Source organism: Ruegeria sp. ANG-R, assembly GCF_000813985.1.
In the GTDB taxonomy this organism is placed as follows: Bacteria; Pseudomonadota; Alphaproteobacteria; order Rhodobacterales; family Rhodobacteraceae; genus Ruegeria.
Window position 1 is genome coordinate 1 of sequence record NZ_JWLJ01000004.1, and the last position, 115,343, is coordinate 115,343.

Here is a 115,343-nt window from a genome sequence, read left to right on the forward strand (position 1 = left end):
CACCCAATGCAAGCCCCGCCCCGCTTACACCACCTGCGGCAGCGGTGGCACCTGCCGCTTCCGCTGCCAGGCCGAACTGAGCAATCTCCCCTACCGCTTCATCCGCAACCATGATCGTGCCGTTTTCCAAGACCTGCACGTTCTCGGCGGCGACAATGACCGTCCGCCCATCTGCCAGTTTCAGCTGCACGTCACCATTCGAAAGCAGCTTTACCGTTCGCACGCCTGGGATCGCCTCGGCGAACTGATAGGTCGCAAGCTGTTCGTCGGTTGCCTGCGCAAGAGCGGGCAGCGCCATCAATGTCGAGCCAAGCCCGCCAGCAAGCCCGCGTCCGGCCCATCGCTGAAGCTTTTTGTCAATCCATTGGCGGATATGGCGCTTGCGCTGAGCATCGGGTTGGGCGTCCGCGATCGATTTATTGGCCGAAACGGTATTTTTGGTCATCTTGCCCTCACATTAGATGGACGCTGGTAGTTGCGTGACGTGCTGTATCCGGTCCGAATCTGTTCATCCGTGTTGCGATCTGGTGAGTCGTGCGACCGGACCGGAAAATTTGACTTAATCTGAAACTGAAGTCCTTGTTTTCACCACATTCCTGCTCTGGTTCCGGTCCGGGCATCGTTTCATCCTGTTTTCATTGCCGGGGATGGCAGGGGGTAACGGGCGATGATGCTTCAGTTCGAAAGAGTGGTGGCAACGGGGACCGCAGCGCTCGATTCAGGTATCGGCGATACGGCTTTAAAAACGTTTAACGGGGAAACGTATCTCTATAGCACCACCGGACGAGGGGGTGGGATCGTATCCTGGCACCTTGTGGAAGGTGCAAGCCCACAAGAGCAGGATCAGCAGTATTTCGGCGCCTCGATCACCCATCAGGTCGGTCGTATCGGAACTCCGGTTCATCTGGCAGGTAATGATCGGCTGATTCTTGATGTAGATACCGCCACAGGGCTTGTGGGATATAGCCTGAATGCGGATGGCACCATCGGTGCGCTGCAGGAGACGGGCGGGTTGACAGGCGGAGGGGATATCGCTTCGGCTGTTCAGATGACGATCGGCACCAGCAACCTGTTGGTATTGGCGCATGAGGACACCGACCAAATCGGAAGCTACCGCATCAATGGCGATGGATCGCTTAGCCCGGCAAATAGTGTCGCAGCATCCGCGACCGTTTTGAAAACACTGCAATCGGGGTCGAATCACTTCGTTATCACCGCGGATACCGCGGGCAATACGATTTCGTCTTACACGGTCAACCAGGGCACTGGTGCGTTATCCGAGGTTGACGGTAATGAGGCCATTCGGACGCTGGGTATCAATACACCGACTGCGGTCGAAGCTGTGCAGGCCTACGGAAAATCCTGGGTTGTCGTTGCCGGGGTCGGAAGTAATTCGCTGAGTGTTCTGGAGTTGGCAAGCAATGGTCAGTTGAAGCCTGCGGATCACGTTCTGGATACGTTACATACCCGGTTCGCGTCGGTACAGGATATTGCGGCCGTTCAGGTCGAAGGGCGGGTCTTCGTCGTGGCAGGAGGCGGGGATGACGGGATTACGCTGTTTACGATGACCCCGGACGGACAGCTCGTCCATATGGACAGTTTTGCCGATACACTGGACAGCGGATTGCAGAACGTTCAGACGATCAGCGTCGCGCCTGTGGGTGATGAGTTGCAGATATTTGCAGCCTCTCAACAGGATGCGGGTCTCACCCAACTCAGCGTTTCGATTGCTGATCTCGGTCTTGTAGCTGAGGGTTACGGCACTGTAACGGGTACGGCGCAGGGTGACATGCTGAGCGGTGGCATACTGGATACGACGCTGCATGGTGGGGCAGGGGACGATATTCTGATCACGGGTACGAGCGCTACGACGATGACGGGTGGTGCAGGCGCGGACACCTATGTGATCCGTGAAAGCAGTGGTCCGACCGTTATCACCGATTTTCAGGCGGGCATCGACCGTCTGGATCTGTCGGACTATCCTTTCCTCCGAACTCCCGCGCAGCTGGATTTCACCTCCACTGCTCAAGGTGCACGAATCTCGTATCGCGATGAAGTGATTGAGCTACATTCAGACACCGGCGCAACCCTGACGAGCGAACAGGTGTTTGGGGCAGGGTTCGATGGACCGGATCACATCCCCGTCAATCTGGACAGCGGGCCGGATAACAATACCTCCGCCGGGGTTGCTGGCAGGTTCACGTTGAGTTCGGCTTCACCGAATGCGGCGTTGGGGGATGCCGAGCTTCGGTTTACGCCTGATGGCGGATCTGCGCTTGTCGCGCAGGCCAACGCGCAAGGAGAGTTCGAGCTGGATTTGCCGGACGGGACATTTCCCGGCCAGTTGGACATCACCAAATCTTATTCGACGGCAAGTAGTGAGATCACGGCGCTGGATGCCTTACAGGTGTTACGTATGTCTGTTGGCCTCGACCCCATCTGGGGTCCTGCAGCTGCCGAGAATTTCATTGCAGCCGATATAACCCGGGACGGGGCCGTTAACGCACTGGATGCGCTGGCAATTCTTCAGGTTGCGGTTGGTCAACCCACCGAGCATGATGCAGAATGGGTCTTCCTGGAGGCCAACGCGGACCTGTCCGGGATTTCACGAAACAACGTGGTTTATGAAACCGGAGCGGAGGTGACCGCTGTCGACGGGGCCCTTTCAGTGGACATGACCTCGATACTGCTGGGGAATATCGAGGCTGTCTGAACAGGATCGCGCTGGCGGGGCTATTCCCGAAATGCGCGATAGAAGTAATCGGCCAATGGCTTGACCAGATAAGAAAGTGGTGTTCGCTCGTCGGTTTTGATCATGGCTTCAACCGGCATACCCGGTAGCAACTCCTGACCATTCAGACGCTCCAGCTGCCCTTCGTCTGGCACAACTTCTGCCCGATAGAATGTAAAGCCGCTGCTTTCGTCCGTGAACGTATCAGCCGATACATTGATCACATGACCGTTGAGCTCGGGCGTGTCACGTTGGTTGAATGCGGGAAACCGCAAGGCAACGTCCTGCCCCCTGTGCAGTTGATCCACATGCAGCGCATCAACACGCGCAGCGACCAGCAGAGGCGTATCCTGCGGCACCACATACATCATCGGTTCACCAGGCTGGATCACCGACTGAATGGCAAAAACCTGACTATCGTAAACGGTGCCCGCCACGGGTGCGCGAATATCGAGCCGCGACAAGCGCTCGGTGAGTGACAGCCGACGCTCAGCCAATTCCACAGCGCGGGACTGTACATCCCGAAGCTCGGTGATGGCTTCCTCGCGTCGGGTGGCCTGCAGTTCGACAATCTGAATCTCCGTCGTGGCAATCTGGCCTGTCAGCCGTGCAACGGTGGATTCGAGACTACCGATTTGCCCGGTGAGATTTGCCTCTTCCCGTTGCAGTGCCGAAACGCGACTCGCCTGTGTCAGGCCGCGCTGGAGCAATCCCTGCTGATCTACGAGTTCGGTCCTAATCAACTCAACCTGAGTATTCAGCGACTTCAGTTGTGCTTGTGTCCCTTCAATCTCATTTTGGATCTGGATTTTCTGCTTCCCCAACTGGTCGATCTGCTGATTCAGCGTGTCGAGTCTTGCGTTGAACAGGCGTTGTTGGCCTTCCAGAAGATCGTCATCGACCGACTCGCGGGCTTTGAGCTCCTGCATACTCTGTGAAAGTGCCTCAGCATCCGCACCGTCTCGTTCCGCCTCCAAGCGGACTTTGCGTGCAAGCAACTCGAACAGTTGAGATTCTACGATAGTATTTTCCGACGCCAGAAATGTATCATCAAGCCTCAACAACATGTCTCCGCGTGCGACGGCGTCCCCGTCGCGTACGAAAATCTCGCCAACGACACCACCATCAGGGTGTTCAATGACCTGTCGATTGCTTTGAACCTCAATCACACCTTGCGAGATAATCGCGCCAGCCAGCTCGGTTCGGACACTCCATACCCCCAGCCCCAAGACCAGAACCGCCAGAGCCAGCAGGCCAACAACAGCGGGAGCCTTGATGCTCCAGACGGGACGCAAACTTTGGTCTGACATTATTCCCCCACCTTGTTCAGGTGCCTTTTGATGACATTGGCGTTTTGCACCATCGTGTTCAGAACTTCATCGCGACCACCGGATTTGACGATCTGACCCTTTTCGACCACGACCAGATCATCGCATTCCGATATCGCCTGTGGCCGGTGCGTCATGATGATGGTGGACTTGCCCTTTTTCTTCAGTTCACGGACCGCAGTATTCAGGGCCAGTGTTCCGTCCGCATCCAGAGCCGAGTTCGGCTCGTCCAGGATTAACAAGACCGGATCGCCGTAAAGAGCCCGAGCCAGTGCGATCCGTTGTTTTTGCCCTCCGGAAAGCTGGCTGTCATTGCCCTCAAGGAAGGTATCGTATCCATTCTCGAGGCCCAGAATCAGATCGTGGGCATTGGCTGTTTTTGCTGCGGCAACAACGGCTTCGGGATCGGGGTTTTGCGACATGCGGGCGATGTTTTCCGCTACAGTTCCGTTGAACAGCGTCACTTGTTGCGGCAGATAGCCAATGTGCTGCCCGAGAGCGTCGGGATCGTATTGATCCAGTGTTGCCCCGCCCAGCCGGATTTCGCCCGCGGCGGGAGCCCACAAGCCAAGCAACGCTTTGGCAAGTGTGGTTTTTCCTGACCCGCTTTTCCCAATCACGCCAAGGGCACGGCCCGGTTGCAACTCAAGCGATGCATTGCGCAGCGTCGGGGTCTTGATGCCCGGCGGAATCACGGTCAGGCTTTTCGCCACGAGATGCGCCTTGGGAACCGGAAGTTTGGTGCGCGTCATCTCAGGCGGCGTAGAATCGAGAAACTGGTTCAGGCTGATCCAGGCTGTTCGGGCGCGCTCTATCATCGACCACTGGCCCACGGCCATCTCGACCGGCGCCAATGCGCGTCCCAGCAGGATCGTACCCGCGATCATCGCACCCGGCGTCATTTCGTTGCGCAACACAAGCAGCGCTCCAAGCGCCAACATGGCGGATTGCAGAAACAGTCGCATGGATTTGGTTAGCGAAGTGAAGCTGCCAGTCCAGTCACTCGCGGAAATAGACTGAGACAATGCCTCGTTCCGCTGGCTCAACCAGCGCTTCGAGACATCGTCCTGCATACCCTGCGACCTGACAACCTCGGCGGCTTGTCGGGCATGTTCCGAAAATGAGTTCGCTCGGGCCGATGCGACCTGGGCTTCGGCCACTTTGCGATGGGTCAGCGCCTGATTCAGCAAGGCGATTGTCACCAGCAGCGCACCACCCGCGACAGCCAGCCAGCCTAGCAACGGGTGGAACAGGAAGATCGCGGCGAGAAAGACCGGAGTCCACGGGATATCCATCAGCGCAAGCAATACCGGTGAGGCACAGAGCGCACGGATGGATTCAAGATCGCGCAGGGCGGTCGCGGGCGCCGATCGCACCTGTGGGAACAATGCGCGCCGCATCGTTCCTTCGAAAACACGCTCATCCAGCGACGACTGGAAACGGGCTCCGAACCGGGCAACGATGCGGCCACGTGCGTAATCCAGCATCGCCATCAGCGCATAGAGCAGCGCGACAAGCAGAAACAACGCTGACAAGGTCTCGACCGAGCGCGACCCAAGCACCCGATCATAAACCTGCAACATGAAAAGCGGTCCCGTCAGCATCAACAGGTTGACGAAGATACTGAACAGAAAGGCCAAAGCGAGGAAGCTATTCCCCTGATTGCGCACCTTTCGCAGCTCGTTACGCTGAGGTGGGGTATTTCGGTTTTTCAAGCTCACGCGTTTGGCCCTTGGTTGCTCACTAGTGGAACTCGTCAAAAGCCAATCTTCCTTAGCCCGAAGGCGGCCTGACATTTGCCGTCACTATATCTGTCTGGCCGGACGGGAACAACGCGCGTTTGAGTGACCTTGGATTTGCTTCGGCGGCATTTGCGCCAAAGATTGTGTGAAAACGGCAGGAAAATGCCGACAATTGTTGCCTCATCAATCCAGTCCGGAAAATCAATTCGAGACGACCTCAACCTCTCGGCGTAGTGCGGCCGCCGTCACTTTCTCTTGGTTGAGTCTCTTTGCCGAGCTGTTTCACACCTTGTTCGTTAGTGCGGTGAGAAGCAGGTGTATTTCGGTTGCCAGACAACGCAACCGGCGTACCGTCACTCTGGTTTGATCCATCCCCCTGAGCAGCACGCCTGAGCAATCAGAAGCACATTCGATAGGGGGATTAATTCACTTTTTGTCCAAACTGCCAATTATGTGACCGAACCTGACCCGCTCAAAACTATGCGCGAACAATATGCTGTTCTGATGTGCGGAATTTACCACGCGTATCGATAAGAAGCTTTGCGTGTTTTTTGATCAGATCATAGTCGAAGGCATCGTGGTTGGTCGCCAGGACAACCGCATCCTGCTCCGCCAAAACTTCCGGGGTCAGGGCTACAGAGGACAGCTCAAAGAAGTGTTCCCTCATAGTGGGAAAATCGGGCACATGCGGGTCTGAATAGCTGAGGTCGCCTCCGTTGTCCCGGATCAGTTCCATCAAGGTAACAGAGGGGCTTTCGCGCATGTCATCAACATTTTTCTTGTATGCGATACCCAGAACCATGATTTTGCTGCCACGAACTGCTTTGCGCTGCTCATTGAGCGCGTTCGCGAGCTTGCCGAATACATACTCCGGCATGGCTGTGTTTACCTCACCCGCCAGTTCAATGAAGCGCGTATTGATACCGTATTCCCGAGCTTTCCAAGTCAGATAGAACGGATCGATCGGGATGCAGTGCCCGCCAAGACCCGGGCCTGGGTAATAAGGAGTAAACCCGAACGGTTTGGTCGCAGCGGCGTCAATAACCTCGAAAATATCGATACCCATTCGGTCGGCAACGATTTTCATTTCATTCACGAGACCGATATTCACAGCGCGATGGATATTCTCCAGAAGCTTTGTCATCTCTGCGGTTTCGGTGGAGCTTACCGGTACAAGCTTGTCGATGGCCTGTTCATAAAGCGCGATCCCCGCTTTCAGGCAGGCTTCGGTATGCCCTCCGACAACCTTCGGGATCGTGTTGGTGGTAAAATCCGGATTGGCAGGGTCTTCCCGTTCAGGCGAATAGACTGCAAAGATATCCTCGCCGACCTTGAGGCCATTCTTCTCAAGACGCGGCAGTACCTCTTCCTTGGTTGTGCCCGGATAGGTGGTGCTTTCCAACGCGACCACTTGCCCCGCACGTAAATGGTCTGCGATCTGGTCGCATGTGTCTGTGACAAAGCTCAAATCAGGTTCGCGGTGCTTGTTGAGCGGCGTCGGCACACACAACATGATGCCATCCGCCTCGGCGATACGCGAAAAGTCCGTGGTGGCCTCGAACCCATTCTGCCGCGCTTCGGCAATACGCGCGTCGCTGATATGTTCAATCGAGCTGTGACCTGAATTCAGGTCCTGCACCTTTGTGGCATCAAGATCGAAGCCAATAACCCGGTAACCAATTTCCGTATATCTAAGCGCCAGAGGTTGCCCAACGTATCCCAGACCAACAATCCCGATCACAGCCTGTCTCTCAGACAGTTTTTGCAACAGGGTGTTCAGAGATGTTCGTGTCATGGGAAAATCGCTCATTATCTGTGTCTGCAGCTATGTCCGCATGGAAACCTCGGATATCATCCGATCGCGCGGTCGCGCCTCTACTAATTGCTTTTACAGAAAAGGCAATGGGTGTTGTTCAGTGACGGAGCCGGAGAGGGCTTCCCCTCGGTCCCAACCGTGAGCTTAGATTTTCGCATAGACACAAGATATCACATGGCATCTCTGTGATCGGTGTGCTAGCGCAAGTTGGAGCAACTCTTAAGTGGAGCCACCGTGAAAATAGCAGTCGTAGTAGGCGCTCGCCCTCAATTTATTAAGTTGGCACCCGTGAGCAGAGCGCTCAGATCTTTGCCCGGGATCACCGAGCTTCTGATACATACCGGTCAACACTACGACGACTCCATGTCGGGTGTTTTTTTTGACGAGCTTGAAATTGCCAGACCCGACATCAACCTTTCGGTGAACTCAGGCGGCCACGGCGCGATGACCGGGCTGATGATGCAGAAGCTAGAGCCGGTTATCCAAGATCACAAACCAGATGCCCTTCTGGTGTTCGGCGACACCAATTCAACTTTGGCCGGTGCGCTGGTAGCGGCGAAACTACATATTCCGGTTGCGCACGTTGAAGCGGGATTGCGCTCATTCAATCGTAAGATGCCGGAAGAGACCAACAGAGTGCTGACGGATCACGTTTCTGATCTTTTGTTTACGACCTCCAGCGATGCTGTCGAGAATCTTCGAAGAGAAAACATCTCAGATGACAAGATATTCAGCGTTGGCGATGTAATGTATGACGCTGCCTTGCACTTCGGCGAAAGAGCCAAGAAGAAGTCAAGGATTCTGGATGACATAGGGGTCGAGACAAAGGGTTTCATACTCGCGACTATTCATAGAGCTGAAAATACGGATGCTCCACATGTATTGACTAAGATCGTGGATGGTCTGGAAGCCGTCGCTAAACAGCACCCCGTCGTCTTACCGCTACATCCCCGAACGGCAGCGAGGCTTAAAGATATGGGGCGTCAGTTCGAGCGTGTCCAGACGATAGACCCAGTCGGTTATCTGGATATGGTGGCTTTGGAAAGCAATGCGATGCTGGTCGCAACGGATTCTGGCGGGGTGCAGAAGGAAGCGTATTTCTACGGAGTCCCCTGCGTGACATTGAGAACGGAAACCGAGTGGGGCGAGCTTGTGGAAAGTGGGTGGAACCGTATCGTTCCGCCTTCCGATGGCGATATTGAGGGTAATATTCTCGATGCAATCGGGACTACCGGCAAACCCATAGAAATCTACGGTGACGGAACTGCATCACAGCGGATTGCCCGGATTTTGGCCGCACGGATTTAGATTTCATCATAGAGCCTTGCCAATTTTTCGGCTTGTGCGGGCCAGCTATAAGACTCCCAGAGCTTCTTTTTGTTCTCAGCTGTCATGGTGTAGTTTTCGGGGTGATCTAAGACATCCCGAATAGCTTCGGCAATACTCTCGGGGTCCGTTTCATCCATCGCTCGCCCGAAGCCAAGGGTTTCCGCGAACCGGCGCATCTCAGGAAGATCTGAAACACAAATGGGTACACCGGCGAAGGCAGCTTCAAACAGTTTGTTCGGCATAGCGTAGCGGTGGTTCAGTGATACGTCCTGAAATGGGCAAATTGCGAGGTCCGCCGTACTAATTGCGACTGGCACATCTGGCGCCGCTACAGGTGGTAGCAAGGTGATCCGGTCACTCACTCCAACCTTGCGAGCTTCTTTCATGAACCAACTGTCGTTTTTTTGGTGCCGCGGCCCCATGGTCGCTAGCCTGACTTCCGGCAGATGAACTAAAGCCTGCAAAACCTTGTCCAAACCACGATGTCCCATTTGAATACCGCCGGTAAAAATTACCAAAGGTGTTCCATCATCAACGTGTGCCTGGGCGCGGATTGAGAGCTGATCCAGGGCCTGTTTTTTTCGGCTCCCCATGTAGTTGGCATCTATCTCTGGGGCATTGAGTATCAGTGTGGGATGATCCTTGAAACGTTCGGCATATAACTCTGCTATTGAAGACGATACCGTAATCATGTGGTCAACAAAGGGAAGACAATCATCCTCGAGTTTTTCCGCAAAATTTGATCCATCCGCTGGGTTCTTTGTCGCCCGTGCCGGCTCGTATTCGTGTGCGTCGTATACAAGTTTAGCCTTGAACCGCTTTGCAAGAAGGACACCTGCCGGGAGACAATAAATGTCATGAGCGTGGATGACGTCTGGGGTTTCATCAAATTTCAAACTGCAGATATTCTCGGCAAATACCAATGAGCTGAGTTGATAGAGTTCGCGAAATTTCTCTCTTGTTTCTCGGTTTTTAGAGCCGATCGATTTCAGATTGCCTGAGGTTTTTCCGAACCCGTGCATGAAATTAGTTTTCCAAAGCAACCGTTTGTGCGCAAACTTTCGCTTTCGCCTCTCTCGAGCATTGTCGCTCTTACTGTAGCTCTTGTAGTACATAGGATCGAGCATTCGAGTCTCTTCATCCGTGAGAGATTCTTTTAGCCAGGATTTTATTGCGTTCAATTGCGCGGCCTCCTCGACATAAGGCACAACACGCCGCTCAACTTCACTGGACACACGGTCAACGAAAAAGAAACGCGTTAAAGTATCTTCCGAGATGTTCTCGGAAGATTGCCAGTTAAAACGAGTGACCCGAATACCATCGATATTCTCTTCCTGCGGCAACCCCCCGGGCCAATCACAGAAAATATGGACATTGTGCCCCGCTGAATGAAGCGCACGTGCTTCTTTCAGAACACGCGCATCCGCAGTTATTTCGTGGTAAGTTAAGCAGAAAATGGTTTTCGGTGATTTGCTGAGGTTGCCTGACATAAGTGCTAAGACCAATCTAGCTATGTAAATCCGGGATCGATCTAACAGAGATTTATAGTGGGTTCCAGCGCGAACAATAGTGCTTCATTGAGGTCTTTCTATTGACTTCCCGGGCAAATTCTTGGATGCGCAGAAGCACAATTTGAGCACTCGGGAAACACTTGATGAGCAACTTCGCATTGATAGGAACCGCAGGATACATCGCGCCGCGTCATATGAAAGCGATCTCGGACACCGGAAACACTTTGTTGGCAGCTCTGGATACTAGCGACTCCGTCGGTATTATCGACAGCCACTTCCCAGATGCACACTTCTTCACTGAATTCGAACGTTTCGATCGATACGTAGATATGTTGCGTCGCGGTGAGACTGGCAAGGTTGACTTTGTTTCGATTTGTTCGCCGAACTACCTCCATGACAGCCACATGCGGTTTGCATTGCGTTCAGGTGCCGATGCGATTTGCGAAAAGCCGCTGGTGCTGAACCCAGAAGATATTGACGGTCTGGAAATGATCGAGAAGGCGACCGGGCAGACGGTTAACACCATTCTGCAACTGCGGGTTCATCCGTCGATCATTGCCCTCAGAGAGAAGATCCAAAATAGCCCCAAAGACACCAAGTATGAAGTTGATCTGACTTACATCACATCCCGAGGACGTTGGTATCTGGAAAGTTGGAAGGGCGATGTGCGCAAATCTGGCGGTATTGCCACCAACATAGGCGTGCATTTCTTTGACATGCTGCACTTTCTATTTGGCGAGCTGCAGGAAAACCATGTCCATCTCAATGCACCGACCAAAGCTGCGGGTTATCTCGAGTTCGAACATGCGCGGTGTCGCTGGTTCCTGTCTCTGGACATAAATGACGTTCCGGCCGAGGCGCGGGCAGCCGGGGCACGAACCTACCGCTCCATCACCATCAATGGCGAAGAAATCGAGTTTTCGGGTGGTTTTGCTGACCTGCACACACGAAGCTACGAAGAAATACTGAACGGGAACGGCTTTGGGCTTAATGAAAATCGACCCGCGATTGAAATGGTCAGCCATATCCGCAAAGCTCCGGTTCAAATGAGCAAGGGTGAGCAGCATCCCAACTTAAAGACCGGTATCGATTGATGATCGAGGCTCGTGCGTAACTGAACCCACGCCACCGCGTCGGTCGATAGTAGGGATATGTACCTCGGCATTATTGCGGCCCGCATCACAAGTTGCTGGTTTGTGCACGTCCTATACGTATGAATAATCATGGTCGAACGGGATTGGACTATGTAAAGGATGCAAAAGGCAGAGCACCTCGTGCGATATTTCCAAGAACCAATAGGGCGGGCTTAGAGCGATGCAGTTTATTGACCTAGCGGAACAACAGAAGCGGATCAAAGATCAGCTCGATGTGGGCATTGCAAATGTGTTAGCGCACGGGAAGTATATCCTTGGTCCTGAGGTTGCAGAGCTGGAAGAGAGGCTGGCGGAGTTCACAGGCGCCAAATACTGCATCACCTGTGCCAATGGGACGGATGCCTTACAGATTGCCCTCATGGCGGTTGAGGTGGGGCCGGGAGATGAGGTCATCACGCCTGGGTTTTCCTACATCGCCACAGCCGAAGCGGTCAGATTGCTCGGAGCGACGCCGGTTTATGTCGATATCGACCCGACCAGCTATAACCTCGACCCGCATAAGCTGAACGCTGCGATTACGTCCCGGACGAAAGCCATTATTCCGGTGTCGCTCTACGGCCAGCCCGCTGATTTCGAACGTATAAACGAGGTTGCCTCCGCGCACGGCCTGCCCGTGATTGAAGATGGTGCGCAAAGCTTTGGGGGGTCTCTGCATGGCAAACGGTCGGGGAATCTGTCAACAATCTCCTGTACGAGCTTTTTCCCATCGAAGCCTCTGGGCTGCTACGGAGATGGTGGCGCCATTTTCACCTCGGATGAGGGCCTGAGCGTCATTCTTCGCCAGATCGCGCGACATGGGCAGGATCGGCGATATCACCACATCAGGGTGGGGGTGAATAGCCGCCTTGATACGCTCCAGGCCGCTATTCTGCTGTGCAAGCTCGATATATTCGAGGATGAATTGGCCCTGCGAAACACTGTGGCAGATCGTTATAGGGCGCTGTTGAAGGATACCAATCTGGCCGCGCCGTCATTGATGGAGGGAGCCACAAGCGCATGGGCGCAGTATACGATACGCGTAGACCGGCGCGAGGACGTTCAGGCCAAGCTCAAAGACGCGGGGATTCCGACGGCGGTGCACTATCCGCTGCCATTGAACAAGCAACCTGCCGTGTTTGACCCCGATGCTGATCTGCCTGTTGGAGACCATGCGGCGGCGAGCGTGATTAGCCTGCCAATGCACCCATACCTGCAGCAAGCCACGCAAGAAGAGATCATTGAGGCCCTGAAGCAAGCGATTTGATGGTCGCTTGGCTCAGGGAATCGGTCCTGCGTATCTAAGAAGAAGTTGCGGGGTCAGGTTTCGGCCGATGCGCGACGCCTCACCTGTTTTTATACGCTATTTGCCATAGTAGGTGCGATACCAGTCGACAAAAGCCTGAATGCCGTCCTTGATATCGGTCTTTGGGCGGTAGCCGGTCAGACGATGCAGCAAATCGGCGTTTGCCCAGGTCGCGGGTACATCACCCAGTTGCATTTCCATATAGTTCCGGATCGCGGGTTTGCCGAGGCTCTCTTCGATTGCGTCGATGAAATCCAAAAGACGGACCTTGTCAGAATTCCCAATGTTTACGATGCGGTACGGTGCAACAGGGCTCAGGCTGTCACCCTCGGCGATGTCTTCCGGGGCATCTGGGCGCACCGGGACGACATCGATCAAAAGTGAGATCGCGCGCACCAGATCATCCACATAGGTGAAGTCACGATACATATCGCCATGGTTGTAGATGTCGATCGGACGGTCTTCGAGGATGGCATCGGTAAACTTGAAAAACGCAAGGTCCGGGCGCCCCCAAGGACCGTAGACAGTAAAGAAGCGGAACACGGTTGTGGGCAGGTTCCAAAGATGAGCATAGGAATGCCCCATCGCCTCGTTCGCCTTTTTCGTCGCGGCGTACATCGTAAGCTGATGATCCGCCTTTTCACATTCATCAAAAGGCATGTCCGGATTCGCGCCGTAGATAGACGAGGTCGACGCCATCAGCAGATGCCGCACGTTGTGCCGCCGGGCGGCTTCCATCACATTAAACGTTCCGACAACGTTGCTTTCGACATAGGCACGCGGATTTTCAAGGCTATAGCGGACACCCGCCTGTGCCGCGAGGTGGATGATCACATCCGGTTCGAACGCATCGGCCATTCGGTCGAAAGTAGCAGTGTCTTCCAGCATTCCCTCATCGCACGAGAAGTTCGGGTTTTCCAGCAAAAGCGCATGCCGGCTCCGCTTGAGGCCAACATCATAGTAATCCGTCATTCCGTCGTAGCCGTGAACCCGGTTACCGTTTTCAAGCAAAAGTTTGGCAAGATGAAATCCGATAAATCCGGCGGTACCTGTGATCAGAACCTTTTTCATGAGGCTGCTTCCTTGTGTGTCCGGGCGTGGCACGTACGTCCGAGGGCACATATGACGCCAACAGCCGTATGGCTCAACCCGTCATTTTTCAGCTGGTTCGCTAAGAGTGGACAGGTTCAGGTGCAATCGCGATTGCCCGATCATCCGGGCCAAGGAAGCGAATAGGTTTTGACGTTCGTAAAGAACTTCATGGCTTCGACGACCCCTTCCTTGACGCCATTGCCTGAATCCTTGATTCCGCCAAAGGGAGACATTTCGATACGGTACCCTGGCTGTTCCCAGATGTTGCAGGTGCCCACGCTCAGGCCGTTGATATAAGCGATGGCGCGGTTGAGATCGTTGGTGCAGACGCCCGAGCTCAGGCCAAACGCGGTGGCGTTCGAGATCGCCATGACCGCGCCGTCATTGTCAGGCACGCGGACGATGGGGATGATGGGACCGAAAGTCTCCTCCATCACCAGATCGCTATCATGCGGCACCTTATCGACCACTATGGGTGGAAGCAGCGCGCCCTGCCGACCCGGGTGATATAGGATTTCAGCCCCGGATTTCTCGGCCAGATAAACGCGGTCCTCGATAAGTTTCGCCGCCTTGTCGTGGATCACGCAACCCAGATCGGTCTCGGGGCTTTGCGGGTCGCCGAACCTGATCTTCTTCGCCTGCTCCAGAACCAAGGGCACAAACCTCTCGGCAATGCTTTCCTGCACCAGAATGCGCTTGATTGCGGTGCAGCGCTGGCCCGAGTTGCCAGTTGCGCCGGAAACGGCAATACGCGCCGCCTTGTCCAAATCGGCACCGGACAGATCGTTCAGAACGATCAGCGGGTCATTGCCTCCCAGCTCCAGCGCCTGCCGTTTGTAGCCTGCCTTTTCCGCGATCATCTTGCCCACTGGCACACCACCGGTGAAGGTGATGATGTCGATGTTTTCATTGGTGATCATCTCATCCCCGATGTCCTGTGGCCATCCCGTGACCACCTGGAACATCTCGGGCGGCAGCCCGGCCTCATAGAGGATATCCGCCAGCGTCAGACAGGTCAGCGGAGTCAGCTCGGTTGGTTTGCACACCATGCAATTATTGGTTGCTATCGATGGTGCGATTTTGTGGCTGACCATGTTCAGCGGGTGATTGAAAGGTGTGATCGCGCTGATTGCGTTGACTGGCTCACGCGTAGTGAAGATTTTCCGCGCCTTGCCATTATGAGTCAGGTCACAGGAAAAGATTTCACCATCATCCTTTAACGCCTCGGCGGCGGCGAATTGATACACATCCTGTGCGCGTTTGGTCTCATAGATCGCATGTTGATAACAAATACCCAGTTCCAGCACCAGCCATTTGGCCAAATAGTCTCGGCGCTCTCCGATCAACTCTCCGGCTCGCTGCAGGATCTGGCTGCGGTCATAGCGTGTCAACGTGGGTTTATAATTCGCCGCAATCTTAAAGGCGCGACGCGCGTGTTCGGCCCGACCCGCAGGAACATGGCCCACCACTTCATTGGTGTAGGGATAGTGAACCGGCACCGTGTCATCGGTAAAGACGATCTCGCCACCGATCCGCATCCCTTCGTTTCTGATCTCGGTGACTGACATGATATGGTCTTTCATAGTTTAGCGGCACCGAGCCACGCGAATTGCATACGCAGTCCATCGGGGCCGGGTCTTGGCGCTTACTCCGAAAACACGTCAAACGCTTTAAGTGCCTTCGCGCTGTAAGCATAGGACGGTCCGCCCCCCATATAGGTTGCCATTGCCAGCGCCTCGGACAATTCCTCACGGGTTGTGCCTAGCTGAACCAGAGAGCGGACATGGAAGCCGATGCAACTGTCGCAACGCGTGGCAATGGCAATTCCGAGAGCCATGAATTCCTTGGTCTTCTCGCTCAGCGCGCCATCTGTTTTGGCGGCTTTGCCCATGATGCCAAAGCCACGCGCGGTTTCGGGCATCTCTTTCGACAATGTACCTATATTGGCCTCGGTCTCGGCCATGAAGTTTTTCCAGTCCATCTTGCTCCTCCTCATCCGCGCTCATCTGCGCCCATGCGGCGTTCCAGCCAGCGCACCCCAGCGCTGATGATCAGGACCAGCACCAGATATTCGAAGATCAACAATGTATAAATCTCAAGCGGGCGGTATTCCGTCACCACCAACTCGTTCGCGCGGCGTGTCAGTTCCTGCATACCAATGACACTGGCGAACGCGCTCATCTTGACAATATAGATGAACTGATTGGCCAAGGGCGGCAGGATGCGCCGGATGGCCTGCGGCAGGATCACATAGCGCATGGTCTGAAAGTAGTTCAGGCCAATCGTCTGTGCCGCCTCGCTTTGGCCTTTGGCGATGGATTGAATCCCGGCGCGGTAGATTTCAGCCGTAAAGGCACTGTCCGAGATCGCAAGCGTGATGATCGCGCCCCAGAACGGATCGATGGGGATGTTCATACCCATCGACTGAAAGACGATAGGCAATCCATAGAATACCCAGAACAGCATTGGCAGCAGTGGGATGGAACGAACGAACTCGACGTAAACCCGGTTTACCAGTCGCCATCCGCGTTTCTCCGACAGGCCCGGTAAAGCCACTAGCAAACCGATGACAATCGACAGAACCGCAGCAATCAGCGAAATCTGAATTGTCGCGCCCATGCCCGAAACCAGAAACTTCACATTGGTCCAGCCCGAGGAGGTGGTCGGATCAATAACGTACCAACCCCAGGTTTGGGATGAGGAGCAGCCGGCAACCAGCAAGAACAGGGGGAGGGCGAGAGTTGCTTTTTTCATCATACCCAACTCAGTGCTGCAGTATTTGGCTAAGAAATTTCTGACACCGCTCGGACCGTGGATTGGTAAAGAAATGCTCCGGCTTACCCTGCTCGACAATCTCGCCTGCATCCATAAAAACCATGTTGTCAGCGACCTTTCGTGCAAAGCCCATCTCATGAGTCACGACCACCATGGTCATGCCTTCTTGGGCCAGTTCCACCATCACGTCGAGCACCTCGGAAATCATCTCGGGGTCCAGTGCAGAGGTGGGTTCGTCAAACAATAGCACCCTCGGTTCCATGCACAGCGAGCGCGCGATGGCCACACGCTGCTGTTGCCCGCCAGAAAGCTGAACGGGGCGTTTGTCGGCTTGATCGGGAATATGGACCCGTTCGAGGTAATGACGCGCCTTATCTTCGGCCTCTTTTCGGCTCAGACCGCGGGCCTTGATCGGACCAAGGGTCAGGTTTTCAAGGACAGTCAGATGCGGAAAAAGGTTGAATTGCTGGAATACCATGCCGACTTCTGACCGGATCGTGGCAGCAGATTTGGGATTATCGGACAGTTCAACCCCGTCTACGCGGATCGTGCCGTTCTGATGTTTCTCAAGCTGGTTTATGCAACGGACGACGGTTGATTTCCCCGATCCGGAGGGGCCGCAGATCACGACCTTTTCACCGCTTTGGACTGTCAGATTGATGTCCTTGAGCACATGAAATGTGCCATACCATTTGTTTACGTCGACAAGCTCGATTGCGGCGTCTGGCATCTGCTGGCCTGCCTTCATTACTTACAGTCAATTATTTGCTTGAGGTTATCTTTGTCTTTACGATTAGATCAAGAAACAATGTAGCCGTAAAAAGCCTAACGCCACCAACGGGAGAATTACATGAAACGTTTTATGAAAGTCGCGGCCGCCGCGGCGCTTGGTCTTGTGATCGGCGGCGCTGCGCAGGCACAGTCGGCGCTGAACGAGATCCTGGATGCCGGGGTTCTTAAAGTTGGCACAACAGGCGACTGGAATCCGATGTCACTGCGTGATCCGGCGACCAACAGTTACAAGGGGTACGACATCGATATCATGAACGCCCTGGCCGCTGATCTGGGTGTCGAGGTCGAATACGTGCCGACCGACTGGAAAACTCTGGTCAATGGCGTGGTCGCAGGTAAGTATCACATCACCGGTTCTGCTTCGATTTCACCGCCCCGCATGAAGGTTGCGGGTTTTTCGGATAGCTACATCGCGGTTGAGTTATTTCCCTACACAACCAAAGAAAAGGCCGACAAGTTCGACGGGTATGACTCGATCAACCAGCCGGATGTAAAGGTCGCGACGACTTTGGGTACGACGTTCGAAAAGCGTGTGCGCGAGTGGTTCCCGAATGCCGATATCAAAGTAGTCGAGGCCCCGGCGCGTGGTTTTCAGGAGGTTCTGGCTGGTCGCGCGGATGTGTTCATAACCTCCAACATCGAAGGTTCAACGCTTGAGGAGAAGTTCCCGGTCGTTCGCGTCAAGAACGCCGAACCGCGGTCACCTTCCCCCATCGCAATGTTGCTGCCTCAGAGCGATCAAGTCTGGATCAACTACGTGAACAACTGGATCGAAGTGAAAAAGGCGCAGGGTTTCTTTGATGAAAACCGGGCGCGGTGGGGGCTCTGATCTGAAACGGAACTGGGTGGCGCAGTTCCTAGAGCGTTGCGTACCGTGAAGCTGGAACACATGACGTGGTACGAGGTAGATTCTCGTATCAAAAATGGTGCAGCGGTGTTGTTGCCGGTTGGCTCGACCGAGCAGCACGGACCAATGGGTCGGATCGGCACAGATACGATTTGCGCCGAAGCAGTAGCGCTTGCAGCCGCTGAAACGTGCGATGGCATCGTTGCGCCAGCGCTGGCTTATACGCCAGCGCCTTTCAACACAGGGTTCCCGGGCACGGTTTCGATCTCAGAAGATACATTTCACGCACTGGCGAATGAGGTGATCGGGGCGCTGTTGAGGCAGGGCTTCAAGGGCGTATTCGTGGTAAACGGACACGGGGCTAATCTGGAGCCTCTCCGTCAGATCAAGGATGCAACTCCCCAAGATCGATTGCTGATCCGCAGTTGGTGGGAGCCGAGTACCGTAAACGCATTGCGGCACGAGCTTTATGGCGATTGGGAAGGGATGCACGCGACCCCTTCGGAGATTGCCATAACTCAGTCATTGCTTGGATCGTTGCCTGCCAATCAGGCCGCTGAACCGCCCCAGAAACTCAGTCCTGAATATGTGCGCGCTCATTCAGGGGATCGCCACGGTCCACCGGCAGAACATCGTGCGGCATTCCCGGATGGACGGGTTGGATCTCACTCAGCCCTGGCCAGCCCCAACGATGGTGAACGCCTGTTAGCCGCCGCCGCGACGGCGATCGCTGATGAGTTCCGGTCATTCGAGCGGTGTCTGTAATTCCACGCAAGCCTCTCCGACGGTCACATTGGGGGTAACTTCGGTGGGGGTAGTATCGTAGTAGAAGCCTCAGAAATGCTGCGCCCCATGGGCGTTGACGTCAGACAATCACCGGCACGCTACAAGCCATCGATTTGGCGCTACGAACCAGCAAATAAACGAAGACTGTTGATGCAAATACCAAGTATTCAGACTAATAAGCTCCTCGAAGTATTTGTTCCGAAAGACCGTCATTGCCGAAGCAAGATAAACACCAAACGCCACGCGAACGCCTTTGGGAGCTTCCTGAGCAGCGAAGGGCCCAGTTGTTGGGTCCCGCAGAACAGGAGTTTGCGACCAAGGGGTTTGCCGACGCGTCCCTTAATCGCATTTTGTCGCAAGCGGGTATGAGCAAAGGGCAGGCGTACTATTACATTGCAGACAAGGCTGACCTTTACGGTGCTGTTCTTGAGTCCGCCTATCAGAGGCTCGTATGCAAACTGAGTTTCAATTTTGGACACCCAGAAAACGCCGAGCAATACTGGCAACAAGTAGCTGAGCTATTTGGTCGCGTAGGTTTGGTTCTGTTTCAGGATCAAATACTCGCCGCGCTCGCTATTCGTGTCTACGATAGTGATATCACCCGAACAATTGCCCAGCAGTTACCTTTTCGGACAGCATTTGACGCGCTGATCGAGCAGGGGCAGCAACTTGGTGCAGTTCGAAGCGACCTTCCGAATGACCTTCTGCGCGACATGTTGTTCGCGATGGCGTTAGAGGTGGATCGTTGGTTCGGAGCCAACTGGGCGGAATTGCGTTCGGACATTTACCTTGACCTCAACACGCGTATCATCGGCCTCTTCCGCTCCGTGGCCCAACCTCCATCCTCCTCAAGCATGGACCTAAGCGATATCTGAACAAGCAGTACCTTGCCCCCGGCGACGCTCATTTTTTGCGAAACGCTATCAGAAGTGGCAGATCATGGCTCGAAGCCGCTCTTGCGGCAGCTCAGCCGCAAGAAGGAAACACAGTTTAAGAGGGAAGTATCGCTCAGTCGCCGACGATGATCTCCGAGATGTCATGTACCAGAGATTTCAGAGTATAGAAATGCATGGCCTCATCGCGCAGAGCGGTTTTGGCGACCGAATCCACAAACATGAGCTTGGCAAGTTTACGCGAGTTCTTTTGTGTTTTGTCGACTCGGTGGCGCTGACGTTTTTCAAAAAGGCTCAGCGCATAGGGGAGCAGATGCGGGTCGGCACGTGACAATTCGTCCGACAAAGCGGCCGCACTATCCATCGCCGTCGACGCCCCGATCCCCGCCGTCGGCAGGAATGAGGCGCAGGCGTCCCCGATCAGGACAACGCGCCCTTTGGACCAACTGGATTTGGTGCGAATATCCGTCATCGGCCAGAAAAACGGGGTCTCGTCGATTTCGGCTGCGGCAAGTGCCTTGGCAAAGCAACTGTCGGCGGGAACCTTGCCCTGAATTTCAGTGATAAAGTCGCGCGCGGTGCAGTCTTTGGTGTGTTTGCGGTTCCCTCCAACAAAAATGCCCACCCGTTTAAACGCGGGATAGAGGCCAACCCCCCAGCCATCCGACCAAAGCTCGCTATAAGTGTCTAGCGGCAAATCTGCGCTGTCCGACCAAAGCACATAGCCACCCCAGCCAGTATCAAATGTTTCGATCTCATCATCCTGCCAGAAGGCGCGGCGCGTTGGGGAATGCACGCCCTCTGCACCCACGACCAGATCGACCGTGACCGAAGACGCATCCTCGAACGTCACTTCAACATGATCGTCGGTCTGGTGCATCTCTTTGACACTTGCGTCAAAGACAATATCGGTCAGGCTATCTCGGATGATGTTGAGAAACGCCAGACGAGAGATACCGCGCCAGTCCCCATAGGCGTCCACAATCGGCGCCAGCGGATAAGATCGTGGCTTTTCACCGTGGCGGTTATACAGTTCATAAGTCTTGAGCGGGCTGCTTTCGTTTTCGTACCGCTGGCGCAGCCCAAGCCCGTTGAGAACACGTCCCCCCAGAGGCAGGACGCCCAGCATATAACCACCGGCATCCACGGGGCCCTGTCGTTCAATCAGTGCCGGGCGCTCTCCGCGCTGGCGCATTAATGCGGCAAGTGTGCTGCCGGCGATACCGGCGCCAATGATCAGGGTTCTGACGCGGGCACCGGTCAGCTGGGCTTCGACGCGGTCGGCGATGGATTGGGATTCAGACATTTTTTCTCGCTTTTAGGCATAGCTAGAGGGGCGCCGGAAGCCGGCGACTCAGATGGTGTGTCGGTCGTGTTCTGGGCAGCCTGCGCAGTTAGGGTGAACGTGGAGTGTTGGCGCTTCGAATAGATTTCATTCTTGGACTCGAATATTAGACCGGCGGTCTAATCGTTAGCTTCAACGCTCAACGCAGTCAACTCTCAACCTCAGGTGTTCTTTCAGAATACTGATGGGAGAAATGCTCGAACATCGCGGCAATCAGTCAGAAAAGCACTACTTGTTGCCGTACAAATCCCGCGCATAGGCCGAGAACGTTGGCCCACGTTGACCCGGCGCGCCTTCACATGTGCCGCCAGGGATTATGGCAAGGTTGTACACGCGCTCGACATCGGCCTTGTCCCCAACCCAAAAGCCGATCATCGTTCCGTTTCCACGGGTCGTAGGGTGCCATCACACGGGATCGCTGTCGCAAATGCGAGCCCTTCGCCCAATCAATAGGTGATGCGATCTGAGGGCGAGATAGATTGAGGCCCCGAACCAGCGAAGGCGCAGAATAAAAAGGCGCTCGACGCCTCCATGTCGTTTGTCCCGAGAGTGAAATATTTGATTTTCGAGATATTTTTCCTTTCAGCCACAGACATTTATACAACTCATAGGTGCTGAGCTGGCTGCTTTCGTCTCCGTGCCGGTGGCGCAGCCCGAGCCCGTTCAGGACGCGATCATCCAACGGCAGCACGCCCGGCATGTAACCACGCGCATCTACCCGGCCTTGCCGTTCAATCAGTGGGGACACCGATGATCACGGTTCTGGTGCACGCGCCAGCTAGTTGGGCTTCGACGTGCTCGGCGATACTAGGGGAATAGGATGAGCGCCGCCGGGGTGCGGCGGGATTGGGTGTTTATCAAGAAAGTTGGAGAAGAAGCAGCGGACAAACGAACAGTGGTTATCGGGACGTTCGCGGCTTCTTGGCAATTTTACACAGGATGCGTTCGAATGCTACATCAATTTAGACCGGCGGTTTATTCAGCGGCGACGGAGCTTTATTGCGTCCACTCGCATGGGGCTTTCATGCTGAATGGCGGTGGTTTTCTAGGACGGAACGTATGAGGACGCCTGCGGAAAGCTCATTCAGCTCGTCAAGAGAGGTGTTGGACTGCAGTCGCGGAACTCCATGAAACTGGCTGTCCTTGAACATGTCTCAGCGACGGCGCAGATCCGCAGAGCGGAGTTTCTTCGCCCATTCAAATCATTGTTTATTATTAGCAAATTACATGTCAGCTAAGATAAAGGGCACGTAAAGCCAAAATTTGAGGGGTTCAATTGGCACCTCGTGACCGATACTTCCTATGCTATAATCTTGCCCTTGCCGGACTCTATCCGACCAATCCGACCGACCGCCATGGATTATCGCTCACCGAGTGGCAGGCCACAGCTGAAAGAAGAGGGCGCGTTCTACTCTTCTTCGACCCCAAGACCATCAGTCGACAGGTCGTCAAGTTTTGGCATCAACCGCAGCAACTCTTGCGCGTATTCGGTCTTCGGACGAAGGAACAGATCGCTGGTGTCCTGAGTTTCGACGATCTGGCCCTGTTTCATCACAGCGACCCGGTCACACATCTGACGCACCACCGGCAGGTCGTGGCTGATGAAAAGCATGGTCAGGCCAAGATGTTCCTGCAGGTCCTTCAATATATTCAGAATCTGAGCCTGGATGGACACATCCAACGCACTTGTTGGTTCGTCACAAATCAGGAATCTGGGTTGCGTCGCCAATGCTCTGGCAATCGATATACGCTGACGCTGTCCACCTGAAAACTCGTGCGGGTATTTCAGCCCGGCACCGGAACCCAGCCCCACCTGATCCAGCAGTTCATCCACCCTGCGCCGGATGTCGGAGCCCGCCATCAGGCGGTGATGACGGATGGGTTCGGCCACGATCTCATCGACGCGCATACGCGGATTGAGAGACGAGTATGGGTCTTGAAAAATCATCTGGATATTCTTGCGATACTCGTCCTGAACCGCGCGATTGCCCAGATCACTGACCAGTTGCCCGTCAAAGGTGATGGACCCGCCGTCGACCGGGTAAAGCCCGGCTATCATTCGCGCGACCGTGGACTTACCTGAGCCGGATTCACCAACAACACCAAACACCTCACCGGCGCGGATGTCGAAGCTGACGTCGTCAACCGCAGTAAAGTAGGTCCGATCCCAGGGTAGTAAACCACGCTTTTGTAGAAACTTCTTGGTCAGATTGCGGATCTCAAAGAGCTGTTTGCTGGCATCATTGTTTACCTTGGGCCAGTGGCGCGCCATATCCTCGACGGCAAAGCGGGTTTCGCGCCCTCCATAGCTGATCTGAGGGAATCGGTGCAGCTTGAGTGTCGGCCGTGGCACCGCTGCGATCAGAGACCGGGTGTACTCGTGCTGGGGCTGGCCCATCACCTGCGCAGTCGTGCCGCTTTCGACCACTTTTCCCGCATACATCACCGTCACCCGGTCAGTGGTATCGGCAATCACGCCCATATCGTGGGTGATCAGGATCACGCCAACCTGACGCTCCTGCGCCAGTTCCTTGATCAGGTCCAGTATTTGCGCCTGAACCGAGACATCCAGCGCCGTTGTGGGTTCATCGGCGATGATGACATCCGGCTCGGTGCACAAGGCGAGTGCGATGACCACGCGCTGTCGCATTCCGCCCGAGAACTGGTGCGGGTATTGATCCAGCCGCGTGTCGGGGTCGGGAATGCCGACACGGTCAATCAGGTCGCGGGCGCGCTTGTTGGCTTCGGCCTCGGAGCCGCCCAGATGGGTCTGGATCGTTTCCACCAGTTGCTCGCGCACCGTGAACAGAGGGTTCAGCGAGGTCAGCGGGTCTTGGAAGATCATCGAAATCTTCTTGCCCCGCAGCTCTCGCATCGCCTCGGCATCGATCCCGCTGATCTGATCGCCACCCAGTTTGATCTGTCCGCTGGCGATCCGCCCGGGGCGCTCCAACAGGCCCATGACTGCCGCGCCGATAGTGGATTTACCGGCCCCGGATTCACCTACCAGCCCGTGGATTTCGCCGGGCTCCACGGACAGGCTGGCGTGGTCCACCGCCGTGAACAACTGGCGGCGGGTCGGGAATTCGACGGTGAGGTCTTGAATGGTCAGAAGGCTCATGAAACTCACCGCAATTTGGGGTTCAACGCGTCGCGCAGCCAGTCACCCAGCAGGTTGACCGCGAGGGCGAGGGCCAGCAGCGTGCAGGCGGGGAAGAACAGAATCCACCATTCGCCCGAGAACAGAAAGCCCTGACCGATCCGGATCAGCGTGCCCAGCGACGGCTGGGTTGGCGGCGCACCGACGCCCAGAAAGCTCAGCGTTGCCTCGGCGATGATGGCCAGCGCCAGCGAGATGGTGGCGATCACCAGTACCGGGCTGAGGACGTTCGGCAGGATATGACGGAACATGATCGGGAACGATCCACGCCCGATCAGGCGCGCGGCCTGCACGTATTCTTTGTTTTTCTCAACCAGCGCGGCGCCGCGGACAACACGCGCAAACTGTACCCAGTCCGACAGCGCGATTGCGATAATCAGAACGTAGATTGCCATCTCGTTGCGATATTCCGGGGGGGTGATCCCTTTGGCGATGCCAAAGATCAGCATCGCCACCAGAATGGCGGGGAAAGTCAGCTGAACGTCCGCGATCCGCATAATCAGCGTTTCGACCCAGCCGCCGAAGTAAGCCGCAATCAACCCGAGCACCACGCCGATGATCAGCGCTAGAAGCACGGCAGAGGCCCCGACGAACAGCGAAATACGCAACCCATACAGAATGGTCGAAAACACATCCCGCCCCTGATCGTCGGTGCCCAGCAGGAAGGTCTCTTGCGTGAATGCATTGGGCGTGCCGGGGGGCGTGAACCCGTTCATCAGGTTCAGCGTCGCCGGGTCAAAAGGATTATACGGCGCGATTAGCGGCGCGAAGATCGCTGCCAGAACCAGAATGACCACGATCAGCGATGCGATCACCGCTACAGGAGAATGCCGGAACGACCAGGCAAAATCGCTGTCCCACAACTTTGCCATACGAGTCTTGGGAGCCGCTTTTTGAGTTTCCATCGTATCGCTCATGTGGCCCTCGCGTCGACACGCAGGCGCGGGTCAATAGCATAGTAGAGAAGATCGACAACCAGGTTGATTGTCACGAACATCACGGAGATCAGCATCAGATAGGCCGCCATAACCGGGATATCGACAAACTGGATCGCGTTGATGAACAACAGACCAACGCCGGGCCATTGGAATACCGTCTCGGTGATGATGGCAAAGGCGATAATGGACCCCAGCTGTAGCCCCGTGATGGTGATCACAGGCACCAGAGTATTCTTCAGGGCATGACGGAAGTTGATCACCCGGTCCGACAATCCCCTGGCACGGGCAAATCGGACGTAATCGGCGCGCAGTACCTCCAGCATTTCGGACCGGACCAGACGCATGATCAGCGTCATTTGATAGAGACCCAGTGTAATTGCGGGCAGGATCAGGGCCTTCAAACCGGATGTCGTCAGAAAACCGGTGGACCATTTGCCAATCATAACGGTCTCGCCCCTCCCGAAGCTGGGCAGCAGGTCAAGCTCGACCGAAAAGATGTAGATCAGCAGTATACCTATGAGGAAGGTGGGCAGAGAGACTCCGATAAGGGATACGGTCATGATCACATTTGCCGCCATGCCTTGTCGTCGGATCGCAGTGAAAACGCCCAGGGCGATCCCCATCGTGATCGCGAGAAAGCCGGACACAAAGGCAAGCTCCAGCGTGGCCGGGGCGCGTTCAAGAAGGATCGTCGAAACCGGTCGCCCCTGACGGTATGAAACGCCGAAATTGCCCTGCGCCGCGCCTTTCAGGAACTTGGCGTATTGCAGGACAAAAGGCTGATCCAGCCCAAGCTCGGTCCGCAGACGGTCAATGTCGGCCTGCGTGCGTTCCTGCCCCAGCATGTTGTCGATCGGATCGCCGACAAAGCGAAACATCGAGAAGGCCACCAGCCCCACAACCAAAAGCACGATCACGGACTGGAACATCCTGCGGACGATATATGCGAACATTCGTTTCCCTCGTTGATCGGTCTCTCTAGGCCGCCTTTGACCAGAGGGTCAAGGCGTCGCTATCGGACCGGCGCGGCAAAACTGCCGGTCAATTCACCGTCACCCAGCGCAGCAGGAAGAAGTTATCGGGCCTCTGAGTCAGCTCGACATTACTGCGTGTGCCCCAGACCAGCGGCTGGACATACATGGGCACGTAGACCTGTTCGTCCTGAATGATCTGTGCGACCTCATCCAGCATGGCCTGGCGTTTGGTCTGATCCAGCTCTGACTGGATCGCGGGCAGCAGCTCATCCACACGGGCGTTTGAGAATCCGCCAAAGTTCCAGCTACCCAACTTCTTCTCTTTGTTTGGCGTGGCGACAAGGAAACGCACGGGATGCTCTGCATCGAATGTCCCCGGGCTCCAGCCAAGCAGGTACATGTCGTAGTTGTCCTCGCGAAGTTCCGGCCAGTAGTTGCGCACCGGCATTGCGTCCAATTCAGCGGTGATACCGATCTGGGCCAACATGCCTACAACTGCCTGACAGACGGCCTCGTCATTTAAATAGCGATCGTTGGGGCATTTCAGGCCAAACGAAAACCCGTCCGGGTAGCCGGCCTCGTTCAGCAGCGCTTTGGCAGCCTCGACGTCGAAGGCCGGGCGCTCGGCGTTGGCCTCTGAGTAGCCGCTCATCGCCGGGCTGACAAGTTGCGACGCGGCCTCGGCATTGCCGCGCATGATGGTGGCCAGAATGGCATCCACATTTACGGCCTGCGCCACTGCCTTGCGCACGCGCGGGTCGCGGAACGGGTTCGGCTTGCCCGCATCATCGGTGTATTTCAGAGCCTCAGCCTCGTGGTCAAAGCCCAGCATGATCACACGGGCTTCGATGCCCTGAATGACATCGACTTCCGGGTTTTGCTGCAGCCGGGCCACATCCTGTATCGGCACCGGGTTGATCATATCCACATCGCCCGACAACAATGCTGCAACGGCGGTGGCGGGGTTCTGGATCGGGTTGAATTCAGCGCGGGTGATGTTGTGCTCAACATCTCCCCACCAGCCTTCATACGGTTCCAGAACCGTCTTCAGACCAGGCTCACGCTCGGTCACTTTGAATGCGCCGGTGCCGTTGGCGTTGATGGTGGCGTAATTGCCCGTTTCCTTGTCGGGCACCACGGCATCGTTGGCCTCGGTCCAGCCTTGATCCATGATCATCCAGTTGGCGATTGAGGACGGAAACAGCGGGTTGGGTGCCGTGGTCATGATATCAACGGTGTAATCATCGACCACGATGACCTCGCTGACAGGGGCAAACCAGCTGCGCGTATCCGCTGCCTCGCCCGAGGCGCGCTGGTAGCTGAATAATACGTCCTGCGCGTCAAAGCTGCTGCCATCTTGGAATGTCACGCCTTCGCGCAGATGGAACCGCCATCCCTCACCGTCGCCAATCGGTTCCCAACTGACCGCGAGAGCAGGTTCAACGCTCATGTCCTTGCCGCGGCGAACCAGCCCTTCATAGACATTGTTCAGAAAACCGAGGACCGGGGCCGAATTGACTGCGTGCGGGTCCATTGTCTGTGGGTCGGTGGTCGAGGCCCACTTGAACTCGGCAGCCTGAGCGGTGCCGGCGAGCAACATGGTCAGACCGATGGCATAGGTCCTGAGTGTCATGGCGGAGTCTCCTTGTTAGCGCTGGAACAATCCAGCTTTTCGGCCACCACGTAAAGGAATTCTCGGTTTGCGATCACGTGGCCGTTACGGGCGGAGCAAACAAGATCAGGGCGCGATTTCGCGCCCTGATCGGCATCCACAGGGATGGGTCAGTTCATCTCGAAGTACTTGATCTTCGGCGAGTCTTCGGGCTCGACAATGGTGCCGACGCCCGATTTCATGCCCCAGTTCAACACCTGATGGTGGATCGGGATATAAAGCTGTTCATCCTGAACGACCTGCCAGATATCACCGATCTGCTGATCGCGCGCGGGCAGATCGGTCTCTGATGCCAGCGCGACGATCTTGGCGTCAAGCTCGGGGTTGGAATAGCGCGTGCCGTTCCACGAGCCGTATTTCTCACCCTTGGAATGAACAAGGAAGTTGAAGATATACTCTGAATCATAAGTCGGAACGCCCCAGCCCAGCATGTAGAAATCTGTTTCCAGATTGTTGATCAGCGGGAAATGTTGCGCTTTTGGCTTGGCGTCCAGATTCACTGTGATCCCGATCTGCGCCAGCATACCGACAGCCGCCTGGCAGATCGCCTCATCATTGATGTAGCGGTCGTTCGGGCAGTTCAGGGTCAGTGAGAAACCATCGGGATAGCCCGCCTCGGCCATCAGTGCCTTTGCGCCCTCGATGTCGGTTGAAGACGATGCATCCATATCCGCATCCCAGCCGTTCACGAAGGGCGGCGAAATCATGCCCGCAGGGGCCGACTGGCCACGCATCACAACTTGCTGGATCGCATCGCGGTTGATTGCCTTGGACATGGCCTGACGCACGCGCACATCGGCCAACGGGTTCTTGCCGTCCACATTGTCCGAACTCAGATCGGCATCGCCCATGTTCATGCCAAAGAAGATCACCCGGTTCTGCGGCGCGGTGCGCACGTCGAGACCGTCGGTTCCGGCCACACGCGCAAGGTCCTGCACGGGAACGTCCTGAATGAAATCAACCTCACCCGATAGCAGCGCAGCAACGCGGGTCGCGGCGTTCTGGATCGGGGTATAGATGATCTCGGTCACTTGCAGCGGGAATTCGTCCTTACCCCAATAGTTCTCATTGGCCGCCAGAACCGTTTTCACATCTGGTTCGCGGCTGACCAGCTTGTAGGGGCCGGTGCCGTTGGCGTTCTTGGCCGCGAATGTGTCTTCGCCGCCCTCGTAATCCTGAACCTTGACCGCATTGTTTGCTTCCGCCCAGTCCTTATCCATCATGAACATGTTGGTCAGGTTGTTGGGCATGATCGGGTTCGGGCCATCCGTTTCGATCTCGACCGTGTACTTGTCGGGCGCGCGCACCTCTTTTACCGAGGCCAGCAGTTCCTTGTAATCGGAATCCGGTGTCATGGCGCGGTTCAGCGAGAAGACCACATCTTCGCTGTCAAACTCGGCGCCATCATGGAAGGTGACGCCTTCACGCAATTTGAACACCCAGACATTCGGGTTTTCCTCAGACGGCGCCCATTCAGTCGCCAGAGACGGAACCAGCGCGCCGGAATGATCACGCATGACCAGCGTCTCCATAATCTGGTGCGCCATGGCCGACGTCGGGCCTTCGTTCTGTGCGTGCGGGTCCAGCGTCAGTGCGTCACCGGCACGCGCCCATCGCAGCGTCTCAGCAGAGGCACCCGCCGCGATCATCGCTGTAGCACTGGCGGCAAGCATCAAAGTTTTGAATGACATAAGTCGTCTCCCCATTTTTGTTGTGACCGCATTTCCACGCGGTTGACCGGATTTCTCGGTCATCATGGGTCAGCATCATCCAGATCATTTTCCGAGTTGCAACACCCGAATGTTAGCGCCCTATCATCCTGTCAGCCCTGCTGAGCCTTCGACGAATAGTAATATGCGATGGCTTGTGCCCGGTTTTTAACCGAGAGTTTCTCGTAGATATTCGAGAGGTGGAATTTCACGGTGTTGGTAGAAATCTGCAACTCCTTGGACAATTCCCGGTTGGACATTCCCTTGGCCAGCGCCTCAAGGATCGCCAGTTCTTTGCGCGACAGGGTCTGCAGCGGGCTTTGCTGCACCGTGCGTACATCGATGAACGGGAAAACCATCTTGCCCTTGGCGACGTCGACGCAAGTTTCCAGCAGACCTTCAACCTCGCCCGAACGAGGGGCAAACCCAGCCGCGCCCGCCTGCATGGCCAGCCGCGGGACGTCACCTGCCTCGTCGCCATATACCACAAAACGCGGTGCGTTATCCTGCTCACGCAGCACTTCGATCAGCTTGGCTGCACCCAGTGCGGGCAATTCCCACGACACGACGCAGACCTTTACGGGTACACGCATGACCGCGCCAAGGAACCCTTCGGCGGTTGCGGACGTCGCCACCAGCGAGAATCGCTTATCTCTTTCGAAGATTTCGGACATTGCTGACAAGACAAGTGGGTTATTGTTCGCGAGCATGATGTCGATCGGAGAGGATGTTATGTCGGACATTGATTTTCCACCTGATTTATCTTCGAGCTACCCTGATGGGTAGGGATCATTCCAGTATACATCAGTATATTTGCCAGAATGGGTAGTTTTTAACCTATCCAAATAGTTATGCCATAGCAGTAGTAAGTTACGTTGCATCCTGACGCAAGGATCGGTTTTTCTTTTCGGTAACGCGACTGGTGGGGCGCATTAGGGACCCCATCGCCGAGGAGGATCGCACATGACTTTTCAAATCTATCCCACGCTCGAAATCCCCGAGACGTTGGCTGCAGGTCCCGGGCCGGGGAATACCGACGCCCGCGTTCTGCAGGCCTTTTCCAGCGCTGGTGTCGCCGACCACATGCAGGGCGATGTTCTGCGCGGCATGATCGAGTGCAAACATATGCTGCGCGAAATCTGGGGCACCGATAACACCTACACCTTCGCGGTCGCCGGGACAGGTTGGAGTGGGCTGGATACGATGTTCTCGGCGGTCATGCCGGGTGACAAGGTCGTGGCGTTCGCTAATGGCACCTTCTCGGGCATCGACGCGCTGACTCTGCGGATCAAAGCTGCCACGCCGGAAGAGCACACGGCAAACCCGATGGACCCGCAAGCCGCAAGCGTCACCGTGATCGAGGTGCCCCACGGCCAGCCCGTCACCGGCGAGATGGTCGAAGAGGTTCTGGCCGTCCACAAACCGAAATGGGCCTTCATGGCACATTGGGAAACCGGTTCGGGCCGGGTAAATGACCTACGCGGCTTCTCGGATGCCTGTGAACGCCATGGCGCCATTGGCCTGATCGACGCGGTGTCGTCACTGGGTGTCGCCGATTTCCGTATCGACGATTTTCCCGGTATCGCGGGTTGGGCCTCGTGCCCGCAAAAAGGCTTGTGTTGCCTGCCGCTGACCTATGCGCCGGTCAGCTTCTCGGCCGCTTATATCGACGCGTTGAAGACAACCGGGGCTTACAGCTACGTTCACAATCCCATTTTCGAAGCACGTCATTGGGGTATTGTTGACGGGCAAGATGTTGAAAAAGGCACCTACCACCGAACCCATTCCGGCTATGCCGTCGCAGCCTTCCATGAGGCGCTGCGCCTCACTTTGCAGGAAGGGTTGGCCAAACGCGCGCATTCCTACAGAACGCATGAGGCGGTTCTGCGCGACGCGGTCACCGCGATGGGGTGTGAGGTCACATCGGATATGCCGAGCCTCGTCGTGCTGAACCTGCCCCCCGAGTTGGCGGGTCGCGAAATGGAGCTGGTGCAGAACTGCCGCGCACGGGGGTTTGGCATCTGGCCAACGCTCAGCGCACCTGTGCAGGTCCGGATTGGCATCCTGAACCAACTGAACCATCGGTCGATCAGTCGCATCGTACACTTGTTTGCCGAGGCGGTCTGCGAGATGGGTGGCTCGGTGGACTTTGAAGCCATCGAAGCGTTGCTGGAAAGCCGCTACGGCACATCTATCGCTGCATAAACGGGAGGAAATGCAGATGGATATCCACGAATATCAGGCGAAAGAGCTTCTTTCGAATTTTGGCGTGGCAACCCCTTCCGGGGCCTTGGCCTACAGCCCGGAACAAGCGGCCTATCGGGCGCGCGAATTGGGCGGCGACAAATGGATCGTGAAGGCTCAGGTTCACGCCGGTGGCCGCGGCAAGGCCGGTGGTGTCAAGCTGTGCAACAGCGAGAACGAAATCCATGAAGCCTGTGATGAGATGTTCGGACGCAAGCTGGTAACGCATCAGACTGGTCCCGAGGGCAAGGGCATCTATCGTGTCTATGTAGAATCCGCCGTGCCCATTGATCGCGAAATCTATCTGGGCTTTGTCCTTGATCGGTCCAGTCAGCGGGTGATGATCGTGGCGTCTTCCGAAGGCGGGATGGAGATCGAGGATATCTCGGCTGAGCGGCCTGACAGCATCGTTCGCTCCATCGTGGAACCCGCTGTGGGGCTGCAGGAGTTTCAGGCGCGCGAGATTGCCTTCAATCTGGGGATGGAGCCACGTCTGGTGCAACAGATGGTGCGCACGCTGCAGGGGTGTTACGCCGCTTTTAGCGAGTTGGATGCCACCATGGTCGAGATCAACCCGCTGGTCATTACCGGTGATGAACGGGTTCTGGCGCTGGACGCCAAGATGAGCTTTGACGACAACGCCTTGTTCCGTCATCCGCAGATCGCCGAGCTGCGCGACAAAAGCCAGGAAGACCCGCGCGAAAGCCGGGCCGCCGACCGGGGCCTGTCTTATGTCGGCCTAGAGGGTAATATCGGCTGCATCGTAAACGGGGCCGGTCTTGCCATGGCCACGATGGATACGATCAAGCTCGCCGGCGGTGAGCCTGCGAACTTTCTGGATATCGGCGGTGGCGCTTCGCCCGAACGTGTGGCCAAGGCGTTCCGTCTGGTTCTGTCGGACGACAATGTTCAAGCGGTGCTGGTCAACATCTTTGCCGGGATCAATCGCTGCGACTGGGTCGCCGAGGGCGTCGTTCAGGCGTTGCGCGAGTTAGAGATAGACCTGCCTGTGATCGTGCGTCTGGCTGGCACCAATGTCGAGGAAGGTCAGAAAATTCTCGCCAAATCGGGCCTGCCGATCATCCGTGCAACAACCCTGATGGAAGCCGCCGAGCGCGCCGTCGGCGCATGGCGTAATGACTTGTCCCAAAACACCAAGATGAGGGCCGTGTAATGAGCATTCTTCTGGATCGCGACACCCGCGTTATCGTTCAGGGCATCACCGGACGCATGGCGCGTCTGCACACCAAGGATATGGTTGAATATGGCACCAATGTCGTTGGCGGCGTCGTTCCCGGCAAGGGTGGTGAGACCGTCGAAGGTGTGCCGGTCTTCGACACTGTCAAACAGGCGGTCGAGGCCACCGGTGCCGAAGCCAGTCTCGTCTTCGTGCCGCCCCCCTTCGCCGCGGATTCGATCATGGAGGCCGCCGATGCAGGTATCCGCTATTGCGTCTGCATCACCGACGGTATCCCGGCGCAGGACATGATCCGCGTCAAACGCTATATGTACCGCTATCCCAAGGACAAGCGCATGGTACTGACCGGCCCGAACTGCGCAGGAACCATCAGCCCCGGCAAGGCGCTGCTGGGGATCATGCCGGGGCATATCTACCTGCCCGGCAATGTCGGCATCATCGGTCGCTCTGGCACCTTAGGTTATGAGGCCGCCGCACAGCTGAAAGAGCGCGGTATCGGCGTCTCGACCAGCGTTGGAATCGGTGGCGATCCGATCAACGGGTCATCGTTCCGCGATATCCTCGAGCGGTTCGAACAGGACAAGGAGACCGAGGTCATCGCCATGATTGGAGAGATCGGAGGTCCGCAGGAGGCTGAGGCGGCGGAGTACATCCGCGATCATATCTCCAAGCCGGTCATTGCTTATGTTGCCGGTCTGACCGCGCCAAAGGGACGGACCATGGGTCATGCCGGTGCGATCATTTCGGCCTTCGGGGAGAGCGCGTCGGAAAAGGTGGAAATTCTTTCGGCGGCTGGCGTTACGGTTGCAGAAAACCCTGCGGTGATCGGCGAAACCATCGCCCGTGTCATGGGAAAGGCTGCGTGATGGTCAAGCCGTCGGTCCTCGTTACCCGTCGCTGGCCTGCCGCCGTCGAGGCACAACTGGCCGAAGACTATGACACCGTGCTGAACACCGGGGACAAACCCATGTCCCCGGCTGAAATCCGCGAGGCGCTGAAGCGTTATGATGCGGTGCTGCCCACGGTCACAGACACACTCAGTGCCGAGGCGCTGGATGTGCCTGCGGCCCAGACCAAGATCCTGGCCAATTACGGTGTCGGCTACAGCCATATCTGCGAACCCTCGGCCCGTGATCTGGGTATGACCGTGACCAATACGCCCGACGTTCTGTCCGAATGCACCGCCGATCTGGCCATGACGCTGCTGCTGATGGTCGCCCGTCGCGCCGGTGAGGGTGAACGCGAGTTGCGGTCCGGTGGCTGGTCCGGTTGGCGGCCCACGCATCTGGTGGGCACCAAGGTCAGCGGCAAGACGCTGGGCATCGTTGGTTTTGGTCGTATCGGGCAGGAAATGGCCCGGCGCGCCCACCATGGTTTTGGAATGAAAATTCTGGTGCAGAACCGCAGCACCGTCTCGCCCGAGATTCTGAAACAGTGCAACGCTGTTCAGGTCGATACCATCGACGCACTGTTGCCACACTGCGATTTCGTCTCGTTGCACTGCCCTGGGGGTCCTGCAAACCGGCACCTGATCAACGGCCGCCGCCTGGACCTGATGAAGCCCGGTGCGTTTTTGATCAACACGGCGCGCGGTGAAGTGATCGATGAGTTTGCCCTGATTCAGGCCCTCATGTTCGACACGATCGGCGGCGCCGCACTTGATGTGTTTGACGGCGAACCCCGGATCAGCACGGACCTTTTGCAATGCGACAATCTGGTGATGTTGCCTCACCTCGGGAGCGCAACAAGAGAGGCGCGCGAAGCCATGGGGTTCCGCGTATTGGACAACCTAAACGACTTTTTCAACGGGCGCACCCCGCGGGACCAAGTCATCTGAGGAAAGCGTAGGTCCGAGACCGCCAGCCATTCGTTGGGTGACATAATCATTGTTCACAAGGTTTGCAGTAAGAATTGCAAGTCGTGTGGCGGCCCATCTTGTCGAAGCACTTCGTGTATGCGGCAGGCTGCACTGCCTATTGTTTGTTGAACGCATCCCGTAGTGCATCACCAAATGCGCTGTTCTGAGTGCTCTGGTCCGTGCGCCCGCGCCGTTGTTCCTTTGGCTTGGCTGGACGTTCCGGTTTGCCCTTGCCACGAAAGGTTTTGTCCTCACGGGCTGAAGCGCCGCCATCCTTGCGCATGGTCAGCCCGATGCGCTTGCGAGGGATGTCAACCTCGACAACTCTTACTTTGACCACCTGACCGGTCTTGACCACCTCATGCGGGTCTTTCACGAAGCGGTCGGCCAACTGGCTGACATGAACCAAACCGTCCTGATGCACGCCGATATCTACAAATGCACCGAAGGCCGCGACATTGGTAACGGTTCCCTCCAGAACCATGCCGGGTGTCAGATCCGAGATCTCTTCTACGCCGTCGGTAAACGAGGCTGTTTTGAAACTTGGGCGCGGGTCCCGGCCCGGCTTTTCCAGTTCGGCGAAGATATCCTGCACCGTGGGCAAGCCAAATGTGTCATTTACAAACTGCTCTGCGCGCAGACCTTTCAGTGCACCGTCATGCCCCATGATGTGCCGGATATCGCGCCCACATGCTGCCACTACCCGGCGGGCGACATCGTAAGCCTCGGGGTGAACCGAGGAGGCGTCCAGCGGCTCTGAGCCGTCACGAATACGCAGGAAACCTGCGCACTGCTCAAAGGCGCGCGGACCGAGGCGGGCCACCTTCAGCAGATCTCTGCGTGACCCAAAGGCTCCGTTGATGTCGCGGTGGGTGACAATAGCCTCGGCCAGCCCGGGCCCCAGACCCGAAACGTGAGAGAGCAGGGGGGCCGAAGCGGTATTCAGGTCCACACCCACGGCGTTCACCACATCTTCGATCACCGATTCCAGCGATTGCGACAGGCGGTGTTGATCCACGTCATGCTGGTACTGGCCAACGCCGATGCTTTTGGGCTCGATCTTGACCAACTCGGCGAGCGGGTCCTGCAGTCGTCGGGCAATCGACACAGCGCCGCGCAGCGAGACATCGAGATCAGGAAACTCGCGCGCGGCAAGCTCGGACGCGGAATAGACCGAGGCCCCGGCCTCGGACACAACCACCTTGGTCGGTGCTTTGACCGTCTTGGGCAGCAGAGAGAGCGTATCGGTCACCAGCCGCTCAGTTTCGCGGCTGGCGGTGCCGTTGCCAATGGCGATCAATTCGATCTTGTGCGAGGCGATAAGATTCAGGATCGCCGCCTGCGCGCCGCGCAGATCATTTTTGGGCTGGAAGGGATAGAGCGTCTCGGTCGCAACCACCTTGCCCGTCGCATCCACCACCGCAGCTTTGACGCCCGTGCGAATGCCAGGGTCCAGACCCAGTGTCGCGCGTGCGCCCGCCGGAGCCGCAAACAACAGGTCTTTGAGGTTGCGCGAAAACACCTGTATCGCCTCTTCCTGCGCACGGCTGCGCAGGTCGGCCATCAGTTCGACCATCATCGACAGCGACAACTTGACCCGCCATGTCCAGCCCGCGACCTTGCGCAGCCAATTGTCGCCGGGGGTGTCGCTACGGGTATTCAGATGTGCCGCCACCATTGCTTCGGCCCGCGCCGCGCCCGCTTCGGGATCTGGCGCGATATCGAGCGTAACGATCCCTTCCTTTGACGCGCGCAACATCGCCAGCGCCCGATGAGATGGAGCTTTGGACCACAGCTCAGAATGATCAAAGTAATCGCTGAACTTGGCGCCTTCCTGTTCCTTGCCCTCGACAACCTTCGCGCTCAGCAGCGCCTCGCGTTGCATGAAACCGCGCAGCTCCCCCAGCAGCGCGGCATTCTCGGTCAACCGTTCAGTGATGATGTCACGCGCGCCATTCAGTGCCTCTTTGACGGCTGGAATGGCCTCGTTCAGATAACCCTCGGCCAGTGCTTCCGGCTCCGACAGCCGGTCAGACAAAATGGCATCGGCCAACGGTTCCAATCCATTCTCGCGGGCGATCATCGCCTTGGTCCGGCGTTTTGGCTTGTAAGGCAGATAGATGTCTTCCAACTGCGCCTTGGTGTCGGCCTGGACAATCGATTTCACCAGATCGTCCGTCAGCTTTCCCTGATCTTTGATCGAGGTCAGAATCACCTCGCGTCGGGCCTCAAGCTCGCGCAGATAGGTCAGACGGTCGGACAGGGTACGCAATTGGGTGTCATCCAGCCCACCGGTCACTTCCTTGCGATAGCGGGCAACAAAGGGCACGGTCGCACCTTCATCCAACAACCTGACTGCTGCGCCGACCTGCTCGGGTCGCGCGTTGATCTCGGTGGCGATGGTGCGGGCGATACGGTCCAAAGGGGCCTCCTGACTAGCGGTTGGAAGATCGTCTTAGCCATCGGCACGCGCGAGGGAAAGAGGCGCGGGCCCGCGAATTTCGTCTCTGCACAAAAACTGCACGACTGCTGCGCGGCGGTCTGCACTCGCGCGGGCCAGACAGGACCCGCAAAAACAAGGAGCAGCAGTATGGGACAGTTCATTGTGCGGGGTGTGCCAGCCTCGGTTTTACAGGACAGTTGGTGGCTGGACACACCGGACAGAGATCAAAACAGAGCGGACGGCACAACAGGGCCGGGCAAGCATCACGCCGCTCTTGGCCTGGCCTTGCTGATCGCGCTGGCGGATATTCTGTTTCTTGATCATGCCCCCGGCGTCTCACTGGCGGTTTTCACGCTCGCGATTGCCGGGGTTGTGTGGGTATTGCTGGGTCGTAGTGCGGGCCTTACGGGTCCTGCGATACTTGCGATACTGAGCGTTCTGCCGGTGGTGGAATATGTTCAGCCCCTGTCGGTGGCCTTCCTTCTTGGTGGGTCATCCGCTGCGTTGTGTTGGGCTGTATCGGGGCAACGGGAAGGTGCCCTGATGCGCCGGTTCCTGTTGCTGTTTCCGGTGTTGGCAATCCGGGACGGGATCGAGGCCGCACGACATGGTCAATCCGTATCCTGGTCTGAGGGGGCCGCTCTGCGCGTTCTTCGGAACTGGAGTTTCCCGGTTGGAGGCGCATTGATACTGGCCGCTCTGATGGTTTCGGCCAACCCGGTCTTGTCCGAGTGGAGTGATCGGTTCTGGCATATTGATCTCAGGCTCGATCGGGCGTTGTTATGGCTTGGTACAGCGATCATGATCTGGCCCTTTCTTGCCGTCGCCGTACAACCGGAGCTGGTCGCCCCCCGATTTGGACCCGGACGGCAACACAAGCTACCGGCTTTCGGGATAAATGCCCAATCTGTTGCCAACGCTCTGATCGTCTTCAACCTTCTGCTGGCGGTGCAAACTGCCATGGATATTGTCTTTCTCTGGGGAAATGCCGAGTTGCCCGAAGGCATGAGCTATGCCGAATACGCCCATCGAGGGGCCTATCCCCTGCTCGCCACGGCATTGCTTGCCGGTGCGTTTGCGCTGGTCGCGCGCCCCTATCTGGGCGAAAGGCAGGGACTGACACGGTGGATGATGCTGTGGCTGGCGCAGAACGTATTACTGGTGATTGCATCGCTGATGCGACTATCGCTTTACGTTGAAACTTATGGTCTGACTTACCTGCGCGTCCGTGCCGCAATCTGGATGGTGCTGGTTGCGGTGGGGTTGTGCCTGACGGGGTGGCAGATCCTGCAGGGTAAATCGAACCGGTGGCTGCTGCTGCGATCTGCAACTCTGGGGATTGGTGTGCTCTATGCCTGCTGTTTCGTAAACTTTTCGGCTCTGATCGCCCGTTGGAATTTGGAGCACCCGGAACGGTTCGATGTTTATTACGCCTGTCAACTAAACCGGATGGCAGCGGCCGAGTTGAGCCGGGATAAAAAACTGAATACTTGCGCAACACCTCCGGTCATCGACAATTGGAGGAATTGGGGCTTTCGCGCAGATCGGGTGATCCGTAATCTGGCCGCTGAACCTATGCGGGAGAAGGCCGATGAAAATCCTCGTCGTGGATGATGATCCGCGCCTGCGAGAGCTGGTCTCGATCACGTTGGAGCGCGCGGGCTACAAAACGATCACCGCCCGCGATGGTCAGATGGCGCTGACCCATGCGATCCGGGAAACTCCTGATCTCATCGTGCTGGATGTCGGCCTGCCCGAGCTGGACGGTCTCGAAGTCTGCCGCCGCCTCCGGGCACGCTCGGACGTTCCGATCCTGTTTCTGACCGCGCGCGACGATGAGATTGACCGGATTCTGGGCCTTGAGATGGGAGCAGATGACTACGTCACCAAACCCTTCAGCCCACGAGAACTGGTGGCACGCATCAAAGCCATCCTTAAACGCAGCGCGGCCGGCAGCGCCGCTGCAGTCCTGCGGTATGGACCGGTTGAGTTGGATATATCGGGTCATTCCGCACGGGTGGATGGGGCAACGCTTGCACTGACCGCAACCGAGTTGTCAATTTTGCATCGCCTGATGCAGACACCCGAGGCGATCGTCTCGCGCCCGCAACTGATCGACGCTATTTACGGCGCAGGCAGCGCCGTCGCCGACCGAACGCTGGACAGCCACTTGCGAAACCTGAGGCGCAAACTGGGCGATCAGGGCTGGATCGGTGCCATCGAAACCGTGCACGGGATCGGATTGCGAATGGGGGCATGGGCAGGTTGAGACGCAAGTGGCGCCCCTCGCTGGGTTTTGTTCTTGGCGGTGGGCTGGCGGGAACGCTTGCCCTGTCGTTGCTGGGCTTGATCGCGCTGCGTTATCTTGGACCCGAGATTGGGTTTCGAAATGCTGCGGGCCTGCTGGCGATCATGATCGGGTGCGCAACCGGCCTGCTTGGGTACCTTCTGGTTCGGCTGTTGCTTCGTCCGATATCGGCGTTGGCAGCATATTCCGGCGCCATAGAGCAAGGACAACATGCCAACCCACCCGAACACTATGGAACGCAAGAGCTGTCGCGCCTCGCGGGTTCGGTGCTGGGTATGGCTGATACCCTGCAACGGCGCGAGGCTTCGATCCGCGTCTTTGCAGATCATGTGACGCATGAGTTGAAAACACCGGTCACAGCGATCCGTGCCGCAGGGGAATTGCTTGCGGAAGCTGACGACTTCTCGGATCAGGATCGCGCCTTGCTGCAACAAATACTGGGCGCGAGCGGCCAGATGCAACAACAGCTCAGCGCTCTCAACGACGTTGCGGCGGCACGGGTGCTGGAACATCACGGGGCGACGACGCTAGACGATCTTGCTGATGAGATGCGCGCATCGTTCCCCAAACTGACTCTCAACATTGATGGGGCCGATCAGAACCTGCCCCTTGCGGCCTCTGGCCTGAGAGTCGTTCTGCAGCAGCTTCTGGATAATGCGGGCCGCCACGGGGCAGGGCGGGTAAGCCTGTCGGCGAAACCGGGGCAATTGGTTGTGCAGGACGATGGGTCTGGCATATCCGATGGCAACCGGGGTCGAATTTTCGATCCGTTCTTCACCACGGCCCGCGAGCAGGGAGGTACCGGTATGGGCCTGACCATCGCCGCCAACCTTTTGGGCGCTCATGGCGGGCAGATTTCGCTGAAACCTTCCGAAACCGGAACACGGTTTGATATTGTATTTCCAAAGGGTTGAGCAGCGTCTTTAACTTGTAGAACACTACGAGAAACACTACCTTTAGATGAGTTTGCCCAACTCACAGGAGTGTAGATGAAGGTTCGCATAGCCGCTTTGCTGACAATATGTGCTGCCGCGTTAATTTGGTTCATCGAACCACTCAAATCCAGGGATATTGAGAGTGTTTGTATCAACAAAACTGGCAGTTTAGCAGACGTGGTTGCCTCATGCACCGCCATGCTCGAGGATGGCGATCAACCTGCGGAACATGTTTATCTGTATTATACACGGCGCGCAGAGGCTCATTTTTGCTTGGGTGAGTACAGCCGTGCGATTGACGACGCCGACAAGGCTTCGGAGTATGCCCCTTTCAACGTTCGGACATTGGTCTGGCGCGCGTATGCAGCAAACGCATTAGATGATCGCGCGACGTCTGATGGGGATTTTGAGCGCGCGTTGCAGATTGGCAACCGGGATGCGTATGTCCTTTACAACAGGGCTAAGCTGCATGGCCAACGTGGTGAGACCGAGGCAGCAATGATTGACTACGAAGCCGCACTGCAGCTTGCACCAGATCATCAGGACGCAATGAAGGGTCTGATAAATCTGCATCTTGGTGAAGGCGATCACGATGAAGTTCAAAGGTTGTTGGATCAGTCGCGCCTGACATGGCCCAAGAATGAGTGGGTTTACACCAATCAAATAATCCATGACCTTCAATTTTCGGGTGATATGGAACGCGCGCTGACCGCAGCTGAAACCTATGAGAAGTTGTTTCCCGACTCGGCAGATGGTGCGTTCTATCTGGCCCTCGTGAACTTTCGACTTGGCCGGGATGACCGAGGGATTGCATATGTCGAAAGGTACCTTGATCTTTCGGACAAAGAAGAAACGACATTTCTTGGCTACGCCAAAGGGATATACAATAGAGCTCTTAGCTGGATTGTTTTGAGACAAGACTCAAGATGGGTGCAGCGCGTTCTCTTCTATGCGGGTATCGGGAAAACTGATCTCGCCAAAAATGAGATCAACGTTTTTTTGGACAGTACAGGCGCAAATGGAAGGAAAATTCTCATTGGTTTGATCGAAAAGGAAGGGATCACGATCACGCAAGAGGCGCGCAGAGGTTTGCCAGAGCATCTGGAAAGAGCGATAGAATCTTATGTTCTGCATAAACAGGAGGAAATTGGATTAAGCCACTATGTCTCGCCGGCGACACCGTAAGCACAGCACCCCCGTGTCAATTTGCGCCGCTCAATACGATTGATCCCAAGCCAATCCTCATTTAAGGGAGGCCCTGTCAAATCAGAGTCACCCGTGGGGCCATCGTGTCCCCTTACGGCTCGGTGCCGAAATCACAGCGGCACATACTCTTGGATCGCACGCCCCTGAAAGGCTTAAAAAAGGTAAGGGAATATGGCAGAAAAATCGAACTTCGACATATTGTATACCATTGTAGACGAAGCGCCTGAACTGGCGAGCGCCTCGTTCCTGCCCATCATTCGCAAGTTTGCGTCAGCCGCTGGCGTCAGTGTCGGAACCAAGGATATTTCGCTGGCCGGACGTATCATTGCGACCTTCCCCGAGAACCTGACGGACGAACAGCGCATCACCGATGATCTGGCCGCGTTGGGTGAGCTTGTGAAGACACCGGATGCAAATGTCATCAAACTGCCCAACATCTCAGCCTCGGTGCCGCAATTGTTGGCAGCTATCGAAGAGCTGCAATCGCAAGGCTATGATATTCCCAACTACCCCGAAGAGCCTTCGACCGACGAAGAAAAGGCGATCCGGGCGCGTTATGACGCCATCAAGGGCTCGGCCGTGAACCCGGTTCTGCGCGAGGGTAACAGTGATCGTCGCGCCGCTCGGGCCGTGAAGAACTATGCACAGAAGAACCCGCATTCGATGGGTGAGTGGAGCGCCGACAGCAAAACCAAAGTGTCATCAATGTCGGGCAAAGACTTCTACGCCAACGAGAAATCGGCGACGATCACCGCTTCTCAGGCCGGCGATGCCAAGATCGAATTTGTCGGGAAAGATGGCAGTGTCACCGTTCTGAAAGACGGTTGGGCACTGGAAGAAGGCACTGTCGCGGACGCGACTTTCATGTCGGTCAAAGCTTTGTCGTCCTTCCTGGCGAGCGCAATTGAAGACACCAAAAAAGACGGCACCATGTTCTCGCTGCACCTGAAGGCCACGATGATGAAGGTCAGTGACCCGATTATCTTTGGCTATGCGGTCAGAGCCTGGCTGGCCCCGGTTTTTGAGAAATTCGGGGCGGAACTGGATGCACTGGGTGTGAACCCTAATTCGGGTCTGGGCGATCTGCTCGATCGGGTTCAGGGCAATGCAGACATCATGGCGGCAATTGATGTAATCAAAGGCGACCGCCCTTCAATGTACATGGTGGATTCGGATCGCGGTATAACCAACCTGCACGTCCCGTCGGATGTGATCATCGACGCCTCGATGCCTGCAGTGATCCGCGCGGGTGGCAAGGGTTGGGATGAAACAGGCGCTAAAGGCGACGCCAACTGTGTCATCCCCGACCGTAGCTATGCAACTGTTTATGATGAGGCGATCAACTTCTTCAAAGCCAATGGCGCATTGAACCCGGCAACCGCCGGTGCCGTTGAGAATGTTGGTCTGATGGCTCAGAAGGCCGAGGAATACGGCTCGCACCCGACCACGTTCCAGGCGCCGGCAGATGGCACAATTCGCATCGTATTGGCCAACGGCGACGTGCTGCATTCACATGAGGTCGAGGCAGGTGATATCTGGCGTGCTTGCACAGTCAAAAAGGCTCCTATTGAGAACTGGATTCAATTGGCAATGGACCGTCAGCGCCTGACCGGTTCTGAAGCCATCTTCTGGCTGGATGCAAACCGCGCCCATGACGCCGAACTGATCAAATATGTCAAACCGGCGCTTGAGGCTGCGGGTGTGGCCGACAAGTTCATGATCATGGCGCCCCGCGAAGCGACCCGCCAATCGCTGGAGACCATCACGGCAGGCAAAAACAGCATCGCCATCACCGGCAACGTATTGCGGGATTATCTGACCGACCTATTCCCGATTCTCGAATTGGGCACTTCGGCCAAGATGCTTTCGATCGTCAAACTGATGAATGGCGGCGGGCTGTTTGAGACCGGCGCGGGCGGTTCGGCCCCGAAACACGTGCAGCAACTGGTTGAAGAGAACCACTTGCGTTGGGATTCGATGGGTGAGTTCTGTGCGCTGGGTGAGTCGCTGAACTTCCTGGCCGACAGTAAGGGCAATGCCAAAGCCGGCGTGCTTGGATCTGCCGCCGAGGCTGCGACGCAGGGCATCCTGGACAACAACAAGTCGCCCAGCCGCAAGGTTGGCCAGCCGGATAACCGCGATAGCCACTACTGGTTCGCACGCTACTGGGCCGAGGCATTGGCCGCGCAATCTGACGATGCCGATCTTGCTGCGGAGTTTGCACCACTCGCAAAAGAATTGGCGGACAAGGAAGAGCAGATACTGTCGGAACTGGCGGCAGCCCAGGGCACCCCAGCCGATCTGGGTGGCTATTACCACGCTGACCCGGCCAAAGCGGCGGCAGTGATGCGCCCCAGTGCCACGCTGAACGCGATTATCGGATAGGCAGCGGGCCCGGCAACGCGCCTGAAAAAGGAAACCGGCCTTCGCGGGCCGGTTTTTTTGTGCTGTGAACAAGAAAAGGGCCGACCCCCATAGCCAGCCCCTTTCTGAGTGAGTGGTGGGGCTTTCGCCTCACCGGTGTAGTTAAGTCAACTCTACGCTTATTGCGCATCCTGAATATTGGGGGATTCCCGTAGTCGAGCGGTTTTTTAGCACTGGGGGTGATTTTGTGGCTATATGTATGCGCTATAGGCGTCGATACATGGCCTTGTCTAAACGTCCAACCACATTCTCCGGCTCAGTAGTTTTGGGATTGAAAGCCCCAGCCGATCAAAAAAAGGGCCGATCCTGAGACCGGCCCCAAAGAATGGTCATATCGACCGAGGGATTAGTTGGATGCTGCGTTCAGCTTTTCATTTTGTTCACGCAGCGTGTCCGAGATAATCGCGTACCATTCACCCGATTCACGCATTTCGATCAAACCCTTGTTGATCATCGCGATGTATTCGCGCGCGAACGGGTTGGTGCGGTGTGCAAGGAAGCTCATCGACGACAGAGTCGAGACATATGGGTTCTCAACGATGTCGGCCGAGGTCAAACCCATATCTTTCATCGTCGATGCGAACAGATCAACTTCGAATGCGGCCACATCTGCTGTGCCGGTCAGCACCGCGTCAAGGCATTCGCGGGCCGAGTTCGGCTGGACTACGGTTGTGTTGTTGTGGTTCAGACCTTGCTCTTCCAGAACCACCATGCTCCAGCCTGCCATACGGCAAATCGTCGAACCTTCGAGGTCCGAGAAATCCGTCGCGTTGGCATATTCGCTTTCGGGCAGGGTGAAGAAACCGCCGACGATATCATAAACCGGAACCGAAGCGACAAATTGCGTGCAGCGGGCTTCGGTGGCCTCAGACCACTCGTACGAGCGGTTGGTACAATCGGGCACGGTCCAGGCGATCGAGACATCAAATGCGCCAAGGGGCAGAAGCGTGTCCAGATGCGAGCTCCAGTCGTCCACAAAGCTGACCGAGAAGTCGCGGTTGTTACCAGCCCGCTGCAGGCTGGTGGTTGCCAGACGGGTCATGATACCGCCACCGTTCAGCGACTCGGTGGTGAACGGCTCCCATCCGTTACCTGCGACCAGTTTAATCGGCGGTGCATAAACATTCGAGCGCTTGACGCTTGCCGCACGCTTTTCTTCCGCTGCGATCAGTTCCTGCGCGCTTTGACCGTTTGGCAGGCTGCCATCCTCACAGGGCAGGGCCAGCACCAGACCGGCGGCAAGCGAGCCGGGGTTGGTGATCGCGTTCCGGTTGGCGTTGAAGATCGGCTGGTAGTTCGAGGTGCCGTATGCCGCGATGGCGATGGTCGCCAGCGTATCGCCATCCTGAACGGTATAGTTGGTGCAGGCCTCTTGCGCCGCGGCGGCGCTTGCGCTCAGGGCGGTGATGGCTGACGCCGACAGTACTGCCTTCTTCAGTTTCTTGTTAATCATGTCCACTTCCTCCAGACTTAATTTTAGTCAGGCCAATTGGGGCCTTAGCCATTTTCCATTTGATAACGCAGAGCGGTCGACACGATGTCACGCCACTCGCCCGATTGCTGCATGATCGCCAGACCCTGGTTGAGCGTCTCAAGGATCGCTTCCCCATCCGGATTATCTTTGTGGGTCATGACGTTAAGCGACTTGATTGCCGCCAGGTTGGGGTTCTCGATGATCTGATGTTCATATCCGAGACGCTCGATCGCCTCGACAGCCAGGTGGGCCTCGATGGCAACGATGTCGGCAGAGCCATCCATGACCGCATGAAAGCAGTCATCCGGCGAAACCGGGCGCATCAGGGTAATTGCAGGCTCGTAAAGTCCGACCGCATCCATATGCGACAGTGACCACCCTTCGGGCCGGCAAATCGTTGTGCCCGCGAAATCCGAGTAGGTCAGCGTCTGTTCGTATCCGGACCCGCTTTTTGCAAAGAATGTGTCCACAACTTCGTAGAACGGGTTCGAGAAGTTATAGGTTTCGCAACGTGCCCGGTCCTTTTCGGACAGGGCCTCGGCGGCTTCGCAATTGGGACGTGACCATGGGAATGTGGCATCAAAGGCCAGGGTCGGCATCAGCAAATCCAGATGCGAAGACCAGTCGTTGACGAACTGGATCTTGTAGGACTGCTCGGGCGCGGCCCGCAGCATCGCGGTTTCGACAAGATTGGTGTAGAGCCCGCGATTTGGCAGCGCTTCGTCGGTAAACGGGGCGTAGTCACCACCCGTGATCAGCAAGATCTGGCGGTCCCGAATTTCAGGGCGTTCGCCGCCATCCGCATTGCGGATCAATGCAGCCCCTTCGGCACGTGCGGCTTCGATTTCTTTCTCGGCCTCTGCTCTGGCTGCGATCACCGCATCCTCGCTGGCCTTTTTGGCTTCGGCTTCTGCAGCAGCGACGCGCGCTTCGGCCTCGGCGATGGCCTTTTCGGCACGTTCTTCGGCGGCTTTGACCAGTTCAGATGCCATTTCAGCAGCCATACGGCCGGCTTCTGTGTCCGGCAGCTGCGCAGTCCGCCCGACATCTTCCAAGCAGGGGAAAGTCAGAACATCACCGACGCGGATGATGTTGGGGTTCGATCCGATAGTATCCCGGTTTGCATCATAGATGATCCGGTAATCTTCGGTCGCGTAGACCGCAATTGCCAGTTCCCGCAGGCTGTCGCCACGCTGGATTTCATAGGTAGAACAGGCCTCTTGCGCCGAGGCCGCCCCTGTTGCGGCCGCAAGAGCGAGGCTGGATATGATAAGATGGTTTCTCATTTGGTCCTGTTTCACTGCCTTGTTTATGTCTGTGCCGGTTTGACCACGGCGATCGAAATGTTGTCCTGATCCGGGTTTGCCTTGGCGTGCAACGCTTGAAGAAGGGCATCGGCAATGTCGCGGGCCGGGGATTGAATATGCGTACGCAGCAACGCTTCAATCTCGGCATTGCTGAGATACTGCAGGCCATCACTCCCAAGGATCAGAATGTCCCCCGCGATCAGAGCCAGTGGATATTCTGGGCAATCCACTTTGGGAATCTCTGCACCCATGATGACTGAAGTCAGCTGGTTGCGATCCGGATGAGCCTGCGCCTCTTCCGCACTCAGCAGACCCTGCGCCATCTGCGCGTCAATCATCGGGGCCATCGAGTGATCCTCGTTGATTTGCGACAGTGCGCCATCACGAAACAGGTACAGCGGGCTGTCACCTATCGAGATCCAGAACACCCGATGATCCAGCATCAGAATGCCCAGCAGGGTAGAGCCCAGATTGACCCTGTTTTCCTGGCTGTGTCTGGCCATCGCAGCGTTGGCCTGCATTGCGGCCACCGGCAGAGCGTCGAGCAGAGCGCTCTCGGCAAGGTCGGCCCCATCCAACTGGGCATCCATTGCATCGCGCCAGGCTGAGATGACCACTTGCGATGCGACATCACCCGCGTCGTGGCCACCCATACCGTCAGCGATGACGACATATCCCGCGTTTGCCGTGTCAGAGACCCGTGCGGCAATCGCGTCTTCCTGCGAGTCGCGCTGACCCTGGTCCAGAATCAGGGCAATATCATATGCAGGAGTCGCCAGCATTAATCGGCATCCCGCCAGTCAAAACCTTCATCGCAGAAGGCCATGAAACGGATCGAGGTTTCGCTGATGCGGATCAGGTCGCCATTGGTCAGGGCAATGGTGCTGAGCACGGGTTTGCCGTTCAGACGCACGAGGTTGGCCTTGCCGCCGTGGCCCAGATAGCACTTTCTGTCCTCAGGGTCATAGGCGATAACGGCGTGATTGCTGCGCGATATCCCGGTATCGCCGAAATCCAGCTGAATGGCCTGATCGTCGTTCCGCCCGATCTGCATCAGCCCTTCGGTCAACGTAACACAGGCGCCCCGGCCCGGACCGGCGGTGACGACCAGCCAGCCAACAGGGAACGTCTGTTGCGCAGAATCCGTTTTGGCAGCGGGCTCGGCGGTTTCCATCAGTTCCTGAACGTGCGTATCCGCCCGTTCGAAACCCAGGAAAGTGGTCTTCACGCGCGAGCGTCGATCCTCTGCAGGCGCGGGTGCCACAACCGCAGGTTCCGGGAGTTCATCAACGGGCGCTGGCTCTGGTTCTGGCGCAGGCTCTGCAACGATTTCCGGCTCGGTCGGCGCTTCGGAAACCTCTTCTGGTTCTGTGGCTGCGATTTCTGCGACCACAGCGGGTATCTCTTCTTCTTCGACTGCGTCCTCAGCGTTCAGGTGGAGCGTGACAATCTGTTCGTCCTGCTGATCTTCTTCGGCTTCTGGTGCTTCGGACACTTCTTCTTCAACGCTCTGATCGTCGGCGAACTCCGGCATGGGTTCTTCGGGGATCAGTTCGTCTGCTTCCTCGTAGCTGTCCGAGCTTACGTTGCCGCCCGCAAGCGCGGCGCGCAGCGCGTTGAAATCGGCGATTGGTTCGGGTTTTTCATTTTCAGCCGTTTCTTCGACAGCCGCGGTTTCTACTGCGTCTTCTTCCTTTGGTTTGCCAGCACCTTCGAGAAGCCGGCTAAGAGGGCTTTTATATTTGAACATGGTGTCGACACCTTCTTTGATTTCTGGCGCGGGGCTCCTCCCGCGGGACTGCTACAAACCACTGCGCAAACGGCGTAGGGCACTAATGAAGACGAAACAGAGGAACTTTTACTTCGCGACGGGCCGGTTCCCGACGGGGTGACGATATTGGCGGCACCCCCAGCGCACATACTGGCGATTGTCACATGAACCGGTACGATTACTCCTGCGTTAGCTGCATAACCGCAGTGCTTTCAGCTCCGTTGCGCAGAATACTCAGGCGCGCCTCGGGTTGGTTTTCTGAAACGAGCTGGGCGAGGATGTCGTCCATGCTCTCGGGTTCGTTGATCGCTGTGCCGGTCTTGACCTCGCGCAGCAGCACATCGCCTTTCCGCAAACCGCCTGCGGTTTCTTGCGGGGTGGATGCGACAACGGTCTGCCATCCGGTCGCACCGGCGTGATGCACATTGAATGTGTAGCCGTTTTGCAGGCCAAAGCTGCGGTATGCGGGCAGGGCCAGCAGTCCATTCTGGGCGCGTGTCTGTCCCTGAGAGCGATAGCGGGCCGCTACACGGATGTATCCATCAGGGTCGACGGTAAAATCATCCAGCACCTGCGATGCGAGTGTCGCATCCGACCGAATGGGTTCACTGTTCAGGGTAAAGATCGTCGTGCCGCGCTCGACCCAGTCGCCAATCACCGACTTGTCCTGATCCGCGTTAATGCCGTTGATCGCAATAACGTTGCCGGTCGAACTGCGACGCTTGGACATTGTGAAGGGGATTTCAACATCCCAATGTCCAAAAGCCACCTGGTTTTCGGCCAGATTCACCGGCGTTGCGGGTGCATTGGAGGCGATTTCGCTCGCTTCAGCCGGTTTCGCCGTCTCAGGTTCGGCCGCCGCAACAGCATCTGGTTGCGGCTCTGGCGTGACGGTTGTCTCCGGCGTCGCTTCTGCCTGCTCGACAGGTTGTTCTTGCGCCGCTTCTGGTTCTGATGCCAAAGCAGCTTCGGCCTGTTGCGGCTCTGTTAAAGCTTCGGCGGTCTGCTCGACCGGTTCAGGCGCAGCATCTGCAGGCGCCGGAGTAGTCGGAGCCTGTGCGATTGCCGGGGTTGCCTCGGGCGTCGACTGATCGCCCGTCATCATGAAGTATCCGCCGCCGGCCAATGCCGCCAACACAACCACGACGCCAGCAATCATCTTGCCACCGCCACCCGAGTCGCTTTTCACGACAGTGTCGACTGCGGTCATTGCCTCGTCCTGAGGTGAGAACTTAGCAAGGTTGTCTTCGGATTTTTCTTCGTTTCCAAGGGCCAGATCAGAATTCCCGGCCAACAGAGCGGTAACAACGGCCTCAGCGTTTTCGCTTTCTGCTTTGATCCGTTCCTTTTCCGCCTGCTCGTCCTTGCGGTCCATGCCAACGATGACCGAGACCGGGCGATACGCGAAGCTATCGAACATCACGCCGGGGCCACGGAACATGCGCAACCAATCCAGCGCTGTTTGCAGGCGGTCGGTCGCATGTACTTCCATCGCCTTGTCAATCGCTTCAAGGAACCCGTCCGGATACCCTTTGAAGCGTCCTGCCAGTGGCGTGTATGGATCGGGTTGGTCGTTGTTGAATGCGTTCAAACGCGTCTGACCGTCGATCGGACGCTCTCCGCTGATCGCATGATAAAGCGTTGCCGCCAGAACATACAGGTCGCTGCTGGGCCCCTGATCTGCACCGCGCACATAGAACTCGTGCGGAGAGTAGCCGTCCTTGATCACCCGCAGTGTCAGCAACGCCGCCGACTTGTTCGCCGCCTGTTCCCTGGCCGCTCCAAAGTCGATCAGGATGGGCTCGCCATTCTCATCAATCAGGATATTGTCGGGCGAAATGTCACGATGCAGCATCCCGCTTTGGTGGATGAACGACACAGCCGAAAGCATCTTTTCGGTGACCTGAACAATAAAGTCTGGCCCGCTTTCGTTGTCGGGGTTTTCGACATAATCCAGCAGATCGCAGCCCCGGATGAGGTCCATCGCGATATAAGCGGTGTTATTGTCTTCGAACACCTGATGCACGTCGACAATGTTCGGGTGAACCAGTCGAGCGTGGTTGCGCGCTTCCTGAATAAACAGGTCGATAATCGCACGCAGGTCATCTTTGTGATCCGGATTGGCGGCCTCGACCAAATCGCCATTCCGCTGACAAAGCGCGCCCGGATAGCATTCCTTGATGACGACATCACGATCCAGACTATCGCGTGCAAGATAGGTAATCCCAAACCCGCCATTGCTGAGAAAGCGGATAATTTCATACTGACCGCGCAGCAGTTTTGCGCCTGGCCGCAATCCTTCGATCTGAGGTTCGTCGTGCGTTGCACCGACAGCCTGGTTGTGGCTCATTTCTTCCCGCCCATTCTACTCGTTTTTGCGGTATCGATAACCAGGGCATCAGCCCGCGAACTCACAACCAAACACAACCGCAGGACACTTGAGACGGTTAGACGTTTCAAATTTGACTTTATTGGGGCCGCCTGATGGCTTCACTATGGATCAACAAAACGGGAATCGCATATATAGATGGTTCGCTTTACCCGAATACCATATATTGTAATCTAGGGATCAGCTAATTGGATTCTATATCGCTGAATTTCACGCTTGGTCCACGAAATCGAAACAATAGCGGAGTGATTCCGATCCTTTCGAATCGCTGCATTGCGGCTCTATTAATGCGGGAAAATCCTACGTGCCGGTTTTGGTGGGCGCTGATGCAACCGTGCTACCGGCCCATGCCAGGTTATCGCTGAGCTGTGCGAGGATGCTTATCGCATCCTTCAGCGGCGCATCACCGCTTTCAAATTGCAACAGCAGCAGCAGGTCTGTAGCCTTTTCGAACTCAGCCGGAATCCAATCCGCTTCGGGATCGATTTCGGCCCCCGATTCCAGCCTTTCGGCAAAATCCTCGACGATTTCCTGACAGCTTTGTAGAAAGGCGGCTGGTTCGATATCCGAGCTTTCACGCAGGTCGTTGTAAATGCTGGCGATGGCCGCAAGCCAATCCTCAAGGATTGGATTGTCCAGCGGGGGCAGGGCGGTTTCAAGGCTCGCTTGAACGGCTCTGCCACCGGCTTCGGCGTCGCTCATCGGCGTAGCGCCGGTAAGTTCTTCGAGGTAGGGAAGAAATTCCTCAGCCAGATCCTTTTGTGCGGCTTCAAGATCGTGCCGACGGTGATCGGATGCGACGCTCAACACCTGTTCTGCCAGATTTTGCCCGCCGCAGGTTTCCCACAGATCAAAGTCGGGTTCGGGTTCCTGCTCCATGGCTCGGACGGCAACCGGCGTTCCGATAGGCACGACCGCGCGGAACAGATCGCCCTTTTCCTTGTTCAAACGGGCCACGACCCGATCCAGAGAATCCCGCACCGGGGGCAAATCGGTGTGGGTTACGGCCAACAAACTGTTATCGCGCAGCTTTTGTGGAACCTGCGACCACAGGTGGCGCTCGGTCTCGCGCCAGGCGTTGGTGCCGTTGGTGCACCAGATCGCGCAATCCACATAGTCCAACAAACCCAAGGTTTGCTTATATGTGTCATCCAGCGCACCGGCACCGGGCAGATCAAAAAGCGATATCTCTTGCAGGGCAGGGGTGTTCAGCCCGACCGAAATGAAATCCGGATTGTCAGCCGCCGCCTTTTCCAGCGCAATTCCCGAATACACCTTGGGTTCCTTGTTCCACCAGCCCACCGTGGTCTCAGGAACATCTGCATACGCAACGATGACCAGTGGCAGTTTCAGATGCTGTGGTCCGGTGGGCAGGATGTCGGCCCCGGCAAGCATGTTGGCAAGACTGGATTTTCCGGCGCCAAACTCCCCGGCAAAACCGATCGAGACTGCGTTCGAAAGCCGCTCGGCATGGACCAGCGCACGGGCGCGCATGTCATCCAACTCTGCCGAAGAGGGTGCGTTTTCGGTGGCGCTCAGGAAACGCTCCAACTGGCGCACTTCCTTCTCGGTTCCGGGGAATTCAATCATTCTGCGGCCTCTGCCTGTCGAGTGTCCACGGGAGCGGTACCATGGACCGCACCCAGTTCATCGCTGATGCGCTGCGCCCCGTCAACCGCACGTTGCGCCTCAGCGCGTGCATTGGTGCCATCAGAGCCGGCGCGGTGTTCCAGATGCCCTGCCAGCAGCGCCAGATAGTGATCCAGAACGGTTTTCATCCGTTCGATCAGATCGCTTCGTGCAGTATCTACCAGATCGTCACCGATCATCTCAAATTCCTGCACGATCATCTTTTCTGCGCGGTTCAGAACGCTGCGACGGGAAATCAGCCGCGACAGCCACGTTACGCGCAGTTCAACCGTAATGCCACGTGTCAGCGCACTTGTATCCGGGCGGAACCAGCGCACGGCACTGGTATTCATGCGGTTGTCCACTGGCTCCTGCCAGCCGGGCAGGGCGCGCAGAGCGGCGTTGCTTTGCATGTCGATGGCATAAAGCTCGCTGAGCATACGTTGGCGCACCACCTGGGTTGCACCCTGAACCAGTTCGCGCATCCGCTCGCGCAGCGGCGTAAAGTTCAACTCAGTATCCCCATCTTTGGCCAGCAAAGGAGATTGCCCATCGGGGCCACGTACGACAATCGAAACGGCTTCGGACACTGTGTCGTCCATCACACCCCGTAGATTGGCCAGAACATCGTCCATGTCATTGGTGATGGCCTCGGATTTCCCGGCAATCAGAGCACGCAATTCTGTAAGCGTCTTGTTGTTTTCTTCCACATCGGCCGTGTCAGGCCCGTTCTGTTCCTCAATCGCCCGGAGCCGCGCCGTGCTGCGTTCAAGCTCGCCCTGAGCAAAGCTGTTGAGATGCTGCCATGCCATATTGAGCTGTTCCTGACGTGGGCCATCTGACAGCGCTTTGGTGACGTGGCGGCGCAGGTCAGGCAAACCCGAAGCGATCATCGCGGCAAAGCGCAATACGCCCTCGCGGCTGATGGGGCCGGGGCCTTGCTTGATTTCTTCGACGCCATCCAGATATTGCTTCATCTGTTCGGGATGGGCGCGTAGCCACGCCAGAACCTGGTCATGATCGATGCCGGTTTCATCACCCGTCAGAGCGTAGTGCGCCCATTGGGCACTGCCCATCAAAACATCAATATCCGAGTTTCCAAGTGCTTGGTTAAGACCGTCCAACACATCGGCACGCACTTTAGAGGCATCTTCGGCACCGCCTCCCAGTTCGTCCACGCGGTTGATAAAGACCACGATCTGGCCAAGTTCCAGCGCCTGCATCAGGCGGAACAGCTTCAGGTCCGCACGCGACAGCGCCTGATGGGCGGACAGCACTACGACAAAGAAGTCAGATTCCTTGAGGTATTGGCGCGAGATTTCTTCGCGGATCAACAGCGGGTCATTGACGCCCGGTGTGTCGGTTACGGTGATCGGATACGGGAAATGGCCGATGTCGAAATAGACCTCGGCCTTGCGGGTGATGTCGCTGTACAGCCCCCGGTCCGAACCGGGGTCATACTGATCTTCGTCTGTCGGATCATCCCCCGCACAGACATAACGTGCCAGATCATCCGAAGTCAGTTCGTCCAGATCATGATGCTCGCCCAGCAGGTGTTTATAGCTTTCGCCCAAGCGCAGCTTGGCGCGGGTTTTCATGGCTTCGACCTGCTCTTCGATCATTTCGCGCTTATAGCTGTCCTCCTCATCGGGGAACATATTGCGCAACTCTTCACCTTCGGCGATCAGGGCCTGCCATTGGCGATTGTCAAAGAAGTGAAACTCGGCGCCCGAAGTCCGGCCGGACGGATGGCCGAAATGCATATCGGTGATCACGGTCGTCCAGGGGTTTACATCCGAGGGTAGATATTCCGCCTGCCCGGTGAAGCCGTTGATCAAGCGCGATTTCCCAGCCTTGATCTGGCCCACGAAAGCGATCGAAGGCTTGAGGTTCGACAAGTCGTCAACAATGCGCGAGATGAAGTGACGCGTTTCGTCATTGCTCATCCCGTTCATGTCTTCTGCGATGCGAATAAGCTCGCGGCGGTTTAATTCACTCATAAGATTTACCCTGGTAACTCGTATTTTGATTTAACTTTATAAAGTGGACAATATTTGGCAGGAACGCGGTTATTCAGCGGCGCTTTTCAAGGCTTTCCATAGATTAACAACAGCGCCCAGCTTACGGGCGTCATGAACGGCGGCGGCGGTTTCCTGACCATCGCGCAGAATGGCGATGCCCGCACCCTGGCCTCCTGCCGGACGCATTACGATCAGCTGTGGCTGCGACAAGGCATCGGCTCCGTCCGCTTCCCACCCCGCCAGATCCCGGGTGAAACGGGTCAGCAGATCCTTTTCCGGATGTGCCGGCTGATCAGGTGCACAAAGACCATCGAATTGCGCGTCTTCAACCGTTGCGCCAATCAAAACACGACCCAGCGCAAACCGATTGGCGCCCTCAAAAAATTGTCCGGCAATACCACCCGTTCCTTGCAGAGTGGCTGCGGGTTGGGGTTGGGGTTCGGGTTCCGGGTCATGGTCCGGAACGATGGACATGCGCGGTTCTTCGGGTAGTTCGATCCGGGCACAAGCCGTTTCAACCTCTGAAAAGGTGATCCCCACATCATCGGCCTCAAGCGTCGTATCCGGGCGCAACGAAACCAGTTCCAGCGGGCCGGGTGCCGCTGCGATGTCAGATACCAGTTGAGCCAACCGCTCTGTCAGAGTCTCACGCGTTTCAGTTTCGAAGTCTGGTACGGGACCTGAAATGCAGCGGAATACATCCGTTATCCGAGAACTGTTAACCTCGATCGCCAATGTCGCGCCATCAGCGGCGGTGAATTCCAGCCGCCGCGGCAGAATCGTCCCCCGGATCGCTCCCAGAACCTCGTCCCGACGTGCACGTGACGTATCGCCAGACAGATATATTGCCGGAGACAGCCGCGCGACTGAGGACCGCCCGATGCCTTCGAGCATATCCAGAATTTCACTATCCATCATGCCGTGACCCCCTCTGGTCCCGTCTAAACCGCAGCCGCCACCGGTTCGAGGCTGAGATGTGATTTCGTAAGCGCAAGCCCGACATTTGCACTGTCGCGACAGATGTAGCACACCACGTGGTCAGGATATTCCCGTGTCCTGAGAAAGATATGCAAACGATCATTCGAGAACACCGCGATTTCCCCAAATCCAGAGTGTTCTGACTCGTCAATTTCTGCGGCGCGCAACAGCTCTTCGAAGCCTTTCATCCCGCGCCCCTGAAACAGGTTCGCGACCGCAAGCGCAAGGTTTTCCATCGCGTCGGCACTGCCCTGATCTGATGCATCGACGCCGAGCAACATGCCGGTTTCCATATCGACATACCCGGCTGCGATGCAGTCGGGTATGGTTTCTATTGCCGAAGCCAAAGCGGATTCTATCGACATCTAGACGTTCACCTCAGGAATAATCCTAAACTGCATGCCATTCTGCCCCGCCGTTCTTACCGGCCTCTGGCAGCGCACGCAGCATCTCTTCGTTTCTTTTGGCGTCATGTTCCAGCGCGATCTGGTCGAACTCGGACAGGAATGCCGCAAAAGCGCTTTTCAGACCTTTCGCATCATCGGGCAGGTTTTGGCGTGCCACGATTTCACCCCACATCGCCAACGCGCTCAACGGTGACTCAGCGGGTGCATTCCTTGGGGTGGCTGGCTGCTTTTCGGCATCATCAATGCCGATGTCGCCGGTGGACCCTTCGCCCTTCATGGACACCACACTGCTTGGTGCCAGTGAGTTTGATTCCGGTTCCGGCTCGTATTCGTCGGCAGAAGTCTCGGACTGCTCAGACAGCAAGGCCGTGATCGAAGAGACCGACACTTCGATGTCCGAAGTATCCACTGCGCCCGTCGATGGTGCCGGATTACGTTCCGATGCTTCGGTGGAAGCCGATCCTTCCTGCTCGGGGCTCAGGACAATCAGCTCTGCGTCATCCTGATCCTCATCTTCATCGTCCATGAAGTCAAATTCATCCACGTCGGTGGCCGGATTTGCCAGGATATTCAGATCAAGCGGGTCTTCTGGCTGGTCCGAGAACAGAGCGCGCAGATCTTCCTCAGCCGGTTCGGCCTCGGTCGCCATCTCGGCGCGCAAACGTTCGGCTTCCTCCGCATCGATCCGCGCGTGCTCGGTATCATCGGTACGTCGTTCCACGCGGGCAGGGCGTACCGGGAAGCTCGTAACGACTTCGCTCTCGGCTACAGATCCGTCATCTTCCAGCGGCGCGACAAGCTTCAGCGGCGCATCGCCGGAACTTTTTTCCGGCCGCGACGGCTGCACTTTGGGTGCGTCGGACAGCGATTTGTCAATCTGATACCGGGCCAGCATATCGGCACGGCTATCCATGATCTGCTCGGTTATCTCAAGAAAGCTGTCGACCATCTTGCCACCACCGCTGCGCGACCAGAGTTCGGCATCACCCGTTTTATCGCGGGCCATGATGGCATCGCGCGCTGAGAACAGGATTGTGCGATTGAACAGATGGCCCGCTTCACGGTTCACACGGCGTAAGACTTTTTGCCGGTCTTTCTGACCCAAAGCGTCCGCGCGCGTGATCAGCAGAAGTGACTTGTGCTGCAGGCGTTCAGGTAACGCCACCCATGTTGCGCGCTCGGTTTCCCGCCAGGCCTGGGTCGAGTGTGTGCACCACAATACGCCATTGGCCTGACCGACCGCGCGCTGCCAGACATCGGTCGAAATCTTGGGGTCCGAGATGCCGGGCGTATCGATCAGATCGACCGCCTCAAGAATGTCGGCTTCAAGGAAGATACGAATGAACTGTGCGTCGTTGACGCCGACCTGCTCGAGTTCGTCCAGTTCGATATTCTCAGTACTGCCATCGTGACGTTTGACATAAGCTGGGCGTTTGCCCCAGCTAAACCAGATCGGCGGCAGCTGAGTTGCCGTAACCTGTGTCGGCAGTGCCTGCTTGCGCAGCAGGAAGTTCATCAATGTCGATTTGCCTGCACTGAATTCCCCCATAAGCGCAAAAACGGGTTTGCGGCGGGACCACTGCTCGATGCGGTTCCAGGCCTTGGGAGAGACGAAGCGGGTTTGTGATTCTTTTACCATAACTCTTCTTATGCTGCTTCGTTGCTAAGGTCTTTCAGGATGTCCCCCAGAATGTCATCACGCGACTTCTGCGGCTTCTGCTCGGTCATCTGCGCTGCGGCTTTGTCCGGGGAATGCGATATGCTGAGCAGCGTATCTTTTTGTTCGGCCATGAAGTCGGTCAGCGTCGCCCGCACGTTTTCCAGGACCGCTGCGATCTGGTTCTCCTCAATGTCCTTGGTGATCGAATTCGCCTCGGACGCGATCAGGCGCGTATAATCTGCGGCGTAGGCTTCGAACCCTTTGCGGCGTTGCCACCAGCGACGCCACCATGTGCTTTGCAGGTCGAGCGCAATTGTTCGACCAATCCCTAATGGCGGGGGTACGCGTGGCACGATCGGTGCCTCGATGTTGAATTCACCCAGATGGTTGCCCAACAGCTTCTGGTAAAGCGCTTCGACATCTGCAGCTGCCGCCGAATAAAGCGCACCCGCATCCTTGCGCATAGAGCGTGCGAAGCTGAAATAGGCCGCCTTCTGCAAGGTTCGCAGTCCGGCCGGATCGTATTGCCATGTTCCCTGTTCACCATTCTGTTCGAGATGCGAGATCAGTGAATCCGTCGCGCGTTTGACAAAGTTCGCCTCGGCAGAGGCCAGTCGTTCCAGTACCTTATCGCGCAGTTTCGTAGTCAGTTCCGAGGCTTTCTTTTCGTACTCGGCCGAGACCTTTGCGATGGCTTCTTCCGGCGATGCGCCATCCAGGTCCCGAACGATCCCGTCTGAGTTTGACAGCGTCTTGGCCACGGCTGTCGCCCGAATCTGGCTGGCAATGTTACGAGCCCGATGGCGGACGCGATCCAGAAGACGGGTGCCCGCGCCTTCTGCGATGCGTTCATTCATGGCGAGCAGAAGATCGGGAAGGCCCGAAAGCGCCCAGATCTTATCCAGCGACGCCGCCTGATCGCCAAATCCGGCGGCCAGATAGAAGGTGTTCAGCGCCTCACGCGATTCCTCGGTCAGAATGTCCGGGTTTCCGGTTAAAGCTGCCTCGGCCCACAAGGCGCTGCCGAAGACAACGCTGGTGCTGGTGTCAATGTTGTTCTGTTTCAGGGTGTCCTGAATACGGTCGCGTATTTCGGGCACCTGGGTGACCGGGTCCGACAGCTCATCAATCCGATTCACGAACAGGATGATCTGGCGATTCTCGAACTGAGCGATAATGCGCATCAGCGCCATATCCATAGTGGTAAGTGCCTGGCTGGCTGCCAAAACGACCACACACACCTCCGAGCCACGCAGACTGCGCAAGGTGATCTGCTCACGAACCATGAATGTATCGTTCACACCCGGTGTGTCGCAAAGCTTCAGCGAAATCGGATACTGCGGGATATCCATATACAACTCTGCCGATTTGGTTACATCGGCAAAGCGCCCCGTCTTGGGATCGATATCCGGGTCGTCCTCATCCCCGAGGCAGACATAGCGCTGGATCAGTTCGTCGTCGAAATAGTCGTATTGATGGCTTTGCCCGAGAATCAGATCGAAGTGCTTGCCCAGACGTTCCTCGGACTTGGCCTTCATTTCTCCTATCTGACGACGGATATCATCCATTTCGTCATCGGCACCCGCCCGGTTGGCCAACTCGCCCAGACGACCGCCGCCAACCATCAGGTTGTCCCATTCCTCCTGTTCGAAGAAAGTGAACTTGGACTTGGTATCGCCTTCGGTCCGGGTGTTAATGTTCAGCGTTGTCACCACCGAGGTCCAGGGGTTTACATCAGACGGCAACAGGTTTGGCCGCCCGGCCAACAGGTTCACGATTGATGATTTTCCCGCCTTCACCTGCCCCACCATTGTAACGCTGGCGGTGAAGTTTTCCATTTTGGTCTTGAGCGTCGCGAGCCGCGCGGACGAGCGCGCATCCGCCACCTCTGTCAGTTGGTCGATCTGCGTCGTCAGCGAGGTCATTGCCTCTGTCATCTCGGACAGGGCTTCGTTCCCCACGGACAGAAGGTGGTCGTTACGCGCCATGGTCAGCCTCCGGTACCAGTTGCGGCGAATTGGTCCCCTGCCCCGTCAGGCAGGCTCGCAAGCGTGTCGATACGTGCGATAAGATCCAGAGCGTTGCCGAGAATCGCTGCCTCGGTACGCGGTGAAATCGATTCATAGGCGAAGGAATCAGCCAGAACTTCGATCGAACTGAAGCCCTCACCGTTTTCCAGACAGGCGACGCGGCGCCCTGTCGGGAACTCCTCTGATTTGCTGGCAGGCAGAGGCATTCGGGCATTGGCCAGCAGATAGCGATTGCCCGAATGCGTTCTGAGTGCGACGCCGAAACCTGTGCCGGGATGCTGGCGGTTCAGGGTTTTCAGCTCGCCAATGAAACTTTCACGGGCAAGACTGACGACGTCTTGCTCGGAAGCAGCGGATTTGATCTGGTTGGTCACGACAGAGACCCTTGTACTGGAGTTGAGCAGAAACTCGCACGGTGCCAGAAGGCAAAAAGACTCATTAACTCCTGCGCCCAATCAATTACGATTACCGCGGTGTTATTTTGACGCGAATAGGATATTTTGGCGGTTGAAATGTGGCACAATTATGGTGAAGTCTCATAGAAAAACCTCAACCTATGAGAGAACTCCCAAGAAAACCTTGCAGTCAACGCCTGCCCTGAAGACTCTTATGCACTTGGTGGGCAATAAAATGCTGTTGGATCCACCGATTCAGATCGAGTGCCGATATCGACTTGTATTTTAACAAAAAACTCTTCCACTCAGATAATTCTGAGCAGGAGCAGAGTGAATGTCACTTTGCTCACACGCTGTCCTTACTCAGATTTGGGTCACAATAGTCACAGTTGCAACTATTTGCGCGCCGCACAACGTATGCGAGTTTAATTGGATAGTTCGTGCGATCGCCTAATGTCCCCATAATGGAAACAAAAAACGAAGCAAATATCTCAACTGCGTGCGAGGGATCAAATGGGTACTATTCTTGCCTCGTCCACGCAATTCCAGGCAAGTTGGATGGCTCGCAAACTTCAGCGATCAGAGGTCAAACATCCGCATCCCCCACAATTGAGGTCAGATAAAGACCCAGTTGGCATCAATTGTTTCTGATGGCGGGATAATAATCTTGTGTTCGACCCAAAATTCCCTCTCGCACTCTCTCGAAAGCTTTGCTATTCAGCGCGTCGTCGCGATGCTTCGGCATCGGATTGCGGGTGTGGCGAAATTGGTAGACGCACCAGATTTAGGTTCTGGCGCCGCAAGGCGTGGGGGTTCAAGTCCCTCCACCCGCACCACCAATATTTCGGGGATTGCAGCGTTTGGCCGCGACAAACGCCCGGAAGTCAAACGCCGTAACGGGCCATAAACATGTCAACGGCCTGGTGGGCGACCTGGTCAAGCTCGCTCTGGCTGAAGCTGTTCTGGATGCCGAACGCGGCGCGACCCCATAATCTGACTTTACACAATTCCGAAAACTGCTCGGCCGCGATGTTGACGTCATCAATAACCAGCTCTCCTTTGGCAACGGCCTTTGACAAGTACTCGGCCATCTGGCGCTGACCGTTCTGAGGCCCTGCCTCATAGAACGCCTTGCCAAGTTCAGGAAATCTGTCGCGCTCAGCCACGCAGATACGAAAAACTTGCTGTGCAAAGTCCGAAACGAGAAATGCCGCAAGCTGAGTGGCCGCAATCGTCAGCACCTCACGCACCGGTTTGGTCTCATCGATCATCGACAGAATGCGTTCTGACATCAGTCGGCATTCGGTCTGGGCGACCTCGGTGAATAACAGGCGCTTATCAGGGAAATAACTGTAAAGCGTCGCCTTTGACACGCCAGCGGCACGCGCGATGTCGTCGACGCTTGCACCTTCAAACCCATCCGCCATGAACACCTCTCGGGCCCCGCGCAAAACCTGGTCGAATTTACGGCCTGTACGCAGGATGGTGGCGGCTTGGGTCATGACGTCTCCTCAAAGTGATATCCTGCAACACTATAAACCGTTCAGTTCAGTTTCAACGCTTTTCGCTCTGATCGCGGCTTTGGCACAAGGTTGCAGATTCAAGAGTACCTGCTGTCACGCGCCAGGTCTTGCGACCCCGGAAAACCGTGCTAACACGTTGTCATGGTCGAGATATTCCTGCGCACCCTGCCCTTCTTCGCAATTATTGGCTTGGGATTCTGGGCCGGGCGCAGTCGATTTTTTCCACCAGAGGCGACGGCCTATCTGACCAAATTCATATTTTTCTTCGCCCTGTCAGCAATGCTGTTTCGATTTGCGGCCACCCTGCCCTTTGCCGAAATCTTCAACGGTCGGCTGATGATCGGCTATCTGATCGGAACCGTTGGCGTCTACGCAATCGCAACGATCGTCGCCTATCTGCGCGGTCTGGATATCCCTACTGCAGCGGTTGAGGCACAATGCGCGGCCATCGGCAATGTCGGATTTCTGGGTTTGCCCATGCTGGCACTTTTGTTCTCCGAGGCAGCCATAGGGCCCGTAATGCTGGTTCTGACCGTCGATCTGGTCGTGTTCTCATCATTGATAGTCATTCTGATCAATGCAGGCCGCGACGGCCGCCTGGGATTGGGAACGGTACGCCTGATCGGGATCGGGTTGTTAAAAAACCCGATGATCCTGTCGATCTCCGGTGGATTGATATGGTCAGCGCTCCGGGTGCCTGTCCCTGATCCCCTGAACGATTTCCTGACAATTCTTGGCGGCGCCGCTACTCCCGGCGCGCTGTTTGCCATCGGCGCGTCGCTGGCGGACAAATCGGCCGAGCGCATCCAGATCGCGGGTTGGCTGAGTTTTTGCAAGCTGGTCCTGCATCCGCTTTTCGTGGCGCTTATGGTGATCTGGCTGATCCCGGTCGCCCCCTTCCCCGCGATGGTCGCGATCGCTGCGGCGTCGTTGCCCGTTGCGGGGAATGTCTACATGCTTGCCGCACATTATGGCGTGGCCCCGCAACGCGTGTCTGCGGCCATCTTGCTATCGACCGTGGCCAGCATAATGACCGTTCCGTTGGTAATTGGCTGGGTCAGCGCCTTCTGATCTTCATCTTTTTCGGAAAACGCTCCCGCCGGAGGCACCTGCACTTTACGTCGACGCAGCGGAGCGTTAGCCATGGCGCGGACACAACGCAAGGATAAGCTCGATGGAAACCCTTTCGGAAAACGCCTGTTTTGGTGGTGTGCAGGGCGTCTACCGCCACACCTCCTCGGCGTGCAGATGTGATATGACATTCGGTCTGTTTCTTCCCGCCGAAGCCAAGGACGGTCCCGTTCCTGTTCTGTGGTATCTGTCGGGCCTGACGTGCACCCATGAAAACGCCATGACCAAGGCAGGTGCGCAGGGCTGGGCCGCTGAGCAAGGTATTGCGCTGGTGTTTCCCGATACCTCTCCACGTGGCGAGGGTGTGGCAGATCACGAAGACTACGACCTGGGGCAGGGCGCTGGATTCTATGTCAATGCCACTCAAAAGCCCTGGGCGCCGCATTTCAATATGTGGGACTATGTGGCCGAAGAGCTACCCGATCTTCTGGCTGAGAGATTTGCGATTGATACGGATCGGCAGGCAATCACCGGCCATTCCATGGGCGGGCATGGTGCCCTGACGCTTGCGATGAACCTGCCGGGGCGCTACCGCTCGGTTTCGGCCTTCTCGCCGATTTCAAACCCGATGGGTGCGGATTGGGGCCGCAAACAGCTCAGCGCATATCTTGGCGACGATGAATCGGCATGGGCCAAACATGACGCGTCCGCGATGATGAAAAGCGCGGGCTTCGACGGCCCCGTCCTGATCGACACCGGTGCCGATGATCAGTTCATGGATCTGTTGCGCCCGGAAGCGCTGGCGCAGGCGATTGCTGAGCGTCGCCAGCAAGCCACATATCGCCTGCAGCCGGGCTATGACCATTCCTACTATTTCGTGTCCACCTTCATGGAGGATCACGTCACCTTTCACGCTGAAGCGCTGTACGGGGACTGAGGCATGAGCAAATATGATTACGACCTGATCATCATCGGCTCCGGCCCTTCGGGCCGCGCAGCGGCAATTCAGGCGGGCAAACTGCAGCGCCGGGTGCTTGTGATTGACCGCAAAGATCGTTTTGGCGGCGTATCTGTGCACACCGGCACCATCCCATCGAAGACGCTGCGCGAGACCGTGTTGAACCTGTCGGGTTGGCGCGAACGCAGCTTTTACGGGCGCTCCTATCGGGTCAAGGATCAGATCCGGGCCGAGGATTTGAAAGCGCGGCTGCACATGACGCTCGATCACGAGGTCGATGTGCTGGAGCATCAGTTCAATCGCAACCACGTGGAAACCTTGAACGGGCTTGCGACCTTCACCGGACCACATGAGGTAGAAGTTGCAACGGACGCGGGTGAGACCACACGCCTGACCGCGGCCAAGTTCCTGATTGCCACCGGCACCAAAACCTACCGCCCCGATTATGTGCCTTTCAACGGCAAGACAGTGGTCGACGGCGATGATTTCCTTGAGATGGAGGAAATTCCGCGCTCGTTATGCGTGATCGGTGCAGGTGTGATCGGCGTCGAATACGCCACGATGTTCTCGGCCCTGGACGTCCGGGTAACGCTGATCGAACCGCGCGAGACGTTTCTGGACTTTATCGACAAGACACTGATCCACGACTTTACACATCAGATTCGTGAAAACGGGGTTGACCTGCGGCTGGGTTCGGCCGTTGAAAAGATCGAAGACGCGGGCGGCCATGTCGAGGTCACGCTGGACAACGGTCGTCACGTCCGGGCCGAGATGCTTCTGTTCGCCGCAGGGCGTATGGGGGCGACGACGGCCCTGAACCTTGATGCTGTAGGAATCGAAACTGATCACCGCAACCGGATCACCGTCGACCGAAAAACCTATCAGACTTCGGTGCCGCATATCTACGCGACCGGTGACGTCATCGGACACCCCTCGCTGGCGTCAACGTCTTTGCAACAAGGGCGAGTCGCGGCTTGCCATGCACTTGAAACGCCCACCTTGCCGGAAAGCCCCTGGTATCCCTATGGGATCTACTCGGTGCCCGAAATCTCGACCTGTGGCATGTCCGAGGAAGAATTGCAGGAACGCGGCATCCCTTATGAGGTGGGCGTTGCACGGTTCCGCGAAACCTCGCGCGGGCATATCATGGGGCTGGAGCACGGTATGCTGAAAATGCTGTTCTCGCTCAAGACCCGCCGGGTTCTGGGTGTGCAGATCGTGGGTGAAGGCGCCACCGAGCTGATCCATATCGCGCAGGCGGTTCTGAACCTGAAGGGCACCGTGGACTATTTTGTGCAGAACACCTTCAACTATCCGACGCTGGCCGAGGCTTACAAGATCGCCGGGCTGGACGCGTTCAACCGGATGCCGATCCCGGACGAGTTCAAGGTACGCAAGACCGCGTCGAAAGCCAAACCGGCACCAAAACAGGCCAAGGAAGCGTGACCACGCTTTATATCGATGGCGATGCCTGCCCTGTAAAGGCCGAGGCCGAACGGGTTGCAACCCGTCACAGGGTGCCGATGGCACTTGTCTCCAATGGTGGCCTGCGCCCATCGGCGAACCCGCTGGTTCAGGTCGTCATCGTTGCGGAAGGTGCGGATGAGGCCGACAAGTGGATTGCTGACCAAAGTGGTCCGGGGGACGTGGTTGTAACGTCCGATATCCCCTTGGCCGCGAAGTGCGTCGAGGCAGGCGCCCGTGTGCTGCGCCCGAATGGCGAGACATTCACCGCAGCAAATATTGGCCAGCAACTTGCCATGCGCGATCTGATGGCCGATTTGCGGGCGGCAAACCCGCTGGGCACCGGCGGAGGCGGTAAACCGTTCTCAAAGGCCGATCGATCTCGATTTCTGGATGCGCTCGAGCGTGAGTTGCGAGCGGCAAAACGCGGGTGAGGCTCCCGCCGGGCCGGATTGCATCACAGATGCACCCCGTCCAGTTGGGCGGGGCAGCGCTACGCGCTGCGGAATCCGCTCTTGAAACCCGGCGCGATGATTGGTTCATTCGTCTCAATTCGGTAGCATACAGACAGGATCGCCCATGCCTATAGAGGCCGTGATTTTCGATATTGGCAACGTTCTGATCGAATGGCAGCCTGAACGCTATTATGACCGTGTGATTGGCGAAGACCGCAGAAAGGCGATGTTTGCCGAGGTCGATCCGCACGGAATGAATGATCTGGTCGACCAGGGGCATCATTTCACAGATACAATATATCGGTGGGCGGACAAATACCCCGAATGGCGGGAAGAAATCCGCATGTGGCATGACAATTGGATTGAACTTGCCGCGCCCGAGATACCGCATTCGGTCCGGCTGTTACGAGCCCTGCGGTCCGAGGGTATACCGGTCTTTGCTTTGAGTAATTTCGGGGTGCAGAATTTCGACTATGCCAGCACCGTCTATCCGTTTCTGAATGAGTTTGATCGTCAGTATGTTTCGGGCCGAATGAAAGCCGTCAAACCATACAAACCGATATATGAGATGGTCGAGGCGGATTGCGGCCTGCCGCCCCAGTCTCTTCTATTTGCGGATGACCGAATCGAAAATATTGAAACCGCACGAGCGCGCGGGTGGCAAACCCATCATTTTCAATCTCCGGAAGGCTGGGCTGAAAGGCTGATCGCCGAAGGTCTGCTGACGGAAGCTCAGGCACGTTGAACGTACTCCAGATACCATTCGCAGAAGGTGAGGCCAGGCTTGATTGGATCGAGTTGGCGCAGGCTATTGCAGATGGCCATCAACGTCCACGCGCGCAGATCGAAGATACGTTTCTGTACCGGGGCAAAGACACGTTGTTATCACGCTCAGCCTGGGTCGATGGTTTGGGCATCGCTGTGAAATCGACGACGATATTCCCTGACAATGCGCAGATCGGGCGACCCGTGATTGACGGATCGGTCAGTGTGTATGACGACGCTGACGGGCGGCTGGCAGCTCTTATCGATTTCTTCCTTGTGACCAAGTGGAAAACTGCGGGCGATAGCCTGTTGGGGGCGCTCAGACTGGCCAATCCCGACAGCCGCAACATAGTGATCGTCGGTGCGGGACCCGTCGCGTCGTCCCTGTGCGAGGCTTTCACGGCGGGCTTTCCACGCGCCCGGATTTCTCTGTGGAACCGGACAAGCGCCAAGGCCGAGGCTCTTGCGAGAAAGCTGGGTTATGTTGACGTCGCCTATGATCTGGCGGACGCCGTCAGCCGCGCAGATATCATCGCAACCGCCACGATGAGCACGCAGCCAGTCATCCGGGGAGAATGGCTGCATCCCGGTCAGCACCTGAATCTGGTCGGAGCCTATCGACCGGATATGCGCGAGGCCGACGATACCGTGCTGCAGCGCGCGTCGATCTACATGGACAGCTTTGACTCGACCGTCGATCATATCGGAGAGATCAGGATTCCTATCGTTGAAGGCACCATTTCACACGATGATCTGATCGCCGATTATTATGCGCTGGATAAGTTCTCGCCGAACCCATCCGCGATAACGGTGTTCAAGAACGGCGGCGGCGCTCATCTGGATCTGATGACCAGCCGCTACATCATCGACAAGTTCCAGGCGTGATCACACTGCCGCGGCAACTGCGGAGCGGTCCTCTTTTATAGGTAGGTGTATGATTGCACTAAAGGCCCCGATCGCGACACCAATCCACCAGACCATTGTGTAGTCACCGTATTGATCATACATGCGCCCGCCCAGCCAGATGCCCAAAAAACTGCCGATCTGATGGCTGAGGAAAACAATTCCGTAAAGTGTTCCCATGTATCGCAGGCCATAAAGATGAGCGACCAGACCCGAAGTCAGCGGCACTGTCGCAAGCCAAAGCGATCCCATTACCAATGAGAACGCTATAACCGAAAGGGGCGTGATCGGGAACACGATGAATGTGCCTGCTGCGAGCGTGCGGCCCGTGTAAACGGCTGCGAGCAGGTACTTCTTTGGAAAACGGCTTCCCGCCCAGCCCGCCAGAAGTGTTCCACCGATATTGGCCAGCCCAATCAGCGAAATGGCAATCGCACCCAAGGCTGATGTTGTCGTGATGCCCATGGAATACAGCAGTCCTCCGGGCTCGATCGGGCCGCACATCTCGGTGACGAATGCAGGGAAATGGGCCGTTACAAAACCCAGTTGATAGCCACAGCTGAAAAATCCGATTGCGATCAACGCATATGAAGGGTCGCGGAAAGCCTTGGTCAGGATTTGCCCCATGCTTTCTTCCAGTTCGGTCTTACTGACCGGTTGTGGTGCGCGCATGAAAGGCAACGTCAGTATCAAGGCCAGAATTGCCACGGCGAAGACAAGGAAAACCTGCTGCCAGGGCAAGAACGTCAGCAACCATTCGGCCGTAGGTGCCCCGATCACCTGTCCGAAGCTGCCTGCAGCGGTGACGATGGCCAATGACATAGAACGGTTTTCGTCTGACGATGCCCGACCAACGACTGCGAGGACCAAGCCAAACCCCGTTCCGGCGATACCGAATCCCACGAGCCACGCATACATCTGATGTTCAAAGGGTGTAACCGACCATGCCGACAGCACCAATCCCGCCGTATAGGTCAAAGCGCCCAGGACAATTGCGCGCCGGTCCCCTATCCTCTCGGCTATGGCGCCAAAGATCGGCTGCCCGATCCCCCACGCCAGGTTCTGGATCGCGATGGCCATCGAAAAGTCGGTACGCAGCCAGCCGAATTCATCCGCGATGGGAATCTGGAACACACCGAATGAGGCGCGCACCGCGAAACTTACAGTAATGATGATACACCCGACAATCAGGATCGGGTTCAACAGGCGGGCGGACTGCGGCATGGGGGCTCCGGACTTTTGTTCTGTCAGACGTTAGCGGGACAGGCTGAAGCGTCAATTCAGGAGTTTTGTGGCGCCAGTTCAGCAAAATTGATGTGTCAGGAAAAAAGGTTTCTTTTCAATGTACGAGTCGGGCGGTATGCCTCAACATATGACGGATTTGATTTCGCTTTATGAAAATCGTATCGCCGATGGTTCTCTGACGCGGGACGACGCGCAAGAAGCCGTTCTGCCCCGGTTTGAGCGAATTCGGGCTGCATTGGCAGAGCCGGCGAAACGCGGTTTTTTCCGTAAAGCGCCACCTCCGCCCAAGGGGCTGTATCTTTGGGGCGGCGTCGGACGCGGTAAGTCGATGTTGATGGATATGTTTGTCGGGACGTTGGGTGATACCCCCGTCCGCCGGGTTCATTTCCACGCCTTCATGCAGGAAATTCACACCGGCCTGCACAAGGCGCGTGAAGACGGTGTCGAGGATGCGTTGGCCCCGGTGGCCGAAGCGGTCGTCAAATCTGTGCGCGTGCTGGCCTTTGACGAGATGCAGATCACCGATATCACCGACGCGATGATCGTTGGGCGGCTCTTTGATATGCTCCATAAGGGTGGGGTTGTGATTGTCACAACATCCAACAGGCATCCGGACGATCTGTACAAGGACGGACTGAACCGGCAATTGTTCCTGCCTTTCATCCAGCACATCAAGGAGCAGCTGGAGGTGTGGGAACTGGCCTCACCCACGGATTACCGGCAGAATCGGCTTGAGGGTTCGCCGGTTTACTTCACCCCCATCGGACCAGAAGCGCGAAACAAGATTCGCGCCGTGTGGAATGATCTGTCAGGTGGCCCGGCGGAGCCGCTGGCCCTGCAGATCAAGGGCCGGGAGGTTGTACTGCCCGCGTTTCGCAACGGCGTGGCACGCGCATCGTTCTATGATCTTTGCGGACGGATGCTGGGGCCAGGAGACTATCTGGCGATCGCCGAGGCGCTTAAAGTACTAGTGCTGGAAGACGTTCCGCGCCTGTCGCGTAACAATTTCAACGAGGCCAAGCGGTTTGTCACGCTGATCGACGCGCTGTATGAGGCAAAGGTCCGGCTGATCTGTTCTGCCGCCGCCGAACCAGAGATGCTGTATGTCGAAGGCGAAGGTACGTTTGAATTCGAACGTACGGCGTCGCGGCTGCGTGAGATGCAGGATAGGAACTGGGGAAAATAGGGGCTCTGCCCCCGCCCGACCCTGACGGGTCGGTCTCCCCCGGAGTATTTTTGACCAGGTGAAGGATCAGGCGTTTTCTCGGAGGATGTTTCCCGCGAGATAAAGTGATCCGCAGATCAGAACACGTGCATCGGGCGTTTCAGCGGTGATTGCGACAAGGGCGTCTGCAACGCTTTCGGCTGTTGATGCGGAAAGGTTGACTTTAGCGGCTGCGGCTGCGGTTTCGTCGGCACTCAGGGTGTTTTGTTCGCCGGGGATCGAGACGGCGGTCAGGCTATCGGCTTTTTGCGCCAAGGGTGCAAGGTAGCCGGTGACATCCTTGGTATTCAGCATACCGCAAATCATATGCGTCGGTCGGGCGGGCAAGGAGGACAACACATCGGCCAGTGCGAGACCTGCAGCCGCGTTGTGGCCGCCGTCCAGCCAAAGCTCGGCATGTGGGGCCTGTTCGACCAGAGGACCGGCTTTCAGACGCTGCATGCGGGCGGGCCATTCGGCTTTGGTGACTGCGGCCTCATAGGCGTCATCGCCCATTTGCAGATGGCGCAATACGGCCAGGGCTGCACCCGCGTTCTGGATCTGGTGGCCTCCCAGCAGGTTTGGCATCGGCAGATCGCGCAAACCTGTTTCGTCCTGATAGATCAAGCGCCCGTTTTCGGTGTGCACATGCCAGTGCTGCCCATGAACCATCAGTGGGGCACCCAGGCGCGCGGCAGTATACTCGATAACTTCCAGCGCTTCTTCCTGCTGCGGACCAACGATACAGGGAACACCCGGCTTGATAATCCCTGCTTTTTCGGCGGCGATCTTGCCCAGCGTGTCGCCGAGGAATTGCTCATGATCAATCGACACCGGAGTAATGACGGTCACCTCGGGTTGTTCGACCACATTGGTCGCGTCCAGACGCCCGCCCAGGCCGACTTCAAGCAGCGTATAATCCGCCTGAGCGCGGGAAAACGCCAGCAGAGCGGCGCAGGTCGTGATCTCGAAATAGGTGATGTTTTCACCACCATTGGCGGCGTAGCATTCGTCCAGCACGGCGGTGAGGTTGGATTCGGAAATCAGCTCTCCGCCGAGCCGGATGCGTTCATGAAACCGGGCGAGATGGGGCGAGGTATAGGCATGGACCGCGCGCCCTGCCCCTTCGAGCCCGGCCCGTATCATGGCCTGAGTCGAACCCTTGCCGTTTGTCCCGGCGATATGAATGACCGGAGGCAGCTTGGTTTGCGGATTGTCCAGCGCCGCCAGCAAACGCCAGACCCGATCCAGGGTCAAATCGATGATCTTAGGGTGCAGCGCCATCATCCGGTCAAGGATGACATCCGAGGTCCGGGTGGTCATTTTTCGACCGTATCCTCGGAAGGTGTCTGCGTGGTGGCTTCTTCTGGTTCGGGCGCCGGCAGGTCGCCTTTGACCGCAGGCGGTTGGTTCATCAGCATCCGGGTAATGGTAATCAGCTCTTCCCGCATCTCGGTCCGCTTGGTGACCCTGTCGAGCATACCGTGGTCCAGCAGATATTCGGCGCGCTGGAAACCTTCGGGCAGTTTCTCACGAATGGTTTGCTCGATCACTCGGGGACCGGCGAAACAAATCAGGGCATTGGGTTCCGAAATGTGAACGTCACCAAGCATGGCATAGGATGCGGTAACGCCGCCTGTGGTCGGGTGAGTCAGCACGACAATGTAGGGCAGGTTTGCTTCTTTGAGCATTTCAACTGCCACCGTGGTGCGGGGCATCTGCATCAAGCTCAGAATGCCTTCCTGCATCCGCGCACCGCCCGCTGCCGAGAACAGGATCAGCGGGCGTTTCAGTTTCACTGCCTCCTGGGCCGCGGCGATGATGGCATTGCCTACATACATACCCATCGACCCGCCCATGAACGAGAAATCCTGCGCAGCGGCCACAATCGGTGTACGGCCGATTTCGCCAAGGGCGACCAGCATCGCTTCTTTCTCGCCAGTCTTTTTCTGCGCTGCTTTCATGCGGTCGGGATATTTCTTCTGATCACGGAAATGCAGCGGATCATCATTGGGGGCGGGAACATCGACTTCGGAAAAGATGCCGCCATCGAACAGATGCTTGAACCGGTCTCGCGGCGTGATCGCCATGTGATGGCCACATTGCGTGCAGACATTCTGGTTGTCCGCCAGTTCGCGATGGAACAGCATGGTTCCGCATTCATCGCACTTGTGCCACAGATTTTCGGGCACTTCGCGGCGCGAGAAGATCGAGTTGATCCGGGGGCGGACGTAGTTTGTGATCCAGTTCATGTCGGAACCTTGATAATGCGGCGTTGACGTCAAATAAGGCGCAACGCGGGGAAATGCAATCAGCGCCTGAGGACCAATCGCGCCGTAAGCCACCCCACGATCATCAGCGCAAAGTCGACGAACAACCAAGGCCTCAGGGCATCGGTATCCGACGACTCATAAGGCAGGTGGAATAAAGCCAGTCCCCCAAGATTGTCGGGCAGGGAAATAACCAGTAAAGCTGTAAAATTATTGAAAAAATGCAGGGCGATAGCAGGCCCCAGAGTGCCCGCCCTGGCGGTCAGATCGGCAGTCAGCAACCCAAAGGCCAGCGCCCATATGGCAATCAGCAGCGCATTATCACCAACTGTGGCCGGACTATAGTGCCCCGCTGCGAAAAGGAGTGAAGGCAGCCCCATCCAGATTAACGGAGATCGAAAGCGCGCCGCCAGACTTTGCTGCAGGTAGCCACGAAACAGAATTTCCTCGGCGCTCGTCTGAATCAGGACGGCGATAACCGACAACGGCAACAGCAGCAGCCATTTCGACAAGGACAGGTTTGCTATCAAAGGCACGCCCAGATCGTAGGGAGGCAGAATCAATATCACCAACGCAAGCACCAGCAGCGCGCGCAGGACGCGCCAGAATTGCCGCATGGTCAGGGATTGCTCTCCAAGGACCGAGGCAAGCGAACGGTGCTGAAACAGCCGGGCACCCAGTGCGACACCAAAGGTCGCGAAAACAAAGCTTGATAGAACAACGAGAAGCGCCAGCGGTGATGAACCGGTCAGAAACGCAGCCGCCGAACCCGGAGCCCCGAGACCCGCAACAACGGCGAATAACAGTGCATTGAGCGTCACCACCACAACCGAGATCAGGACAAGCCCCGCAAGCAGGCGCCATATCTCCGGGTATCTGCGGGCGCCGCTTAGCAGGTGTCGATGATTGTCATAGGCGCCATGGGGTCCCTCAGCTTTCATCGTCTTGCCCGCTATCAAACACAGCGGGATCATGCACGAACGGCGTATTCGGGTCACGCAGACGTTCGGACACGGCCGTCAGATAACCCGCCACGGTTTCGAGCAATCTCATTGCAACACCTGCATCGCTCTCGATCACGGCGCGCAACTCTTCGGCGCCAATCCGCAGGAAGGCGCAATCAGTGGTGGCCACCAGGTCCAACTGCCGGGGCTCGTTGGTAATGATCGCAAGGTCGCCGATCAGCCGCCCCGGTTCGACCGTAGAGATCGAGCGCATCTCGCCATGTTCATCCAACCAGTTCAGGCTGGCCTGACCCGATATACACAGATAGGCTGCGTCCGGGGCCTGACCGCGGGAGAATATGGTTTGTCCTGCCGCCGCCTCGTACCATTGAGCCGAGAAAGCCAGCAGGCGTTGATTGCGTCCATCCACCCGCGAAAACAGCTCGGTCGATGAAATGATCTTGAGCTTTCGGCTCAGGTCGTCAGAGCCCTGGTCTTCGACTTCGGTGGATACGCGCGAGACCCCATCGATCCGACCATCCTTGATCTCGACAAACAGATCGTAGGCTTCAGGATGGGCAAAATGATCCTCCATGAAGATCATGATCGAATCGGGTAACAACTCGCGCAGCTTCAGCCGGGTCCGCAGGCGGCTTTCGGAATCATGGCTGGCCAGCGCTTTGTCGAGGATCAAGATATCGGGGCGCTTTATCCCCGCGCGTGAAAAGGCGGCGCGTTCCTGAAACACGGTCGGCAGATTGTTTCCGCCCAGCCCGGACGGAAGATCGTAGATGATTGCAGCGGCTCTGCGGCGCAATCCGGCTTCGTTCAGGACCTCTGCAACCAGATCTTCAATCTCTTCTGCCTGCGCACCAGCCATGATCGACACCCGGCCATAAAGCGCATTTTCCATCGCCGTCAGGCGCGGAACGTAGCCATCCGGCGAAACCGGCACGAACATTGCGCCCATAGCGTCCCGCAGCATTTCGGCCTGACTGTGGCGGATGGACAAAATCTTGTCCTTGTATTCTTCCGGAAAGCTGGGGCCGATTTGTTCAGCGGTCAGCATGAATGGCACCGTTAACAGAAGTGCGCGTTCCTTATCGCCGATCGACTCTTCGCCCTTGGTCTTGCGACGTTCCTCGATATCAAGCAAGCGGTGATACATGTCCTTTGACATACCCAGTCGCAGGAACAGCGGGTGGTCGGCCCCGTCACGTCCGAAGGTCTGGTGCAGCGTTTCCAGCACGGCCTGGGCGATACCAAGCGCATCATCATCCAGGTCGTGCGATTTGAGCATCGACAGGAACCGCTCGTCACCCGCAAGGATATCAGGTGCAATGTCACGCGACGGAGACGCAAACAACAGGTTCCCGCCCAACGGTACGGCCGGATTGAACTGGTCGGGATCGAACCGGTAGACAAATTTGTCCAGCCCGTGCTCTTGCAGGCGATTGGCTACGGTATCTCGCAGGTTGACGATCTCTTGCGCCAGTTTCGGATGCAATTCCGGATCGAACTGAGATCGCAAGGTGCGGCGGAACATGAACTCATCAATGCCCATCGCTTCGACAAGCTGAAACCACCAGTCGCGAATGTCTTCGATGTCATCGAGGCCAGCCAGGCTGGGGTCGATCCATTCGTCAGACAGGGAATCAGGAGGGTTCCCCGCACGAACGGCTTCGATCTGACGGCGCGAGGGCGCTCGTAAAGCATCACTTTCGTGCTGGGGATGCGTGCGCAGCGGCATCAGAAGGTTATCCCCCAGCGTTCCATCGAACAGGTAGGGTCGCGAGTAGGCATAACCGATTCGCGCTGCAATCACCGCTTGATGGAGGTCGTTCAGGTTATGACCGGCCATCAGCACCTCTCCCTGAGCCGGCAGCAGTTCGCGCGTCAACAGTTGAGCAAGAGCGCTGCGCTCGGACGCGTGTTTTGACTGGATGGCAACGCGGGCGCCTCGGGGAATGGTCAGGTCGATATCTTCGAGGATGGTCTTGCCGTCATCGTCGCGCACAGTCACGTTGCGAAGCTCGATATCTCCGGACAGGTGCGGTATGGCCTCCGGCACACCTTCAAACAGCCGCTCGGGTATCATGTTCGACGGGGCGAACCTTTCGGTCACAACCTCCCAGCGCAGCGACATGTCCTGCACCTGATTGTAATAGGTCAGAAGATCCTTCCACGGACCGCTGAGATCCTTGTAGGCCCCCAATGCGGCGACCAGCGCACCAACTGTCACCTCGCCGGTGATCGCCAGATAGCCGCCCACCGAATAGAACAGGAAGGGCGTCATCTGAGTGATCAGATTGTTGAGGAACTTCATGAAGAACTTCTTGTTGTAGATCTTGAAGCGGATCTCGGACAAGGTTCCCAGGCGATGACTGAACTGCGCCAGGCGATAGCGCCAGCCACCATTGGCGCGCAGGTCGCTGATCCCGGCCGCGCTCTCGCCGATTTCCGAACTCAGCCGCCGGACCTCCTGAATACGGTCCTTATTCAGAAGGTTGATCTGGCGCTGAAGCTTGGGAATCAGCCAGGCCTGCAAAGGGATCAGCGCAATGCTGGCAAGCCCGAACCACACACTTTGCATGAACAGAAAGGTGACGATCGTCATCATTTGGCCGAACTGGAACACGGGCTGCGCAATGGCGTCTCCCATTAGCCCGCCCATGGGTTCTGCCTCGGACGTAATCATCGACACCAGCTCACCCTGGCTGGTTGTGGCAAAATAGGATTTTGGAAACCGCATCGAACGGCTGATCAGAGTAAAGCGCAGACGGCGTAACATCCGCTCGGCCAGAATGCCCTTCATGGTGTTGATGCGCATCTTCATCACACCGCTGGCGATCACGGTTGCCAGAAAGGCGAAACACAGAATCAACAGATACTGTATCTGGCTGACCGTGAAGCCATGTACTGTGACGGTATCCGCAGGCGCACCAATGGCGTCATTGATGATCTGTTTGGGAAGCTCCAGAGAAGCATAGAGGAATGGAAACGACAGAACTGTCAGCATCAGCAGCACCAGTTGCTGTTTCTTCGAGTGTTTCCAAATGAACGAAAATAGAGTGGGTTCCATGCCCCTGCCTCGTGGTGAAACTGTATGATCTGGGGCAAATGACGATAGTACACGCAGCCAGAATGCGGACGGTAAGCCGCAGCCCGTCCTATTGCAAGAATGGCTGGACATTGGCGACCCAAAATCCGATCTGGCGCATGACCGCATTCAGATTTAAGGAAGTTTTATCCGCTAAATGCTCAAGACCGGTTTGTCCCCTGCCCGGACTTTGACTAAAGAGGGGCAGTCTTGGAAGATGAGGCGATGGGAAGACTTCTGGATCGTTATATTCAGCGTAGGGCTCTGGCGCGATGGCAGCGCGCCGCGCAGCAGTCAGATCAGCTCGCTTTGCCGGATTTGCGCCGTCAACGTGATGAGGCACGCCTGTTGCGCGGGCAGCTGGAGCAGGTGATTCGAAAGGCAAACAAACGACTGACCCAACCTTTTATTGGTGCCAACCAGTTTGCAAAACCACTTGGAACTGACTGGTCCTGGCGCCCGGACCTATGGCGTGCACCCATGTTCCAAAAGGGTATCGCCTCGGCCCCGCGCAAGGCTAAGGTCGATGGTCAGGTAACACTGTTTCACGATTGCAGCCGGGCCGAGATCGGCGTGCAGCAGATCCGGAACCGTCGTGACAAGGATCTGGCACCTTTCAGCCTGGCTATTGAAGTTTTCGATTTTCAGGGGTCCTTTCTGTCTCTGTCCATTGAATTGCCGACAGAGGCTGCCGTGAATCTGACCCGCCAGCATCTGATGCACGTTGATACGATGATCGAATACGAGCGTCCTACAATCGTCTTCGCCCGCCTCAACATCCAGCACGGCCCAAATACCGAGCAGGTCCTGCGTGAGCTTGATCTATCGACGTCGGCGGTCGCAGTAGATTTCGATCTGGCACATCTTCACCTGAATGAACGTCGAATTGAAAAACTCTGGCTGGATCTGATCATTGATCAGCCAGCGATGAACCGGGTGGTTCTGCGCGACCTGACCTTTTGTCGCTGCCATCGGGCCGATCTGTAAGGGGCAAACGATGACCGATACCACCCTGACCCCAATCCGCTTTGAAAATGCTTCGTGGGAAGGCCATGTGACCAGTGACAGCACTCCGCAGATCGAGGTGCTGTATCTTAATGAGCCCCTTCCGAATGTGGAACTGACACCTGACGATGATGGCTGGTCCTTGCACATACCTGTGCCATCCGCCGCATTGTCGGAGGGTGTCCACTGCGTGTTGATCCGCGACGAGATCACAGGCCGGAAGCTGGGGGATTTTACAATCATCGCAGGCTCACCCGCCGAAGATGACCTGAGGGCAGAGCTTGCATTGTTGCGTGCTGAGCTGGACATGCTGAAGCGCGCCTTCCGCCTCTCTCAGACCTCTCAAGGCAAGCCCTGACAGCGGCATTAATCACCGCATCCGGGCAACGCTCTATCTTTTCGGGCCTATCCGTGCATCATTGGTTCATTCGGGTATCAACCGGCGAGCCTATGGACCGCAAAAGTATCATCAAGGTCATCGCACTGATGGTGACGGCCTTCGGGATCGGGATCGATTTTACCGGAGCTCTGATGCTGGTGCCCGCCATCGAAAGCAGCTTTGACGCGGATATTACCAGCACCCAGTGGGTGCTGAATATCTACGCTCTGTTTTTTGCGATGACGATGGTTGCAGGGGGCCGCTTGGGCGACATGTACGGTCACCGCAAGATGATGATTATCGGCCTTTCGATTTTCCTGTTCGCCTCGGTTATGTGCTTTGTTTCCCCCGGATTGGATTACCTGATCGGAGCCCGCGCGCTGCAGGGAATTGGCGCGGGTTGCGTCTGGCCCTGTACACTGGCGTTCGGAGCGACCAAGGTCTCAAAAGATGAACACCGCGCGCTGGTGATGGGGCTGATCCTGGCGGGTGTCACCACAGGCAATGTCTTTGGTCCGATGATCAGCGGGGCGGCGGTAAATCTGGGCGACTGGCGACTGTTTTTCCTGGCCAATGTGGTGTTTTCCTGCGTCTCGATGGTAACGGCTATCCTGTTGATGGAGCGTGAAACTGAACACAAGACAGGTGAACACATCGACTTTGCCGGGGTGGGCGTCCTGTCCTGCGCGGTTCTGTTGCTGCTCTATGGGCTTGACGTGGGGGCCGACTGGGGGTGGACTTCGCGGCCTCTCTTGTTGCTGTTTTTTGTCAGCGCCGCGTTGTTTTTCTTGTTTCCGAAGGTCGAGAAAAGGGTCAAGGAACCTTTACTTTTGCCTCAGTTGATGCAGAACCGGGAGTTTCTGATCACGCTGGGCCTGAATATGTTCAACGTCTCTGCCGCTTTTGTGGGTTTGCTGTATTTTCCGCAATACATGCAAAAGGTTCTTGGCTGGTCCGTCTTTCAATCGGCGCTGGGATTGGCGCCATTGACGGTTTTGCTGGCTGTCGGCTCCATCGTCTCGGGTACGCTATACAATGATTTTGGCCCCAAAAGGCTGCTGTTTTGGGGATATATCTGCGCAACTGTCGGGGCGGCTAGCGTTGTCGTGATGCCGTCCGGGGCCGGGTATCTCCAGATCCTGCCGGGAATGGCCCTGATCGGGCTGGGTGCAACGCTGACGGTGGGCCCGTCAGGCACCGCCGCTGTCTGCGCGGTCAAGCCGGAACGCGCTGGTCTGGTTGGCGGCCTGAGCTTCATGACCCATCTTGTGTACGGCGCGGTCGCTGTCGCCTGTGCTACGGCGATCATGTATGTATCCAGCCTGTCCAACCTGAAAACCCGGCTTGCAGCCGCAGGCATCAATATGTCCGAAGCTGATCAGAAAATGATCACCGGTGGAACGTTGACCACTGATTCCGCGAAAGCTGTGTTACAGAAACTGGATTCGGCCGAGGTCGAAAAAGTTAAGGCCGCCATTGCGGCGGCCTTTGATACCGGCATGAACATGGCCTTTATCTTTGCCACTTTCTCGGTTGCGATCGGTATTGTCCTTGCCCTGATGCTGGACGAAAAAAAGCTGCATAAGGTCGAAGGCTGAGGTGAGGTCAATCGGGACAGAAAAAGGGCCGCACGCGGCGGCCCCTGATCGTTACTGCGACGGACCACCGGTCGGATTGAAGGCCGACAGACCCTTGAGGATGTCGATGGCATAGGCCAGCTGATAATCCTCTTCACGCAGTTCTGCAGTCGCTTCAGCTTTGGCGCGATCTTCTTCGATCTGACGAATTTCATCTTCGCTGAGACTGTCGTTGTTCAGGCTGCCGCGCAGGTCGGCCTCGGACCGGGTGCGGGTGTCTGTATCTTCCTCTTCTTCCTCATCCGGACGATTGCGCGGTTGTTCCACAATGATGTCCGGGCTGACGCCAAGGGCCTGGATCGAACGGCCCGAGGGCGTGTAGTAGCGCGAGGTTGTCAGGCGCATTGCGCCATCGCCCCGCAGCGGCATGACCGTCTGGACCGATCCCTTGCCAAAGCTCTTGGTTCCGACCACGATAGCGCGATGGTGGTCCTGCAAAGCTCCCGCGACGATTTCCGAAGCCGAGGCCGAACCGCCGTTGATCAGCACAACGATGGGCTTGCCGGCGGTCAGGTCGCCGGGTGTTGCGTTGAACCGCTCACCATCTTCAAGGTTGCGGCCCCGGGTCGAGACGATCTCGCCCTCATCCAGAAACGCGTCCGAAACTTTGATAGCCTGTGTCAGCAATCCGCCCGGATTGTTGCGCAGATCCAGCACGACGCCATTAACGTTTTCAATGCCTCCGGCCTCTTCGATCTGCTCTTCCAACCCTTCCTTGAGATTGGGGTAGGTCTGGTCATTGAAGGTCGTGACACGCAACACAACGCTCGTACCTTCGGTTCGCGCGCGAACAGCGGTCAGCTTGATCGTGTCGCGAACGATGGTCACGTCGAATGGCTCCTGCTCACCTTCGCGCACGACTGTGATCACGATCTCCGATCCCACCGGGCCGCGCATCAGGTCTACGGCTTTATCCAGCGTCAGCCCCAAAATGCTCTCGCCATCGACATGGGTGATGAAATCGCCCGCCTCGATGCCTGCCGCAGCCGCAGGAGTGTCATCGATAGGAGAGACGACTTTGACAAAGCCCTCTTCCTGCGTGACTTCAATCCCCAGCCCGCCGAATTCACCGCGCGTCTGTACCCGCATCTGCTCGGCATCATCGGGCGACAGGTAGCTGGAATGCGGGTCCAGCGAGGTCAGCATCCCGTCAATCGCGGCCTCGATCAACTCGTCAGTTTCCACTTCTTCGACATACTGAGCACGGATACGCTCGAAAATGTCGCCAAACAGATCAAGCTGCTCATAGACGCTGGCCTTGTTCTCGGCCTCTTGCGCCAGCAAAGGACCCGCGATCTGTGTCGTTGCGATTATCCCTGCCACGGTGCCGGCCAGACCGGCCATCACAAATTTCTTCATACTTGTTTATCCATCCTTGTCCGTCCGGAACCATGATTCCGGGTCCACTGGGCTGTTATCCTGTCTGACCTCTATATAGAGCGTTTCTGACCGGTCAGTACCAGTGCCATCACCGCTTGTTGACATAATCGCGCCGATTTCCGGGGTTTCGCCCGGCATAAGACCTACCGGAGCCCCCTCGGGGATCACTTCGCCTGTCTGTCCATATACCTCCTGCAGGCCTGAGAACACAAAAAGCAGCCCGGGTTGCGGCTCGAGGATCACCAGATTTCCGAGATCCAGCAAAGGCCCTCGGTAGCGGATCGTGGCGGAGGTCGGCGACGTTACCAGGGCTCGGGGTCGTGTGCCCAGCACAAGACCGGGGCGGGTCACGCCTGCGGCATCCGTTTCGCCTGCCCGGTGAAGCAGTACACCCTGTGCAGGCAATGTGATCTGGCCTTTGCGGCCCGAGACATCGGCATTGGTGACGGCAATCTCTCCTTCGGAAATCTCCGATAACCCGCTGGCAAACCCATCCAACGTTTCCGTAGACGAAATCAGAATAGCGGTACGCACAGGGTCTTCCACAAAACGGCGCGGCAGGTCGGTGCGATCGGCGATGGCCTCGCTCAACTGTGTGCGGGCATCCTGTACACCTGTCAAACCTTCGGTCAGCGTATTGGCGGCACTTTGCTGGAGCTGGCGCAAAGTCTGAACTTCCTGCAGGTCATGGGCCAGAGCTTGCGCCTGCGCGTTCAGGCCGGGCGTGACCTCTGACAGCATCATGCCCGTACGTGCGGCCCCCAACGGGCCGGAAGGATGCAGCATCAGTACCGGAGGTGCCGTGGTTTCGATGGTCTGCAGAACACCCAGCAACTGCGCCACCTCCTGCTCCCTCACCTGCAGTTCGGCTGTCAGCTGTGCCTCGCGCAAAGCGGCGCGGCGCAAACCGTCGCGCATAGCCGTCAGGCCGGCCTCGTAGGCTTGTATCGTTTCGGTCAGCGCGCGCACCCGGTCACGGGCGCTTTCAGCGTCTGTCAGGGATATCGACGCTTGCTCGAGCATCGCGGCCGCCTCCAGCGCCGCATTTGACGGGCTGGTTTGGGCGACGACGGGTGCAGACCATATCAACACCGCTGCAAGGGCCGGTCGAAACCTCATGTCAGCAGGCTTTCCCCGGTCATTTCAACGGGTTTCGGCAGCTCCATGAGTTGTAAAATGGTCGGCGCCAGATCTGCCAGCCGCCCATCGCGCAGACTTGCGCCGTCGGGGCCACCGACCAGCACTACTGGAACGGGGTTCAACGTGTGTGCCGTGTGCGGACCACCTGTTTCCGGATCGATCATCATTTCGCAATTTCCATGATCTGCCGTCACGATCATCGCCCCCCCCACCTGCCGAAGCGCCGCAACAACCTTTGCCAGGCCTTGGTCCACAGCTTCGCACGCCTTGATCGCCGCTTGCAGATCGCCCGAATGACCAACCATATCGGGATTGGCATAATTGGTGACGATCAAGTCGTATCCTTCGTGGATCGCCTCGACAAACTTCTCTGTCACCTGAGCCGAAGACATTTCGGGCTGCAGATCATATGTCGCGACCTTGGGTGATTTCGGCATATATCTGTCTTCCCCGCCTTCGGGCTGTTCTTTGCCACCGTTGAGGAAGAATGTAACATGGGGGTATTTCTCGGTCTCAGCCAGACGAAACTGGCGCAAGCCCTGTTTAGCGATCCACTCGCCCAAAGTGTTCACAATATCCCGCTTTGGGAACACCGTGGTCATATAGCCGTTATGACCGTCGGAATACTCGACCATTCCCAGCAGCGCCGAAAGCTGCGGCCGCGGGCCCGTATCGAAATCGGCAAATCCAGGCTCGCCGATCGCGCGCAGGATTTCACGCGCCCGGTCGGCCCGGAAATTGAGGCAAAAGAAACCGTCGCCATCTTTGATCCCGGCATAGTCGCCCAGAACGGTCGGCGCGATGAACTCATCGGTTTCTGACTGGTTATAGGCATGATCCACGGCGAATTGGGCAGAGGTTTCCGCCCTGCCCTGCCCCTTGACGATGGCAGCATAGGCTTCGGACACCCGTTCCCAGCGGTTGTCGCGATCCATGGCAAAATAACGCCCGCAAACAGTGGCGATTCTGGCCCCCTCGGGCAATCGATCCTGCAGTTCCGCCAGATAGGTAAACGCAGATTTCGGAGGCACGTCACGCCCGTCGGTGATGGCGTGCATCACCACCGGGACGCCTGCATCGGTGATGGCCGTGGCGGCAGCCACTAAGTGATCCAGATGTCCATGCACTCCGCCATCGGACACCAAACCCATCAGATGCGCCGTGCCGTCCGCAGCCGTCACCTTTTCAATAAAATCCCGCAACGCTTTGTTTTCGAAGAAAGAGCCATCTTCGATAGCCAAATCGATCTGACCCAAATCCATCGCGACGATACGTCCTGCACCGATATTGGTATGTCCAACTTCGGAATTGCCCATCTGGCCACTGGGCAGCCCGACATCCGGGCCATGAGTGATCAGTTGCGCATGAGGACCCTCGGCCATAAGCGCGTCAAATGTAGGTGCATCAGCCAGATAAGGAGCGTTGGCCGTCGTGTCGTCAGACAAACCCCAACCATCAAGGATGCACAGGACGACAGGTTTGGGGGCAGTCATGAAAGCTCTCCGGTTGCGGCTCGTGGTCATCTTTTAATCCCAGCCCGCGCAGGGTTGAACCTTGATTACGCCGTTTCGGGCAGAATTAATCTTTCTTGCCCACATAATCACCGTAGGGCCGCGCTTTGCGGTTGCGATATTTGACCGTCAACTCAAGCGGCGTCTCGTTTTCGTCGTAGATGCCGATAATCACCCCGGTGCCCCGGCTTGAACCTCGCATGTCCAGCAGTTGCTGTTCGGAACGGGTTGTGCGCTGCGATTGGCGGCGGGTCCAGGCGAACAGGTGATCGTACATCTGCGTGATTACATCCACGTGGTCCGCGCTTTCGCCCAAATCGATCAGCTCATTCGGATCGTTCTCGAGATCGAACAGAATCGGGCGATGCCCACCCTCGCAGTGGATCAGCTTCCATTTTTTGTTTGCGACCATGAACATAACCGCATCGCGAACTGACGAGTTCAACGCCTGCGCAATGGGCGAGGCCGAATAGTCATACTCGCAGATCACCACATCGCGCGGCGTATGATCGGCCCGCCCGTGCAGAAGAGGCAACAAGGAATGGCCCTCGAGGATATGACCTGTCGGTTCTCCTCCTGCGACCTCCAGAAAAGTGGGGGCGAGATCGATGGACTCGACCAGCGCATCGCAGGTAGTGCCGCGTGTGGCGTCAGCCTCGGGCGATGGGTCATAAATGATCAGAGGCATTCTGGTTGAAGCGTCGTGGAAGAAGGTCTTCTCTCCCATCCAGTGATCGCCCAGAAAATCTCCGTGGTCCGAGGTCAGCACGATCATGGTGTCCTGCATCCGCCCGGTTTGCTCCATCCAGTCGAACAGCCGCCCCATCTGGTCGTCGGCTTGTTTGATCAGACCCATGTAGGCAGGAATGACCGCCTCGCGCACATCGTCGCGTGAGAATGCCTGGCCGATTTTCGTGTCCATGAATGCCTTGAGTACCGGATGTGCATTCTGCCGCTCGGCCTCGGACCGGACGACGGGCAGAACGTGCGCGGGACCATACATCGAGGCATAGGGCTCGGGCACGATATAGGGCCAATGTGGTTTGATATAACTAAGATGGCAGCACCAAGGCCCCTCGTGACTTTCCATGAACTCGATGCCGCGGGTGGTCAAATAGGGTGTTTCGCTGTCTTCCTCGGCAATGTTCGCGGCCTCGGACGAGTTTTTCAGGAACCAACCCGACAGAACGTTGCCCTCTGCATCCAGCCCGGAATTGGCAAAGTCGTGCCACGGGTTGTCGCTCTCATACCCTTTTTCCGCCAGATACTGATTGTACTTCCTGGCACCTTCAGGGTCATAAAACCCATCCGGCCCCTCGGGGCGCATCCCATCGTCCCGCTCGAAGACGTCAAAGCCACATTCCGCCACACGTGCACCGATCAGGCTGTCGGGTTCAAGCCCCAGCCGGGCCATGCCTTCGGCATCGGCGCGCATGTGGGTTTTGCCGACCAACCAGCACTCCATCCCCGCTTTGCGCAGATGATCGCCCATTGTGATCTCCCCGACTTTCAGCGGGATGCCATTCCAGGACGCACCGTGCGAATGCACATACCGACCCGTATAGGTCGACATGCGGGAACTGCCGCAGATCGGGGACTGGATATAGGCACGCGTGAACCGGACGCCCATCGAGGCGAGACGGTCAATATTTGGTGTGTGAAGATGCGGATGTCCGTAGCAGCTGAGGTAGTCCCAGCGCAATTGGTCGAACATAATGAAAAGGATGTTCTTGGCTTTGCTCATGCCAAGAGGGTTATCCTAGCCTTCCATCTGTTGCAGCATCTTTTTCGCGCGCTTGCACTGCAATTGATCCCGCAGCGGGCTGTCGGGGTCGATATCTTTCTGGCAAACAACACATTTGTCGGCACCCGAGATCGCGTTCAGACCACCGCAGCTGCCCTTGATGGTCTTGCCCATCAACATCACACCCAGGGACATTCCGACCATGATGATCAGCAACAACACAAATGCCAGAATAAAGGTGCTCATACCGGTTCCTGCCGATCAGTTGGTCCCCTGCGCATCCTTGAACGCGCTGCTTTGTACGGTGATATACGCTTCTTCGTCGCTTGTCACATCCCGCGAGATAAAAAACACGGCAAGTTTATGTTTCTCGGCGAGTTCCAGACCTCTTTCCTGGCCTAAGGCGAGCATCGCCGTCGCCCAGGCGTCCGCCATCATCGCGTTTTCCGCCAATGCCGTGACAGAGGTTGTCCGGTGGGTGATCGGACGACCCGTTGTCGGATCGATAATGTGCGAATAACGCACGCCGTCCTGTTCGAAGAAGTTCTTGTAATCGCCCGACGTTGCCATGCCCAGATTGTCGAGCGGCACGATCAGCTGTATCCCCTGCGCTCCGGTTTCGGGTTTTTCGATACCGATCTGCCAGCTTTCTCCCTTGTCATTCTGACCCATGGCAACCAGATCGCCGCCGATCTCAACCATATAGTTTTCGATCCCGGCCTCACGCAGCCGTTCGGCAACCGCATCGATGCCGTATCCTTTGGCGATAGCCGACAGGTTGACCCCAACATCTGCGTCTGACTTGGCCAGAGTGCCTGCCGCGCTATCCAGCGTCAGCAGCCGCGCTTGCCCCACCTGCGCCAAGGCTGCCTCGATATCGGCATCGGCAGGAACCGGGTCTTCGGGTTTACGGGGGCCAAAGCCCCACAGCTCGATCAATGGACCCAGAGTAACATCAAATGTACCGTCGGATTTGGCATGAACCTCGTTTGCGGCTTCGATCACGAGCGCAAACTCATCCGACACAGGTATCGGGTCCGTGCTGGTCGAGGCGGAGAATGTCGAAACCTCGGACGCCGGGTCCCAGTTGGACATTTTTGCATTGACCTGCGCCAGTGTCTCCTGAACCGCAGTGCCAAGGGCGGCCTCGTCCAGATCATCGCCAATCGCGGTGATATTGAAGGTTGTGCCCATGGTTTCGCCAGACAGGCGCACCACATCAGGTTCCTTGTCAAACAGGCAGGCTGAAACGAACAGCAGCGAGGCCAGGGCAATCAGAGGGCGCATGGGACAGTCTCCTGGGAGTGTTCTTGCCCGGCATATGCCAGCGGCCCTGATCAGAGTCAAACCGGCGTCAGATCTTCAGCGGCAGAAACGCCAGCGCAACAAGCCCGACGGCGGCCGGGATGCCGAATAACCAAGCGCGCTTTTGCCAGCCCCGAGGCTGCTGTTTCCACGCCATACGAAAATTGTGACCGCATACAACCACGGCAAAAAAGATAAGCGCAGCCACGGGCGGGGTCAGGTACAGGTTGCTCACAGGTATGGAACTCCTTGTAATGTGGCCAAGTTACGCCGGTTTTCGAAATTGTACCCTATACAGGGCCAGTCCCTGCGGTAAGGTAGAAGGTAAGGACACTACCGGTGAAAGAGGAGACCGCCCATGGCCCCAAGCTCTTACCAGCCCCCGACACGTGGCGACAAGGCCGGGTCGGCGACCCGAAGCCAATCAGTCGAAACCAACTTGTCGCATACTCAGACAACCGTTGCGAAGTTGCTGGAAGGCAAAGGGGATGCCGTTTTTTCCGTACGGCCCAATGACACGATTCATTCAGTCGTGGATATCCTGCGCGAAAAACGCATCGGCGCGGTTGTTGTGACGGATCAGAATGGTGCATTGCAGGGCATCCTGTCCGAACGTGATATCGTGCGCCGGATGGCGGAAACGCCCGGTCAGACCCTGCCGCAGTCAGTGGCTGATCTGATGACGACCGAGGTCAAGACCTGCACACCCGAAGATTATCTGAACGACGTTCTGAAAACCATGACAGAAGGCCGGTTTCGCCACATGCCGGTGTTGAGCGACGGCAACCTGCGGGGCGTCATCACCATCGGCGACGTGGTGCATTTCCGGTTGAAAGAACTGGAATACGAAGCCTTGAAGATGAAGCAAATGATCGTCGGTTAGAGGTTTACACGGAGAATTTCGCGATACCGGTACGACCGGCCGAAATAAAACGAACGGTTCCGGTTGAAATTTCTGCGGCTGTAAGCTGATCCGTTAAGAATGCTCCCGTATCTATGGAAATGACATCGTTCTTGATCTGCGGCGTGTCGACAATCGTATGGCCGTGAACAACCCAACGCCCGTCCTTCCGGCGTTTCTCAGGAAACCGCGGATGTCCCCAAAGGCACGTTCTGGCATGTTGTTTGTCGACCTCTTGTGACGGATCAAGCGCGGCGTGAACGACCGTCACATTCCCGCTCGACCAAGTCAGGGGCTGACAAAGCAGCCACTCCAACAGAGGTTGCCCCATCGCTTGCTGCAACTGCTCGGCCACGGTTTCCGGCTCGGAGAGATCGGTATTTGCCAGACCAAAGGAGGCTAACGTTTGGGCGCCGCCGTTATGTAGCCAAACGCGCTCCAATCGCCTCGGATCATTCAGAAAACCGAGCAGCATGTCCTCATGATTGCCTTTCAGGCAGATTGCTCGTTTTTCCGGACCGGTGCTGAGGTGGCGCAGCTGGCGCAGCACATGCGCGCTATAACCTCCCCTGTCGACATAGTCGCCCACAAACACCAGCGGGCAATCATCATCCAGCGCCGGAAGAAGCGTCTGCAAAAGATCGAGCCTGCCGTGTATGTCTCCGATCGCGTAAAACTTTTCTGCAGGCGCCAGTGTGGACAGGTCCACCGCCTGATTGGTCTGCGCTTTCGGCGCGACAAGCCTTTTGATCCAATCAGATAACATGTGTCCTGCTGCCTAGAGCGGTGGAATCAGCGCGGCAATCGTCAAATACAAAGCTCTGGTGCTGGTCGTGCAACCAATGCAGAGCCGAACAAAATTCGGTCGACCCCGTTCCCGGAGCCGACCAATATTTCTTATCCGCCGAAATCGTCCAGCATGATATCTTCGCGATCCACACCCAGATCCAGCAGCATGTTGATGACCGACTGGTTCATGATTGGTGGGCCGCACATGTAGTATTCGCAATCCTCGGGCGCTGGGTGGTTCTTGAGGTATTCTTCGAACAACACGTTATGGATGAAACCGGTATAGCCTTTCCAGTCATCCTCTGGCTGGGCATCCGACAAGGCCACGTGCCAATCGAAATTGTCGAATTCCTCGGCCAGCGTGTCGAAATCCTCGACAAAGAACATCTCTTTTTTCGAGCGCGCACCATACCAGAAGCTGATCTTGCGATTGCGGTTCTCAAGGCGTTTGAGCTGATCGAAGATGTGGCTGCGCATCGGGGCCATGCCAGCGCCGCCACCGATGAAGACCATCTCTTTCTCGGTCTCGCGAGCAAAGAACTCACCGAAGGGACCAGAGATCGTGACCTTGTCGCCCGGTTTCAGGTTAAAGATGTAGGACGACATCTGACCCGGAGGGATGCCCTCGGACCCCGGAGGCGGCGAGGCGACCCGGACGTTAAGCATGATCATGCCCTTCTCATCCGGGTAGTTGGCCATCGAATAGGCACGCTCAATGGGCTCGGCCACAGTGGATTTGTACTGCCACAGATTGAAGCGGTCCCAATCTTCCCGGTATTCTTCTTCGACGTCGAAATCGGTATAGGCCAACTGGTGCGCAGGCGCTTCGATCTGGATGTACCCGCCAGCGCGGAAGTTCACATCTTCGCCTTCGGGCAGGTCCAGTGTCAGAGCTTTGATGAAGGTTGCCACGTTTTCGTTGGAGCGAACGGTGCATTCCCACTTTTTGACGCCGAACACCTCTTCGGGGACTTCGATATCCATATCCTGCTTGACGGCAACCTGACAGGACAGTCGGTCGCCACAAGATGCTTCGCGTTTAGTGATGTGGCTTTCTTCGGTTGGCAGGATTGATCCGCCGCCCGAATGCACCTTGACCCGACATTGCGCACAGGTACCTCCGCCACCACAGGCAGAGGGGACGAACAGTTTCTCGGCTGCCAGTGTTTGCAGCAACTTACCGCCTGCAGGTACGGCGATTGTCTTCTCGCCATTGATGGTGATGTTGACGTTACCGGTCGACACCAGCTTGGAACGGGCCGCCATGATGATGGCCACCAACGCAAGAACGATCAGGGTAAAGAGGATTACGCCAAGGCTAAAAGTTTCCATTGCGCCCTCCTTACAGTTTCACGCCCGAGAAGGACATGAAGGCCATCGCCATCAGTCCCGCGGTGATGAAGGTGATGCCTAGCCCTTGCAGGCCATCGGGAATATCGGAATATTTCAGCTTTTCGCGCACGCCCGCCATTGCGGTGATCGCCAACGCCCAACCAAAACCCGATGAGATACCGTACGTGGCTGCTTCGGCAAAATTGTAATCCCGCTCCACCATGAACAGCGAGCCACCAAGGATGGCACAGTTCACCGTGATCAGAGGCAGGAAGATTCCCAGCGCATTGTAAAGTGGCGGGAAATACTTATCGAGAACCATCTCAAGGATCTGCACCATGGCTGCGATTACGCCGATATACGAGATCAGTCCAAGGAAGGTCAGGTCCACATCCGGGAAACCTGCCCAAGCAAGGGCGCCCGGCTTCAACAGATAGCTCAGCAGCAGGTTATTCGTGGGGACCGTGATCGCCTGCACGACCATGACCGAAATACCCAGACCCAGCGCGGTCGAAATCTTCTTGGATACGGCGATGAAGGTACACATCCCGAGGAAGAAGCTGAGCGCAAGGTTTTCGACAAAGATGGCCTTTACGGCCAGAGAGATAAGCCCTTCCATCAGTGCGCCTCTACCTGCTGGATTTTGTATTCACGTTCTTCAACCTGGTTCGGCTTCCATGTGCGGAAGGCCCAGATCAGCAGGCCAATTACGAAGAAGGCCGACGGCGGCAGCAACAGCAGGCCGTTCGGCACGTACCAGCCGCCGTTGTTCACGGTTTGCAGGATCGTTACGCCGAACAAACTGCCCGAGCCAAACAACTCGCGGATGAAGCCGACCAGCATAAGGATCAGACCGTAACCCAGACCATTGCCGACACCGTCGATGAACGAGGCGACCGGAGGGTTCTTCATGGCAAAGGCTTCAGCGCGGCCCATCACGATACAGTTGGTGATGATCAGACCCACAAAAACCGACAGGGTTTTCGAAATCTGGAAAGCATAGGCTTTCAGGATTTGGTCCACCAGGATCACCAGCGAAGCGATGATGACCATCTGTACGATGATCCGGATCGACCCCGGAATCTGGTTGCGCAACATCGAGATGAACATCGATGCAAAACCGGTCACGAAGGTCACCGCCAACGCCATCACAAAGGCCACCTGCAGCGACGAGGTCACCGCCAATGCAGAACAGATGCCCAGCACCTGCAGGGTGATCGGGTTGTTGTCGACCAGTGGATCGACCAACAGCTCTTTCTTGGTCTGGGACATCAGAGATCTCCTGCTTGCAGTTTGGCCAGGAACGGGCCGTAGCCCGCATCGCCCATCCAGAATCTTACCAGATTATCAACACCAACCGAGGTCAGCGTGGCGCCAGCAAGTGCATCGACGTAAAAGTCGGCACCGGCTGCGGGTTGTGTCTTGGCAACGGTAATTTGCAGATCACCGGCATCGTCACGCAGCTTTTTGCCATTCCAGAGGGCTTTCCAACGCGGGTTGTCAACCTCGGCACCAAGACCCGGGGTTTCGCCATGCTGGTAGAATTGCAAACCATAGATATCGTTGCCGTTATTCTCCAGCGCGATAAAGCCATAAAGCGTGGACCACAGGCCATAGCCGTGCAACGGCAGGATCACCTTGTCCAGCTCACCGGAGTCATCGCGCAGCAGATAGATGACTCGGTATTTAGCCTTGCGACCGATACCCGCTGGGTCATCGTCTAAAGCGATACTCAGTTCCGGATCGTTGGCAGCGGCCTGATCGTCGAAGGTCGCCGGATCGAACTGATCGTCAACGAAGTCGCCGGTCGACAATTCCAGCACATGAGGCTCAAACGCGGCGAACGCTTCGGTCACGTTGATGCCAGGCTTGTAGACACCAGCCACCTGCAGCACGTTGACCTGCTTGTCCTTCAGTTTGTTGGCTTCCTGAACCGGGCGCAGGCTAACCGCCGCAGCAGATACGATCATGGAAGCAACAAGACAGACGGCAACGGCGATAAAGATTGTCTTGCCGACCGAATCCGGCGAGGCCGCCAGGAACCGCGCAATCGCGCCTTTGGGTTCTGGGGATTGCGTATCAGACATGGCGACGCGCCCTCCGTTTAATGTTGGCCTGGACGACGAAATAGTCGATAAGCGGCGCAAAGACGTTTCCGAACAGGATGGCCAGCATCATGCCCTCGGGGAAGGCCGGGTTCACCACACGGATCAACACAACCATGATACCGATTAGCGCACCATAGACATATCGGCCGACATTGGTGTGGCTGGCAGAAACAGGTTCCGTCACCATGAATGCCAGACCGAAGGCGTAACCGCCCAGCACGACGTGCCAGTACCAGGGCATTGCAAACATCGGGTTTGTATCGGAACCGATCAGGTTCAACAGCCATGTGAAGGCAATCGTCCCGGCCAGACATCCCACGATCAGACGATAGTTCGCGATCTTGGTCAGCAACAGGAAGGCCAGACCGATCATGCAAGCCAGCGTCGAGGTCTCGCCAAAACTGCCCTGAATGGTGCCATAGAAGGCGTTCCACCAGGTGATGCCATCAGCGGCCAGTGCCTGATATCCGTCAGCCGCCGAAACCGCCAGCGCGGTTGCGCCCGAGAAGCCGTCAACCGGTGTCCAGACCGAGTCACCCGACATCTGCGCCGGATATGCGAAATAAAGGAATGCACGCCCTACAAGCGCGGGGTTCAGGAAGTTCTTGCCGGTGCCGCCAAAGACTTCCTTCCCGATTACAACACCGAATATGATGCCAAATGCTACCTGCCACAACGGCGTTGTGGCCGGCATGATCAGCGTATAAAGCATTGAGGTTACAAGGAAACCCTCGTTTACCTCATGGCCTCTCACGGTGGCGAAGATGACCTCGAAAATACCGCCTGCGACCAAAGTCACGATATAGATCGGCAGGAAATAGAGCAGCCCATGCGCCACGTTGGCAAAGATGCTGGTTGGGTCCAGCGAGATGCCGAACATCTGCAACAAGGCGATCCGCCAGCCAGTCGCCGACTCCGGACCCAGCGTCGCAATGGCCGAGTTCGCCTGATAGCCGGTGTTCCACATTCCCCATAAAATACATGGGATCGTAGCGATCACGACGTACGTCATGATCCGCTTCATATCCACGTAGGATCGCGCATGGGGGGCGACGGCGGTTACGGTTTTCGGAGTGTAGATGAAGCTTTCCACCATCTCGTAGATGGGGAAATACTTCTCGTACTTGCCGCCTTTGGTAAAGTTCGGCTCGATCCGGTCAAAGAAGCTGCGCAAACCCATTCGGCTCAGCCCTCCTTTTCAATCTTTGTCAGGCAGTCGCGCAGCGCCAGCCCGTATTCATATTTCGCCGGGCAGGCAAAGCCGACAAGACCCAGGTCCTCTTCGTCCAGCTCCAACGCACCCAGCGCCTGAGCGGTGTCGGTGTCCATCACCAGCAACGCGCGCAGCAGCTGCGTAGGCAGATAGTCCTGCGGCATCAATTCCTCGAACGTGCCGGTGGGCACCATGGCGCGCCGTCCGCCATTGAGGTTCGAGGTGAAGGCATAGAGTTTTCGTGCAAAGGCAGAGCCCAGAACCGGCTGAACCGCGAATTTAGACGGCATCGGCCTGATCCAACCCATCGGAATCTGGTCATGATCCTCGCGGATAATGGTGATTTGCCGCGCGAATCTTCCCAGATAAGCGTATGGCCCTTCGGCGTGGCGCCCCGACAGGATCGACCCCGAGATAATCCTGGCCGCGCCATCGACATTCACTTCATCACGGGTCAGATCATCGGTTGAGGCGCCCATGACGGTACGGATCAGGCGCGGTTGCCGTGCTCCCGGACCTGCCAGAGCAATCACGACATTCGGATCAAGATGCCCGGTCTGCATGAGCCGGCCGATTGCGATCACGTCCTGATACCCGATGGTCCACACCTGCTTGTCTGCCGCAATTGGCTCGAGGAAGTGGATGTGGGTCCCAGGCAGCCCGGATGGGTGTGGGCCCGAGAATGCCGCAGCTTCGACTTCGGACAGGTCAGCACCGGGGACAGCATCGCCATCTTTGTGACACAGATAGGTCTTGCCATCGGTCAGCTTAGAAATGGCGGCCACGCCCGACGCGAATGCATCCGATGCGTCACCGATGACCACCGCCGCGTCGGCCGCCAATGGATCGCTGTCCATCGCAGTAACAAATATTGCCGCGGGTTTCGTTCCCGGCGCGGGCATTTTCGAATAGGGCCGTGTACGGAAAGCTGTCCACAGCCCGGCCGCGCAGAGCCTCGCAGTGACGCCCTCGGCGGAGGCGGCATCACCAACGCCTGAGAAATCAACACCTTTATCATTGATATCGGAGACTTCGATCACAACGCTCTGCAAAATACGCCGTGCACCGCGGTTAATGGCGACCACTTTGCCGCTCAGCGGCGCAACCATCATCGCATCGGGCGCATCCTTATGACAAAACAGCGGCGTCCCTCGCCGTACTTCGTCGCCTTCCTGCACCAGCATACGGGGTTTAAGGCCAAGATAATCGCCCCCCAACACGCCAACGCTCGAAAACGCAGGCCCCGGTTGGATGATTTGTTCAGGAGCGCCGTCGACCGGCAGATCCAACCCTTTTTTTAGTTTGAAAGTTTGCATGTCGCTACGTTCTTCCAAGCCTCTGTCCTGCGCCTGCCGCCTACCACCTTACAATGATGGCAAGAAATAACACGAGTTTTCCGATCGGTCCGGTCGTAAAAGCGCCACAAACCGACCAGAATCCGCAAGCGTAATTCCGATCAGGGCTCATTTACGCGGGGATGCGACCAAACGCAAACCCGTTACCGCCCAATCTTGAGCAGGAATGTCACATTCTTATGATTTGGTCGCCCTGTTAAGCGATTTAGCGCCTCAATTTGCATATCGCCCCCGCCGCACATCCGGTGTAAGCAGCCAGAATGGATGACAGCGATAATCTCGAGATATTTCTGATTGCCACGCCGGGTCTCGAAGCGCCGCTTTGCGCTGAAGCGATAGAACGCGGGTTTTCAGACGCCCGAACCGTTGCGGGCGGCGTTGTATGTCGCGGTGGTTGGCGCGAGGTATGGCGCGCCAACCTCGAATTGCGCGGGGCCAATAAGGTTCTCGTCCGTCTGGGCAGTTTTCCTGCAGTGCATTTGGCACAATTGGACAAACGGGCACGCAAGTTCCCATGGGCTGACTATCTGAGAGACGACGTTCCGATAAAGGTCGAAGCAACCAGCCGAAAGTCACGAATCTATCACGCCGGCGCAGCGCGCCAACGTATCGAACGTGCGATATCGGAAACACTTGGCGCGCCAATCTCGCCCGACGGCAGCGTACGCGTGCTGCTTCGCATTGAAAAAGACATCTGCACACTCTCGGTCGACAGCTCCGGTGAACCGCTGCACAAACGCGGTCATAAACCTGCCGTTGCCAAGGCCCCGATGCGCGAGACAATGGCTGCCATGTTCCTCCGCGAATGTGGCTTTGATGGTTCCGAACCCGTTGTGGACCCGATGTGTGGCTCAGGTACGTTCGTGATCGAGGCGGCCGAGATTGCGCTTGGCCTGCACCCCGGGCGGTCACGCCGCTTCGCGTTCGAGGACCTGGCGGGGTTTGACCCGGATGTCTGGCAAGGGATGCGCGCCCGGGCCCATTCGCTTGAAACCGAACTGAAATTCCATGGCTCGGACCGAAATGCCGGAGCTATAGAGGCCTCTACCACCAACGCGAAACACGCAGGCGTGGATCGGATCACCCGATTTCAGCACTGCTCGGTCAGTGACGTCAAACCTCCTGAGGGACCAGCGGGCCTGATCATCGTGAATCCACCTTACGGCGCGCGTATCGGCGATGAAAAGCGTTTGCGCTCGCTTTATGGCAGCTTGGGCAAGGTCTTGGCCCGCCGTTTCAAGGGCTGGCGTGTTGGCATGGTTACGACCACACCCGGACTGGCCCGCGCAACGAGATTGCCATTGCTGTCTCCCGGTCCAATTGTAGATCATGGCGGCACAAAAATCCGCCTCTACCGAACAGACCCGTTGGGGTGATGCGCGTTCAGAACGCCTGTCAGGCATCGTGCTCCATTCCGCCTCCAACCCCAGTGCTTACGTGTACGCAAGCCCAAAATCCCTCTTGCACATCCAAATCACGAGGTATAGATCACCCGCCACGGTCGGAGTGTAGCTCAGCCTGGTAGAGCACTGTCTTCGGGAGGCAGGGGTCGGAGGTTCGAATCCTCTCACTCCGACCATATTTTCCAACAGTTTAGTTGGTCATGAGCCAACGTCGACTTGCAGCAGATCCGGAAATGGTTTCCTACGAAGTTGGAAATTCGGATAGTAGCCGAAGAAAAATCGCTGAGGGGGCGGCCACCCACCTCAACGGCAATGCAGAATTTTCTGCCTTCATAACTTATCAAATTAGCAGCCTGACTTCAATTGAGGGAGTCGCACATGTCTATCCGGATGGCATGAAACAAATATGTATCATCGCCGTTTCCCCGCGCCCTCGCCTTTAAACTAACCTATCATGTTTTGAAGCGTATCTGCATAACATGGCTAGTCTGAGCCGGAATGCCTTATGTGACAATCGAAAAGCTTACAAACACGTCTGTTGAAACTTTGAGAAAGCACTACGACCATCACCGGCCCGATCGTGAAGAGGACCTTTGGAACATACTTGCTCGTTGGTCATCATTTGTTGCGTTCATTGTCAATCGAAGATGCCGAAACTGCCCGATTCGTTAACCGCTTGTTGATCCAGGCACCGTCCGGGCAATGCTCGTCTGCGATCACCTCGCTTAACTGAGGGCTTGTGTCTGCTATACCCAGAATACCGCTCGCCGATCTTGCGAATGCTCTCGGCAGCGGTTCAGTCACAGGCTGCCGTCACAATCATTTCAACCTTCAATATGCTACGGGCAAGTTTGGACTCTCCGCAGGCACGGGCTGGAGCGTGGCCTTCGGGTACCCAGGCGTCCCAAACGGCATTCATCTCGGCAAAATCTGCCATGTCAGCAAGCCATATTTCACATTTCAGAATACGGGTCTTGTCGCTGCCAGCTTTTCTCAAAAGGTCTTCAACCTTAACTAAGATATCGCGTGTTTGTTTAGCTACAGTAGATGCGTCCGATGTCTGGCCGCAAAGATAGGCAACGCCGTTGTGTTTGACGATCCGACTCATGCGTTGGCTGGTTTCGATCCGGGTAATGGTCATGTTTCGAGTTATTCCTGTTAGTGAATTTTATGCGGGTTTTAGGTGGAGCTAAGATAGGTTGTCTATCAACTCGTTCTGATACCCAAAGAGTGCAGGCAACCCACCCGTGTGCAACATGACAACTTTCTGCCCGGGTTGGATTTCTCCAGCACTTACCAAATGCAACAATCCAGCGAAAGTTTTCGCGGAATATACGGGATCGAGGAATATCCCTTCGGTGCGTGCCATCTTGTTTAACGCAGCATGGGTCATTCCACTTAGTTTGCCGTATCCGGGGGGCAGCGCCTCATCCAGAACCTTTATCCTGTCCTGCAGGGGCGCTGCGTTGATATCCAGTAAGTCCGCCAGCTTCTGCAAAACGGTATTCATTCGGGCCTGTTGTTCTTCGCAATTCCGGCGCACGCAGATCCCAAACACAGAAGCATCGCTTTCATCCAAGGCTATCCCTGTCAACAAGCCTCCATGTGTGGCTCCGCTACCCGACGGGACGACGATCGCATCGATATCCTGCATCTGCTGGCACAATTCCTGCCCACCGAGGACATACCCCAAGGCACCCAAGGGCGGATGATTCAGGCCCAGATGAATGACATAAGGTTTGCGCCCTTGCGCCTTCAGTTCGTCGGCATGCGCGTGCAACGCAGCATCCGCACCGGTTTCGTCCTCACCCTCAGGATAGCTCATATGTTCAGCGCCCAAGATCTGTGCCAACAAGACATTCCCGGAACTGTAGTATTCCTCGCCCATATCCGGCACACGTTCTTCCAGTTGCAGTACGGACTGCATTCCTAATTTGGCGGCGGCGGCTGCAGCGGACCGAACAAAGTTGGACTGAACTGCACCGGTAATCAAAATGGTATCGGCGCCTTGCTGAAGTGCATCCCCTAAATAGAACTCGAGCTGCCGCGTTTTGTTTCCACCGAATCCCAGCCCGGTAAGGTCATCGCGTTTCAGCCAAAGGTCGATGCCCAATTCCGAAGACAACCTGTCCAGCCGCTCCAATGGGGTTGGGCCTGACATGAATTGGGCACGAGGAAATCTGTCCAGTTTGTTGTCTTGTGTCATCGTCTGCCCTTCGAGTTTACGCGGTCGCAAATGCGCGATGAAAGAGAACGCCGCAGGCTATCAGAGATACCACTCGGATCGCCGTTGTGACCATGGTCTGAGGCAATTGGGGGCCTACCGCACGACCAAAAAAGCTGCCGATAAATGTGAGTGCCACGAAGCCCCATAGCTGCGGGCCATAGGCGAAGGCTTGCGTCTCGGACAGGCTGTGCAACAGGAATGCGATGCCATACGCCACCAGCGCTATGGGTTGTACCAGCTTGGCAACCTCTTTGGCTGGGTGGCCTTTCGCAATCAATCCGAAAACCATTAGCGGGCCGGGCGTCGCTGCCCAAACAGTCGCCAGCCCGGACAAGCCGGAAACGATCGAAAACCCCGTTGTTCCAATTGAGCGAGGCAGGGGCAGCAGGGTCGTCACAAGCCCGATCAGCAACAGGCTGGCTGTCAGGGCAAGGACAAACGCCTCGCTCAGCCAGGGGTATACGACAAGGCCCGCGACCACTCCGACGAGGCACCCGATGATTGCCGTGCGAATGGTCTGTCGGTTGGCCTTCAGCACCTTTCGGTCTGTCGCGACCGCTGAAACGACGGTGTTCAAAAGCAGCAGCATTGGAACGGCCGTTGGTGTACCAAACAGAATCATCATCGGCGGTCCGGCAAGGATGCTAAACCCAATGCCGACGCCGACTTGCAGCATCGCACCAAGACCGATGGCACCCATCAGGATGGTTAGGTCAACGGACACTTAAATCCCCCAAATCCCACGCTATACTGCTGTTTCTTTAGGTCCAAGGCATGATGCCAACATAGGAATTGCGTGTCGCAACGGTATGCGCCATCTGCGCCAGTGTCGTCAAATCGAAGACGGGAAGCTGCAACGCGTCCTGAAGGCACGCTGCATAAGGCGGCAAATCGGTACATTCCAACACCAGCGACCGTATGTTCGGCGCTTGGTGTTTAAGTCGCCGCGCCGCCTCAAGGACTTCTGCCTCAATTAGATCGGTGTCCATGCGGGTGCGCGTGTTTCGCAGGATCACCTCGGCGAATTCGCTGGTGTCCTCCAAACCTTGCACCGATACGGGAATGCCCGCCGCGCCGACACCTTCGAAATGCTTAGGCGTCAGAGCAGATGCATCTGCGGTCAACACGCCCACCGGGGCGTTCGCTCCGGTCATGTGAAAGGCCAGAGGCACCTGTATCAAGCTGGATGCAAAGACGGGTACCGAAACAGCCGCAGCCAATTCCTTTTGAAACAAAGCCAGAAATCCGCAGCTTCCCGTGATTGCCCGAACGCCCTCAGCTTCAAGCCGTCTTGCACCCTCAATAAAGGGAACGAGCAACTCAGGCGTCGGGTTGTTCAGCAGAGTCGGGACAGTAATGCCGTCGACCATTTCATAGAGCACCGGAAATGGCAGACTTGACGGGTTCTTGATATGCCCGGGCGGTTTCGGGAAATAGCTTTCAAGGCATAAAACCCCGATCGAAGCCCCGCAGATATTCTGGCCGCCTTCATAAATTGGCATGGTGCTCAGGTCCTTTCGAATAGGGGATTTAGAAACGGGCCAGCGAGAACGGGTCCAGGTTGATATTTGGGCTGCGTCCGGAGACCAAGTCCGCCACAAGCTCTCCGGTCTTTGGCGCCATCATCAGACCGTAATGAGAATGACCGAATGCGGCAAAAAGCCCGTCCTTTCCGATCAGCGGCCCAATCGCTGGCAGGCTATCGGGAAAAGAGGGGCGCCGTCCCATCCAGAACTGAGCCTCGCCAGTATTGAGGTCCGGCACCAGAGATTTTGCCTGATCGGTGAGTATCTTCTCTTTGCGCGGATCGGCGGGCGCATCGACACTGCCAAACTCGGCTGTACCGGCAACTCTCAGCCCGCCCTGCATTGAACTTGCGACGACCTTTGCGTCCACATCCATGACAGAGTTGTTCAGCACAGCCGAGGGCATCGGGAATTCAACGTGGTAACCTCGCTCGGCCACCAATGGCACAGGTATGCCAAGGGGTTTGAGCAGGTCGGCAGACCACACTCCTGCCGCAAGAACAATATTGCGCGCGAACAGCGTATCATGTGACGTGGCAAGCTGCCAAATGCCGCTTTCGGTGTGGCTCAGCTTGGTGACTTCACTCCGCACAAGCTCGGCACCTCGCGCACGTGCTTTTTCGGCCAATACGGCGCCCAAAAGCCCGGGAGAAGTTGCGCGGGCCTGACCTTTGATCACAATCGCGGCCTTGAGGTCTTTTGACAGCGCTGGTTCCAGGCGCCGCAATTCAGCACCGTCGACACGCTCCAAGTCACCGCCTTTCTCTTGGCGGATCAGATAGCCAAGATCATCCAGGTTGGCCTGTTCAGGGTTGCGGAACGCGTGAATATAGTAACTGTCCGCGATCAGCGCTTCGTGACCCGTGCCCTGCAGGTGCCGACGGTACAGATCTATGGACGGACGACACAAAAGCTCCATCGCATCTGAAACTTCGCGAACCGTCTTTTCGCCAGACTTACCCAGAAAGCGCAGCCCCCACGGGATCATCTTCGGCCAGAAGGACGCCCGGACTGAAAGCGCGCTTTTCGGGTTCACAAGCATCTGGGGCAGCTTCTTCCAAATGCCCGGAACTGCCTGCGGAATGATCGACCAGGGCGACACCACTCCCGCATTGCCGAACGAGGTTTCCTGTCCCGGGTCGCTCCGGTCGATTAGACGGACCGGTATACCCCGTTCTTGCAGCGACAGCGCGCAACAGATGCCGACGATCCCTGCGCCGATGATGGTCACTTGCTCTGTCATCGTGTCAGGCCGGGGAATGGCTGCGATTGCGCGCGATCAGTTGGCTGACAATGACGGGCGAGGCGACAGCAAGCGCAATGAGGTCAGCCGTCAGGCTGGGCGCAACAAAGATCACCCCGGCGATGGCCATCAGGATACGCGACGCGATGTTCAAGGGTTTCAGCCAGTATCCGACCACAGCTGAGGACAGGGCGATGACCCCGGCGATACAACTGGTGGCGGTGTAGGTGAATTCCCACAGGTTGAACCCGGTTGAGGACACGAACAATAGGACCGGCGCATAAACGAAGGCCATTGGTGCGATTACCTTGCCCAAACCAAGGGTAAAGGCAGAGAGACCAGTTCGGAACGGGTTGGAGTTCGCAATGGCCGCTGCCGCGTAGGCCGAAGTGCAGACGGGCGGCGTAATCTCGGACACCACACCGTAATAGAGTACGAATAGGTGACTTGCGATCGGCGGGACACCCAGCTGAGCCAGCGCGGGTTGTGCGACCGAGACCAGCATGATGTAAAGCGCAGTGGTTGGGATGCCTGCGCCCATCAGGATGCAAACGATGGCAATGAAGACCAGAGAGATGAACAGTTGTAGATCTTCCATCGCAAACAACTGCCAGCTGCCGAACGAGATCATATTGTACAGGTCTGAGGCCAGATTGCCTGCACCTTGAGTGACCATGAAGCCGATACGGAAGCCAATGCCGGTTGTGTTGATAACGCCGACGACAATGCCGACGGCGGCAGCAGCGGCGCCCACGGCCAGCGAGTATTTCACTCCCAACTCAACCGCTTGCAGCATCTCAGGTACTTCGATGCGTTTCTGCGGGTTCAGCGTGGCGATCACCGACAAGGCACACAGGATCGCCGTCATCGTCAGATCGAACCCGCCATCCGAGAATTTCCACAGCACAAAGGCCAGGAAGGCCGCGGCATAGATCAGCGTGGGCGGCTGTTTGATGCGCGACATGCCAGCGATCACCGCTAGAGAAATACCGCAGAAGGCAGACATAAATGGCGTGTAACCCGTGAAGAGCACCACCAGCAGACCGATCAGAGGCACGATGTTGGCCCAACCTTCGGCCCAGACGGCCTTGAGCTGCGGCAGTTGCTCTTTCGCCAGACCCTGCAGGTTCAGCTTGCGTGCCATCAAGTGCACCACGGCAAAGACGCCGACATAGTGCAGAATCGCTGGAAATATCGCGGCAATCACGATGGTGGTGTAAGGTACTTCGAGGAACTCGGCCATGATGAAGGCGGCTGCCCCCATGATGGGTGGCGTGATCTGGCCACCGGCAGAGGACGCGGCCTCAACCCCGCCCGCAAAATGGCCGGGGTACCCAAGGCGTTTCATGTTGGGAATAGTCAGCGCGCCGGTTGAAACGGTGTTGGCCACCGAAGAGCCCGAGATCGTGCCGAAGAACGCAGAGGATACCACCGACACTTTTGCCGGTCCGCCGGTATAGCGGCCCGCCAAAATGGTAGCATTGTCGATGAAGAGTTGCCCCAATCCGGTGCGCTGCGCGATCACGCCGAACAGGACGAAATGGAACACGATGGTCGAAACGACCCACAGGGTGACGCCGTAGATGCCTTCCTGCGGGAAATACATCGACGACACGAATGTTTTGAAGTTCACACCGGGATGTTGCAGCAAGCCGGGGAAATACGGACCCAACAGGGCGTATGAGATAAACACACAAATGATCAGTGGCAGCACCCAACCCAACGTGCGGCGTGCAATGTCCAGAACCAACAAGATGATGATTACGCCCAAAACCACGTCATAGTCGTTAGGGTTGCCCATTCGGAACGTTTGTTCCTCGATCCCCAGAAACGGAATGCCGCGCCATGCGATCCCAACATACAACGCTGCGACGATCCCCAACGCCATAAAGACCAAGTCGTACAGAGGGATGTTGCCGATACGGAACCGGCTGACCTTGAGAGCGTAGAGGTTTTTGGAGCCTATGATCGGAATTGTCGCGTAGACCAGAATGAACAGCAGCGCCAGATAGATACCCATGTGCCAATGGTCGGCGGGCAGGCCAAAACCAGCTGTAAAGAACTCGTAGAACGCGAGGATTAGGGCGACAATACGCAGCACCGTGCCCGCTGCTGGCGTGACCTGCCGGACTGCGGCACCTTCGTCGAACTGTTCTTCGATGGCAGCCAGTTCCTCGGCCGTCAATTCGTGGTCATCAAGTTTCTGGGTCTCGGACATGATGGCCCCCCGATTTCGCATAATTCCAGAGTGCGGTGCCCCGCGTAGGGGCACCGACGAAAGTGTCAGTAAGCTAATATTACTGAAGCAAACCGGCTTCTTTATAGAACTTCTCGGCCCCCGGATGCAGCGGCACACCCAGCGCCTCAACACCATCCAGCGCGGTATCGGGAGTGATCTGCTTGCCTTTTGCGTGGCCATTGTCCAGCAGCTTGCGAGTATTGTCGTTCCACAGCGCCTTGGTCAGGCCATATACCAGTTCGTCGGACAGTTCCGAGGATACCACCAGCATTGCGCTGACTGCAGGGGTCTTGGTTTCACCGTCGATACCTTCATAGACGCCACCCGGGATGGCCGAGGGGATGTATGCCGGGATGATCTCATTGATCTTCGCCATGTCCTCGTCGGTGAAGGAATGCAGGTTCATCCCCTTGGTTGACGACAGCTGCACCATCGCGGCGACGGGCCAGCCTGCAGCGTAGAAATAGGCATCCAACTGACCGTCAGCCAGACGCTCGGCGCTTTGGCTGTTGTTCAGCTCGGCCTCATCCATGTTGTCGCGGTTGACGCCCCACGCGTCCAGCATCTGCAGCACGGCAACCTGTGTACCGGAACCGGCTTGCGCGATGCCGACGCGCTTGCCTTCCAGATCGCTCAGATCGTTGATTGTCTCACCGGCAGGCAGAACCAAGTGCAGGTCCTCGGGGAACAGGTTGGCCACGATGCGAAGATTGGGGTGAGGTTTACCCTCGAATTTGCCCTCACCCAGATACATCGAGCGGGTGACGTCGGCTGCGGCCAGACCGGCTTCAAGCTCTCCGTTCTGAACGGCGGCGTTGTTGAACACCGACGCTGTGGTGGATTGTGCGATAGCAATCAGGCCCGGTACGCCGCACTGGCCGCCCTCTTCGCATGGGCGCGAACCCGGAGGGGCGGAGATTCCGTTTGCGATGGTGCCGCCGATGGGGAAGTAAGTTCCGCCTGCGCCGCCTGTGCCGATGCGGAAAAAAGTTGGATCCTGTGCCAGCGCCGGAGCGGCAAGCGCGCTTGCCAGGGCCAGTCCCGTCAAACATTTCACAAATTTCATCATCATCTCCCTTGTTGGATCGTCGGATTCGGTTTGACCGAATTTCGATCCCGCAAGCGTAGTGGCAATTTTCATAAATACAAATTTGTTATATTTCATAAAACTAAAGTTTAGCTTATGTTCTAACCATGAACCTTATGCAGTTGACCGTTTTTCGCGAGGTGATGGAGACCGGCTCCATCTCTCAAACCGCCAAGAAACTGAACCGCACCCAGCCTGCGATCAGTCTGGCCTTGAAGAACCTTGAAAAGACCCTTGGCCTGACACTATTCGAGCGTAAGGGACGGCGATTGGTCCCAGTTCCCGAAGCACATTACCTTTTGGCCGAAACAACAGGTATTCTGGACCGCCTGGCGACGATTTCCAGTACAATGGAAGGGCTGATTAAAGGGCATTCCGGCAGCCTGAATATCGCTACCATGCCGGGCCCATCCGCTTTCTTGTTCCCGCGTTTCATCAGCCAATCAGTCGGCGAAAACCCCGAGATACGTATCACGTTGTCTACACGCAGTTCACCCCAGATTACAGAGCTTGCGGGCACGCAGAATATTGATTTCGGCTTCGCAGACTTCGAGCATTCAGCCGGGAAAGAGCCTCAATATTCAACAGAACTGATCCGGGCAGATTGTTTTTGCGCCGTTGATCGTGATAGCCCGCTTACTTCGTGCAGGACCGTATCCATTGCCGATCTCGACGGGGCCCCCATGGGGGGATTACATGCCACACACCCGTTCCAGCGCAAAATTCGACAAGAGTTTCAAGATGTTTCAGCTGACTACAACCCAACAGTGACCTGTCAGTACTTTCTACCTTTGATACCATTTGTGAGCTCAGGTCAGTGTTATTCGATCGTGGATCCGTTGACTGTAGCGACTGAACGAGAACTAAACCTGTCCAATGGAAAAGTCGCGTTCTTGCCCTTCAAAAAACCGCTCAGATATGAATATGCGCTCCTTGAGCCCGATCACCGACCACCGTCTCAACTGGCTTTAAAGATCAAAGCGGGCTGGAAAGCCGAAGTTTTAAAGATGTTGGCAGGGGTGAAGGCCAACCCTCATGCAATTGGGATAGATGAAACAGGAAGCGAGCAAAGCTGAATACCATTGTTTTACGAACAGAAAATCGATGGGAGGGAATGTGCACTTGGATCAACTTGCGACAAGTAGACGACCATCAGCTATGGGACGGGAACCTCCAATTTCTTAGGTTGGACCGAAGGTTGGCTTTCTCCCGCTCATATAACCATGTCGACATGTTTGCGTCGGTGCCGCCGAAGATTGCCATCTCTGATCTGGCGGGCAATATGAGGGCCGTTCGTCCATTAAAGTGCAACGGGAGTTTCTCGCGCGGTGCAGGCGCTAATGAGTACGTCGGTTCTGAGGTAGGGCATACCTTTCCACCGCGAACGTCGCCATCACCGAAGACATAATCTGCAATAGCTCGAAAACCACATTGCCGATCCTACCGGCACCAGCCGGTAGTCATTCAGTGTTTTCTGAAATAGATTGCACCACCTGGAACGTCCTCCACGGTCAATTCCACCCAAGGGTTTGCTTCAATAAATTCGTTGACGGCTAGGCGGCATCCTTCGAATGCAGTGTAGTCGTCGATCTGGACCCAGCCGCCTTTGACGACTTTAGGCACAAAGGTTTCGAGCACCAGTTTTGTTGGCGAAAAGAAGTCACAATCTATGTGCAAGAATGCGATTTCCTGAATGTTAGAAACAGGCAAAGTATCCTCAAACCAGCCACGATGAATCTCAATGTTGTCAATTCGTGCGCCGACTTTAGTCAAAATACTCTTAACGCGCTTGGGGCTGCCGACTATGTCGCCGACCCACTTTTGTGAACCGGCCCCGTCCTCCGCAGTTGCTTCCGGCATCCCTTCCCAAGCATCAAACAGCGAAATCTTGCGGTCATCATTTCGAGCTGCATAAGCAAGAATTGCCGCAGTACCACCGTCCAGAACACCGCATTCAACAAAATGCCCTTTTGTTCCCGCGCGAACTAGAGCCTCGGCCTTTTCTAGAATTGAGTCTTGCCGACGTGTCGAGACCTGGGTGTATGGATAAGTCCAACAAAAGGGCTTCTCGGACCGAAAACCATCGGCAATCAGGCGCTTTCTGACACCGCGCGCGAAAGGATGAAGTTTCTTAGGCAAGATACGACGAAGCAAAGGAAAAGACTGACTGGGAGCATCACCTTCAATGTTATCTTCAATCTTCATGTAAGCACTTCTCCGCAATGTGAGGCTAAGAACCTTTGGATTTCAACCCATACATTTCTTTAATACCACACAATGTACATAGCTTCATATAACCTGAAAACCCCTCGCAAAAAATTGGATCATGGCTTGTGTCTAACGTCGGGCCCCCTGGGGCAGTTAAGGTTGATTTGATAAGAACGTGTTTCTGGCTCACCGTAGACGATGAGGATTGGTAGAATGGAAAAACAGATGGGAATCGGGATCGAAATCACTCTTACCGTTTTGTCGATTAGGATGATCTAACGGGGACTGGGATCAACCTAGGAACATATGGTCTGGGACTAGAGCACATGCTCTGCTCTAAGGCCTAATAGTTTCAAACGGCCTAGTGTTTGGTAGTTCTGCGATTATGACGACCGGCTGAGGTTCCCACCTCTTTATAATCACAAGCAAAATTAGGCGCGGGTATGCCGTCGCGAGAGCAGGACCTGATCAACAATGCAAGCAGCTTCAGGTGCACATCAAGCAATCGACGGGAGCATAGCTAGTGTCGAGGCTGACTGACCTTATAGCACGGGCGAAGCAGAAGGTCCTCGATTTAGGCAACAAGTTAGAGCGGGAGTTCAAAGCGTTGGCGGGGCGGCCTTCCTTTGGTCTAAACTTTGCACGGCACCGCCCAAAAGCGTTGAGCTTCCGGGAAGACCAATCCGCAAGGGCGATAAGGTACGGGTTCTGCCCCAACGTGGGGAAACGAGCAGAGGAAACCAGAGGCCGTTTAGGGTATGCAGCGTCTCCCGACGCTATCAATCAGACTTTTCCACAAGAACCCAGTCCGTCCTGAATACCCACACTATAAACGGACGGCTTCTTATCTGCTCCTGTTCATCAGTCACGCGACCCCCTCGTTGACGAGGGCTGTCCAGATCAAGGCATCGGTTGGAAGGGGGCTGCGACTTCACGCAGGTTCACGCTCAGTCTCCCAAATCCTACAGCCGAACCGACAATAGTCAGTCGTTCCAGATCAGTTCAAACTCCTCGCGGAAGGCGAAGCGTTTTAGGTGGTCCGAGATCACGAGCTTCCACCGTTCCAGATCACCGCGCGGCCCGGCTGAGGCTTCGACCTGCAGCGTTTCGGGCGTTGCCTTCAGCTCAACAGAGTTGCCGCCATCAAAGGAAACGGTTCCGGTATTGGCGTCAAACTTTACCTGACCTTTGTGCGACCAGTGTTTGCACAATTGCTGCAGGTATTTACTGGCATTCTCCGTCGCAGCCTGCCCCGTAGCGATCTGTCGTGGTAAGAGAGCAAGACTGCTCTGCGCCCTAGCCCTCATGTTTTTTGCAAAAAGCGTGACATCAATGTCGGTCGCCAGAAAAGTCACCCCGATGTCGAGGCATTTGCGCTGCATGGCGGGGTCCAGTGTAAGTATGCCCGCTGCTTTGCCTGCAGCGACGATCCGGGTCAGCCCGTCCTCGATCAGTTTAACCACTTCGGGGTGGTTGGCGTTCCCTATGTGCCCCATATCGGCCGCCAGATCCGCAGGCCCGATGAAGACGCCATCAACACCATCGATCTTCAGAATGTCGTCCAGCTCGGCCATGCCCGCCTTGTTTTCGACCTGTATCAGCAGGCAGATTTGCTCATCCGCTGTCTTGAGATAGTCCGGGATTGCCGCAAATCGTGACGCCCTCGCAAGCGACGACCCGACGCCCCGCACGCCGCGGGGGGGATATTGCACGGCCCGCACCAGTTCACGCGCCTGATCTGCGCTTTCAACCATCGGCACCAAGATGTTCTGAACACCCGCATCCAGATATTGCTTGATCATCCAAGTTTCACCGATCGGCAGGCGTGCGACCGGCGCACTGCCAGAGCCTTCGATCACCCGCACCTGTGCAAGTGTCGAGCGCAGATCGTTGGGCGCATGTTCGCCATCGACCAACAGCCAGTCAAACCCCGCGGTCGCGGCAATCTCAGCTGCGTAGGCATCAGCCATCCCGAGCCAACACCCGATCTGAGGTTGTCCGGCCTTCAGTGCCGCCTTGAACGCATTCTGTGGTGCGGGCATGTCGCTGTTCCTCTAAGAAAAATTGATGTCGACGGACCCGAACGATCCGAAATCTGCGTGGATTTCTGTGCCCGAGGGGCATTCGACAGGACGAATGAAACTGCCGGACAGGATCACCTGACCGGGTTCGATGCTTTGACCGTATTGCGCCATGCGTCGCGCCAGCCAAACGACACTTTCCACCGGATCGTTGAGAACACCCGCACCCAGACCGGTTTCTTCGATCTCGCCATCGCGGAAGGTTAGTGCTCCGACCCATCGCAAGTCAAAAGCATCGACCGCGTGACGTTCTGTGCCCAGCACGATGCCCGCATTGGCGGCGTTGTCGCTGATCGTGTCGAATACGGTGCGTGCCTTTCCGGTCTCGGGGTCTGTCCGCTTAATACGGGTGTCGAGGATTTCGATGGATGGAGCGACATAATCGGTCGCCTCCAGCACCTGTTCGCGGGTCACATTCGCACCACCAATGGCATCTTTCATGACAAAGGCGATCTCGGCTTCGATACGGGGCTGGATGAAGCGGCCGGCCGGAACGGTCCCGCCATTCTCGAAGGCCATGTTATCGAAAAGAATACCGCTGTCAGGAATGTCGATATTCAGCGCATATTGCATCGCCTTCGACGTCAGACCGATCTTCCAACCGATGACCGTGCGCCCCTCCGCCAGCTTTGCACGATAGATGGCGTTCTGCACCTCATAGGCGTCGTCCATCCCCATTTCGGGATGGCGCAAGGTCAACAGGCCGACCTGCTCACCTGTCCGTTCAGCGTTCAGTAGATCGGCAGCAGCGTGTGCGTGATCCTCAGGGGTCATACCTGCTCATCCTCAATGGTGTTGCGCAGAGTTCCTATCCCCTCGACCGAAACCTCGACCACATCACCGGGGGCCAGATATTTTGGCGGATCGAACCGTGCGCCTGCGCCGGTCGGAGTACCCGTGACAATGATATCGCCCGGCTGGAGCGTCATGAAGGTCGAGATGTATTCGATCTCGCGCCGGATCGGAAACATCATTCGATTCAGTGTATCGTCCTGGCGCAACTCTCCATTCACATGCGTCTGAATACGGGCGTCGTCCAATTGCGCAGCATCGGTAAACGGCACCAGCCAGGGCCCGATAGCGCCCGAGTGATCCCAGTTCTTGCCCTGCGTGACGTTGAATTTAGCGTGGCGAACCCAGTCGCGGATCGTGCCTTCGTTGCAAAGGGTCAGTGCCGCGATATGGTCATAAGCGTCGTCCTGCGAAATCCGGCGTCCCGCCTTGCCGATCACAATGGCCACTTCGCCCTCATAATCCAGCGTGTGATTTTCCGGCGGGCGGATCAGGGGGCGATCATGGCCGGTAAAGCCACTGGCAAAACGCGGAAACAACGACATGTATTTCGGCTGCGCGCTGCCATCCTTGTATTCCGCATTGCGGTCAGGGAAATTCACGCCAACGCACAGGATGCGACGGACATCAGGCATCACCATCTCATAGGTGAATTCCGTATGGGTTACGGGTTTTCCGTCGACCGCTGCGGCCAACTGGCTGAACGCCCCCGCCGCGACAACCTCGTAGAGGCTGCCATAGTCGGGGAAATCACCGTTCAGGGCGATCGCGCCCTCATCGGTAATCGCACCGAAATAGGTCTTTCCGTTGGCGGTATAGGTTGCAAAGCGCATCAGGCCTCCTCGGCGGCATCAATTCCGCCCATGCAGAGATATTTGAGTTCCATGAAATCATCCAGCCCATGGCGCGAACCTTCGCGGCCCAGACCGGACATCTTGACCCCACCAAAAGGGGCTTCGGCGGTTGAGATCAGGCCGGTGTTGATACCGACCATGCCATATTCCAACGCCTCGGACACACGCCAGATGCGGGCCATATCACGCGAATAGAAATACGAGGCCAGGCCGAAATCGGTGTCATTGGCAGCAGCCACCACCTCGGCTTCGGTATCGAACCGGAACAGCGGTGCGACGGGGCCAAAGGTTTCTTCCGTCGCCACAGCCATATCGGCAGTCACGCCGGTCAGGATGGTGGGTTCGAAGAATGTACCCCCCAACCTGTGCGGATTGCCGCCCAGCGTGATGCGCGCTCCCTTCGCCGTCGCATCCGTAATGTGTTCGGCGACTTTGTCTACGGCGGCCTGGTCGATCAACGGGCCAAAAATGATACCCTCATCAAAGCCGTCACCAATGGGCAGGGTCGCTACTTTTTCCGCCAATTTCTCGGCGAAGGCGTCATAAATTCCGGCCTGTACGTAAATTCGGTTGGCACAGACGCAGGTCTGACCGTTGTTGCGGAATTTCGCAATCACCGCACCTTCTACGGCCGCATCAAGATCAGCATCGTTGAACACGATGAACGGCGCGTTGCCCCCCAACTCCAGCCCCAGCTTCTTGATCGTTGGTGCACATTGCGCATAAAGCATCGCACCGATCTCGGTCGAGCCGGTAAAGGTCAGTTTCTGCACAATCTTGCTCGACGTCATCTCGCCGCCGATGTCCCGGGCCGAGCCGGTGAGGACGGAAAACAAACCCGCAGGCAACCCGGCCCGATCGGCCAGAACCGCCAGAGCGATCGCCGAGAAAGGGGTCTGACTGGCCGGCTTAAGGACCATCGAACAGCCTGCGGCAAAGGCTGGACCCGCCTTGCGAGTGATCATCGCGTTAGGAAAGTTCCAAGGTGTGATCGCGGCGACGACCCCGATGGGCTGTTTAACGGTGATGATCCGCTTGTCAGGCGCATGACCGGGGGTGACATCTCCATAGGCGCGGCGGGCTTCTTCGGCGAACCACTCGATGAAGCTGGCACCGTAAGCCACCTCGCCCCTGGCCTCGGCCAGAGGTTTGCCTTGTTCCGCTGTCAGGATTGCCCCCAGATCATCCTGGTTCTGGATCATCAGCTCGTACCAGTGACGCAGGATCTGGCTGCGTTCTTTCGCAGTCCTTGCTGCCCACGCTTTCTGGGCGCGCTGCGCATCGGCAATCGCTTCGCTAGTCTCGACCGCACCGAGATTGGGGACGCGGCCGATCAATTCACCCGTCGCAGGGTTGGACACGTCAATCGTGGCCGCGGCTTCGGACACATCCACCCATCTTGAACCAACCCGCGCCTTTTCAACAAGCAGAGTAGGATCATTGAGACGCAAGTCAGTCATTCGAAATTTCCTGTATTTTTGGCCTTACACCGAGAAGCTGATATTAGCCTGGCCCGTTCCGGAACTACCGAAATACGGGGTGTAGATATCGATTTCGCCCTTGTAGCTACCCCATCCCAAAGCTCCGAACAGCAGGGCGGTATCGTTCATAGCGCATTCGCCCGCGCATTTCTTGGCGTAGTCCGGCAGAAGTTCGAGGAACTCTTCGAACCGGCCCTGCTCCCACAGCTCAAGTACGCGCAGGTCCATCTGGCGGTTGAACTCACCGTTCACTGCGTTCAAACCATCGACAGACCGTTCATTGGGGGTGAAATCATGACTCAACGAGCCCGACGCCAGAATAGACACATTGCGGCCCGACCGGCGGATACCTTCGGCGACGGCCTCGCCCCAGACCCGGTTCTCGTGAATTGATGAGAATTGGTTTACGGCCACGGGCAACACCCGTGCGTTCACCCCCTCATTTATGAAATGCATTGGCAGCAAGGTGCCATATTCCATGCCCATATCGGGATGCGCATGACCCAGCGCCCGCTCACCGCGTTCACGCAGAACGTCGAGGATGGTTTCCCCCAGTTCATGATCACCGCGATAGTCGAATTCCATGTCTGCCAGCATGTGCGGCAGTTCGTGGCTGATGAACCGACCCTTGTGGTGCTCTTTCGTATTCAGGTGAAACCCCTGGTTGGTGATCCAGTGGGTGTCAAAAATTATGAACGTATCGACATTGCGGTCAATCGCGTCTTGTCGCAGGCGCGCATACCCATCGATCGCCGGTTGCCGGATACCTTTGTATTTCGGCATCGTGTGGGACATCCAGATGCTGGGCACGTGTGTAATTTTCGCAGCCTGTACTATCTTTCCCATGATCGTCTCCTTTTAAAATGCGTTGCGCGCCTGCCGACTGGTTCAGTGGACCGGGAAGATCACATTGGTCTGGCCCGTGCCTGACGATGGGAAATACTCGGTCACGACTTCGCATTTCTTATCGTAGGCATCCCACCCTAGTGCACCGTACAGCATCGACGTGTCGTGCATCGAGCCTTCGCCGCAGCAGAAGTTGGCATAATCGCCAAGCATCTTCAGGAAAGTGGCGTGATCTCCGCTCTTCCACATCTCCAGCACGTGCAGGTCGACCTGGCGGTTGAATTCCGAACTGATGGTGAATGTGCCGTTGTTGGCAGCATAATCCTTGTTCGCCCAGATCTTGTGCGAAAGAGAGCCAGATGCAACCAGCAACACTTTCTCATCGCTCGCTTCGACCGCCTCCCGGATAGCCTCGCCTACGATGCGGCTTTCGTCATGACTGTGCACCGTGGCCCATGCCGCGACCGAAACGACCTTCATGTCATGCTCGCGGCTCATGAATCGCATCGGAACCAGCGTGCCGTATTCCAGTTCCAGGCTATCAAGGTGATGCGCCAGCGTGTAGACGCCCTTGTCCGAAGCAATTTTTGCGATCGCGTCGCCCATTTCCGGGTTGCCTTTGTAGGAGTACGGCAGATCCTGAATGAACTGCGGGAACTCGTTCGAGGTGAACAGGCCCTCAAACGTGTCATTGGCGTTGATGTGGAACCCGGCGTTGATCACCCAGTGGGTGTCGCAGATGATCACCGTGGTGGCGTCAAGCTCTTTGGCGCGACGGGCAATTTCCCGGTGGCCATCGATGGCCGCCTGACGTTTTCCCTTCACCGCGCCTTCTTGCTCGGACATGAGCAGGGTCGGCACGTGGGTCATCTTTGCCGCAAGAACAATTTCTCCCATGGTCTCCTCCTGGAGCTAGAGTTTTTCGCGCGCATATGTTTGAGGCCAGCGGTTACAGCTTGCCCAATTGCATGATCTTGTGCTGTCCGGTGGCAAACCCGACATGCTTCTGTTCCATGTAGAACTCGAAGCTCCAGTCGCCGCCGTCCCGGCCGATGCCGGATGCCTTGACCCCTCCAAACGGGGTGGGCAGATGGCGCACGTTCTCTGAGTTCACCCAGATCATTCCGGCCTCGAGCTTGTCGGTGAAACGCAGGGCGCGGGTCAGATCATTGGTCCAGACATAGCCAGTCAGACCATATTGCGTATCATTTGCGATCTGCAGCGCCTCTTCCTCGGTCGAGAACGGGATCGCGGTCAGGACCGGGCCGAAGATCTCCTCACGCGCGATGCGCATCTGGTTGCTGGCATTGGTAAACAGGGTGGGCCGCACAAAGTACCCCTCGTCGCCGACCTTGACGCCTCCGGCGGCAACGGTCGCACCGTCCTCTTTGGCGATGTCGAAATATGAGGTCACCTTATTGTAGTGCTCCTCGGTCACCAGTGGGCCGACCTCGGTCGCCGGGTCCAGCGGGTGCCCGACCTTGATGTTGTTCACGCGCTCAATCAGTCTGGCCTCGAACTCTTCCTTGATCGTATCCTGTACCAACAGGCGCGATGAAGACGTGCAGCGCTCGCCGTTGATCGAGTAGATCATGAAGATCACCGCATCCAAAGCGCGATCCAGATCGGCATCGTCAAAAACGATGACCGGGTTCTTGCCGCCCAGTTCCAGATGCATCCGCTTCAGCGTATCCGCGCCCTGCTTGGTAATGATGCTGCCCGTGCGGCTTTCGCCGACAAAAGCGATAGCCTTGATCATCGGATGTTCGGTCAACCGTTTGCCGGCATCCGGCCCAAAGCCGTTCACCGTGTTCAGCACGCCTTTGGGCAAACCGGCCTCTTCCGCGATCTCAACCAACAGGCGCGCAGACAAAGGCGAGTCCTCTGCGGGCTTGTGGACCACCGTACAGCCCGCCGCCAGTGCCGGAGCGATCTTCCACGTCGACAGCATGAACGGTGTATTCCACGGAGTGATCACGCCAACGGGCCCGATCGGTACGCGGGTGGTGACATTCATAAGCGTCGGCGATTTCAGGTGTTGGCCATCCCGTGCCTGAACCACCTGATCAGCGAAGAAACGGAAGTTCTCGGCACCTCGCAGCGCCGCCTTGGACATGAAGCGCAGGGTCTGGCCTGTATCCCAGCACTCGCACAGGGCAATCTCCTCGGCTCTGGCCTCAATTGCATCCGCAACGTTCAGAAGAATTCGACGGCGTTCGGTGGCAGGCAGGTCACGCCAGGCCGCAAATGCATCGTGTGCAGCCTGTGCTGCAGCATCAATGTCATCTGCGGTACCATGTGCAACATCACAGATCACCGATTTATCGACCGGAGAGATCGATTGGAACACACCAGCCGACCCATCCCGATCCTCACCCGCGATCCGGTTCCTGATACCAGTTTCCTTGAAACGGGCGAGGAAGCCAGCAAGTTTCTCGATGTTCTTGTTCAGATCACTCATGTTCAGGTCTCCAGATGGTCTCGGATGGTCCCGGTTTTGGGAGAGAGGTCAGGGTCGATGTCGCGCATTTCGAGCGACACTGCTACGGACCGTTGTTTCATGACAGGTTCCAGATAGGCCCGGACCGCCTCGAAAATGCGCTGTGTGGCGTCTTTCTTTACTTCATCGGTTCGGCCCGCGCGCAAGCGAATCGAAATATCGATAAAACCATGCGCCGGATTGCCGTCTGCGATGGCATAGTGATCGACACGCGTGGCCCGGACTCGGATGCCCGGCATCGGGAACGCCTCGATCCCGGCGGCGGTCCGCCGGATGCATTCGCACAAGCCACCCATGTCGATCCAATCCTCAAGATTGCCGGTATATTCGACGTGAAAATGTGGCATGTCGCCCCCCTTTATAGTTAACATGTTTATTAAAATGAACTACGCCTGTCAAGAGCTTGCCTTGTTAATCTTTGCAATTCCCGGGAGAGCACACTAGAAGGCACCATGAACACGCAAAGCCATACAAAAAGCACATCCAGATCCCTTCCGATAGCGCTGTTACGCGCACGCGAAACCGTCATGGCGCCTGTCAGGGATATGCTGCAGGGTATCCAGATTACCGAACAGAAATGGCGCATCCTTCGCGTTTTGGAT

Annotated in this window: 96 protein-coding genes, 2 tRNA genes and 1 pseudogene (1 of these 99 running past the window's edge); 32 read left to right on the forward strand and 67 right to left on the reverse strand. The window is 56.7% G+C overall.

Annotated features, from left to right (window positions below; translation table 11 throughout):
* Positions 1-445: pseudogene (locus RA27_RS11945) on the reverse strand (adhesin); the annotation flags it as partial.
* Between the two features lie 222 nt (positions 446-667).
* On the opposite strand from RA27_RS11945, the gene RA27_RS11950 reads away from it, so the two are divergent.
* A complete protein-coding gene (locus RA27_RS11950) occupies positions 668-2,713 on the forward strand; it encodes a calcium-binding protein (protein WP_039539109.1) in 2,046 nt (681 codons plus the stop codon).
* Between the two features lie 20 nt (positions 2,714-2,733).
* On the opposite strand, the gene RA27_RS11955 is transcribed toward RA27_RS11950, so the two are convergent.
* From RA27_RS11955 to RA27_RS11965, 3 genes are all read right to left on the reverse strand, one after another.
* The gene (locus RA27_RS11955; protein ID WP_039539110.1) at positions 2,734-4,041 is read right to left on the reverse strand and encodes an HlyD family type I secretion periplasmic adaptor subunit; all 1,308 of its coding nucleotides are present in this window, start codon (positions 4,039-4,041) and stop codon (positions 2,734-2,736) included.
* Entirely contained in the window at positions 4,041-5,780 is a 1,740-nt protein-coding gene (locus tag RA27_RS11960) for a type I secretion system permease/ATPase (protein WP_082025113.1), read from the reverse strand. The genes RA27_RS11955 and RA27_RS11960 overlap by 1 nt, the downstream gene beginning before the upstream one ends.
* A 499-nt stretch (positions 5,781-6,279) precedes the next feature.
* Positions 6,280-7,611: a nucleotide sugar dehydrogenase gene (locus tag RA27_RS11965; RefSeq protein ID WP_206539992.1), complete on the reverse strand. Its 1,332-nt coding sequence runs from the start codon at positions 7,609-7,611 to the stop codon at positions 6,280-6,282.
* A gap of 240 nt (positions 7,612-7,851) precedes the next feature.
* On the opposite strand from RA27_RS11965, the gene wecB reads away from it, so the two are divergent.
* On the forward strand, positions 7,852-8,925 hold the full coding sequence (gene wecB / locus RA27_RS11970; RefSeq protein ID WP_039539114.1) for a UDP-N-acetylglucosamine 2-epimerase (non-hydrolyzing): 1,074 nt from the start codon (positions 7,852-7,854) through the stop codon (positions 8,923-8,925).
* Here the strand turns inward: wecB and RA27_RS11975 are convergent.
* Positions 8,922-10,436: a glycosyltransferase gene (locus RA27_RS11975; protein ID WP_082025114.1), complete on the reverse strand. Its 1,515-nt coding sequence runs from the start codon at positions 10,434-10,436 to the stop codon at positions 8,922-8,924. The two genes, wecB and RA27_RS11975, sit on opposite strands and share 4 nt — an antisense overlap.
* 164 nt (positions 10,437-10,600) lie before the next feature.
* Here RA27_RS11975 and RA27_RS11980 point away from each other — a divergent pair, with 164 nt between their 5' ends.
* Positions 10,601-11,551 carry a Gfo/Idh/MocA family oxidoreductase gene (locus RA27_RS11980; RefSeq protein ID WP_039539118.1) on the forward strand — a complete coding sequence of 317 codons (951 nt, stop codon included), beginning with the start codon at positions 10,601-10,603 and terminating at the stop codon, positions 11,549-11,551.
* A gap of 220 nt (positions 11,552-11,771) precedes the next feature.
* A complete protein-coding gene (locus RA27_RS11985; RefSeq protein WP_039539121.1) occupies positions 11,772-12,854 on the forward strand; it encodes a DegT/DnrJ/EryC1/StrS family aminotransferase in 1,083 nt (360 codons plus the stop codon).
* Between the two features lie 96 nt (positions 12,855-12,950).
* On the opposite strand, the gene RA27_RS11990 is transcribed toward RA27_RS11985, so the two are convergent.
* The 5 genes from RA27_RS11990 to RA27_RS12010 form a co-directional block, all read right to left on the reverse strand.
* On the reverse strand, positions 12,951-13,964 hold the full coding sequence (locus RA27_RS11990) for an NAD-dependent epimerase/dehydratase family protein (protein ID WP_039539124.1): 1,014 nt from the start codon (positions 13,962-13,964) through the stop codon (positions 12,951-12,953).
* Between the two features lie 140 nt (positions 13,965-14,104).
* Positions 14,105-15,553 (reverse strand): phosphonoacetaldehyde dehydrogenase, encoded by a 1,449-nt coding sequence (phnY, locus tag RA27_RS11995; protein WP_039539128.1) that lies wholly within the window; start codon positions 15,551-15,553, stop codon positions 14,105-14,107.
* 77 nt (positions 15,554-15,630) lie between these two features.
* Positions 15,631-15,966, reverse strand: a complete 336-nt coding sequence (locus RA27_RS12000; RefSeq protein WP_039539131.1) for a carboxymuconolactone decarboxylase family protein — start codon at positions 15,964-15,966, stop codon at positions 15,631-15,633.
* 11 nt (positions 15,967-15,977) lie between these two features.
* On the reverse strand, positions 15,978-16,739 hold the full coding sequence (locus RA27_RS12005) for an amino acid ABC transporter permease (protein ID WP_193746517.1): 762 nt from the start codon (positions 16,737-16,739) through the stop codon (positions 15,978-15,980).
* A gap of 10 nt (positions 16,740-16,749) precedes the next feature.
* A complete protein-coding gene (locus RA27_RS12010; RefSeq protein ID WP_082025125.1) occupies positions 16,750-17,490 on the reverse strand; it encodes an amino acid ABC transporter ATP-binding protein in 741 nt (246 codons plus the stop codon).
* 120 nt (positions 17,491-17,610) lie between these two features.
* Between RA27_RS12010 and RA27_RS12015 the strand changes: the two genes are divergently transcribed.
* The 3 genes from RA27_RS12015 to RA27_RS12025 all read left to right on the forward strand — a co-directional run bounded on the left by RA27_RS12015 (position 17,611) and on the right by RA27_RS12025 (position 20,060).
* Positions 17,611-18,381: a transporter substrate-binding domain-containing protein gene (locus RA27_RS12015; RefSeq protein ID WP_039539137.1), complete on the forward strand. Its 771-nt coding sequence runs from the start codon at positions 17,611-17,613 to the stop codon at positions 18,379-18,381.
* A gap of 45 nt (positions 18,382-18,426) precedes the next feature.
* Positions 18,427-19,164: a creatininase family protein gene (locus RA27_RS12020; RefSeq protein WP_039539941.1), complete on the forward strand. Its 738-nt coding sequence runs from the start codon at positions 18,427-18,429 to the stop codon at positions 19,162-19,164.
* Between the two features lie 233 nt (positions 19,165-19,397).
* Positions 19,398-20,060 (forward strand): TetR/AcrR family transcriptional regulator, encoded by a 663-nt coding sequence (locus tag RA27_RS12025; protein WP_039539140.1) that lies wholly within the window; start codon positions 19,398-19,400, stop codon positions 20,058-20,060.
* A gap of 133 nt (positions 20,061-20,193) precedes the next feature.
* Here RA27_RS12025 and RA27_RS12030 read toward each other — a convergent pair whose 3' ends face one another.
* From RA27_RS12030 to RA27_RS12065, 8 genes are all read right to left on the reverse strand, one after another.
* Positions 20,194-21,384 carry an NAD(P)/FAD-dependent oxidoreductase gene (locus tag RA27_RS12030; RefSeq protein ID WP_039539143.1) on the reverse strand — a complete coding sequence of 397 codons (1,191 nt, stop codon included), beginning with the start codon at positions 21,382-21,384 and terminating at the stop codon, positions 20,194-20,196.
* Positions 21,385-21,651: 267 nt separating this feature from the next.
* Positions 21,652-21,798: a hypothetical protein gene (locus tag RA27_RS24710; protein ID WP_241484062.1), complete on the reverse strand. Its 147-nt coding sequence runs from the start codon at positions 21,796-21,798 to the stop codon at positions 21,652-21,654.
* Positions 21,799-22,831: 1,033 nt separating this feature from the next.
* On the reverse strand, positions 22,832-24,544 hold the full coding sequence (locus RA27_RS12040) for an ABC transporter ATP-binding protein (protein WP_039539146.1): 1,713 nt from the start codon (positions 24,542-24,544) through the stop codon (positions 22,832-22,834).
* A 5-nt stretch (positions 24,545-24,549) separates the two neighbouring features.
* Positions 24,550-25,500, reverse strand: coding sequence for an ABC transporter permease (locus RA27_RS12045; protein ID WP_039539148.1), 951 nt, complete (start codon positions 25,498-25,500; stop codon positions 24,550-24,552).
* The gene (locus RA27_RS12050) at positions 25,497-26,474 is read right to left on the reverse strand and encodes an ABC transporter permease (protein ID WP_039539149.1); all 978 of its coding nucleotides are present in this window, start codon (positions 26,472-26,474) and stop codon (positions 25,497-25,499) included. The genes RA27_RS12045 and RA27_RS12050 overlap by 4 nt, the downstream gene beginning before the upstream one ends.
* Positions 26,475-26,562: 88 nt before the next feature.
* A complete protein-coding gene (locus RA27_RS12055) occupies positions 26,563-28,128 on the reverse strand; it encodes an ABC transporter substrate-binding protein (protein ID WP_039539151.1) in 1,566 nt (521 codons plus the stop codon).
* A gap of 149 nt (positions 28,129-28,277) precedes the next feature.
* A complete protein-coding gene (locus tag RA27_RS12060; RefSeq protein WP_052265273.1) occupies positions 28,278-29,858 on the reverse strand; it encodes an ABC transporter substrate-binding protein in 1,581 nt (526 codons plus the stop codon).
* 131 nt (positions 29,859-29,989) lie between these two features.
* Positions 29,990-30,619: a response regulator transcription factor gene (locus RA27_RS12065; protein WP_039539153.1), complete on the reverse strand. Its 630-nt coding sequence runs from the start codon at positions 30,617-30,619 to the stop codon at positions 29,990-29,992.
* A gap of 220 nt (positions 30,620-30,839) precedes the next feature.
* Between RA27_RS12065 and RA27_RS12070 the strand changes: the two genes are divergently transcribed.
* From RA27_RS12070 to RA27_RS12085, 4 genes are read left to right on the forward strand one after another with little or no spacing between them, the layout of a single operon-like run.
* Positions 30,840-32,081: an aminotransferase class V-fold PLP-dependent enzyme gene (locus RA27_RS12070; protein WP_039539156.1), complete on the forward strand. Its 1,242-nt coding sequence runs from the start codon at positions 30,840-30,842 to the stop codon at positions 32,079-32,081.
* Between the two features lie 16 nt (positions 32,082-32,097).
* On the forward strand, positions 32,098-33,294 hold the full coding sequence (locus tag RA27_RS12075) for a malate--CoA ligase subunit beta (protein WP_039539948.1): 1,197 nt from the start codon (positions 32,098-32,100) through the stop codon (positions 33,292-33,294).
* Complete coding sequence (sucD, locus tag RA27_RS12080; RefSeq protein WP_039539159.1) at positions 33,294-34,184, forward strand: succinate--CoA ligase subunit alpha; 891 nt, start codon at positions 33,294-33,296, stop codon at positions 34,182-34,184. The genes RA27_RS12075 and sucD overlap by 1 nt, the downstream gene beginning before the upstream one ends.
* The gene (locus RA27_RS12085; protein WP_039539162.1) at positions 34,184-35,155 is read left to right on the forward strand and encodes a D-glycerate dehydrogenase; all 972 of its coding nucleotides are present in this window, start codon (positions 34,184-34,186) and stop codon (positions 35,153-35,155) included. The genes sucD and RA27_RS12085 overlap by 1 nt, the downstream gene beginning before the upstream one ends.
* Positions 35,156-35,291: 136 nt before the next feature.
* Here RA27_RS12085 and RA27_RS12090 read toward each other — a convergent pair whose 3' ends face one another.
* Entirely contained in the window at positions 35,292-37,598 is a 2,307-nt protein-coding gene (locus tag RA27_RS12090) for a Tex family protein (protein ID WP_039539165.1), read from the reverse strand.
* A gap of 168 nt (positions 37,599-37,766) precedes the next feature.
* Here RA27_RS12090 and RA27_RS12095 point away from each other — a divergent pair, with 168 nt between their 5' ends.
* The 5 genes from RA27_RS12095 (at position 37,767) to RA27_RS12115 (ending at position 44,453) form a co-directional block, all read left to right on the forward strand.
* Positions 37,767-39,233: a DUF4173 domain-containing protein gene (locus RA27_RS12095; RefSeq protein ID WP_052265274.1), complete on the forward strand. Its 1,467-nt coding sequence runs from the start codon at positions 37,767-37,769 to the stop codon at positions 39,231-39,233.
* A complete protein-coding gene (locus RA27_RS12100) occupies positions 39,211-39,888 on the forward strand; it encodes a response regulator transcription factor (RefSeq protein WP_039539168.1) in 678 nt (225 codons plus the stop codon). Before RA27_RS12095 ends, RA27_RS12100 begins: the two co-directional genes overlap by 23 nt.
* Entirely contained in the window at positions 39,876-40,841 is a 966-nt protein-coding gene (locus tag RA27_RS12105) for a HAMP domain-containing sensor histidine kinase (protein WP_039539171.1), read from the forward strand. The genes RA27_RS12100 and RA27_RS12105 overlap by 13 nt, the downstream gene beginning before the upstream one ends.
* Before the next feature lie 75 nt (positions 40,842-40,916).
* Positions 40,917-42,047, forward strand: a complete 1,131-nt coding sequence (locus RA27_RS12110; RefSeq protein WP_082025116.1) for a tetratricopeptide repeat protein — start codon at positions 40,917-40,919, stop codon at positions 42,045-42,047.
* 192 nt (positions 42,048-42,239) lie between these two features.
* Positions 42,240-44,453: an NADP-dependent isocitrate dehydrogenase gene (locus RA27_RS12115; protein WP_039539176.1), complete on the forward strand. Its 2,214-nt coding sequence runs from the start codon at positions 42,240-42,242 to the stop codon at positions 44,451-44,453.
* A 385-nt stretch (positions 44,454-44,838) separates the two neighbouring features.
* On the opposite strand, the gene RA27_RS12120 is transcribed toward RA27_RS12115, so the two are convergent.
* The 12 genes from RA27_RS12120 to RA27_RS12175 form a co-directional block, all read right to left on the reverse strand.
* The gene (locus RA27_RS12120; RefSeq protein WP_039539179.1) at positions 44,839-45,945 is read right to left on the reverse strand and encodes a transporter substrate-binding domain-containing protein; all 1,107 of its coding nucleotides are present in this window, start codon (positions 45,943-45,945) and stop codon (positions 44,839-44,841) included.
* 44 nt (positions 45,946-45,989) lie between these two features.
* Positions 45,990-47,252 (reverse strand): transporter substrate-binding domain-containing protein, encoded by a 1,263-nt coding sequence (locus RA27_RS12125; protein WP_039539181.1) that lies wholly within the window; start codon positions 47,250-47,252, stop codon positions 45,990-45,992.
* A 23-nt stretch (positions 47,253-47,275) separates the two neighbouring features.
* Positions 47,276-48,055 (reverse strand): protein phosphatase 2C domain-containing protein, encoded by a 780-nt coding sequence (locus RA27_RS12130; RefSeq protein ID WP_039539184.1) that lies wholly within the window; start codon positions 48,053-48,055, stop codon positions 47,276-47,278.
* Positions 48,055-49,023: an FHA domain-containing protein gene (locus RA27_RS12135; RefSeq protein WP_039539187.1), complete on the reverse strand. Its 969-nt coding sequence runs from the start codon at positions 49,021-49,023 to the stop codon at positions 48,055-48,057. Before RA27_RS12135 ends, RA27_RS12130 begins: the two co-directional genes overlap by 1 nt.
* 199 nt (positions 49,024-49,222) lie before the next feature.
* Entirely contained in the window at positions 49,223-51,394 is a 2,172-nt protein-coding gene (locus RA27_RS12140; RefSeq protein WP_039539191.1) for a protein kinase, read from the reverse strand.
* A 339-nt stretch (positions 51,395-51,733) separates the two neighbouring features.
* Positions 51,734-53,023, reverse strand: a complete 1,290-nt coding sequence (locus RA27_RS12145) for a dynamin family protein (protein ID WP_039539194.1) — start codon at positions 53,021-53,023, stop codon at positions 51,734-51,736.
* Entirely contained in the window at positions 53,020-55,062 is a 2,043-nt protein-coding gene (locus RA27_RS12150; protein ID WP_039539196.1) for a dynamin family protein, read from the reverse strand. Before RA27_RS12150 ends, RA27_RS12145 begins: the two co-directional genes overlap by 4 nt.
* Positions 55,063-55,131: 69 nt before the next feature.
* Positions 55,132-56,001, reverse strand: coding sequence for a hypothetical protein (locus RA27_RS12155; RefSeq protein WP_039539198.1), 870 nt, complete (start codon positions 55,999-56,001; stop codon positions 55,132-55,134).
* 23 nt (positions 56,002-56,024) lie between these two features.
* On the reverse strand, positions 56,025-56,426 hold the full coding sequence (locus RA27_RS12160; RefSeq protein ID WP_039539200.1) for a hypothetical protein: 402 nt from the start codon (positions 56,424-56,426) through the stop codon (positions 56,025-56,027).
* A 25-nt stretch (positions 56,427-56,451) separates the two neighbouring features.
* A complete protein-coding gene (locus RA27_RS12165) occupies positions 56,452-58,107 on the reverse strand; it encodes a dynamin family protein (protein ID WP_039539202.1) in 1,656 nt (551 codons plus the stop codon).
* 8 nt (positions 58,108-58,115) lie between these two features.
* A complete protein-coding gene (locus tag RA27_RS12170; protein ID WP_039539204.1) occupies positions 58,116-60,116 on the reverse strand; it encodes a dynamin family protein in 2,001 nt (666 codons plus the stop codon).
* A gap of 2 nt (positions 60,117-60,118) precedes the next feature.
* Positions 60,119-60,532, reverse strand: coding sequence for a hypothetical protein (locus RA27_RS12175; protein ID WP_039539206.1), 414 nt, complete (start codon positions 60,530-60,532; stop codon positions 60,119-60,121).
* A gap of 772 nt (positions 60,533-61,304) precedes the next feature.
* On the opposite strand from RA27_RS12175, the gene RA27_RS12180 reads away from it, so the two are divergent.
* A tRNA-Leu gene (locus RA27_RS12180) sits at positions 61,305-61,389 on the forward strand.
* A 48-nt stretch (positions 61,390-61,437) separates the two neighbouring features.
* Here the strand turns inward: RA27_RS12180 and RA27_RS12185 are convergent.
* Positions 61,438-62,055, reverse strand: coding sequence for a TetR/AcrR family transcriptional regulator (locus RA27_RS12185; RefSeq protein ID WP_039539208.1), 618 nt, complete (start codon positions 62,053-62,055; stop codon positions 61,438-61,440).
* Between the two features lie 162 nt (positions 62,056-62,217).
* Between RA27_RS12185 and RA27_RS12190 the strand changes: the two genes are divergently transcribed.
* The 6 genes from RA27_RS12190 (at position 62,218) to RA27_RS12215 (ending at position 67,674) form a co-directional block, all read left to right on the forward strand.
* Positions 62,218-63,147 carry an AEC family transporter gene (locus tag RA27_RS12190; protein WP_039539210.1) on the forward strand — a complete coding sequence of 310 codons (930 nt, stop codon included), beginning with the start codon at positions 62,218-62,220 and terminating at the stop codon, positions 63,145-63,147.
* 103 nt (positions 63,148-63,250) lie between these two features.
* Positions 63,251-64,084 (forward strand): S-formylglutathione hydrolase, encoded by an 834-nt coding sequence (fghA, locus tag RA27_RS12195; protein ID WP_039539212.1) that lies wholly within the window; start codon positions 63,251-63,253, stop codon positions 64,082-64,084.
* 3 nt (positions 64,085-64,087) lie between these two features.
* A complete protein-coding gene (sthA, locus tag RA27_RS12200) occupies positions 64,088-65,551 on the forward strand; it encodes a Si-specific NAD(P)(+) transhydrogenase (RefSeq protein WP_039539214.1) in 1,464 nt (487 codons plus the stop codon).
* Positions 65,548-66,003 carry a YaiI/YqxD family protein gene (locus RA27_RS12205; RefSeq protein ID WP_039539217.1) on the forward strand — a complete coding sequence of 152 codons (456 nt, stop codon included), beginning with the start codon at positions 65,548-65,550 and terminating at the stop codon, positions 66,001-66,003. The genes sthA and RA27_RS12205 overlap by 4 nt, the downstream gene beginning before the upstream one ends.
* Positions 66,004-66,148: 145 nt before the next feature.
* Positions 66,149-66,769 carry an HAD family phosphatase gene (locus RA27_RS12210; protein ID WP_039539220.1) on the forward strand — a complete coding sequence of 207 codons (621 nt, stop codon included), beginning with the start codon at positions 66,149-66,151 and terminating at the stop codon, positions 66,767-66,769.
* Positions 66,766-67,674 (forward strand): NAD(P)-binding domain-containing protein, encoded by a 909-nt coding sequence (locus RA27_RS12215; RefSeq protein ID WP_039539223.1) that lies wholly within the window; start codon positions 66,766-66,768, stop codon positions 67,672-67,674. The genes RA27_RS12210 and RA27_RS12215 overlap by 4 nt, the downstream gene beginning before the upstream one ends.
* On the opposite strand, the gene RA27_RS12220 is transcribed toward RA27_RS12215, so the two are convergent.
* Entirely contained in the window at positions 67,675-68,916 is a 1,242-nt protein-coding gene (locus RA27_RS12220) for an MFS transporter (protein ID WP_039539226.1), read from the reverse strand.
* A gap of 148 nt (positions 68,917-69,064) precedes the next feature.
* Between RA27_RS12220 and zapE the strand changes: the two genes are divergently transcribed.
* Positions 69,065-70,123, forward strand: a complete 1,059-nt coding sequence (zapE, locus tag RA27_RS12225) for a cell division protein ZapE (RefSeq protein WP_039539953.1) — start codon at positions 69,065-69,067, stop codon at positions 70,121-70,123.
* 66 nt (positions 70,124-70,189) lie between these two features.
* Here the strand turns inward: zapE and RA27_RS12230 are convergent, their stop codons facing one another.
* From RA27_RS12230 to RA27_RS12245, 4 genes are read right to left on the reverse strand one after another with little or no spacing between them, the layout of a single operon-like run.
* The gene (locus tag RA27_RS12230; RefSeq protein WP_039539229.1) at positions 70,190-71,464 is read right to left on the reverse strand and encodes a folylpolyglutamate synthase/dihydrofolate synthase family protein; all 1,275 of its coding nucleotides are present in this window, start codon (positions 71,462-71,464) and stop codon (positions 70,190-70,192) included.
* Positions 71,461-72,393, reverse strand: a complete 933-nt coding sequence (gene accD, locus RA27_RS12235; RefSeq protein WP_039539956.1) for an acetyl-CoA carboxylase, carboxyltransferase subunit beta — start codon at positions 72,391-72,393, stop codon at positions 71,461-71,463. Before accD ends, RA27_RS12230 begins: the two co-directional genes overlap by 4 nt.
* Before the next feature lie 59 nt (positions 72,394-72,452).
* On the reverse strand, positions 72,453-73,352 hold the full coding sequence (locus RA27_RS12240; RefSeq protein WP_082025117.1) for a type II CAAX endopeptidase family protein: 900 nt from the start codon (positions 73,350-73,352) through the stop codon (positions 72,453-72,455).
* Positions 73,342-76,437, reverse strand: a complete 3,096-nt coding sequence (locus RA27_RS12245) for an ABC transporter transmembrane domain-containing protein (RefSeq protein WP_039539231.1) — start codon at positions 76,435-76,437, stop codon at positions 73,342-73,344. The genes RA27_RS12240 and RA27_RS12245 overlap by 11 nt, the downstream gene beginning before the upstream one ends.
* A 243-nt stretch (positions 76,438-76,680) precedes the next feature.
* Here RA27_RS12245 and RA27_RS12250 point away from each other — a divergent pair, with 243 nt between their 5' ends.
* The 3 genes from RA27_RS12250 (at position 76,681) to RA27_RS12260 (ending at position 79,437) form a co-directional block, all read left to right on the forward strand.
* Positions 76,681-77,442: a DUF6478 family protein gene (locus RA27_RS12250; RefSeq protein WP_039539233.1), complete on the forward strand. Its 762-nt coding sequence runs from the start codon at positions 76,681-76,683 to the stop codon at positions 77,440-77,442.
* 10 nt (positions 77,443-77,452) lie between these two features.
* The gene (locus tag RA27_RS12255) at positions 77,453-77,818 is read left to right on the forward strand and encodes a hypothetical protein (RefSeq protein WP_039539235.1); all 366 of its coding nucleotides are present in this window, start codon (positions 77,453-77,455) and stop codon (positions 77,816-77,818) included.
* A gap of 92 nt (positions 77,819-77,910) precedes the next feature.
* Positions 77,911-79,437: an MFS transporter gene (locus RA27_RS12260; protein ID WP_052265275.1), complete on the forward strand. Its 1,527-nt coding sequence runs from the start codon at positions 77,911-77,913 to the stop codon at positions 79,435-79,437.
* A gap of 51 nt (positions 79,438-79,488) precedes the next feature.
* Here the strand turns inward: RA27_RS12260 and RA27_RS12265 are convergent, their stop codons facing one another.
* The 7 genes from RA27_RS12265 to RA27_RS12295 all read right to left on the reverse strand — a co-directional run bounded on the left by RA27_RS12265 (position 79,489) and on the right by RA27_RS12295 (position 86,791).
* Positions 79,489-80,835, reverse strand: a complete 1,347-nt coding sequence (locus RA27_RS12265; RefSeq protein ID WP_039539238.1) for a S41 family peptidase — start codon at positions 80,833-80,835, stop codon at positions 79,489-79,491.
* Between the two features lie 6 nt (positions 80,836-80,841).
* Entirely contained in the window at positions 80,842-81,975 is a 1,134-nt protein-coding gene (locus tag RA27_RS12270; protein WP_039539240.1) for a peptidoglycan DD-metalloendopeptidase family protein, read from the reverse strand.
* A complete protein-coding gene (gene gpmI / locus RA27_RS12275) occupies positions 81,972-83,489 on the reverse strand; it encodes a 2,3-bisphosphoglycerate-independent phosphoglycerate mutase (protein ID WP_039539242.1) in 1,518 nt (505 codons plus the stop codon). Before gpmI ends, RA27_RS12270 begins: the two co-directional genes overlap by 4 nt.
* A gap of 85 nt (positions 83,490-83,574) precedes the next feature.
* Positions 83,575-85,251, reverse strand: coding sequence for a sulfatase-like hydrolase/transferase (locus RA27_RS12280; protein WP_039539244.1), 1,677 nt, complete (start codon positions 85,249-85,251; stop codon positions 83,575-83,577).
* A gap of 15 nt (positions 85,252-85,266) precedes the next feature.
* Positions 85,267-85,497, reverse strand: coding sequence for a (Na+)-NQR maturation NqrM (gene nqrM / locus RA27_RS12285; protein ID WP_010441352.1), 231 nt, complete (start codon positions 85,495-85,497; stop codon positions 85,267-85,269).
* 15 nt (positions 85,498-85,512) lie between these two features.
* Entirely contained in the window at positions 85,513-86,538 is a 1,026-nt protein-coding gene (locus tag RA27_RS12290) for an FAD:protein FMN transferase (protein WP_039539246.1), read from the reverse strand.
* A gap of 67 nt (positions 86,539-86,605) precedes the next feature.
* Positions 86,606-86,791 (reverse strand): hypothetical protein, encoded by a 186-nt coding sequence (locus RA27_RS12295; RefSeq protein WP_039539248.1) that lies wholly within the window; start codon positions 86,789-86,791, stop codon positions 86,606-86,608.
* Between the two features lie 123 nt (positions 86,792-86,914).
* Here RA27_RS12295 and RA27_RS12300 point away from each other — a divergent pair, with 123 nt between their 5' ends.
* On the forward strand, positions 86,915-87,439 hold the full coding sequence (locus tag RA27_RS12300; protein WP_039539250.1) for a CBS domain-containing protein: 525 nt from the start codon (positions 86,915-86,917) through the stop codon (positions 87,437-87,439).
* Positions 87,440-87,443: 4 nt separating this feature from the next.
* On the opposite strand, the gene RA27_RS12305 is transcribed toward RA27_RS12300, so the two are convergent.
* From RA27_RS12305 to RA27_RS12335, 7 genes are all read right to left on the reverse strand, one after another.
* Positions 87,444-88,223 carry a metallophosphoesterase family protein gene (locus RA27_RS12305; RefSeq protein ID WP_039539252.1) on the reverse strand — a complete coding sequence of 260 codons (780 nt, stop codon included), beginning with the start codon at positions 88,221-88,223 and terminating at the stop codon, positions 87,444-87,446.
* 131 nt (positions 88,224-88,354) lie between these two features.
* Complete coding sequence (gene nqrF, locus RA27_RS12310) at positions 88,355-89,578, reverse strand: NADH:ubiquinone reductase (Na(+)-transporting) subunit F (protein ID WP_039539254.1); 1,224 nt, start codon at positions 89,576-89,578, stop codon at positions 88,355-88,357.
* A 10-nt stretch (positions 89,579-89,588) separates the two neighbouring features.
* Positions 89,589-90,197, reverse strand: a complete 609-nt coding sequence (gene nqrE, locus RA27_RS12315) for an NADH:ubiquinone reductase (Na(+)-transporting) subunit E (RefSeq protein WP_039539256.1) — start codon at positions 90,195-90,197, stop codon at positions 89,589-89,591.
* Positions 90,197-90,850 carry an NADH:ubiquinone reductase (Na(+)-transporting) subunit D gene (locus RA27_RS12320; protein WP_039539258.1) on the reverse strand — a complete coding sequence of 218 codons (654 nt, stop codon included), beginning with the start codon at positions 90,848-90,850 and terminating at the stop codon, positions 90,197-90,199. The genes nqrE and RA27_RS12320 overlap by 1 nt, the downstream gene beginning before the upstream one ends.
* On the reverse strand, positions 90,850-91,665 hold the full coding sequence (locus RA27_RS12325; RefSeq protein ID WP_039539259.1) for a Na(+)-translocating NADH-quinone reductase subunit C: 816 nt from the start codon (positions 91,663-91,665) through the stop codon (positions 90,850-90,852). Before RA27_RS12325 ends, RA27_RS12320 begins: the two co-directional genes overlap by 1 nt.
* Complete coding sequence (locus tag RA27_RS12330) at positions 91,658-92,866, reverse strand: NADH:ubiquinone reductase (Na(+)-transporting) subunit B (protein WP_039539261.1); 1,209 nt, start codon at positions 92,864-92,866, stop codon at positions 91,658-91,660. The genes RA27_RS12325 and RA27_RS12330 overlap by 8 nt, the downstream gene beginning before the upstream one ends.
* A gap of 5 nt (positions 92,867-92,871) precedes the next feature.
* A complete protein-coding gene (locus RA27_RS12335; RefSeq protein WP_039539263.1) occupies positions 92,872-94,215 on the reverse strand; it encodes a Na(+)-translocating NADH-quinone reductase subunit A in 1,344 nt (447 codons plus the stop codon).
* A gap of 299 nt (positions 94,216-94,514) precedes the next feature.
* Between RA27_RS12335 and RA27_RS12340 the strand changes: the two genes are divergently transcribed.
* Both RA27_RS12340 and RA27_RS12345 read left to right on the forward strand, forming a co-directional pair.
* Positions 94,515-95,630, forward strand: a complete 1,116-nt coding sequence (locus RA27_RS12340) for an RNA methyltransferase (protein WP_039539265.1) — start codon at positions 94,515-94,517, stop codon at positions 95,628-95,630.
* 126 nt (positions 95,631-95,756) lie between these two features.
* Positions 95,757-95,833, forward strand: a tRNA-Pro gene (locus RA27_RS12345).
* A 620-nt stretch (positions 95,834-96,453) separates the two neighbouring features.
* Here the strand turns inward: RA27_RS12345 and RA27_RS12350 are convergent.
* The 7 genes from RA27_RS12350 to RA27_RS12380 form a co-directional block, all read right to left on the reverse strand.
* Entirely contained in the window at positions 96,454-96,798 is a 345-nt protein-coding gene (locus tag RA27_RS12350; RefSeq protein ID WP_039539267.1) for a RidA family protein, read from the reverse strand.
* A 48-nt stretch (positions 96,799-96,846) separates the two neighbouring features.
* The gene (locus RA27_RS12355; protein WP_039539269.1) at positions 96,847-97,863 is read right to left on the reverse strand and encodes a D-cysteine desulfhydrase family protein; all 1,017 of its coding nucleotides are present in this window, start codon (positions 97,861-97,863) and stop codon (positions 96,847-96,849) included.
* Between the two features lie 16 nt (positions 97,864-97,879).
* Positions 97,880-98,608 carry a TSUP family transporter gene (locus RA27_RS12360; protein WP_152610703.1) on the reverse strand — a complete coding sequence of 243 codons (729 nt, stop codon included), beginning with the start codon at positions 98,606-98,608 and terminating at the stop codon, positions 97,880-97,882.
* Positions 98,609-98,645: 37 nt separating this feature from the next.
* A complete protein-coding gene (locus RA27_RS12365; RefSeq protein ID WP_039539271.1) occupies positions 98,646-99,386 on the reverse strand; it encodes an aspartate/glutamate racemase family protein in 741 nt (246 codons plus the stop codon).
* Positions 99,387-99,414: 28 nt separating this feature from the next.
* Positions 99,415-100,653 carry an FAD-binding oxidoreductase gene (locus RA27_RS12370; protein WP_039539272.1) on the reverse strand — a complete coding sequence of 413 codons (1,239 nt, stop codon included), beginning with the start codon at positions 100,651-100,653 and terminating at the stop codon, positions 99,415-99,417.
* 4 nt (positions 100,654-100,657) lie between these two features.
* Complete coding sequence (locus RA27_RS12375) at positions 100,658-102,871, reverse strand: TRAP transporter fused permease subunit (RefSeq protein ID WP_039539273.1); 2,214 nt, start codon at positions 102,869-102,871, stop codon at positions 100,658-100,660.
* A gap of 79 nt (positions 102,872-102,950) precedes the next feature.
* On the reverse strand, positions 102,951-103,958 hold the full coding sequence (locus tag RA27_RS12380) for a TAXI family TRAP transporter solute-binding subunit (RefSeq protein ID WP_039539962.1): 1,008 nt from the start codon (positions 103,956-103,958) through the stop codon (positions 102,951-102,953).
* Between the two features lie 128 nt (positions 103,959-104,086).
* On the opposite strand from RA27_RS12380, the gene RA27_RS12385 reads away from it, so the two are divergent.
* Positions 104,087-105,055, forward strand: coding sequence for a LysR family transcriptional regulator (locus tag RA27_RS12385; RefSeq protein ID WP_052265276.1), 969 nt, complete (start codon positions 104,087-104,089; stop codon positions 105,053-105,055).
* Positions 105,056-105,443: 388 nt separating this feature from the next.
* Here RA27_RS12385 and RA27_RS12390 read toward each other — a convergent pair whose 3' ends face one another.
* From RA27_RS12390 to RA27_RS12430, 9 genes are all read right to left on the reverse strand, one after another.
* Complete coding sequence (locus RA27_RS12390; protein ID WP_052265277.1) at positions 105,444-106,184, reverse strand: TylF/MycF/NovP-related O-methyltransferase; 741 nt, start codon at positions 106,182-106,184, stop codon at positions 105,444-105,446.
* Positions 106,185-107,170: 986 nt separating this feature from the next.
* The gene (locus RA27_RS12395) at positions 107,171-108,229 is read right to left on the reverse strand and encodes an aldolase/citrate lyase family protein (protein ID WP_039539275.1); all 1,059 of its coding nucleotides are present in this window, start codon (positions 108,227-108,229) and stop codon (positions 107,171-107,173) included.
* Between the two features lie 12 nt (positions 108,230-108,241).
* Positions 108,242-109,042 carry a 2-oxo-hept-4-ene-1,7-dioate hydratase gene (hpaH, locus tag RA27_RS12400; protein WP_039539277.1) on the reverse strand — a complete coding sequence of 267 codons (801 nt, stop codon included), beginning with the start codon at positions 109,040-109,042 and terminating at the stop codon, positions 108,242-108,244.
* Positions 109,039-109,893: a fumarylacetoacetate hydrolase family protein gene (locus tag RA27_RS12405; RefSeq protein ID WP_039539279.1), complete on the reverse strand. Its 855-nt coding sequence runs from the start codon at positions 109,891-109,893 to the stop codon at positions 109,039-109,041. The genes hpaH and RA27_RS12405 overlap by 4 nt, the downstream gene beginning before the upstream one ends.
* The gene (locus tag RA27_RS12410; protein ID WP_241484063.1) at positions 109,893-111,374 is read right to left on the reverse strand and encodes an NAD-dependent succinate-semialdehyde dehydrogenase; all 1,482 of its coding nucleotides are present in this window, start codon (positions 111,372-111,374) and stop codon (positions 109,893-109,895) included. Before RA27_RS12410 ends, RA27_RS12405 begins: the two co-directional genes overlap by 1 nt.
* Positions 111,375-111,398: 24 nt before the next feature.
* Positions 111,399-112,241: a 3,4-dihydroxyphenylacetate 2,3-dioxygenase gene (hpaD, locus tag RA27_RS12415; protein ID WP_039539281.1), complete on the reverse strand. Its 843-nt coding sequence runs from the start codon at positions 112,239-112,241 to the stop codon at positions 111,399-111,401.
* Positions 112,242-112,283: 42 nt separating this feature from the next.
* Positions 112,284-113,138 carry a 3,4-dihydroxyphenylacetate 2,3-dioxygenase gene (gene hpaD / locus RA27_RS12420; protein WP_039539282.1) on the reverse strand — a complete coding sequence of 285 codons (855 nt, stop codon included), beginning with the start codon at positions 113,136-113,138 and terminating at the stop codon, positions 112,284-112,286.
* A gap of 52 nt (positions 113,139-113,190) precedes the next feature.
* Entirely contained in the window at positions 113,191-114,702 is a 1,512-nt protein-coding gene (gene hpaE, locus RA27_RS12425; protein WP_039539284.1) for a 5-carboxymethyl-2-hydroxymuconate semialdehyde dehydrogenase, read from the reverse strand.
* A gap of 2 nt (positions 114,703-114,704) precedes the next feature.
* Positions 114,705-115,088 (reverse strand): 5-carboxymethyl-2-hydroxymuconate Delta-isomerase, encoded by a 384-nt coding sequence (locus RA27_RS12430; RefSeq protein WP_039539286.1) that lies wholly within the window; start codon positions 115,086-115,088, stop codon positions 114,705-114,707.
* Between the two features lie 105 nt (positions 115,089-115,193).
* Here RA27_RS12430 and hpaR point away from each other — a divergent pair, with 105 nt between their 5' ends.
* Positions 115,194-115,343, forward strand: partial view of a homoprotocatechuate degradation operon regulator HpaR gene (hpaR, locus tag RA27_RS12435; protein WP_039539288.1) — the start only. The gene runs 291 nt beyond the window's last position; the window shows 150 of its 441 coding nt (coding positions 1-150); its start codon is at positions 115,194-115,196; the stop codon falls past the right edge of the window.

Bases quoted from the DNA above. Each gene is read 5' to 3' on its own strand.
- RA27_RS11950 (WP_039539109.1), top strand. From the start codon at position 668: ATGATGCTTCAGTTCGAAAGAGTGGTGGCAACGGGGACCGCAGCGCTC.
- RA27_RS11955 (WP_039539110.1), bottom strand. From the start codon at position 4,041: ATGTCAGACCAAAGTTTGCGTCCCGTCTGGAGCATCAAGGCTCCCGCT.
- RA27_RS11965 (WP_206539992.1), bottom strand. From the start codon at position 7,611: ATGAGCGATTTTCCCATGACACGAACATCTCTGAACACCCTGTTGCAA.
- RA27_RS11975 (WP_082025114.1), bottom strand. From the start codon at position 10,436: ATGTCAGGCAACCTCAGCAAATCACCGAAAACCATTTTCTGCTTAACT.
- RA27_RS11980 (WP_039539118.1), top strand. From the start codon at position 10,601: ATGAGCAACTTCGCATTGATAGGAACCGCAGGATACATCGCGCCGCGT.
- RA27_RS11985 (WP_039539121.1), top strand. From the start codon at position 11,772: ATGCAGTTTATTGACCTAGCGGAACAACAGAAGCGGATCAAAGATCAG.
- RA27_RS11990 (WP_039539124.1), bottom strand. From the start codon at position 13,964: ATGAAAAAGGTTCTGATCACAGGTACCGCCGGATTTATCGGATTTCAT.
- phnY (WP_039539128.1), bottom strand. From the start codon at position 15,553: ATGTCAGTCACCGAGATCAGAAACGAAGGGATGCGGATCGGTGGCGAG.
- RA27_RS12000 (WP_039539131.1), bottom strand. From the start codon at position 15,966: ATGGACTGGAAAAACTTCATGGCCGAGACCGAGGCCAATATAGGTACA.
- RA27_RS12005 (WP_193746517.1), bottom strand. From the start codon at position 16,739: ATGAAAAAAGCAACTCTCGCCCTCCCCCTGTTCTTGCTGGTTGCCGGC.
- RA27_RS12010 (WP_082025125.1), bottom strand. From the start codon at position 17,490: ATGCCAGACGCCGCAATCGAGCTTGTCGACGTAAACAAATGGTATGGC.
- RA27_RS12015 (WP_039539137.1), top strand. From the start codon at position 17,611: ATGAAACGTTTTATGAAAGTCGCGGCCGCCGCGGCGCTTGGTCTTGTG.
- RA27_RS12030 (WP_039539143.1), bottom strand. From the start codon at position 21,384: ATGTCTGAATCCCAATCCATCGCCGACCGCGTCGAAGCCCAGCTGACC.
- RA27_RS24710 (WP_241484062.1), bottom strand. From the start codon at position 21,798: ATGATCGGCTTTTGGGTTGGGGACAAGGCCGATGTCGAGCGCGTGTAC.
- RA27_RS12040 (WP_039539146.1), bottom strand. From the start codon at position 24,544: ATGAGCCTTCTGACCATTCAAGACCTCACCGTCGAATTCCCGACCCGC.
- RA27_RS12045 (WP_039539148.1), bottom strand. From the start codon at position 25,500: ATGAGCGATACGATGGAAACTCAAAAAGCGGCTCCCAAGACTCGTATG.
- RA27_RS12050 (WP_039539149.1), bottom strand. From the start codon at position 26,474: ATGTTCGCATATATCGTCCGCAGGATGTTCCAGTCCGTGATCGTGCTT.
- RA27_RS12055 (WP_039539151.1), bottom strand. From the start codon at position 28,128: ATGACACTCAGGACCTATGCCATCGGTCTGACCATGTTGCTCGCCGGC.
- RA27_RS12060 (WP_052265273.1), bottom strand. From the start codon at position 29,858: ATGTCATTCAAAACTTTGATGCTTGCCGCCAGTGCTACAGCGATGATC.
- RA27_RS12065 (WP_039539153.1), bottom strand. From the start codon at position 30,619: ATGTCCGACATAACATCCTCTCCGATCGACATCATGCTCGCGAACAAT.
- RA27_RS12070 (WP_039539156.1), top strand. From the start codon at position 30,840: ATGACTTTTCAAATCTATCCCACGCTCGAAATCCCCGAGACGTTGGCT.
- RA27_RS12075 (WP_039539948.1), top strand. From the start codon at position 32,098: ATGGATATCCACGAATATCAGGCGAAAGAGCTTCTTTCGAATTTTGGC.
- sucD (WP_039539159.1), top strand. From the start codon at position 33,294: ATGAGCATTCTTCTGGATCGCGACACCCGCGTTATCGTTCAGGGCATC.
- RA27_RS12085 (WP_039539162.1), top strand. From the start codon at position 34,184: ATGGTCAAGCCGTCGGTCCTCGTTACCCGTCGCTGGCCTGCCGCCGTC.
- RA27_RS12095 (WP_052265274.1), top strand. From the start codon at position 37,767: ATGGGACAGTTCATTGTGCGGGGTGTGCCAGCCTCGGTTTTACAGGAC.
- RA27_RS12100 (WP_039539168.1), top strand. From the start codon at position 39,211: ATGAAAATCCTCGTCGTGGATGATGATCCGCGCCTGCGAGAGCTGGTC.
- RA27_RS12105 (WP_039539171.1), top strand. From the start codon at position 39,876: ATGGGCAGGTTGAGACGCAAGTGGCGCCCCTCGCTGGGTTTTGTTCTT.
- RA27_RS12110 (WP_082025116.1), top strand. From the start codon at position 40,917: ATGAAGGTTCGCATAGCCGCTTTGCTGACAATATGTGCTGCCGCGTTA.
- RA27_RS12115 (WP_039539176.1), top strand. From the start codon at position 42,240: ATGGCAGAAAAATCGAACTTCGACATATTGTATACCATTGTAGACGAA.
- RA27_RS12120 (WP_039539179.1), bottom strand. From the start codon at position 45,945: ATGATTAACAAGAAACTGAAGAAGGCAGTACTGTCGGCGTCAGCCATC.
- RA27_RS12125 (WP_039539181.1), bottom strand. From the start codon at position 47,252: ATGAGAAACCATCTTATCATATCCAGCCTCGCTCTTGCGGCCGCAACA.
- RA27_RS12130 (WP_039539184.1), bottom strand. From the start codon at position 48,055: ATGCTGGCGACTCCTGCATATGATATTGCCCTGATTCTGGACCAGGGT.
- RA27_RS12135 (WP_039539187.1), bottom strand. From the start codon at position 49,023: ATGTTCAAATATAAAAGCCCTCTTAGCCGGCTTCTCGAAGGTGCTGGC.
- RA27_RS12140 (WP_039539191.1), bottom strand. From the start codon at position 51,394: ATGAGCCACAACCAGGCTGTCGGTGCAACGCACGACGAACCTCAGATC.
- RA27_RS12145 (WP_039539194.1), bottom strand. From the start codon at position 53,023: ATGATTGAATTCCCCGGAACCGAGAAGGAAGTGCGCCAGTTGGAGCGT.
- RA27_RS12150 (WP_039539196.1), bottom strand. From the start codon at position 55,062: ATGAGTGAATTAAACCGCCGCGAGCTTATTCGCATCGCAGAAGACATG.
- RA27_RS12155 (WP_039539198.1), bottom strand. From the start codon at position 56,001: ATGATGGATAGTGAAATTCTGGATATGCTCGAAGGCATCGGGCGGTCC.
- RA27_RS12160 (WP_039539200.1), bottom strand. From the start codon at position 56,426: ATGTCGATAGAATCCGCTTTGGCTTCGGCAATAGAAACCATACCCGAC.
- RA27_RS12165 (WP_039539202.1), bottom strand. From the start codon at position 58,107: ATGGTAAAAGAATCACAAACCCGCTTCGTCTCTCCCAAGGCCTGGAAC.
- RA27_RS12170 (WP_039539204.1), bottom strand. From the start codon at position 60,116: ATGGCGCGTAACGACCACCTTCTGTCCGTGGGGAACGAAGCCCTGTCC.
- RA27_RS12185 (WP_039539208.1), bottom strand. From the start codon at position 62,055: ATGACCCAAGCCGCCACCATCCTGCGTACAGGCCGTAAATTCGACCAG.
- RA27_RS12190 (WP_039539210.1), top strand. From the start codon at position 62,218: ATGGTCGAGATATTCCTGCGCACCCTGCCCTTCTTCGCAATTATTGGC.
- fghA (WP_039539212.1), top strand. From the start codon at position 63,251: ATGGAAACCCTTTCGGAAAACGCCTGTTTTGGTGGTGTGCAGGGCGTC.
- sthA (WP_039539214.1), top strand. From the start codon at position 64,088: ATGAGCAAATATGATTACGACCTGATCATCATCGGCTCCGGCCCTTCG.
- RA27_RS12210 (WP_039539220.1), top strand. From the start codon at position 66,149: ATGCCTATAGAGGCCGTGATTTTCGATATTGGCAACGTTCTGATCGAA.
- RA27_RS12220 (WP_039539226.1), bottom strand. From the start codon at position 68,916: ATGCCGCAGTCCGCCCGCCTGTTGAACCCGATCCTGATTGTCGGGTGT.
- zapE (WP_039539953.1), top strand. From the start codon at position 69,065: ATGACGGATTTGATTTCGCTTTATGAAAATCGTATCGCCGATGGTTCT.
- RA27_RS12230 (WP_039539229.1), bottom strand. From the start codon at position 71,464: ATGACCACCCGGACCTCGGATGTCATCCTTGACCGGATGATGGCGCTG.
- accD (WP_039539956.1), bottom strand. From the start codon at position 72,393: ATGAACTGGATCACAAACTACGTCCGCCCCCGGATCAACTCGATCTTC.
- RA27_RS12240 (WP_082025117.1), bottom strand. From the start codon at position 73,352: ATGAAAGCTGAGGGACCCCATGGCGCCTATGACAATCATCGACACCTG.
- RA27_RS12245 (WP_039539231.1), bottom strand. From the start codon at position 76,437: ATGGAACCCACTCTATTTTCGTTCATTTGGAAACACTCGAAGAAACAG.
- RA27_RS12250 (WP_039539233.1), top strand. From the start codon at position 76,681: ATGGGAAGACTTCTGGATCGTTATATTCAGCGTAGGGCTCTGGCGCGA.
- RA27_RS12255 (WP_039539235.1), top strand. From the start codon at position 77,453: ATGACCGATACCACCCTGACCCCAATCCGCTTTGAAAATGCTTCGTGG.
- RA27_RS12260 (WP_052265275.1), top strand. From the start codon at position 77,911: ATGGACCGCAAAAGTATCATCAAGGTCATCGCACTGATGGTGACGGCC.
- RA27_RS12265 (WP_039539238.1), bottom strand. From the start codon at position 80,835: ATGAAGAAATTTGTGATGGCCGGTCTGGCCGGCACCGTGGCAGGGATA.
- RA27_RS12270 (WP_039539240.1), bottom strand. From the start codon at position 81,975: ATGAGGTTTCGACCGGCCCTTGCAGCGGTGTTGATATGGTCTGCACCC.
- gpmI (WP_039539242.1), bottom strand. From the start codon at position 83,489: ATGACTGCCCCCAAACCTGTCGTCCTGTGCATCCTTGATGGTTGGGGT.
- RA27_RS12280 (WP_039539244.1), bottom strand. From the start codon at position 85,251: ATGAGCAAAGCCAAGAACATCCTTTTCATTATGTTCGACCAATTGCGC.
- nqrM (WP_010441352.1), bottom strand. From the start codon at position 85,497: ATGAGCACCTTTATTCTGGCATTTGTGTTGTTGCTGATCATCATGGTC.
- RA27_RS12290 (WP_039539246.1), bottom strand. From the start codon at position 86,538: ATGCGCCCTCTGATTGCCCTGGCCTCGCTGCTGTTCGTTTCAGCCTGC.
- RA27_RS12300 (WP_039539250.1), top strand. From the start codon at position 86,915: ATGGCCCCAAGCTCTTACCAGCCCCCGACACGTGGCGACAAGGCCGGG.
- RA27_RS12305 (WP_039539252.1), bottom strand. From the start codon at position 88,223: ATGTTATCTGATTGGATCAAAAGGCTTGTCGCGCCGAAAGCGCAGACC.
- nqrF (WP_039539254.1), bottom strand. From the start codon at position 89,578: ATGGAAACTTTTAGCCTTGGCGTAATCCTCTTTACCCTGATCGTTCTT.
- nqrE (WP_039539256.1), bottom strand. From the start codon at position 90,197: ATGGAAGGGCTTATCTCTCTGGCCGTAAAGGCCATCTTTGTCGAAAAC.
- RA27_RS12320 (WP_039539258.1), bottom strand. From the start codon at position 90,850: ATGTCCCAGACCAAGAAAGAGCTGTTGGTCGATCCACTGGTCGACAAC.
- RA27_RS12325 (WP_039539259.1), bottom strand. From the start codon at position 91,665: ATGTCTGATACGCAATCCCCAGAACCCAAAGGCGCGATTGCGCGGTTC.
- RA27_RS12330 (WP_039539261.1), bottom strand. From the start codon at position 92,866: ATGGGTTTGCGCAGCTTCTTTGACCGGATCGAGCCGAACTTTACCAAA.
- RA27_RS12335 (WP_039539263.1), bottom strand. From the start codon at position 94,215: ATGCAAACTTTCAAACTAAAAAAAGGGTTGGATCTGCCGGTCGACGGC.
- RA27_RS12340 (WP_039539265.1), top strand. From the start codon at position 94,515: ATGGATGACAGCGATAATCTCGAGATATTTCTGATTGCCACGCCGGGT.
- RA27_RS12350 (WP_039539267.1), bottom strand. From the start codon at position 96,798: ATGACCATTACCCGGATCGAAACCAGCCAACGCATGAGTCGGATCGTC.
- RA27_RS12355 (WP_039539269.1), bottom strand. From the start codon at position 97,863: ATGACACAAGACAACAAACTGGACAGATTTCCTCGTGCCCAATTCATG.
- RA27_RS12365 (WP_039539271.1), bottom strand. From the start codon at position 99,386: ATGCCAATTTATGAAGGCGGCCAGAATATCTGCGGGGCTTCGATCGGG.
- RA27_RS12370 (WP_039539272.1), bottom strand. From the start codon at position 100,653: ATGACAGAGCAAGTGACCATCATCGGCGCAGGGATCGTCGGCATCTGT.
- RA27_RS12375 (WP_039539273.1), bottom strand. From the start codon at position 102,871: ATGTCCGAGACCCAGAAACTTGATGACCACGAATTGACGGCCGAGGAA.
- RA27_RS12380 (WP_039539962.1), bottom strand. From the start codon at position 103,958: ATGAAATTTGTGAAATGTTTGACGGGACTGGCCCTGGCAAGCGCGCTT.
- RA27_RS12385 (WP_052265276.1), top strand. From the start codon at position 104,087: ATGAACCTTATGCAGTTGACCGTTTTTCGCGAGGTGATGGAGACCGGC.
- RA27_RS12390 (WP_052265277.1), bottom strand. From the start codon at position 106,184: ATGAAGATTGAAGATAACATTGAAGGTGATGCTCCCAGTCAGTCTTTT.
- RA27_RS12395 (WP_039539275.1), bottom strand. From the start codon at position 108,229: ATGCCCGCACCACAGAATGCGTTCAAGGCGGCACTGAAGGCCGGACAA.
- hpaH (WP_039539277.1), bottom strand. From the start codon at position 109,042: ATGACCCCTGAGGATCACGCACACGCTGCTGCCGATCTACTGAACGCT.
- RA27_RS12405 (WP_039539279.1), bottom strand. From the start codon at position 109,893: ATGCGCTTTGCAACCTATACCGCCAACGGAAAGACCTATTTCGGTGCG.
- RA27_RS12410 (WP_241484063.1), bottom strand. From the start codon at position 111,374: ATGACTGACTTGCGTCTCAATGATCCTACTCTGCTTGTTGAAAAGGCG.
- hpaD (WP_039539281.1), bottom strand. From the start codon at position 112,241: ATGGGAAAGATAGTACAGGCTGCGAAAATTACACACGTGCCCAGCATC.
- hpaD (WP_039539282.1), bottom strand. From the start codon at position 113,138: ATGGGAGAAATTGTTCTTGCGGCAAAGATGACCCACGTGCCGACCCTG.
- hpaE (WP_039539284.1), bottom strand. From the start codon at position 114,702: ATGAGTGATCTGAACAAGAACATCGAGAAACTTGCTGGCTTCCTCGCC.
- RA27_RS12430 (WP_039539286.1), bottom strand. From the start codon at position 115,088: ATGCCACATTTTCACGTCGAATATACCGGCAATCTTGAGGATTGGATC.